This is a genomic window from uncultured Winogradskyella sp. (genome assembly GCF_947501905.1).
Taxonomy (GTDB): Bacteria; Bacteroidota; Bacteroidia; order Flavobacteriales; family Flavobacteriaceae; genus Winogradskyella.
Genome location: NZ_CANMXL010000004.1, coordinates 286,855 through 402,197, shown reverse-complemented (window position 1 = coordinate 402,197; position 115,343 = coordinate 286,855). Strand labels below are relative to the sequence as shown.

At 33.6% G+C, this 115,343-nt stretch carries 108 protein-coding genes (1 of these 108 running past the window's edge); 41 read left to right on the top strand and 67 right to left on the bottom strand.

The genetic code is table 11. The features are described 5' to 3' along the window. The 8 genes from Q0770_RS11730 to Q0770_RS11695 all read right to left on the bottom strand — a co-directional run. Positions 1-770, bottom strand: partial view of an acyl-CoA carboxylase subunit beta gene (locus tag Q0770_RS11730; protein WP_299117174.1) — the 5' portion only. Its footprint begins 772 nt before the window's first position; the window shows 770 of its 1,542 coding nt (coding positions 1-770); its start codon is at positions 768-770; its stop codon lies off the left edge, out of view. Positions 771-776: 6 nt separating this feature from the next. Continuing rightward, positions 777-2,216 (bottom strand): acetyl-CoA carboxylase biotin carboxylase subunit, encoded by a 1,440-nt coding sequence (gene accC / locus Q0770_RS11725; protein WP_299117173.1) that lies wholly within the window; start codon positions 2,214-2,216, stop codon positions 777-779. Between the two features lies 1 nt (position 2,217). Further along, on the bottom strand, positions 2,218-2,694 hold the full coding sequence (locus Q0770_RS11720; protein ID WP_299117171.1) for an acetyl-CoA carboxylase biotin carboxyl carrier protein subunit: 477 nt from the start codon (positions 2,692-2,694) through the stop codon (positions 2,218-2,220). 10 nt (positions 2,695-2,704) lie between these two features. Then, the gene (locus Q0770_RS11715) at positions 2,705-3,385 is read right to left on the bottom strand and encodes a PrsW family intramembrane metalloprotease (protein WP_299117169.1); all 681 of its coding nucleotides are present in this window, start codon (positions 3,383-3,385) and stop codon (positions 2,705-2,707) included. Beyond that, a complete protein-coding gene (locus Q0770_RS11710) occupies positions 3,385-3,939 on the bottom strand; it encodes an NUDIX domain-containing protein (RefSeq protein WP_299117167.1) in 555 nt (184 codons plus the stop codon). The genes Q0770_RS11715 and Q0770_RS11710 overlap by 1 nt, the downstream gene beginning before the upstream one ends. Then, positions 3,932-5,107, bottom strand: a complete 1,176-nt coding sequence (locus tag Q0770_RS11705) for an aminotransferase class V-fold PLP-dependent enzyme (RefSeq protein ID WP_299117165.1) — start codon at positions 5,105-5,107, stop codon at positions 3,932-3,934. The genes Q0770_RS11710 and Q0770_RS11705 overlap by 8 nt, the downstream gene beginning before the upstream one ends. A 10-nt stretch (positions 5,108-5,117) precedes the next feature. After that, positions 5,118-5,624 (bottom strand): hypothetical protein, encoded by a 507-nt coding sequence (locus Q0770_RS11700; protein ID WP_299117163.1) that lies wholly within the window; start codon positions 5,622-5,624, stop codon positions 5,118-5,120. Positions 5,625-5,736: 112 nt separating this feature from the next. Continuing rightward, entirely contained in the window at positions 5,737-6,825 is a 1,089-nt protein-coding gene (locus Q0770_RS11695) for a M42 family metallopeptidase (protein WP_299117161.1), read from the bottom strand. 161 nt (positions 6,826-6,986) lie between these two features. Between Q0770_RS11695 and Q0770_RS11690 the strand changes: the two genes are divergently transcribed. After that, the gene (locus Q0770_RS11690; RefSeq protein ID WP_299117159.1) at positions 6,987-7,637 is read left to right on the top strand and encodes a DUF4294 domain-containing protein; all 651 of its coding nucleotides are present in this window, start codon (positions 6,987-6,989) and stop codon (positions 7,635-7,637) included. Further along, entirely contained in the window at positions 7,634-8,260 is a 627-nt protein-coding gene (locus Q0770_RS11685) for a hemolysin III family protein (protein ID WP_299117157.1), read from the top strand. Before Q0770_RS11690 ends, Q0770_RS11685 begins: the two co-directional genes overlap by 4 nt. On the opposite strand, the gene Q0770_RS11680 is transcribed toward Q0770_RS11685, so the two are convergent. The 8 genes from Q0770_RS11680 to Q0770_RS11645 form a co-directional block, all read right to left on the bottom strand. After that, on the bottom strand, positions 8,257-8,766 hold the full coding sequence (locus Q0770_RS11680) for a flavodoxin family protein (protein WP_299117155.1): 510 nt from the start codon (positions 8,764-8,766) through the stop codon (positions 8,257-8,259). The genes Q0770_RS11685 and Q0770_RS11680 overlap by 4 nt on opposite strands. Positions 8,767-8,772: 6 nt before the next feature. Further along, the gene (locus tag Q0770_RS11675) at positions 8,773-9,144 is read right to left on the bottom strand and encodes a VOC family protein (RefSeq protein ID WP_299117153.1); all 372 of its coding nucleotides are present in this window, start codon (positions 9,142-9,144) and stop codon (positions 8,773-8,775) included. A gap of 71 nt (positions 9,145-9,215) precedes the next feature. Continuing rightward, positions 9,216-9,614, bottom strand: a complete 399-nt coding sequence (locus tag Q0770_RS11670) for a DoxX family protein (RefSeq protein WP_299117151.1) — start codon at positions 9,612-9,614, stop codon at positions 9,216-9,218. A gap of 102 nt (positions 9,615-9,716) precedes the next feature. After that, positions 9,717-10,250 (bottom strand): GNAT family N-acetyltransferase, encoded by a 534-nt coding sequence (locus tag Q0770_RS11665; RefSeq protein WP_299117149.1) that lies wholly within the window; start codon positions 10,248-10,250, stop codon positions 9,717-9,719. Beyond that, entirely contained in the window at positions 10,251-11,543 is a 1,293-nt protein-coding gene (locus Q0770_RS11660) for an SRPBCC family protein (RefSeq protein WP_299117147.1), read from the bottom strand. Positions 11,544-11,634: 91 nt separating this feature from the next. After that, positions 11,635-12,063, bottom strand: a complete 429-nt coding sequence (locus Q0770_RS11655; protein ID WP_299117145.1) for a DUF4268 domain-containing protein — start codon at positions 12,061-12,063, stop codon at positions 11,635-11,637. Position 12,064: 1 nt separating this feature from the next. Further along, complete coding sequence (locus Q0770_RS11650) at positions 12,065-12,739, bottom strand: ZIP family metal transporter (protein WP_299117143.1); 675 nt, start codon at positions 12,737-12,739, stop codon at positions 12,065-12,067. A 9-nt stretch (positions 12,740-12,748) separates the two neighbouring features. Further along, positions 12,749-13,480, bottom strand: a complete 732-nt coding sequence (locus Q0770_RS11645) for a cyclopropane-fatty-acyl-phospholipid synthase family protein (protein ID WP_299117141.1) — start codon at positions 13,478-13,480, stop codon at positions 12,749-12,751. 63 nt (positions 13,481-13,543) lie between these two features. Between Q0770_RS11645 and Q0770_RS11640 the strand changes: the two genes are divergently transcribed. Then, positions 13,544-14,704, top strand: a complete 1,161-nt coding sequence (locus Q0770_RS11640) for a class I SAM-dependent RNA methyltransferase (RefSeq protein ID WP_299117139.1) — start codon at positions 13,544-13,546, stop codon at positions 14,702-14,704. 18 nt (positions 14,705-14,722) lie between these two features. Here Q0770_RS11640 and Q0770_RS11635 read toward each other — a convergent pair whose 3' ends face one another. The 4 genes from Q0770_RS11635 to thrA all read right to left on the bottom strand — a co-directional run bounded on the left by Q0770_RS11635 (position 14,723) and on the right by thrA (position 20,007). Continuing rightward, positions 14,723-15,274, bottom strand: coding sequence for a DUF4136 domain-containing protein (locus tag Q0770_RS11635; protein ID WP_299117137.1), 552 nt, complete (start codon positions 15,272-15,274; stop codon positions 14,723-14,725). 67 nt (positions 15,275-15,341) lie between these two features. Next, positions 15,342-16,637, bottom strand: a complete 1,296-nt coding sequence (thrC, locus tag Q0770_RS11630; protein ID WP_299117136.1) for a threonine synthase — start codon at positions 16,635-16,637, stop codon at positions 15,342-15,344. Beyond that, the gene (locus tag Q0770_RS11625; RefSeq protein ID WP_299117134.1) at positions 16,638-17,558 is read right to left on the bottom strand and encodes a homoserine kinase; all 921 of its coding nucleotides are present in this window, start codon (positions 17,556-17,558) and stop codon (positions 16,638-16,640) included. A gap of 1 nt (position 17,559) precedes the next feature. After that, positions 17,560-20,007, bottom strand: a complete 2,448-nt coding sequence (gene thrA, locus Q0770_RS11620; protein WP_299117132.1) for a bifunctional aspartate kinase/homoserine dehydrogenase I — start codon at positions 20,005-20,007, stop codon at positions 17,560-17,562. A gap of 209 nt (positions 20,008-20,216) precedes the next feature. Here thrA and Q0770_RS11615 point away from each other — a divergent pair, with 209 nt between their 5' ends. Next, a complete protein-coding gene (locus Q0770_RS11615; protein WP_299117130.1) occupies positions 20,217-21,770 on the top strand; it encodes an NAD(P)H-hydrate dehydratase in 1,554 nt (517 codons plus the stop codon). Positions 21,771-21,810: 40 nt separating this feature from the next. Here Q0770_RS11615 and Q0770_RS11610 read toward each other — a convergent pair whose 3' ends face one another. Continuing rightward, positions 21,811-23,190 carry a thioredoxin family protein gene (locus tag Q0770_RS11610; protein WP_299117128.1) on the bottom strand — a complete coding sequence of 460 codons (1,380 nt, stop codon included), beginning with the start codon at positions 23,188-23,190 and terminating at the stop codon, positions 21,811-21,813. Positions 23,191-23,315: 125 nt separating this feature from the next. Between Q0770_RS11610 and hutH the strand changes: the two genes are divergently transcribed. Next, the gene (gene hutH, locus Q0770_RS11605; RefSeq protein WP_299117126.1) at positions 23,316-24,866 is read left to right on the top strand and encodes a histidine ammonia-lyase; all 1,551 of its coding nucleotides are present in this window, start codon (positions 23,316-23,318) and stop codon (positions 24,864-24,866) included. Between the two features lie 51 nt (positions 24,867-24,917). Here hutH and Q0770_RS11600 read toward each other — a convergent pair whose 3' ends face one another. Continuing rightward, positions 24,918-27,473, bottom strand: a complete 2,556-nt coding sequence (locus tag Q0770_RS11600) for an ATP-dependent Clp protease ATP-binding subunit (RefSeq protein WP_299117125.1) — start codon at positions 27,471-27,473, stop codon at positions 24,918-24,920. Between the two features lie 259 nt (positions 27,474-27,732). On the opposite strand from Q0770_RS11600, the gene gyrA reads away from it, so the two are divergent. Next, entirely contained in the window at positions 27,733-30,261 is a 2,529-nt protein-coding gene (gene gyrA / locus Q0770_RS11595) for a DNA gyrase subunit A (protein ID WP_299117124.1), read from the top strand. Positions 30,262-30,287: 26 nt separating this feature from the next. After that, positions 30,288-31,562, top strand: coding sequence for a lipopolysaccharide assembly protein LapB (locus tag Q0770_RS11590; protein ID WP_299117122.1), 1,275 nt, complete (start codon positions 30,288-30,290; stop codon positions 31,560-31,562). 44 nt (positions 31,563-31,606) lie between these two features. Here Q0770_RS11590 and Q0770_RS11585 read toward each other — a convergent pair whose 3' ends face one another. Continuing rightward, positions 31,607-32,356: a C40 family peptidase gene (locus Q0770_RS11585; protein WP_299117119.1), complete on the bottom strand. Its 750-nt coding sequence runs from the start codon at positions 32,354-32,356 to the stop codon at positions 31,607-31,609. A 9-nt stretch (positions 32,357-32,365) separates the two neighbouring features. Further along, positions 32,366-33,544, bottom strand: a complete 1,179-nt coding sequence (locus Q0770_RS11580; protein WP_299117117.1) for an acetyl-CoA C-acyltransferase — start codon at positions 33,542-33,544, stop codon at positions 32,366-32,368. A gap of 113 nt (positions 33,545-33,657) precedes the next feature. On the opposite strand from Q0770_RS11580, the gene Q0770_RS11575 reads away from it, so the two are divergent. Continuing rightward, positions 33,658-35,709: an HD family phosphohydrolase gene (locus tag Q0770_RS11575; RefSeq protein WP_299117115.1), complete on the top strand. Its 2,052-nt coding sequence runs from the start codon at positions 33,658-33,660 to the stop codon at positions 35,707-35,709. Positions 35,710-35,754: 45 nt separating this feature from the next. On the opposite strand, the gene Q0770_RS11570 is transcribed toward Q0770_RS11575, so the two are convergent. Continuing rightward, positions 35,755-36,906, bottom strand: a complete 1,152-nt coding sequence (locus Q0770_RS11570) for a TlpA disulfide reductase family protein (protein WP_299117113.1) — start codon at positions 36,904-36,906, stop codon at positions 35,755-35,757. A 117-nt stretch (positions 36,907-37,023) separates the two neighbouring features. Between Q0770_RS11570 and mnmE the strand changes: the two genes are divergently transcribed. Both mnmE and Q0770_RS11560 read left to right on the top strand, forming a co-directional pair. After that, positions 37,024-38,415, top strand: coding sequence for a tRNA uridine-5-carboxymethylaminomethyl(34) synthesis GTPase MnmE (gene mnmE / locus Q0770_RS11565; RefSeq protein WP_299117111.1), 1,392 nt, complete (start codon positions 37,024-37,026; stop codon positions 38,413-38,415). 144 nt (positions 38,416-38,559) lie between these two features. Then, on the top strand, positions 38,560-38,898 hold the full coding sequence (locus Q0770_RS11560) for a DUF4870 domain-containing protein (RefSeq protein WP_370454718.1): 339 nt from the start codon (positions 38,560-38,562) through the stop codon (positions 38,896-38,898). A gap of 69 nt (positions 38,899-38,967) precedes the next feature. Here Q0770_RS11560 and dnaN read toward each other — a convergent pair whose 3' ends face one another. From dnaN to Q0770_RS11530, 6 genes are all read right to left on the bottom strand, one after another. Then, positions 38,968-40,086, bottom strand: a complete 1,119-nt coding sequence (gene dnaN / locus Q0770_RS11555; protein WP_299117107.1) for a DNA polymerase III subunit beta — start codon at positions 40,084-40,086, stop codon at positions 38,968-38,970. Between the two features lie 130 nt (positions 40,087-40,216). Beyond that, positions 40,217-41,893 carry a gliding motility-associated ABC transporter substrate-binding protein GldG gene (gene gldG, locus Q0770_RS11550; RefSeq protein ID WP_299117105.1) on the bottom strand — a complete coding sequence of 559 codons (1,677 nt, stop codon included), beginning with the start codon at positions 41,891-41,893 and terminating at the stop codon, positions 40,217-40,219. Next, entirely contained in the window at positions 41,880-42,374 is a 495-nt protein-coding gene (locus Q0770_RS11545) for a hypothetical protein (RefSeq protein WP_299117103.1), read from the bottom strand. Before Q0770_RS11545 ends, gldG begins: the two co-directional genes overlap by 14 nt. A gap of 3 nt (positions 42,375-42,377) precedes the next feature. Next, on the bottom strand, positions 42,378-43,100 hold the full coding sequence (gene gldF / locus Q0770_RS11540; RefSeq protein ID WP_299117101.1) for a gliding motility-associated ABC transporter permease subunit GldF: 723 nt from the start codon (positions 43,098-43,100) through the stop codon (positions 42,378-42,380). A 37-nt stretch (positions 43,101-43,137) separates the two neighbouring features. Further along, a complete protein-coding gene (locus Q0770_RS11535; protein WP_299117099.1) occupies positions 43,138-43,434 on the bottom strand; it encodes a putative quinol monooxygenase in 297 nt (98 codons plus the stop codon). Between the two features lie 2 nt (positions 43,435-43,436). Beyond that, positions 43,437-44,273 carry an S-adenosyl-l-methionine hydroxide adenosyltransferase family protein gene (locus Q0770_RS11530; RefSeq protein WP_188374483.1) on the bottom strand — a complete coding sequence of 279 codons (837 nt, stop codon included), beginning with the start codon at positions 44,271-44,273 and terminating at the stop codon, positions 43,437-43,439. A gap of 110 nt (positions 44,274-44,383) precedes the next feature. On the opposite strand from Q0770_RS11530, the gene Q0770_RS11525 reads away from it, so the two are divergent. Next, positions 44,384-45,337, top strand: coding sequence for a PhoH family protein (locus Q0770_RS11525; RefSeq protein WP_188374482.1), 954 nt, complete (start codon positions 44,384-44,386; stop codon positions 45,335-45,337). After that, complete coding sequence (locus Q0770_RS11520; protein ID WP_299117092.1) at positions 45,337-46,287, top strand: phosphoribosylaminoimidazolesuccinocarboxamide synthase; 951 nt, start codon at positions 45,337-45,339, stop codon at positions 46,285-46,287. Before Q0770_RS11525 ends, Q0770_RS11520 begins: the two co-directional genes overlap by 1 nt. On the opposite strand, the gene Q0770_RS11515 is transcribed toward Q0770_RS11520, so the two are convergent. Then, on the bottom strand, positions 46,284-47,180 hold the full coding sequence (locus Q0770_RS11515) for an alpha/beta hydrolase (RefSeq protein WP_299117090.1): 897 nt from the start codon (positions 47,178-47,180) through the stop codon (positions 46,284-46,286). The genes Q0770_RS11520 and Q0770_RS11515 overlap by 4 nt on opposite strands. 14 nt (positions 47,181-47,194) lie before the next feature. Next, the gene (locus Q0770_RS11510) at positions 47,195-48,301 is read right to left on the bottom strand and encodes a heparan-alpha-glucosaminide N-acetyltransferase domain-containing protein (RefSeq protein WP_299117088.1); all 1,107 of its coding nucleotides are present in this window, start codon (positions 48,299-48,301) and stop codon (positions 47,195-47,197) included. Between the two features lie 1,057 nt (positions 48,302-49,358). Between Q0770_RS11510 and Q0770_RS11505 the strand changes: the two genes are divergently transcribed. Beyond that, positions 49,359-49,838, top strand: coding sequence for a hypothetical protein (locus Q0770_RS11505; protein WP_299117086.1), 480 nt, complete (start codon positions 49,359-49,361; stop codon positions 49,836-49,838). A gap of 421 nt (positions 49,839-50,259) precedes the next feature. On the opposite strand, the gene Q0770_RS11500 is transcribed toward Q0770_RS11505, so the two are convergent. From Q0770_RS11500 to Q0770_RS11415, 18 genes are all read right to left on the bottom strand, one after another. Continuing rightward, a complete protein-coding gene (locus tag Q0770_RS11500; RefSeq protein ID WP_299117084.1) occupies positions 50,260-51,345 on the bottom strand; it encodes a DUF3137 domain-containing protein in 1,086 nt (361 codons plus the stop codon). 91 nt (positions 51,346-51,436) lie between these two features. Further along, positions 51,437-52,039 (bottom strand): LemA family protein, encoded by a 603-nt coding sequence (locus Q0770_RS11495; RefSeq protein ID WP_299117082.1) that lies wholly within the window; start codon positions 52,037-52,039, stop codon positions 51,437-51,439. Between the two features lie 25 nt (positions 52,040-52,064). After that, positions 52,065-53,138: a trypsin-like peptidase domain-containing protein gene (locus tag Q0770_RS11490; RefSeq protein WP_299117080.1), complete on the bottom strand. Its 1,074-nt coding sequence runs from the start codon at positions 53,136-53,138 to the stop codon at positions 52,065-52,067. Positions 53,139-53,140: 2 nt separating this feature from the next. Then, positions 53,141-54,346, bottom strand: a complete 1,206-nt coding sequence (locus Q0770_RS11485; RefSeq protein WP_299117078.1) for a hypothetical protein — start codon at positions 54,344-54,346, stop codon at positions 53,141-53,143. A gap of 32 nt (positions 54,347-54,378) precedes the next feature. After that, positions 54,379-57,075 (bottom strand): PQQ-binding-like beta-propeller repeat protein, encoded by a 2,697-nt coding sequence (locus Q0770_RS11480; protein WP_299117076.1) that lies wholly within the window; start codon positions 57,073-57,075, stop codon positions 54,379-54,381. A gap of 18 nt (positions 57,076-57,093) precedes the next feature. Next, positions 57,094-57,567, bottom strand: coding sequence for a PARP-type zinc finger-containing protein (locus Q0770_RS11475; protein WP_299117074.1), 474 nt, complete (start codon positions 57,565-57,567; stop codon positions 57,094-57,096). A 90-nt stretch (positions 57,568-57,657) separates the two neighbouring features. Next, entirely contained in the window at positions 57,658-59,283 is a 1,626-nt protein-coding gene (locus Q0770_RS11470) for a hypothetical protein (RefSeq protein WP_299117072.1), read from the bottom strand. Between the two features lie 478 nt (positions 59,284-59,761). Next, positions 59,762-60,838: a PQQ-binding-like beta-propeller repeat protein gene (locus tag Q0770_RS11465; RefSeq protein ID WP_299117070.1), complete on the bottom strand. Its 1,077-nt coding sequence runs from the start codon at positions 60,836-60,838 to the stop codon at positions 59,762-59,764. 222 nt (positions 60,839-61,060) lie between these two features. Next, entirely contained in the window at positions 61,061-61,669 is a 609-nt protein-coding gene (locus tag Q0770_RS11460) for an imm11 family protein (RefSeq protein WP_299117069.1), read from the bottom strand. A gap of 87 nt (positions 61,670-61,756) precedes the next feature. Further along, positions 61,757-62,320 carry a hypothetical protein gene (locus Q0770_RS11455; protein ID WP_299117067.1) on the bottom strand — a complete coding sequence of 188 codons (564 nt, stop codon included), beginning with the start codon at positions 62,318-62,320 and terminating at the stop codon, positions 61,757-61,759. A gap of 55 nt (positions 62,321-62,375) precedes the next feature. Next, the gene (locus Q0770_RS11450; protein WP_299117065.1) at positions 62,376-62,960 is read right to left on the bottom strand and encodes a hypothetical protein; all 585 of its coding nucleotides are present in this window, start codon (positions 62,958-62,960) and stop codon (positions 62,376-62,378) included. A gap of 15 nt (positions 62,961-62,975) precedes the next feature. Beyond that, entirely contained in the window at positions 62,976-63,452 is a 477-nt protein-coding gene (locus Q0770_RS11445) for a hypothetical protein (RefSeq protein WP_299117063.1), read from the bottom strand. Positions 63,453-63,493: 41 nt separating this feature from the next. After that, complete coding sequence (locus Q0770_RS11440; protein WP_299117061.1) at positions 63,494-63,955, bottom strand: hypothetical protein; 462 nt, start codon at positions 63,953-63,955, stop codon at positions 63,494-63,496. A gap of 9 nt (positions 63,956-63,964) precedes the next feature. Further along, positions 63,965-64,603: a DUF1266 domain-containing protein gene (locus tag Q0770_RS11435; protein WP_299117059.1), complete on the bottom strand. Its 639-nt coding sequence runs from the start codon at positions 64,601-64,603 to the stop codon at positions 63,965-63,967. A gap of 703 nt (positions 64,604-65,306) precedes the next feature. Further along, entirely contained in the window at positions 65,307-66,167 is an 861-nt protein-coding gene (locus Q0770_RS11430; RefSeq protein WP_299117057.1) for a DUF6438 domain-containing protein, read from the bottom strand. 103 nt (positions 66,168-66,270) lie between these two features. After that, complete coding sequence (locus tag Q0770_RS11425) at positions 66,271-66,813, bottom strand: hypothetical protein (protein WP_299117055.1); 543 nt, start codon at positions 66,811-66,813, stop codon at positions 66,271-66,273. A gap of 172 nt (positions 66,814-66,985) precedes the next feature. Further along, positions 66,986-67,723, bottom strand: a complete 738-nt coding sequence (locus Q0770_RS11420; protein ID WP_299117053.1) for a LytTR family DNA-binding domain-containing protein — start codon at positions 67,721-67,723, stop codon at positions 66,986-66,988. Continuing rightward, a complete protein-coding gene (locus tag Q0770_RS11415) occupies positions 67,720-69,372 on the bottom strand; it encodes a histidine kinase (protein WP_299117051.1) in 1,653 nt (550 codons plus the stop codon). The genes Q0770_RS11420 and Q0770_RS11415 overlap by 4 nt, the downstream gene beginning before the upstream one ends. Positions 69,373-69,745: 373 nt before the next feature. Between Q0770_RS11415 and Q0770_RS11410 the strand changes: the two genes are divergently transcribed. The 3 genes from Q0770_RS11410 to Q0770_RS11400 are packed head-to-tail and all read left to right on the top strand — an operon-like array spanning position 69,746 to position 73,518. Then, positions 69,746-71,122, top strand: a complete 1,377-nt coding sequence (locus Q0770_RS11410; RefSeq protein WP_299117049.1) for a sodium:alanine symporter family protein — start codon at positions 69,746-69,748, stop codon at positions 71,120-71,122. 46 nt (positions 71,123-71,168) lie between these two features. After that, a complete protein-coding gene (gene acs / locus Q0770_RS11405) occupies positions 71,169-73,076 on the top strand; it encodes an acetate--CoA ligase (RefSeq protein WP_299117047.1) in 1,908 nt (635 codons plus the stop codon). Positions 73,077-73,086: 10 nt separating this feature from the next. Next, positions 73,087-73,518, top strand: coding sequence for a toxin-antitoxin system YwqK family antitoxin (locus Q0770_RS11400; RefSeq protein ID WP_299117046.1), 432 nt, complete (start codon positions 73,087-73,089; stop codon positions 73,516-73,518). On the opposite strand, the gene Q0770_RS11395 is transcribed toward Q0770_RS11400, so the two are convergent. Beyond that, positions 73,505-73,666 carry a hypothetical protein gene (locus Q0770_RS11395; RefSeq protein ID WP_299117044.1) on the bottom strand — a complete coding sequence of 54 codons (162 nt, stop codon included), beginning with the start codon at positions 73,664-73,666 and terminating at the stop codon, positions 73,505-73,507. The two genes, Q0770_RS11400 and Q0770_RS11395, sit on opposite strands and share 14 nt — an antisense overlap. A 64-nt stretch (positions 73,667-73,730) precedes the next feature. Here Q0770_RS11395 and Q0770_RS11390 point away from each other — a divergent pair, with 64 nt between their 5' ends. Both Q0770_RS11390 and Q0770_RS11385 read left to right on the top strand, forming a co-directional pair. After that, positions 73,731-74,390 carry an HAD family phosphatase gene (locus Q0770_RS11390; RefSeq protein WP_299117041.1) on the top strand — a complete coding sequence of 220 codons (660 nt, stop codon included), beginning with the start codon at positions 73,731-73,733 and terminating at the stop codon, positions 74,388-74,390. A gap of 89 nt (positions 74,391-74,479) precedes the next feature. Continuing rightward, a complete protein-coding gene (locus Q0770_RS11385; protein ID WP_299117039.1) occupies positions 74,480-75,847 on the top strand; it encodes a serine hydrolase in 1,368 nt (455 codons plus the stop codon). A gap of 9 nt (positions 75,848-75,856) precedes the next feature. Here the strand turns inward: Q0770_RS11385 and Q0770_RS11380 are convergent, their stop codons facing one another. From Q0770_RS11380 to prfB, 3 genes are all read right to left on the bottom strand, one after another. Then, positions 75,857-76,324, bottom strand: coding sequence for a hypothetical protein (locus Q0770_RS11380; RefSeq protein WP_299117037.1), 468 nt, complete (start codon positions 76,322-76,324; stop codon positions 75,857-75,859). Next, entirely contained in the window at positions 76,321-76,662 is a 342-nt protein-coding gene (gene arsC / locus Q0770_RS11375) for an arsenate reductase (glutaredoxin) (protein ID WP_299117035.1), read from the bottom strand. The genes Q0770_RS11380 and arsC overlap by 4 nt, the downstream gene beginning before the upstream one ends. A 17-nt stretch (positions 76,663-76,679) precedes the next feature. Next, positions 76,680-77,781, bottom strand: a protein-coding gene (gene prfB, locus Q0770_RS11370; protein ID WP_299117033.1) for a peptide chain release factor 2 whose coding sequence is annotated in 2 segments (ribosomal slippage) — positions 76,680-77,717 and positions 77,719-77,781 — 1,101 coding nt in all. Because the reading frame shifts where the segments join, the coding sequence is not laid out codon by codon here. Positions 77,782-77,887: 106 nt separating this feature from the next. On the opposite strand from prfB, the gene Q0770_RS11365 reads away from it, so the two are divergent. The 4 genes from Q0770_RS11365 to Q0770_RS11350 all read left to right on the top strand — a co-directional run bounded on the left by Q0770_RS11365 (position 77,888) and on the right by Q0770_RS11350 (position 83,253). Beyond that, entirely contained in the window at positions 77,888-80,302 is a 2,415-nt protein-coding gene (locus Q0770_RS11365; RefSeq protein WP_299117031.1) for a zinc-dependent metalloprotease, read from the top strand. Continuing rightward, complete coding sequence (locus Q0770_RS11360) at positions 80,302-81,321, top strand: low specificity L-threonine aldolase (RefSeq protein WP_299117028.1); 1,020 nt, start codon at positions 80,302-80,304, stop codon at positions 81,319-81,321. Before Q0770_RS11365 ends, Q0770_RS11360 begins: the two co-directional genes overlap by 1 nt. A gap of 151 nt (positions 81,322-81,472) precedes the next feature. Continuing rightward, on the top strand, positions 81,473-82,549 hold the full coding sequence (locus tag Q0770_RS11355) for an AraC family transcriptional regulator (protein WP_299117026.1): 1,077 nt from the start codon (positions 81,473-81,475) through the stop codon (positions 82,547-82,549). A 113-nt stretch (positions 82,550-82,662) separates the two neighbouring features. Further along, entirely contained in the window at positions 82,663-83,253 is a 591-nt protein-coding gene (locus Q0770_RS11350) for a porin family protein (RefSeq protein ID WP_299117024.1), read from the top strand. 69 nt (positions 83,254-83,322) lie between these two features. Here the strand turns inward: Q0770_RS11350 and Q0770_RS11345 are convergent, their stop codons facing one another. After that, positions 83,323-83,634, bottom strand: coding sequence for a YbaB/EbfC family nucleoid-associated protein (locus Q0770_RS11345; protein ID WP_299117022.1), 312 nt, complete (start codon positions 83,632-83,634; stop codon positions 83,323-83,325). Between the two features lie 80 nt (positions 83,635-83,714). Here Q0770_RS11345 and Q0770_RS11340 point away from each other — a divergent pair, with 80 nt between their 5' ends. The 3 genes from Q0770_RS11340 (at position 83,715) to Q0770_RS11330 (ending at position 88,344) form a co-directional block, all read left to right on the top strand. Then, on the top strand, positions 83,715-85,775 hold the full coding sequence (locus tag Q0770_RS11340) for a S9 family peptidase (protein WP_299117020.1): 2,061 nt from the start codon (positions 83,715-83,717) through the stop codon (positions 85,773-85,775). Positions 85,776-85,846: 71 nt separating this feature from the next. Then, a complete protein-coding gene (locus tag Q0770_RS11335; protein WP_299117018.1) occupies positions 85,847-86,884 on the top strand; it encodes a PLP-dependent cysteine synthase family protein in 1,038 nt (345 codons plus the stop codon). 200 nt (positions 86,885-87,084) lie between these two features. Further along, positions 87,085-88,344: an aminotransferase class I/II-fold pyridoxal phosphate-dependent enzyme gene (locus Q0770_RS11330; RefSeq protein WP_188374456.1), complete on the top strand. Its 1,260-nt coding sequence runs from the start codon at positions 87,085-87,087 to the stop codon at positions 88,342-88,344. A 49-nt stretch (positions 88,345-88,393) separates the two neighbouring features. Here Q0770_RS11330 and Q0770_RS11325 read toward each other — a convergent pair whose 3' ends face one another. Both Q0770_RS11325 and Q0770_RS11320 read right to left on the bottom strand, forming a co-directional pair. After that, positions 88,394-89,512, bottom strand: a complete 1,119-nt coding sequence (locus Q0770_RS11325; protein WP_299117014.1) for a GNAT family N-acetyltransferase — start codon at positions 89,510-89,512, stop codon at positions 88,394-88,396. A gap of 8 nt (positions 89,513-89,520) precedes the next feature. After that, complete coding sequence (locus Q0770_RS11320) at positions 89,521-90,519, bottom strand: transporter (protein ID WP_306420471.1); 999 nt, start codon at positions 90,517-90,519, stop codon at positions 89,521-89,523. An 82-nt stretch (positions 90,520-90,601) separates the two neighbouring features. Here Q0770_RS11320 and Q0770_RS11315 point away from each other — a divergent pair, with 82 nt between their 5' ends. From Q0770_RS11315 to Q0770_RS11300, 4 genes are read left to right on the top strand one after another with little or no spacing between them, the layout of a single operon-like run. Next, positions 90,602-90,883 (top strand): DUF4834 family protein, encoded by a 282-nt coding sequence (locus tag Q0770_RS11315; RefSeq protein WP_299117011.1) that lies wholly within the window; start codon positions 90,602-90,604, stop codon positions 90,881-90,883. A gap of 31 nt (positions 90,884-90,914) precedes the next feature. Next, on the top strand, positions 90,915-93,338 hold the full coding sequence (locus Q0770_RS11310) for a YfhO family protein (RefSeq protein WP_299117009.1): 2,424 nt from the start codon (positions 90,915-90,917) through the stop codon (positions 93,336-93,338). Between the two features lie 9 nt (positions 93,339-93,347). Continuing rightward, on the top strand, positions 93,348-94,637 hold the full coding sequence (locus tag Q0770_RS11305; protein WP_299117007.1) for a glycosyltransferase: 1,290 nt from the start codon (positions 93,348-93,350) through the stop codon (positions 94,635-94,637). Between the two features lie 30 nt (positions 94,638-94,667). After that, the gene (locus Q0770_RS11300; protein WP_299117005.1) at positions 94,668-96,125 is read left to right on the top strand and encodes a polysaccharide biosynthesis C-terminal domain-containing protein; all 1,458 of its coding nucleotides are present in this window, start codon (positions 94,668-94,670) and stop codon (positions 96,123-96,125) included. A gap of 73 nt (positions 96,126-96,198) precedes the next feature. Here Q0770_RS11300 and Q0770_RS11295 read toward each other — a convergent pair whose 3' ends face one another. After that, positions 96,199-97,449, bottom strand: coding sequence for a hypothetical protein (locus Q0770_RS11295; RefSeq protein WP_299117003.1), 1,251 nt, complete (start codon positions 97,447-97,449; stop codon positions 96,199-96,201). Positions 97,450-97,589: 140 nt separating this feature from the next. Further along, positions 97,590-98,258 (bottom strand): hypothetical protein, encoded by a 669-nt coding sequence (locus Q0770_RS11290; protein ID WP_299117001.1) that lies wholly within the window; start codon positions 98,256-98,258, stop codon positions 97,590-97,592. Positions 98,259-98,513: 255 nt separating this feature from the next. Between Q0770_RS11290 and Q0770_RS11285 the strand changes: the two genes are divergently transcribed. Continuing rightward, complete coding sequence (locus Q0770_RS11285) at positions 98,514-99,584, top strand: DUF3667 domain-containing protein (RefSeq protein ID WP_299116999.1); 1,071 nt, start codon at positions 98,514-98,516, stop codon at positions 99,582-99,584. On the opposite strand, the gene aroB is transcribed toward Q0770_RS11285, so the two are convergent. Continuing rightward, positions 99,585-100,658: a 3-dehydroquinate synthase gene (gene aroB, locus Q0770_RS11280; RefSeq protein WP_299116997.1), complete on the bottom strand. Its 1,074-nt coding sequence runs from the start codon at positions 100,656-100,658 to the stop codon at positions 99,585-99,587. A 94-nt stretch (positions 100,659-100,752) separates the two neighbouring features. On the opposite strand from aroB, the gene Q0770_RS11275 reads away from it, so the two are divergent. Next, the gene (locus Q0770_RS11275; protein WP_299116995.1) at positions 100,753-101,925 is read left to right on the top strand and encodes a proline dehydrogenase family protein; all 1,173 of its coding nucleotides are present in this window, start codon (positions 100,753-100,755) and stop codon (positions 101,923-101,925) included. On the opposite strand, the gene Q0770_RS11270 is transcribed toward Q0770_RS11275, so the two are convergent. The 6 genes from Q0770_RS11270 to Q0770_RS11245 all read right to left on the bottom strand — a co-directional run bounded on the left by Q0770_RS11270 (position 101,922) and on the right by Q0770_RS11245 (position 106,476). After that, entirely contained in the window at positions 101,922-102,296 is a 375-nt protein-coding gene (locus Q0770_RS11270; RefSeq protein ID WP_299116993.1) for a hypothetical protein, read from the bottom strand. The genes Q0770_RS11275 and Q0770_RS11270 overlap by 4 nt on opposite strands. 17 nt (positions 102,297-102,313) lie before the next feature. Beyond that, a complete protein-coding gene (locus Q0770_RS11265) occupies positions 102,314-103,507 on the bottom strand; it encodes an alanine dehydrogenase (RefSeq protein WP_299116991.1) in 1,194 nt (397 codons plus the stop codon). A gap of 64 nt (positions 103,508-103,571) precedes the next feature. After that, positions 103,572-104,108 (bottom strand): hypothetical protein, encoded by a 537-nt coding sequence (locus tag Q0770_RS11260; protein WP_299116989.1) that lies wholly within the window; start codon positions 104,106-104,108, stop codon positions 103,572-103,574. Then, on the bottom strand, positions 104,071-104,214 hold the full coding sequence (locus tag Q0770_RS11255; RefSeq protein WP_299116988.1) for a hypothetical protein: 144 nt from the start codon (positions 104,212-104,214) through the stop codon (positions 104,071-104,073). Before Q0770_RS11255 ends, Q0770_RS11260 begins: the two co-directional genes overlap by 38 nt. Before the next feature lie 157 nt (positions 104,215-104,371). Further along, positions 104,372-104,827 carry a tRNA (adenosine(37)-N6)-threonylcarbamoyltransferase complex ATPase subunit type 1 TsaE gene (gene tsaE, locus Q0770_RS11250; protein ID WP_299116987.1) on the bottom strand — a complete coding sequence of 152 codons (456 nt, stop codon included), beginning with the start codon at positions 104,825-104,827 and terminating at the stop codon, positions 104,372-104,374. A 95-nt stretch (positions 104,828-104,922) separates the two neighbouring features. Continuing rightward, on the bottom strand, positions 104,923-106,476 hold the full coding sequence (locus Q0770_RS11245; protein ID WP_299116985.1) for a bifunctional response regulator/alkaline phosphatase family protein: 1,554 nt from the start codon (positions 106,474-106,476) through the stop codon (positions 104,923-104,925). A 35-nt stretch (positions 106,477-106,511) separates the two neighbouring features. Here Q0770_RS11245 and Q0770_RS11240 point away from each other — a divergent pair, with 35 nt between their 5' ends. The 10 genes from Q0770_RS11240 (at position 106,512) to fabG (ending at position 115,342) form a co-directional block, all read left to right on the top strand. Next, positions 106,512-107,738, top strand: coding sequence for an HD domain-containing protein (locus Q0770_RS11240; RefSeq protein WP_299116983.1), 1,227 nt, complete (start codon positions 106,512-106,514; stop codon positions 107,736-107,738). A 49-nt stretch (positions 107,739-107,787) separates the two neighbouring features. Next, complete coding sequence (lpxD, locus tag Q0770_RS11235) at positions 107,788-108,816, top strand: UDP-3-O-(3-hydroxymyristoyl)glucosamine N-acyltransferase (RefSeq protein ID WP_299116980.1); 1,029 nt, start codon at positions 107,788-107,790, stop codon at positions 108,814-108,816. Continuing rightward, a complete protein-coding gene (locus Q0770_RS11230; RefSeq protein ID WP_299116978.1) occupies positions 108,803-110,209 on the top strand; it encodes a bifunctional UDP-3-O-[3-hydroxymyristoyl] N-acetylglucosamine deacetylase/3-hydroxyacyl-ACP dehydratase in 1,407 nt (468 codons plus the stop codon). Before lpxD ends, Q0770_RS11230 begins: the two co-directional genes overlap by 14 nt. Before the next feature lies 1 nt (position 110,210). Continuing rightward, the gene (gene lpxA / locus Q0770_RS11225; RefSeq protein ID WP_299116976.1) at positions 110,211-110,996 is read left to right on the top strand and encodes an acyl-ACP--UDP-N-acetylglucosamine O-acyltransferase; all 786 of its coding nucleotides are present in this window, start codon (positions 110,211-110,213) and stop codon (positions 110,994-110,996) included. 19 nt (positions 110,997-111,015) lie between these two features. After that, positions 111,016-111,582: an elongation factor P gene (gene efp / locus Q0770_RS11220; RefSeq protein ID WP_299116975.1), complete on the top strand. Its 567-nt coding sequence runs from the start codon at positions 111,016-111,018 to the stop codon at positions 111,580-111,582. Positions 111,583-111,586: 4 nt separating this feature from the next. After that, positions 111,587-112,192 (top strand): hypothetical protein, encoded by a 606-nt coding sequence (locus Q0770_RS11215; protein WP_299116973.1) that lies wholly within the window; start codon positions 111,587-111,589, stop codon positions 112,190-112,192. A gap of 2 nt (positions 112,193-112,194) precedes the next feature. Next, positions 112,195-113,136, top strand: a complete 942-nt coding sequence (locus tag Q0770_RS11210; protein WP_299116971.1) for a UDP-3-O-(3-hydroxymyristoyl)glucosamine N-acyltransferase — start codon at positions 112,195-112,197, stop codon at positions 113,134-113,136. 2 nt (positions 113,137-113,138) lie between these two features. Beyond that, on the top strand, positions 113,139-113,522 hold the full coding sequence (locus tag Q0770_RS11205) for a nuclear transport factor 2 family protein (RefSeq protein WP_299116969.1): 384 nt from the start codon (positions 113,139-113,141) through the stop codon (positions 113,520-113,522). An 85-nt stretch (positions 113,523-113,607) separates the two neighbouring features. Beyond that, positions 113,608-114,480: a succinate--CoA ligase subunit alpha gene (gene sucD, locus Q0770_RS11200; protein WP_188374430.1), complete on the top strand. Its 873-nt coding sequence runs from the start codon at positions 113,608-113,610 to the stop codon at positions 114,478-114,480. A 115-nt stretch (positions 114,481-114,595) separates the two neighbouring features. Next, positions 114,596-115,342 carry a 3-oxoacyl-[acyl-carrier-protein] reductase gene (gene fabG, locus Q0770_RS11195; RefSeq protein ID WP_299116965.1) on the top strand — a complete coding sequence of 249 codons (747 nt, stop codon included), beginning with the start codon at positions 114,596-114,598 and terminating at the stop codon, positions 115,340-115,342. Position 115,343: the final 1 nt, after the last annotated feature.

Genomic DNA, 115,343 nt, shown 5'->3' with positions numbered 1-115,343 from the left:
GGAATATCAATTGCTTTTTCTCTATTATTTTGTGGGAGATAGCTTAACAAACGCTTGATATCTTCCAGCGCTTCAACATCGTTTGCAGATGTTAAATGTGCCACACCAGATTTTGTAGAATGTACACTTGCGCCACCGAGTTCTTCACTTGTAACTTCTTCATTAGTTACTGTTTTAACCACATTAGGTCCAGTTACAAACATATAACTTGTGTCTTGTACCATCAGCGTAAAATCTGTCATTGCAGGCGAGTATACTGCGCCACCTGCGCAAGGTCCCATAATTGCAGATATTTGTGGAATAACACCAGATGCTTGTACATTACGGTAAAAAATATCAGCATAGCCACCTAAGGAGCGCACACCTTCTTGAATACGTGCACCACCAGAATCATTAAGTCCTATAATTGGAGCGCCTACATTTACGGCCATATCCATAATTTTACAAATCTTCTCGGCATGAGTTTCGGAAAGTGAACCTCCAAAAACGGTGAAGTCTTGTGCGAAAACATAAATCAATCGTCCGTTAACCGTTCCATAACCAGTAACCACACCATCACCATAGAACTTTTGATTTTCCATACCAAAATCTTTGGTTCTGTGTGTGACTAATGCTCCGATTTCTTCAAAAGACCCTTCATCTAATAAATAGAGCACACGTTCTCTTGCTGTTAGTTTTTTCTTTTGGTGTTGTTTGTCTATCCTCGCTTGACCACCACCCAATCTCGATTGCTTTAGCTTCTCATTTAATGTTTTTGTTTTCGAATCCATAATATCTTAGTTAGGTAGCTTTAATAATTTTTGTTCTTCTAAGTAAGTTTTTAGAGCAATTTGTGCTGCTATCTCAGCTTCAGCCTTATGTTGTGCTTCTAAAAGGCTAGGAGAGTAGTACTTTTTTACGAAATGCGTATCAAAATTTCCACTTCTAAAAGCTTCATGCTCGCATACAAAGCGCCCAAATGGTAGTGTTGTTTCTACGCCTTTAACCTTATAATCATCAATGGCTTTTATCATAAGCTCTATAGCTTCAGCTCTTGTTTCGCCATAAGTGATTAATTTTGAAAGCATTGGGTCATAATAAATAGGAATATCCATACCTTCTTCAAAGCCGTTATCCACTCGAATATTTTTGCCAACAGGAAGTTGATATATTTCCAAATTACCCACACTTGGCAAGAAATCGTTCATCGGGTCTTCGGCGTAAACTCGAAGCTCTAAAGCATGACCATTGATTTTCAAGTCATCTTGAGTGATATCTAAAGCTTCACCTCGAGCAACTTTAATCTGAAGTTCCACTAAATCGACTCCGGAAATCAATTCAGAAACAGGATGCTCTACCTGAAGACGTGTATTCATTTCTAAGAAATAGAAATTATGGTCAGCGTCTAAAAGAAATTCTACAGTACCAGCACCTAAATAATCACAAGCACGCGCTACATCGATAGCAGCTTTTCCCATACGTTCACGCAATTCTGGAGTTAATACAGCCGAAGGAGCTTCTTCAACTACTTTTTGATGACGGCGTTGTACGGAACATTCGCGTTCAAAAAGATGAACAATATTACCATGACTATCTGCCATGACTTGTATTTCGATATGTCGTGGGGATTTTACATATTTTTCGATAAAAACCGAACCATCTCCAAAGGCTGAAGTGGCCTCACTTATAGCACGCTTCATCTGCTCTTCTAAATCCTCTTCCTTTTCTACAACACGCATACCTTTTCCGCCACCCCCAGCAGCAGCTTTTATAAGTATTGGGAAACCAATGGACTTTGCGATTTCAATAGCTTCTTTTGGGTCAGTAACTGCATGGTCAACACCTGGAACCATTGGTATATCATAATCTTTTACGGCATCTTTTGCAGCGAGTTTATCGCCCATCATTTCTATAGCTTTAGATTTTGGACCAATAAATACGACATTATTTGCTTCGCAAAGTTTAGCAAAATCAGAGTTTTCACTTAAAAATCCATATCCAGGATGAATGCCATCGGCATTTAGAGACTTTGCAACTTCAATAATTTTATCACCTAATAAATAAGATTGGTTTGATGGCGCAGGACCAATACAAACGGCTTCATCAGCAAATTTCACATGAGGCGCATTTCTATCAACTTCAGAAAAAACGGCAACAGTCTTAATGCCCATTTTCTTGGCTGTTTGCATCACACGAATCGCAATTTCGCCACGATTGGCAACTAATATTTTTTTCATATTATTCGAACGAAATTAAAAGGTTGTTTTTATCTACAGTTTCTCCTTGTTTTACTTCAATTGATTTGATAATACCATCTCTTGGAGCGTTAATAACATTTTCCATTTTCATAGCTTCAAGAATAAGAAGTGCATCATTTTCTTTAACCTCTTGACCTTGAGCAACGCTTATTTCTAAGATAAGTCCAGGCATTGGTGCTTTAATATCATTTACTTTTTTTGAAGCACCAATTTCAAAACCTAATTCACTTATGAGCTGGTCTAATTCATCATGAATAACAACAGAATACGTATTACTATTAACTTTTACTTGGTATGTTTTTTTATTGAAGTCCGATTCTAGTACTGAAGCCTCTAGTGAATTGTCATTGTAAAGAATATGAAATTGATTTTTAGAGGTTTCAACTGCATCTAGATTGTTAATATCTTCTTTTGTGATATTAAAACTATGTGCATTGTTGACTTTTATCTTATACATATCATATGTTTTATTTAGTATTATTAAAATTTGAATCTCTTTGGTGACGCTTTATGGCTTTTCTTGAAAGAATAAGCCCTATAATTAAAGATATAAATGCGCCAATGTATATTCCGGGTATAAAATTTATAAATAAAAAGAAATCGTAGGCACCATGAAATAAGGTAGCCAAACCTAAGCCAGCAAAGTTTAACTTAATTCTGTTGTTAGAGAATTTGGCTTTCCCCATAAAATAGCCCATGAGTATGCCAAAAGTGGCATGTGCAGGCACAGCTGTAAAAGCTCTCAATATGGCAACTTCAGTCCCGCCATCTAAAACATACATTATGTTTTCTGTACAAGCAAAACCCATAGATACCATTACGGCATACATAATACCATCATAAGGCTCGTTAAAATCTTTTTTTGGTTGTGCATAATATTTTACGATAACATATTTACTAAACTCTTCCGAAAGTGCCACAACAATAAATGCTTGTATAAACTGCTGCCAGATACTAAACTCATCAGTGATTGGAATAAACCGTCCTGTAATAAGATATAATACAAGTACTATAAGAACACTAACAAAAGCACCTAGTAAAAAGCTCTTTATTAACAGCCCTAAAGGTTCTTTTTCATGTTTGTCTTGAAAATAGACATATGTGCTTATGGCTAATATCGGCGCTATTGCAAGTAAGAGTAAATGCATTAATGCTTAAGATTTTTAATAGATTCTAGTACAAATTTGTAATATTCGGTGTTTGAAGCTATAAAATGAGAATTGGTAATACTATTTACCAATAGGTTTTCAAACTCATTAAAGGTAACTAATTTTAGAGCTTCGACTTCATCTTTTTGCGGGATTAAGGTATTTAAATCAACTGATAATTCTGCGATATAAACTTGATGAAATTCAAAATCTTTTATAGCACCATTATTATAGATAGATTTATGTAAATGCGCACCTATTTTGGTTAACTCAGTTTCTTTGAGTTGAAGTCCTATTTCTTCTTTTGTTTCACGTATAGCAGCTTCCTCGAAAGTTTCACCAGCGTCTATATGCCCAGCAACAGAAACATCCCATAATAATGGATATATCACTTTTTTATGAGACCGTTGCTGCAATAATATTTCGTCATTTTTTGTGTATAACCAAAGGTGAATGGTGTTGTGATACCAGCCATTTTTATGCACTTCGGATTTTAAGGCAGTTTTACCAGTAGATTTTCCGTTTTTATCAACAATGTCTAGAAGCTCATCCATTGACGACAGCATTTATAACACTAAATAACTTTTTGAAATGTGCCTCGGTATTAAAGACATGGCAAGATACACGCATGTATTCGCCTCGGAAAGACAAATGAATATTATGGCTTTTTAGTGTTTCTTTTAATAGGTCAACATCTACAGAACTAGGGATTTTTATACCAAACAAATGCTTAGCTCTCACTTGAGGATTATCAGATGTAAATCCAATTTTTGATAATGATTTTAATATATCTATTGAAATAGAATGACAGTACTCTTGAAATTCAACTTTATCAATTCTTAATATTTCTTCTAAAGCTGCTGTTTGCATTTTCACATAAATGAAACTACCACTTTCTCCAACAGCGTATCGGTTAGCTTTAGGTTTATATTCCGATTGATATGCCGTTAAACCAGATAAATTTTCGCTACCTAAACGATTTGCCCAATTTTGCTCAATGGGTTTGCCATTATCAAAATATGGTCCATAATAGGCATAAGAACTTCCATAAGGTCCAAATAACCACTTATAACCAGCACAAATTAAGGCATCTGGTTGGATGTCTTTTATAGAAAAGGGTAGTGCACCAATAGATTGACTGCCATCAATAACTAAAAGCGAATTATGTTCATTAGTTTCCTTTCTTATGGCTTTTAAATCAAATATAATTCCGTTCGCCCAATGCAAATGACCGATGGCAACTAGTGCCGTATTTTCGTTTATAGTCTCAAGTATTAAACGATTCCAATCTTCAGAATTGTTAGGTTGATTTACTGTTACAATTTTTGCATTGTATTGTTTGGCTAAATTCTCCCAGATATAATAATTACTAGGAAACTGTTCTTCTACAATTACAATTTCATCACCTTCTTTTAAAGTAATATTATTGGCAACATTTGCCATGCCATAAGATACAGAAGGAATAGTGACGACACGATTATAGTCATCTTCATCGATGAGCTGTGCAAATAACTTTCGAAGCTCGATTACAGGCTCAAACAAATCTGATGCTTGTCGTAACTCTGGATTACTTTTTCTTTTTATAGCAGCGATACCAGCAGCTTCAACCGATTTAAAAGCAGGAGAGAAGCTTGCGGTGTTAAGATAGGTGACATCTTCAGAAATGTTGAAGAGGTGTTGTTGAGAGTTTAGAGGCATAATAACTTTATAACTGATTTTCAAAAAACATTATTTAATCTTCATTATATTCAGAATAGTCATTTTTCCAAATGGGTTTTATTATAATTCCATCCAATTTATTTTTAGAATTTGTATAAACTCTAATCTCCGCTATTTTTTGATTTTTTGAAAAAGTAGCTTTAAATCGATAGTACTTATATCCTGTTTTGTCATACAATATTTCCGACAGATTCAGTTTTACAAGAGTTCCATGTGTAGAATTATATTTGTCGCAAGTTTCGATAACTTTAGATTTTTCTTCTTTCCAAAATTTTATTAGCCACTCAGTAGCGATTTTAGTGGTTAAAATAGGAAAATCATAAGTTTCACAATTTGTAAATGTTTGGTAAGCTAAATCGTATGCTGATTTTTTCTCAGTCTCAGAAACTGTATCTATAGCTAATTTAAATTTCCTTGGTGCTTTTCTTTTTAATTTAGAATTACTTGTTTCTTCTTGAGCCTCACAGTAGAACGTAAATACTAAGAATAAACTCAATAAAACCCATGAAGTTTTTTTCATAGAAAGATAATTTTTAATAAAATGAAAAATTAAAGTAGTATCTAAAATAAAGACTAGTTTCAAACATTAAGCTCTAATAACTCTAAATTTGATGTGTTTAAAATATTATACTTTACTTAAAATAACTAAACGTTTCGCCATCTTCAATTTTTAGTAATGATTCATAAATTAAACGAATCACATTTTCAACATCGTCTTTATGAACCATCTCTACAGTTGTATGCATGTAACGTAATGGTAAAGAGATTAGGGCAGAGGCTACACCACCATTACTATAAGCAAAAGCATCAGTATCTGTACCAGTAGCTCTAGACAACGCAGCACGTTGAAAAGGTATTTTCTTTTCTTCAGCAGTATCCGTAATTAAATCTCTTAGCTTTTGTTGTACTGCTGGCGCATAAGCAATAACTGGACCTTTACCAATTTCTGCAAGACCTTGTTTTTTAGGGTCTATCATTGGCGTAGTCGTATCGTGTGTAACGTCGGTTACGATAGCTACATCTGGTTTTATAGTTTCAGTAATCATTTCGGCACCACGTAAACCTATTTCTTCCTGTACAGAATTGGTGATGTAAAGCCCAAAAGGTAATTTCTTTTTATTCTCTTTTAGTAAGCGTGCTACTTCTGCAATCATAAAACCACCCATACGGTTATCTAATGCACGACAAACAAATTTATCGCCATTAAGAATATGAAACTCATCCGGATACGTAATAACACAACCAACATGTACACCCATTTTCTCAACTTCGACTTTATCTTTTGCACCTATATCAATACAGATATTATCTGGCTTTGGGGGTTCTTCCTTTGCACGATTTCTTGTGTGTATTGCAGGCCATCCAAAAACACCTTTTACAATACCTTTTTTGGTATGGATATTCACCACTTTACTAGGCGCAATTTGGTGATCACTTCCGCCATTTCTAACCACATAGAGTAGACCTTTATCAGATATATAATTGACGTACCAAGAAATCTCATCGGCGTGTCCTTCTATGACAACCTTGTATTTTGCTTTAGGATTGATAACAGCAACAGCACTACCATAAGTGTCGGTTATAAACTCGTCTACATAAGGTTTTAGATAGTTCATCCATATTTTTTGACCTTCCCATTCGTATCCAGTAGGTGATGCGTTATTTAAGTATTTTTCTAAAAAGTCCATCGACTTTTTGTTGAGTAATTTCTTTTTTGCCATGCGTTTAAAATTTTCCTAAAAATAACAATATTAATAGTAAAATTAAGGTTATAGGATATATTAATTCGTAATTTTGAATAGCTTTAATTTCATTTTTGGAATGGTTTTAGAGAGATATAATAGTTATGCGATACATTATCTTTTTTTTCTTCTGTTTTCCTATGCTTTTATTAGCGCAGATAGAACCTGTAGAACAAGATTCTTTGCAAGAAAAGTACTTGCTTATTGAAGGCGATTCTATTCCAAGAAAGTATATCGATTTAGATGAAGTTCTAGTGTTGCCAGATTTAAAATTTCGTGATAAAGATGAGCGTTATCGTTATTTGATTTTAAGGCGTAAGACTCGCAAAGTATACCCATATGCAAAGATGGCAGCGGAACGTTTAATAGAGTTAAATGAAGAGTTGAAACAGTTTGAAAAACGCCGAAAAAAGAAAAAGCATGCAAAGAAAGTTCAGAAATTTATTGAAAAAGAATTTTCTGCAGAACTAAAGAAACTCACCAAGACTGAAGGTCAGATTTTAGTAAAATTAATTCACCGTCAAACAGGGAAAACTGCCTTTCAGTTAGTCAAAGAGCTGCGTAATGGATGGCGTGCTTTCTGGTATAATAATACAGCGAGTTTGTTTGATATTAAACTTAAGCGTGAGTTTGCACCATTAGATGTCGAAGAAGATTACCTAATCGAAGACATTTTACGGCGCGATTTCCAGAATGGCCGATTAGAGCGTCAAGAACCTGCTTTTGAAATTGATTATTACGATTTATTAAATAAATGGAAAACCTCTAAAGCCATTACAAAAAAGCAATGAGTGAACAATCTAAACGCGAAGAATTACTAAATGCTTGGTCTCATGGATTGGGCTCTGTTTTAGGAGTTATTGGTTTAGTATTACTGATTACTAATGTAGACAACTCCAAACCATGGTCATTGTTTAGTGTTGTTGTTTACGGGCTATCAATTATTATTTTATTTACGGCATCTACCGCTTACCATGCTATTTCTAATTACGATTTAAAACAAAAATTTAGAATTGTAGACCATATTAGTATTTATTTACTTATTGCTGGAACTTACACTCCAGTTTTACTAATTATGTTACCAGACAGTTTGGGCTGGCCTTTATTTTATACGGTTTGGGGTATTGCCATTTTTGGTGTGATTTTAAAACTCTTCTTTACAGGTAAATTTGAGATATTTTCAACACTATTGTATCTAGTTATGGGTTGGTTGATTGTGTTTGACTTTTCTACACTATCAGAACTAATGCATCCAAATGGCATATTATGGCTATTTGCTGGTGGTTTGTTTTATACTGTTGGTATTGTCTTTTATGCCATACATAAAATACCTTATAATCATGTGATTTGGCACTTCTTTGTATTAGGTGGTGCTATTTGTCACTTTTTAATGATGTATTGGCATGTGACTTAGTTAGTCAAATGTAGTTTTACAAAATGATTAATTCTGTTTTTTACGATATCAGGTATCTTTTCATTTTCGAGCCAAGTATGTATATTACCTATATAATCCATTCCAAGATATTCTGCAGATAAAATAAATGGTAAAAAGAATTCTTCAGTTTGACTATCATCATTGCTGGTACTTAATACAGACATTTGTTTATCTCTTAATTTTCTTCCTAGCTCTTTTTCAATCGTAAGACAATCTGTAAGTCTATCGAAAAATACTTTAAGAATACCACTCATTGTATACCAATATACTGGGGTTGCAAAAATAATTTGTTGATAGTCAATTATCTTTTTCATTAGTGGTATAAAATCATCATCTCTGTTTTTATGACTATAATCGAAGTGAGAAATATTTAAATCATTTAAGTTAATCAAGTCGAAATCTAATGATTGCTTTAGGTAATCAACAATTTTTGAAGTGTTTCCATCATTTCTTGAGCTCCCAAAAATTAATATTCGTTTTGTCATAATGATTTAAACATGCTGATCAATGAGAATTGTATTACCATCAGGATCAAACATAGTTATACTTTCTGGCCCTTTGGTCGTTTCATCAGCTTCTTTTACTAACTTAATGCCTGAAGATTTTAGATGTTTTTGGATAGCTCTTACATCATCAAAATTATCTTGATTTTCAGCATCTTGATTCCATCCTGGGTTAAATGTTATGATGTTTTGCTCAAACATCCCTTGAAATAGACCTACTATAGCATCACCGTTTTTCATGATGAGATAATTACGTTCTATGTCTCCAGCGAATACCGAGAATCCTAGGGTTTCATAAAACTCTTTAGAAACTTTAATATCCTTAACACTTAAGCTTATTGAAAACGCACCTACTTTCATGATTAATTTAGTTTAGAAGTTTTGTAATTCTAAAGTTAATAAAAAGGCACTTATAAATTAAAGTCTTAGCCTTAATTGTTCTCAGCAGCAAAAAATTTCTTACCAATAAAAGGAATGTCTTTTCTCGAAAACCATAATGTCACTAAACTTAAAAGAAATGTTACTATTGCCGTGTAAAATAATAATCCGCCATCTCCATTGATGTCTATGCCTAACTGTGTAAGATGCATCATAATAGCGCCACCAATAACACCAAGTACAAGAGTTGCGCCTAGCCAAGTCGTTTTTGGAACTAGAATTAAAATACTAGCAATAAGTTCTAATACGCCAATGCCAATTCTTCCATACGGTTCTAGGCCTACTTTTGTAAAAATATAGACGCTGTCTGGATGAGCTGTAAACTTAAATCTGAGAGTTTGTATTAGAATGACAGCTACTGCGATGCGAATGATTAGTTTTAAGTATTTCATGTTTAATTATGTTTCTTTTTGGTTGTGTTTTATAGAACACTAAGTCTACTATTGGAAAGTATACTTACATAATGACTAAATTTTTAAATGAAAACAATTAGATTAGTCATCATTTAATTTGCCATAGTATATCAAATCCACCAATTTGCCAGAGGTTGTTTTATAATCGCATCGAATAGTACCTTCAATTCTAAAACCTGCCTTTTCGGCTATTTTACGAGCAGAATAATTTTCGGGATGTGTTCTTAGAAATAGTTTTCTAAAACCTTGTGTTTTAAAGCAATGTTTACAAAATAGAATAAATGCCTTAGTAGAAATTCCTTTACCAGCATAATCCTCATCGATATAAAGTCCCATTTCGGTTTTTGGAATCTTCCAGTCTACATTTTTTAAGTCTAGAAATCCAGCAATAGTATTGGTTTTGGTATCTTCAATAATGTATGGGAAGTATTCACGTTTATTAACTCTTTCCAACATTTCAGCTAAAAAAACTTTAGTGTCTTCAAATGTTTTTGTTCTAGATGTTGTTCCTGTGAAGAAATCTTCTAAACGTTTTCTGTTTTTAGATACCATTTTGTAATAGGCATCTATATCGGAGTTTTGCAACAGACGAATGTTGTAATTATCGAACTGCATTTACTTTAATTTATAAAACAATAATCTACTTTGTTTGTTCATAGGTAATAGTAAAAGTTCTTTTTCTTTAACATAGGCAATGTCACCAACGCTTTGTCCTACAGTAAGAACCTTTTTGGTATTACCATTATAATCAATAAGATGGATATTGCCACTCTTCCAGTCAGATATTATCATATGCTTATCATCATAAGGTCTAATTCCGTCTAAATTTCCGATAATTGAAGAGATTGCATCTACACTTTTTGTAGCCATATCTATTTTAGATAGACGTCCACCTTCCGGAGCAGAACCCCATGATACCACATACATTGTATTGTCTTGGACTAATAAACCATTTGGTTTGTCTAGAGCGTCATCTGCTAACCACAATGTAAAGCTACCTTCGGTATCTAATTTATAAATTTCTGAAGTTCTAGTATCAGAAACATAGACGTTACCAGAATTATCTATAGCTACATCGTTTAAAAAAGCGATGCTTGGCAAAGTATATTTTTTTAAGATTTCACCCGTTTCTATATCAGCTTCAACCAGTTCTGTATTATCAGAAACATATAGTTTGTCTTTAGTTATAGCAATGCCTTTTGGGTCATTAAGTCCAGCAATAAAGGTTTTATTTAAAATTTTACCATCTACATTTATCGTAGCAATAGAACCATCACCATCTTGACTATTACCAATAAGTGAAGCATAAACCCTATTGTTTTTTGAATCATACACTGCAGATTCACAATGTGTTAGTTCTAAAGTTTCAGAAATAAATGTTGGAATTGAGCTTTTAGTCTCTTCAATAACCTTTTTAAGATTTGCCAAGTTTGTTTCTTCTTGTGCTTTAACAGTACCGCCTGCTAAAGCCATCAGAGATTTAGAGACCATGCCATTACCTTTGGCATTAGTACTAGAGCTTATTTTTGTTTTTCCATCTACATCACTCATACTAAGTTTATAATCCATGTTCATAAAATCTGATGTAAACGTCATTGATACAGACTCGTTAGGCACAATCTCAGTAATAGTCTCGCGTATGACCATTTCTTCTCCTTCAGTTATAAAATAGATATCAGATACTGCACCAACACTATCAGGTGTACCGCTTACATGTTCAATTTTCTGGAAGCCCATCAACCAATCTGCCATTTTACTTGGGTCTTGACTAACAGCCCAAGATTCTGCTAATGGTTTATCTACCATGACTTCACAGTCATAAGTAACTTCAGATTTAATAATCCCCAAAAGAAAAAAACCGATAACTAGAACAGCAATAATTCCTAATATGTACTTTAAATATTTCATGATATTGATTTTAGCTAATTATTAGTTGTATTATTGACTAAAGTTAATAAAAAGAAAAGTATGGTGTTTTTGCTTTTTTGTAATAGATAGACTATGACTTAATAATGTCTTTATATTCTTCAAAAAAAGCTTCAAAAAGAGGCATAGTTTGACTAAAGAATACCATGACCGTTTGCCAAGAATTTTTGTTGTGTATGGATACCTTTTCTTCTAGCGGTAGATAAATTCTGGATATTTCCTTTCCATTATCTAAGTAATATTCTTCTTCATAAATAGCATTTGGTAAATACTCTGAATGTAAAATGCTTTTTAGAGCTTCAAGTTTTTCCCAACAATTAATTCGGTTTTCTAAATCATCTTCTAAATCTAGAGATACAAAGGCTTTTTCGGTATCAAAATAAAACTTAAAAGATAAGCCCTTGATTTTAGTATTGTAAAGCAACCACTTTCTCGGAAATGACTTTCCGAAGCTAATCCAGAAATCTTCTCGTAGTTTTCGACTTTCTTCTTTACTAAACATTTTAGATAATATATGCTATAATGACACCTAAGCAAATTGCCACAAGCTTTGATAAGTTGAATTTATGACCTTCGCTACTTTCAAACAAAATGGTTGTAGAAATATGTAAAAAGATACCTATAACTATGGCGTTAATACTTGTGAGATATATTGGAGCAATAGACGTAGTATTAGAAACTAATGTCCCTAAAGGTGTCATAGCAGCAAAGACTAACATAAAACTAATAGCTTGTTCTTTTACATACATTGATTGTAATAGAAAAGAAGTCAATAAAGCAGCAATAGGAATTTTATGGATAAATACACCATAAACCATATCATTATGCTGATGGATGGGGAAGCCTTCTAGAAAACTATGTATGCAAAGGCTTATAAATAACAACCATGGGAAATGCTTGTTTTCTTTGTGAATATGTACATGGCCATGCTCTGCACCTTTAGAGAAAAATTCTAAAATAATTTGCAATAAAATACCACACATAATATATAAACCTGTACGTTTTGTATCTAGGTGTTCATATACTTCTGGTAATAAATCAAAAAGTGTTAAGGCTAATAAAAAAGCACCGCTAAATGATAACAATAATTTAGTGTAGGTCGTTTTTTGCTTTCTCGTTACAAAGGCAATAATAACACCGATTGCAATAGCATATATGGGAAACAAGTACTTATTCATGCGTGCAATTTACTTAAAAATCATAATCAAACGTTCAGATGTTTTAGGATAATATTTTCGGAGTTTATAATCTCCAAATACATCTAAGAGGTGCACACCAGAATTTTCAAAAAGTGTTTCGAAATCTTTTAAACTAAAAGCCTTTACGCGTTCTTGAAATTTATAATCGTTACCTTCAGCAGTAAAAGATATGTCTTTAATGATGTAGCCGTTTTCAAGACGACGTTGTTGTAAAAATTCAATCCCATCAACGGTTTTGACATCGTGAGCTACTAAGTTATCAATCACGTATTCGGAATTCATAAAGTCAATAACCCCGAAACCAAAGTCATTTAATTCTTCTCTAATTGCCTTAATTGTTCGGAGATTACATTCGTCATCTTCAAAATAACCAAAACTTGTAAAGAGATTAAAAACAGCATCAAATGTTTCAGGATATGGTTTTGTCATATCATGAACATCAAATTTTAAAGTATCGTTTTCAAACTGTTTGGCATAATCAATGCTTTGTTCGGATAAATCTACACCGGTAACGTTATAACCAAGTTTATTTAAATAAATGGAGTGTCTGCCTTTTCCGCAAGCTAAATCTAAAATTTTTCCATTCTCAGGAAGGTTAAGATAGTTGGCAAGATTATCCATAAATGCTTGCGCTTCAGTATAATCTCTGTCTTTATATAAGATATGGTAGTAAGGTGTATCAAACCAAGAGGCATACCATTTTTCTGTTGTTTTTGTCATAGTTAGTGTGGTCTTTCGACTTTACAAAAATACTGTATTTTTGCAACCTATTTGACGTATAGTATGGACGGAAATTTCAAGATGGTAGCCAAAACATTATTTGGCTTTGAAGATATATTAGCCAATGAGCTTAGAAACATGGGCGCTATGGATGTTGAGAAAGGTGTTCGTGTGGTCACTTTTGTTGGTGATAAAGGTTTTATGTACAAGGCAAATTTAGGACTTAGAACAGCAATTAAAATCCTAAAACCTATAAAGTCTTTCCGTATTTCTAGAGAAGAAGATTTATACAAAAATGTTAAAAATATTAAGTGGGAGAACTATTTGAAACCTGAAGGCTCTTTAGCAGTTGATGCAACTGTACATCATAGTATTTTTACGCATTCTCAATACACTGCTCTTAAAACTAAAGACGCCATAGTAGACCGTTTTAGAGAGAATAATGGCACAAGACCTAATGTAGATTTGCGTTTTCCTGATATAAAGATTAATGTACATATCGACCGTCAACGTTGCACAATTTCTTTGGACACATCAGGTGAATCCCTACATAGAAGAGGTTATAAAACTGCTACTAATATTGCACCAATAAATGAAGTTTTAGCGGCAGGACTTATTATGATGAGTGGTTGGGACGGACAATCAGATTTTATGGACCCAATGTGCGGTAGTGGTACTATTTTGGCTGAAGCAGCGATGATAGCTTGTAATATTCCGCCTAATTTAATGCGAAAAGAATTTGCTTTTGAACGTTGGGAAGACTGGGATGTGGATTTGTTTGAAAAAATAGAAGAATCACTTTTGAAGAAAACACGGGATTTTCATCATAAGATTTTTGGTTATGATAAGTCGCCATCGGCTATAAATAAAGCGAAAGAGAATATTAAAAATGCGCATTTAGAGGAGTTTATTCATATCCAGCATGAAGATTTTTTTAAGACTCAAAAAGCCGGTAGTGATAAATTGCATATGGTTTTTAATCCGCCTTATGGTGAGCGTTTAGAGAATTTAAATGTTGAAGAATTTTACGGAAATATTGGTACTACCTTAAAGCATGGCTATTCTAATACCAATGCTTGGTTGGTGACTTCTAATCTTGAAGCATTAAAATTTGTTGGTTTAAGACCATCGCGGAAGATTAAAGTATTCAATGCAAAACTTGAAGCACGATTAGTTAAATACGAAATGTATGAAGGTAGTCGTAAGGCCAAAAAAAAGCTCTAATTTTTTGTTGCAAAATTTTTACAATTGAATTTCTTTAGTTCTTTTTGGATATGTACTATATAGTTTAGTAACTAATTCTTGAATATGTTTTTCTAAATTTTTCTTTGATTTATTTAAATTGCATTTTGTTGAAGCCTGCCAAATAATAGTATTGGTTTTGTAATCAGCAACGTATAAGATGAGACTTTCTTGATTATACGTTTCCTCAGTTATTTTGCATTCTTCCCAATATTGAAATTCTTCTGAATAAGAACAATCTACAAAACTTAAGGTTTCTCTATTGACAACAATCTTAAAACCAGCCTGTAATTCAGGGTTTAAAGCATTTGTTTTGTGATTTCTTATCTGCATTTGTTTTGTGACCTCATTGGCTATATATTGTCTACTCTTTTCATTATCGATTTTTGGATGTGTTACTTTTTCAGGAAATAAATCATCATTACAAATGGTAAATGTTGTGTAACTATCAAAATCTGCATTCATATTATAGTCATAGATAATATCATAAGCTGTAGCACAGCTAAACAACATTAGTAAAATAATGCACAAAAAAGTCTTTGAAAGTTTCATGATAAAGGGATTAATAATTTGACCAAATATCATTATTTAGATGCCAACAAACTATGATATATGTCAGCTATCTATTAATTAAAAACTGTTTTAAATCTTTATAATTAGAAATATTTATAGATTCTTTCTTTTTATCAATTACATCTTTGATTTGTTCAGGTAATTCTACCTTAGTTTTTATAACATCCTCAACAACATCTAAAAATTTTGTAGGATGTGCTGTTTCTAAAAAAACAACGTGGTCATTAGGTGTTTTTTCTAGATGTTTTAAAGCGCCTAAATAACCAACTGCACCATGTGGGTCAGCGATGTAGCTATAGGTTGAATAAATTTCTGACAATGCTTCTCGTGTTTCACTATCTGTAAAACTATAAGATGATAGATTTTTCTTTAATGCATCAAAATTTTGATGGTATAATTCTTCAATCCTGATAAAGTTACTCGGATTGCCCACATCCATAGCATTACTTATGGTTTGCACAGATGCTTTTGGATTGTAATCTTTAGTTTTAAGATAATTAGTAACTACATTATTTGCGTTGTTTGAAGCTATAAAATGTTGGATTGGTAAGCCTAATTTCTGAGCAACAATACCAGCGCAAATATTCCCAAAATTGCCGCTAGGTACTGAGAATACAATACTTTTGTGTTTGTTTTTTAGTTGCTTGTAGGCAAACATAAAGTAGAGTAGTTGTGGTAACCACCGCGCTATATTTATTGAGTTTGCAGATGTCAATTGCATATTACTAGTCAGTTCATCATCAACAAAAGCTAGTTTAACCATGTCTTGGCAATCGTCAAAAACACCATCTACTTCCAAAGCAGTAATGTTCTGTCCAAGTGTAGTGAGTTGTTTTTCTTGAATGTCACTCACTTTTCCACTAGGATACAAAATCACAACATCTACACCTTTAACACCTAAAAAACCACTGGCCACAGCGCCTCCTGTATCTCCAGATGTAGCGACCAGCACAGTTACATTTCTAGAACTATTTTTATTAAAATAGCCTAAGCATCTTGCCATAAAACGCGCACCAACATCCTTAAATGCCATAGTTGGACCATGAAAGAGCTCTAAAGTTGATATGCTATTATTAAATGCTATAATGGGAAAGTCAAAAGACAAGGTTTCCTTAATAATTTGTTTTAATTCTTTTTCAGGAATTTCGTTACCAACAAATTGTTTAATGGCTTCAAAGGCTATTTCGGTATTGGACTTCTGTTCAATAGTTTCAAAGAAAGAATCGGGTAGAGGTGTTATACTTTCAGGGAAATATAAGCCTTTATCTGGAGCTAGGCCTCTAACTACGGCATCTTCAAAAGTAGTTGACGGTGCTTTTCTATTTAATGAATAGTACTTCATCTATAAAATTTTAATGCCTTCAGTATTAATTTTTGAAACAAAAGTATTATACTCAATATCTGTTTTCGAATAGATATTTCTGAACGCTTTTTCAACGCTTTCAGCATTTTCTTTCCCTTTACTCAATGCAAATATTGAAGGTCCAGAGCCAGATATACCACAGCCTAATGCTCCAGATTCTAATGCGGCTTTTTTTATAGCATCGAAATGTGGAATCATTTGTTTTCGGTGAGGTTCTACTATGACATCTTTGAGTGATTTACTTAATATTTCATAATCATTTGTATGAAGGGCATGTACTAAGCTGCCGACGTTAGACCATTGCGTTATGGCACTTTTTAAATCTACAGTTTTGGGTAAAATAGCTCGTGAGATAGAGGTTTTTATTTCTATTTGAGGATGAATTAGTGTAGCAAATAAATCATTAGGCGTAGGTAGTTGTAGCACATCAACAGGATTAACGCTTCTTACTAATGTAAAACCTCCAAATATTGTAGGTGCTAGATTATCGGCATGCTCTGATTGGCTAGCTAAAGCTTCGCCTTTTAGTGCATATTTGGTAAGTTCAGTTTTGTCTAACGGTCTTCCAAGCAATTCATTCATACCAAAAACACTTCCCGCTGCACTAGCAGAGCTACTTCCAATCCCACTACCAGGCTTTATTTTTTTATAGATTTCAATTTCAAAACCACAATCTGGTTGTAAAGCTTCATACATAGTTAAAGCCGACACTCCAGCTACATTTTTTCTAGCTTCATATGGCAAGTCATAGCCTTCAATTTTAGTAATCTTAATACCTTTTTCGGATGTCTTATGAATAACCATTTCATCACCAATACTATCAAGGCAAAATCCTAAAACGTCAAAGCCACAAGATACATTTGCTACAGTCGCAGGTGAGAATATTTTTATGCTACTCATATTATTTATTTCCGATTTTTATAATATCTGCAAAAAGGCCAGAAGCGGTAACATCTGCACCAGCACCAGCACCTTTAACAATTAGTGGTTGCTCTGGGTAACGTTCTGTATAGAACATAACAATATTATCTTTCCCTTCGAGATTATAAAATGGGTGACCTTCTGGAATTTCTCGTAAGCCAACTTTGGCTTTTCCATCTTTAAACTCAGCAACATACTTTAATTGACAATTATTTGTTTTTGCAGAAGCATAAATATGTTGAAAGTGAGACTCATCTTCTTTTAACGTATCATAGAAATCATCTACAGAACTGCTTTCTAAATTTGCGGTAGTTAAGAAAGACTCATTTTCAATATCTTCTATTTCCATTTTGCCGCCATTTTCTCTTGCTAATATTAGAATTTTGCGAGCAACGTCAATACCACTTAAATCAATACGTGGGTCGGGTTCTGTATAGCCTTCAAATTGTGCACGTTTTACCGTGTCATGAAAATTGGTATGGTCGCCAAAATGGTTAAAAACAAAATTTAGGCTGCCAGATAAAACAGCTTGTATACTCGTAACTTTATCTCCAGAAGCTACTAGATTATTTAATGTATTAATAATTGGTAATCCAGCACCAACATTAGTTTCGTATAAAAATGCAGTATTGAAGCTCAATGCTAAATTGTGCAAGTTTTCGTATATATCATACGCGCCAGAACATGCAATTTTATTACAAGCCACAACTGCGATACTATTTCTTAAATATTGTGCATACCAGTCCGAAACTTTCTCATCTGCTGTGATATCTACAAAAATGCTATTGCGCAAATTAAGTTCAATTACCTTGTTAAAAAAACGTTCTAGGTTTGATTGTTCAGCAAAGTCAAAAGCTGAAGGCCAGTTTTCTAAATCAATGCCTTCATCATTAAAAACCATTTTGCGAGAATTTGCCATCCCCACTATACGGACATCAATCTTTAGTTTCTCTTTGAGAAAGCTATGTTGCTGTTCTATTTGATCTATTAAACGTTCTCCTACATTTCCCACACCAACTATAAAAACGTTGAGTTGTTTGGTTTGGACTTCAAAAAAGCGTTCATGTAATGAGTTTAAAGTTTTTTTCACATCACTTTTATCAATAACAGCTGATATATTTCGCTCTGAAGCACCTTGTGCAATGGCTCTAACGTTAATATTATTTTTACCAAGTGTACTAAACATCCTGCCACTAATACCTTGATAATTTTTCATATTATCACCGATTAATGCAATAATAGATAATCCTGTTTCAACAAGAATAGGTTCTATTTTTTTTAGAGTAATTTCATATTCAAAAGTCTTATCTATAATTTTTTGTGCTGTTTGAGAATCTTTAATGTCTATTCCAAAACAAATAGCATGCTCGGATGAGGCTTGTGTTATAAAAATGACATTGATTTTTTCATTTGCCAAGGTTTCGAACAAACGCTTAGAAAAACCAGGAATACCTACCATACCAGGACCTTGCAGAGTAAGAAGCGCAATATCATTGATATGTGTTATACCTTTTACTGGATTTTTTATTGATGCTTTAGTCTCGTCAGAAATCTTTGTTCCAGCATCATTAGGTTGCATGGTGTTTTTGATTAGAATAGGTATATTAGCATCCAATACAGGTTGTACCGTTGGTGGATATAAAACTTTAGCACCAAAATGCGATAATTCCATTGCCTCTTGAAATGATAACTGTTCAATTGGGACAGCTTGCTTTACCAATTTTGGATTAGCAGTATACATGCCACTAACATCAGTCCATATTTCTAGGATTTCTACATTTAAAGCAGCCGCAATTATTGATGCAGTAAAGTCAGAACCACCACGACCTAGAGTTGTTTCTTCACCGTCTTGGTTTTTTGCAACAAAACCAGGAAGAATAGTAATCAAAGATTTCGATTCCTTAAAATATGTTTGAATATTTTTCTCTGTTATAGTTAGTTCTACTTCTGCATTGCCATGGTCAGAATTAGTGATAATCAATTCTTGCGAATTTTTACGAATAACATCTAAACCTCTTGTAGCCATACATTTTACAATAATGTATGAAGACATAAGCTCTCCAAAACTTACCAGTTTATCTGATATTTTTGGCGTTAATTCATTCAAAAGATATAAACCTTCTAAAAGACTTTCTAAGTCTTTGAATTTGGTTTCTACGGCAGATATTATAGTTTCATTATCTGATGGAATCAGTTCCTTTACAAGTGAAATATGAATATTCTGAACTTCAATAAAAATATCCTTATAAGTCTCGTCTTTTCTTATAGCAAGATTGCCTGCGGCCAAGAGTTTGTCTGTTATTCCTCCGACTGCAGAAACTACAGTAATTACTTTACTATCTTTTGACTTATTGTCAAGAATAGAAATAACATTGTTTATATTAGAGGCAGAACCGACCGATGTCCCACCAAATTTCAATACTTTCATGTGATTGATGTTTGAAAATTATTGATTTTATAAAAAATTGAGAGCTAGAATATTACACCTAAAAAGCTTAATAATAAGCACTTTACAATTTTAATAGCTTTTACATTTATGCATGTTAATGTTTTAACAGCATTACTAATCAAATGTATTATTTTTACCAGAATAAAAAAATATAATCACTGGATGATTATATATTTAAAATACATAGAATGAAAGTCTTTTCGAAGGAACAAATATATGAGGGTGATAAAGTAACTGAAGAACGACAAAAATTGCCGCCTTCTGAACTTATGGAGCGCGCTGGTCTTCAAATTTTTAATTGGATGCATATGCGTATGCAAGGTGCACAAGTGCCTATTCATATTTTTTGTGGTATAGGTAATAATGGAGGCGATGGATTAGTGTTAGCTAGACATCTGATTACCCATGGATACAATGTTGAAACTTATGTTGTAAACTGTGGTAATAGTCGCTCAAAAGACTTTTTAATAAGTTATGATAAGGTTAAAGAAGTTACCAAAAAGTGGCCACAATTGTTAAAGTGCGAATCTGACTTTCCAGAAATACATAAAGATGATATTATTGTTGATGCTATTTTTGGAATTGGTCTCAATCGTACTATTGAGGATTGGATTAAAGCATTGTTTCATCATTTTAAGGATTCTGAAGCATTTACACTTTCAGTAGACATACCGTCTGGTTTATATACAGATAAACCTGTAGAAGATGTTAATGGTGTTGTAAAAGCTAATTATACATTAAGTTTCCAATCTCCAAAATTAGTGTTCTTTTTGCCAGAAACAGCAGACTATACTGTACAGTGGGAGGTTATTGATATTGGTATAGATAGAGAATATCTCATAACTACTGATACAGAGGTTGAACTTATTTCAAAAAATGAAATTCTACCAATGTATACGCCAAGAACAAAATTTTCTCACAAAGGTGATTTTGGACATGGTCTTATCATAGGTGGTAGTTATGGAAAAATAGGCGCAGTACAATTGGCAACACGTTCTGTTTTAGCTTCTGGTGCTGGTATGGCAACAGCTTATGTACCAGAATGTGGTTATTTACCACTACAAACTTCTTTACCTGAAGCGATGGTATTGACTGATGTAAATGACAAAAAAATAACAGATATAAATTTTGATATCGTACCATCTGCAATTGGTATTGGTGTTGGTACAGGAACTGATACTGTTACAGTCCAAGCCTATGAGGCTTTTTTGAAAAATAACAAAGCACCACTTGTGATTGATGCAGATGCAATTAACATGCTTTCTGAAAACAAGAAATTACTAAAGTTAGTTCCTGAAAATTCAATTTTAACACCGCATCTCAGAGAGCTAGAACGTTTATTAGGGAAGTGGTCTAGTGATTTTGAAAAGTTAGAAAAGGCTTCAGCATTCTCTAGCAAGCATAAGGTAATATTAGTCATAAAGGGTGCGCACACAATTACTGTATATGGACAGAAAAAATTTATAAATGTTACAGGCAATCCCGGTATGTCAACAGCAGGTTCGGGAGATGTATTAACAGGAATAATCACTGGACTTTTATGCCAAAATCATTTACCAATTGAGGCCACACTTTTTGGTGTCTATTTGCATGGAAGAGCAGGAGATTTATCAGTTGAAGAATTTGGATATCAGAGTTTGCTAGCTGGCAATATTATTGATTATTTAGGTGAAGCTTATATAGATTTATTTAAGCAACCAGAACAGCCTCAAGAAGAAGTTGAATCAGAAGACGAGGCATAAAAAAAGCCCATGTTATGGGCTTTTTAGTAATTATAATATGTTATTTGGTTTTATTAAGTTCAGAGTCCAGTATAGTTACTAACTCTGGATTAGAAGGTCTTGGTGCATCAGCACTAACAATATTGCCTTCTGGATCAATTAAAATAAATCTTGGTATACCATCAATGGCATAATCTTGTACAAATTTAGATTGCCAAGCATTATCTGCTAATAATTGTGTACCGCCTAATTCTTTTTCTTTAATCATAGACTTCCATTTGTCATATGCGTTTGGCGTATCAATAGATGCACTGACAAATTCTATATTTTTTCCGTGGTATTGTTTTTCAACTTTTTTAAGAGAAGGGATTTCTCCAATACAAGGTCCGCACCAAGTTGCCCAAACATCTACATAGACATATTTACCTCTTAAATCTTTTAGAGATGTTTCACCTCCAGCATTATTTTCATAATTAACAAATTCTGGTGAAGGCATGCCTTTTAATAGGTTTTTATTTTTGTCATAGGTAGATGTCAAAGTTTTTTTAATTTCTATATCTGTTACATGGTCTAATAAAAACCGATAGACGCCTTCCATATTATTGTTAGCAGGAGACATAAGCATAGTCCCTGCATAACCTATAACATCATCTTTAAGAGCAGGAATCTTTATTTCTGCTATAGAACTCAAATCAGTAGGCTTCACATCTGATGGACTTTCAATGTTATTAAAAACTGCATCTAATGAAGAGTTTAAAGCTAGCTTTTTATAAGCTCCAGAGTTTTCATAATCAATAACTTTGTCAAAAACAATCGTTTTTAAATTTTCTGGAAGAAACTCATCAGAAATTTCAAAATCCCTTTTTTTAGTAAAGTATGAGTGACCGTTTTCATAGTCATTATAAAGTGAAAGCGTTTCGTATGTAAGATTATTTTTTTCTTGCTCTATAAACTTAGTGTCAACATTCTTTAAACCTTCAAGAACTTTTTGATTCTCGCTTTTATAACTCTCTATTTTATTTTTAAAAGCAACTTCATCCAAAGAGAATAGTGTCTCTGCACCTTTATCTGCAAAGCCCTTAACACCAACTTTAGACATTAAATAATTGTTCTCTTCAGCACCTATACCTTCAAAATTCATTTCTAATTTAGGAGATTTAGCATCTGCTGAAATTTTTAAATCGTCACCAAAAGCCACGTATATTGGAATTGGCTGTCTCCCTATTGATAAATTGTAAAAACCAGATTCTTTTAATTTTAGAGTATCGCTAAATGTTCCGTCATCATTAATTGCTAATTTGAATTCGGTTTTACCCTTAGAAATTATAATTTCTTTCGCTTTTGTATTTTTAAAAGTACCTGATATTATGGCATAATCATTTTGGTCTTCTTTACAGGATACAATCAACATTATGCAAAGAATTAATACTATTTTTTTCATTGGTTTAATTTTTTTGGTATTACGAATTTAACGCTTTAATAGTCACAATCTTATTCGTTGATTAATTATTAACATTTTTTGCATAGTATAAAAGATATAATCACTTTTGACTAAAATATGATTTGATGGCTAAATACTATTCAATTTCCAGTTCTAAACTAACGCTAAAAGATATTAATGATATCATTTTTAATCATAAAAAGATTAAACTCTCAGATGATGTTATTAGTAATATAAAAAAATCTAAAGCATATCTAGATTCTAAGCTTTCTGAAAATGACAAACCTTTTTATGGCATAAATACTGGTTTTGGTTCATTGTATAATGTGAAAATCTCAAAGCGAGATTTAACAAAGCTACAGGAGAATTTAGTAATGTCTCATGCTTGTGGTACAGGTGACAAAGTCCCTGAAGTTATTGTCAAGATTATGTTATTACTCAAAATTAAATCTTTGAGTTTTGGTCATAGTGGTGTGCAGTTATCTACAGTTAAACGCTTAATCGATTTTTTCAATAATGATATTTTTCCGTTTGTATACACACAAGGCTCTTTAGGTGCTTCAGGAGATTTAGCACCTTTAGCCCACTTGTCTTTGCCTTTAATTGGTAAAGGAAAGGTGACTTACCAAAACCGTTTGGTAAATACAACTACAGTTCTAAAGAAATTTAATTGGAAGCCAATAAAATTAGAAGCTAAAGAAGGTTTGGCTTTATTAAATGGTACACAGTTTATGACGTCTTACGGTGTGTATTGTTTGTTGTTGTCACATAAAACTTCATATTTGGCAGATATTGTTGCGAGTATTTCTTTAGATGCATTTGACGGAAGAATTGACCCGTTTAATGATTTGGTTCATCTGATTAGACCACATGCTGGACAGTTAAAAGTAGCGCGTCGTTTCACAGAATTTTTAAAAGATAGTGAGTTGATTAATCGTGAAAAAGAGCATGTTCAAGACCCATATTCTTTTAGATGTATTCCTCAAGTTCATGGCGCTACAAAAGACACCATTGATTTTGTTGAAAAAACCATGATTACTGAAATAAACTCGGTAACAGACAACCCAAATATTTTTCCAGATGAAGATGAAATAATTTCAGCTGGAAACTTTCATGGTCAGCCTTTGGCTTTAGCCTTTGATTATCTAAAGATTGCCATGGCAGAAATTGGTAATATTTCTGAACGGCGTATTTTTCAGTTAGTATCTGGATTACGTGGTTTGCCAGCATTCCTTGTAGATAATCCAGGTTTAAACTCTGGTTTTATGATTCCGCAATATACAGCAGCAAGCATTGTAAGTGCTAATAAACAATTAGCAACACCTGCTAGTATCGATAGTATTGTCTCTAGTAATGGTCAAGAAGATCATGTAAGCATGGGCGCAAATGCAGCAACACAAGCGTATAGTTTGATTAGGAATGTTGAGCGTATTATTGCTATAGAATTGTTTAATGCCTCACAAGCTATGGAATTTAGAAAGCCATTTAAGTCCTCTAATTTTATAGAATTATTTTTGAAAGCCTATAGGAAAGAAGTGCCATTTATCAAGAAAGATGAAATTTTACATGATGATATTGAAAAAACCATTCAGTTTTTGAAGAAATATGATATCAATGACTTTGAATTGTTTTTGAATGATTATGGTATAAAAGCAAGTCTTTTAGAAAATGAATAAAAAAAAGCCATTTCATCTGAAATGGCTTTTTAAAATTATAAATCCTAGAAATTATGACTCTTTAGTCTCACTCGAAGATTTCACTTTAATTTTTAAGATATCATTTTTCTCATCTAAATCCATAGAAATTGTATCACCTTCTTGGATTTTTGAGTTAATAATTTCTTCAGCTAAAGCATCTTCAATATATTTTTGAATAGCTCTTTTCAAAGGTCTAGCTCCATATTGCGAATCGAAACCTTTATCGGCTATATAGTCCTTAGCTTTTTTAGACAGCTTTAACTCGTAGCCTAAATCTTTAATACGCTTAATTAATTTCACCAATTCGATATCAATAATCTTATTGATGTCTTCTTTTTCTAGTGTATTGAAAACAACCACATCATCAATTCTATTTAAGAATTCTGGTGCAAATGCTTTTTTCAATGCATTTTCAATAATGCCTTTTGCATGGTCAGCAGCTTGAGATTCTTTTGCGGAGGTTCCAAATCCTACACCGGTTCCAAAATCTTTTAGTTTACGTGCACCAATATTAGAAGTCATAATTATTATGGTATTTCTAAAATCGATTTTGCGGCCAAGACTGTCTGTTAAATAGCCATCATCAAGTACTTGTAACAGCATATTAAATACATCTGGATGCGCTTTTTCAATTTCATCTAAAAGAATAACGGCATAAGGTTTACGTCTTACTTTTTCGGTTAATTGTCCACCTTCTTCGTAACCAACGTACCCTGGAGGCGCACCTATTAATCTAGAAATAGCAAATTTTTCCATGTATTCACTCATATCAATTCTTATGAGTGCGTCATCATTATCAAATAATTCGTTGGCTAATACTTTTGCCAGTTGTGTTTTACCGACACCTGTTTGGCCTAAAAATATAAAAGAACCAATAGGTTTGTTTGGATCCTTAAGACCTGCGCGATTACGTTGTATAGCTTTTACAACTTTCTTAACAGCTTCATCTTGACCGATAACTCGACCTTTGATTAAGTTAGGTAATTCGGCCAACTTATTAATTTCTGTCTGAGCAATTTTATTTACAGGAATACCTGTCATCATTGAGACAACATCAGCGACATTTTCCTCGGAAACAACTTCGCGATGAAGCTTTGTTTCATCTTCCCATTTTTCTTGAGCTAGTGCTAAATCTTTTTCAATCCGTTTTTCGTCATCTCTAAGTTTAGCAGCTTCTTCGTATTTCTGTTTTTTTACAACACTATTTTTTGTTTCCCTTACTTCTTCAAGCTTTTTCTCAAGCTCAATGATTTGTTTTGGCACATCAATATTTGTGATATGTACTCGAGAACCAGCTTCATCTAAAGCGTCAATAGCTTTGTCTGGTAAAAAACGTTCCGTCATATAACGGTTAGTTAATTTCACACAAGCCTCGATAGCTTCATCCGTATAATTTACATTGTGGTGCTCTTCGTATTTACCTTTAATGTTGTTAAGTATTTCGATAGTTTGCTCAACACTTGTCGGCTCAACCAGTACTTTTTGAAAACGACGTTCTAAAGCGCCATCTTTTTCGATATATTGTCGATACTCATCTAGAGTAGTAGCACCAATACATTGTATTTCGCCTCTTGCTAAAGCAGGTTTAAACATGTTAGAAGCATCTAAACTTCCTGTTGCACCACCAGCACCAACTATGGTATGAATTTCATCAATAAAAAGGATAATATCATCATTCTTTTCAAGCTCGTTCATAACAGCTTTCATTCGTTCTTCAAACTGACCTCGATATTTAGTGCCAGCAACTAAACTTGCCAAATCAAGAGTTACTACACGTTTGTTGAATAGAGTTCTAGATACTTTTCGTTTTACAATACGTAAAGCCAAACCTTCAGCAATAGCAGATTTACCAACACCAGGCTCTCCAATTAATAGCGGATTATTCTTTTTACGTCTGCTTAGTATCTGAGAAACACGCTGTATTTCTTCTTCTCGACCAACTACAGGGTCTAATTTTCCTTCTTCGGCAAGTATAGTCAAATCCCTGCCAAAGTTGTCTAAAACAGGCGTTTTAGACTTTTTATTGCCTTTTTGAGAGGTGCCACCAAAAGGGTTTTGCTTTGCATTATCATCAGATTCATTCATGTCATCATCAGAAAATGACTCCGCTTTTGGAGTTTCTAAGAAATCGTCCTCGTCGTTTGTTATCATAGATTTAAATTCTTCTTTTACATTATCATAATCTACTTTCAACTTATTTAAAAGTTTAGTAGTAGGGTCGTTTTCATTTCTTAATATGCACAATAATAAATGTGCGGTATTTATGGATGTACTTTGAAATAGTTTTGCTTCTAAAAAAGTGGTTTTTAGTGCACGTTCTGCTTGTCTTGTCAAATGCAAGTTTTTCTTTTCGTTAGAAGTCACCGTTACGTTTGGATTTGCAGGGCTTAAAATCTCAACTTTTCTACGAAGATGATTTAAGTCTACTTCTAAAGAGTTTAGTATATCTATAGCTTTCCCATTGCCGTCTCTGAGTAGACCGAGCATTAAATGCTCAGTACCAATAAAGTCGTGGCCTAACCGTAAAGCTTCTTCTTTACTGTAGGCAATTACATCTTTTACTCTTGGTGAAAAATTATCATCCATATTAAAAATCGTTCTGCATTAAAAATAATAAATTCAATGTGAATAAGGCAAAAACCATACCTTATTAATATGAAATTAACGAATAGACTAAAAAAGGTTTATAAATCAAAATATTGTGCTATATAGTTATCAACTAAAATACCGTTAAAAATTGTTAATAAAAACCCCTAAATGTAAGTCGTAAAAACAGCCCTAAACCTAACAAAATACTTATATTAGCACGTTACGAAAATTAAGTAAATAAATTAACATTTATAATATGGCAGAAGGCGAAAAATTAATCCCTATTAACATTGAAGATGAAATGAAATCGGCTTACATTGATTATTCGATGTCAGTCATTGTGTCACGTGCTTTACCAGACGTGAGGGATGGATTAAAACCTGTGCATAGACGTGTACTTTACGGCATGCACGAACTCGGTGTTAGAGCTAATACCGCACACAAAAAGTCAGCAAGAATTGTTGGTGAAGTTTTAGGTAAATATCACCCACACGGAGATACGTCTGTTTACGATACTATGGTACGTATGGCGCAAGAGTGGAGTTTACGATATATGTTAGTCGATGGACAGGGAAACTTTGGTTCTATTGATGGCGATAGTCCTGCAGCAATGCGTTATACAGAAGCGCGTATGCGCAAGATTTCTGAAGACATGCTGGCAGATATTGATAAAGATACTGTTGATCACAAACTAAACTTTGATGATACGTTAAAAGAACCAACAGTATTACCAACACGTATTCCTGGACTTTTAGTAAATGGAGCATCTGGTATTGCAGTAGGTATGGCAACTAATATGCCACCACATAACCTTACAGAAGTTGTCAATGGTACTGTGGCTTATATCGAAAATAATGATATAGAGATTGATGAGTTAATGCAGCACATTAAAGCACCAGATTTTCCTACGGGAGGAACAATTTATGGTTATGATGGTGTTAAGGAAGCTTTTCATACTGGTCGTGGTCGTGTAGTTTTAAGAGGTAAAGCTAATATTGAAGAAGTTAACGGTAGAGAATGCATTATTGTTAATGAGATCCCATATCAGGTAAATAAAGCTGATATGATTAAGAAAACGGCTGATTTAGTTAACGATAAGAAGATTGATGGTATTTCTACTATTCGTGATGAATCTGATAGAAATGGAATGCGAATTGTTTATGTATTAAAGCGTGATGCAATTCCTAACATTGTCTTAAACAAACTCTATAAGTATACAGCACTACAATCTTCTTTTAGCGTAAATAATATTGCATTGGTTAATGGTCGACCGGAAATGTTGAATCTTAAAGATTTAATTCATCATTTTGTTGAGCACAGACATGAAGTTGTCGTTCGTCGCACTAAGTATGAATTAAGAAAAGCAGAAGAACGTGCACATATACTCGAAGGCTTAATAATAGCTTCAGATAATATTGATGAAGTAATTGCACTAATTCGTGCTAGTGCTAATGCAGATGAAGCTCGTAACAAGTTAATTGAACGTTTCGAACTTTCTGAAGTACAAGCGAAAGCTATCGTAGAGATGCGTTTACGTCAGTTAACTGGTCTTGAACAAGATAAGTTAAGAGCAGAGTATGATGCTTTAATGAAAACAATAGAAGACCTTAAAGATATCTTAGACAAGAAAGATCGTCGTATGGATATAATTAAGGAAGAATTATTAGAAGTACAATCTAAATATGGTGATGAGCGCCGTTCTTTAATTGAGTATGCTGGTGGAGATTTAAGTATCGAAGATATGATACCGGATGAAAAAGTAGTAATTACTATATCTCATGCGGGCTATATTAAGCGTACTTCACTAACCGAGTATAAAACACAAAATAGAGGAGGAGTTGGACAGAAAGCATCTACGACTCGTAATGAAGATTTCTTAGAACATTTATTTGTTGGTACAAATCATCAATATATGTTATTCTTTACACAGAAAGGAAAATGTTTCTGGATGCGTGTTTATGAAATCCCTGAAGGAAGTAAAACATCTAAAGGTAGAGCCATCCAAAACCTTATAAATATTGAACAAGATGATAAGGTAATGGCATTCATTTGTACACAAGACCTTAAAGACGAAGATTATATTAATAGTCATTATGTCATTATGGCTACGAAGAATGGTCAAGTAAAGAAAACATCTCTTGAACAATACTCTCGTCCTAGAACTAATGGTATTAACGCCATTACAATTAAAGAGAATGATGAGTTGCTTGAAGCTAAGTTAACTACCGGCGAAAGTCAAGTAATGTTAGCTTTACGTTCAGGCAAGGCCATCCGTTTTGAAGAAGCAAAAACTCGACCTATGGGACGTAATGCTTCAGGAGTAAGAGGTATAAGGCTTCAAAATGATAAGGATCAAGTTGTAGGTATGATTGCTGTTAATGATATGGATAGTAATATTCTTGTGGTTTCTGAGAATGGCTACGGTAAACGTTCAAGTTTAGAAGACTACAGAATTACAAATAGAGGCGGAAAAGGAGTAAAAACTATTTCTATTACTGAAAAAACTGGTAACTTAGTAGCTATCAAGAATGTTACAGATGAAGATGATTTAATGATTATCAATAAATCAGGTATAGCAATTAGAATGGCGGTATCTGATTTAAGAGTTATGGGAAGAGCAACACAAGGTGTTAAATTAATTAACCTAAAAGGAAGCGATTCTATTGCTGCTGTAGCTAAGGTTATGAAAGATGAAGATGAGGAAGAATTAGAAGGTCAAAATCCTGAAAATGAGTCTACTGATGAAGGTGGCACGGCTATTGATAATAATGAAACTGAAAACTAAGAATAACTAAAATTAATAGATTAAAAATGAAAAAACTAATAACTTTAATTTGCGCACTTGTAATTGGCTCAATGTCGTTTGCTCAAAAGAACGAGATTAAGGCTATCGAGAAAGCGTTAAAGAGTAATAATTTTGCAACAGCTAAAGCTAGTGTTAAAGCTGCAGAATCTTTACTTGGAAATATGGATGATAAGACTAAGGATAAATTTTATTTCCTTAAGGCTAAAACTCTTTACTCTAATGGAGGAATATTAAATACTGATATTGATTCAGCAATAGAGTCAGTTGAAAATTTAATAGCATTAAAGGAAAAAACTGGAAAATCAAAGTATTTTGAAGATGCTTTGACTATAAAAAGTGATATTTTTAGATCTATAGCTTTAAATGCAGAATCTGCTTTTAAATCTAGAAACTTTGAAGTAGCTGGGGATGGTTACTATAGAGCGTATAAATTATCTCCTAGTGATACTTTGTTTTTATATGCATCAGCAACTTCATATCTTAATGCTGAAAAATATGACAAATCATTGCCATTGTACGAAAAATTACTTGATTTAAAATACCAAGGTGGTGGTACTGATTATACTGCAATAAAGAAGGAAACCGGTGAGGTTGAAACTTTTGGAAGTAAAGATTTTAGAGATGCTGCCGTAAAATCAAAACAATATATTTCCCCTAAAGATGTAAAGTTGCCTTCACGTCAAGGCGATATCTTACGTTATATGTCTTTAATTTATTCTTTTCAAGGAAACTCCGAAAAAGCATTGGACTTAATTGCTAAGGCAAAAGTTTACAACCCTAAAGACATGCAGCTTATTATTGCTGAGGCTAAAGCATATCTAGCTTCTGATGATAAAGAAAAAATGAAAAAATTATTGGATGAAGCTCAAGATTTAGTCGGTGATGATCCCGTAAATCTTTATAATTTTGGATTCTTTGCTATGGAAATTGGCGAAAACAAAACTGCTATTAAATATTTTGAAGAAGCTATTAGTAAAAATCCAAAATTTGCTGACGCTTACTTAAACATTGCAAATGTTATTACAATTGAGGAAGAAGCAATTGTTAAAGAAATGAATAGTTTAGGTACTTCAGATGCAGATAACAGACGTTATGATGAGTTAAGAGCTAAGAAGACAGAAGTATTTAATAGGGCTATTCCTTATCTGGAAAAGGCGTTTGAATTAAAACCTAATCTTGATAATGCTAACTTTTTATTAAGTTTATATAAGGCTTCTTTTCAAACTCAGAAGGCAAAAGATTTGCAAGTAAAGATTGATGAAATGGCAACAGGTAATTAAAAAAATCACTTTATAAAAAAAGCGACCAATTTTGGTCGCTTTTTTTATATCACTTTTTTAATGACTCTAAGCTTATGAGTATGTGTGTTGGTTTCAACATTGTATATGCCACTATGATCGAGTCTATCTATTCTTACTTTTCCATGTGCATGAATAATATAATTATCTTCCATAATAATACCAACATGAATAATGCTACCTTCGGCATTATCGAAAAATGCTAAATCACCAGGCTCACTTTCTTCAATGAAACTTAAAGCTTCACCTTGTGCTGCTTGTTCTGAAGCATCACGTTTTAGCTTAACCCCATTTATTTTATAAACCATTTGCGTAAAACCTGAACAGTCTATACCAAAAGGTGTTTTTCCGCCCCATAGATATGGAGCGTTGAGGTATAGAAATGCAGTTTTAATTAGGTCTGATTTATCCTGTATTTCGAATAGTGTATTGCCATCAAATTTATGATTTAACAATTCTAGACCATTAAGAGATGAGCCAAGTGGAATTGTATATATATTACCGTTTTTGTCCGAGATATATTCTAGTAAATCTGAAGATAATACGGGCTGAGCTTTAGCTATTGATTTGTAATTTTCTTCATTAATCTCTAGATATTGTTTATTATCTATCCAGCCTTCATATTTATCAAAAGCAATACGAATTCTGCTCCATTTTTTACGTTTTTCTAAAACCTTAAAAACTTCACCATATAAAACCTGTGATACAAGTTCTGATTTATCGCTAGATTCAAAACGCATTGGAACAATTCCAAGATTACAAATTCCGTATTGCATAAATAGATTTTAAGAACGCTCTAAAACTAATGCTGAAGCTCCGCCACCACCATTACAAATAGCAGCTGCTCCATATTTTGCATTATTTTGTTCTAATACATTTACTAGAGTTACAAGAATTCTGGCTCCAGAGCACCCAAGCGGATGACCTAATGATACTGCACCTCCATTAACGTTTACTTTACTGTCGTCTAAATCTAATATTTTCATATTTGCTAGCCCAACAACAGAAAAGGCTTCATTAAACTCAAAGAAATCTATATCATCTATACTTAGATTGGCTTTAGATAATGCTTTTGGTAATGCTTTCGCAGGTGCTGTTGTAAACCATTTTGGCTCTTGTGCGGCGTCAGCGTAACTTTTTATGATTGCTATTGGTTTTAAACCTAATTCTTCAGCTTTTTCTTTACTCATTAATACCATTGCTGCTGCACCGTCATTTATTGTAGAGGCATTTGCAGCAGTTACCGTACCCTCTTTTGTAAAGGCTGGTCTTAATGCTGGAATTTTTTCCATTTTCACATTAGTATATTCTTGATCATGGTCAACGATAATTGGTTCACCTCGTCTTTGTGGGACTTCAACGGGTACAACTTCATTATTAAATTTTCCTGATTCCCATGCGTTTTTTGAACGTTCGTAAGATTGAATAGCGAATGCATCTTGGTCTTCCCTTGAGAAATCATATTCTGTTGCGCATGCATCGGCACATACACCCATAGCATTTTTATCATAAGCATCAACGAGACCATCTTTTTGCATACCATCTTCGAAAGTAGTAGGTCCAAATTTTGTTGCTGTTCTAGCATGATAATAATGAGGTATTAAACTCATGTTTTCCATTCCGCCAGCAACTACGATATCTGCATCCCCAAGCTGAATAGCTTGAGCAGCTTGCATAATAGCCTTCATGCCAGATGCGCAAACTTTATTTATAGTTGTACAAGGGACAGAATCAGGTATACCAGCATATATAGCTGCTTGTCTAGCAGGAGCTTGTCCAGTACCAGCTTGGACAACATTACCCATTAATACTTCTTCAACCAGTTCGGGGTTTAAATTTATTTTATCTAACGCACCTTTTATTGCTGTTGCACCTAATTTTGGCGCAGCAACAGTAGATAAAGCACCCATAAAACTACCTATTGGAGTTCTTGCGGCTGATACTATTACAACTTGTTTGTCCATTTTACTATAAATTGATTTTGCTGATGCGAATTTAATGATTTTTGAGAGATTTGATAATGAAATCTTCCTTAAACAAACCTCAAAATACATATATTTATTACATTTGATTGCCTATGAATGAACTTGTAAATAAATGGTACCGTAACCATGCGCTAATATATAAGCTGCTTCTTTTACTAGGGACAACTTTTTTTATTGTTTATCTATTCCCAAAAACTGGAAAATTTAGATATTCTTTTGAAAAAGGAAAGCCTTGGCAATCTGAAAATTTATATGCTCCTTTTGATTTTGCTATAAAAAAATCTAAAGTTCAAAGTGATGAAGAAATAAAACGAATCACTGATAATAATGAACTGTACTTTGAAGTTGATTTAAAAATAAAGACATCAGCTACCAATAGATATCTTGAAGAGTTTAATACCATTTTTGAAGATTCTATTACTGGTTTTGATAACAGGTTAGTTTTATATAATCAAGGAAAACAAGCTTTAGATGACCTTTATAAATATGGAGTTTTAAATTCTGTTTATAATTATGATGAAAATCGTCAAATTATACTCATTGAAAATAATCAGCAGAAAAGTAAAATTCAATTTAAAGATTTATTTACTCAAACAGATATTCGGCCATATCTCCAAGGATTATTAAGACAAAATAACCTTCAAGAGTATGAGAGTGATTTTGTTTCCTTGTTTTTTAATATCATAGAACCAAATGTAAGCTTCAATAAATCTCTTACAGACAAAGCTTTAGAGGAGAGACTTTCTACTATATCATCAACAAGAGGTTTGGTTTCTGAAGGCACCTTAATAATTTCTAAAGGGCAAGTTGTAGAGGATAATCAGTTTAATATTCTTGATTCTTTAAAGTCAGAATATGAGTCTCAAGTTTGGAGTTCTAGTAATTATAATTGGGTAATTATGGCGTATACATTATTAGTTGCCTTAGCACTTTTAATGTTATTACTCTTTCTTAGGAAATATCGCTCGGATGTATTTCTTAATAATACTAAGGTCACATTTATCTTCTTTAATATTGTTGTAATGGTAATACTTACAACTATTGTTATCAATTATAATTCGCAATATCTGTATGTTGTACCATTATGTATTTTGCCATTAGTTCTTAAGGCATTTTTCGATGCTAGATTGGGTCTTTTTGCGCATGTTCTTACGGTATTGCTGTTAGGCTTTATTGTGCCAAATAGTTACGAGTATATGTTTTTACAAATAATTGCAGGTATCGTTACTATTCTAACAGTTTCAGAATTATATAAGAGAGCCAATCTTTTTATTTCTGTTGGACAAATCACCTTAATATATATTATAGCTTATTTTGCATTTTTTGTAATTCATGAAGGGCAAATTTCTAATATAAAATGGGAAACTTTTGGTCTATTTGTCCTTGGAGGTTTGGCGACACTTTTTGTACAACCATTAATATATATCTATGAAAAATTATTTGGTTTGGTGTCAGACGTATCATTATTGGAGCTATCAGATACTAATACTAAACTGCTAAAAGAATTGTCAAATAAAGCACCAGGTACATTTCATCATTCATTGAATGTTGCTAATTTAGCAGAGGCTTCAGCAAATGAGATTGGTGCAAATGCTATGCTGGCTAGAGTAGGAGCGTTATATCATGACATTGGTAAAATGAAAAACCCTACATTTTTCACAGAGAATCAATCTACAGGTATAAACCCACATGACGAACTGTCTTCTAATGAAAGTGCTTCGGTAATAATCGACCATGTAATAAATGGTATTGAGATAGCTAAGAAAAATAACTTGCCAGACCGTGTTATAGATTTTATAAGGACACATCATGGAACAAGTATGGTATACTATTTTTATAAAAAGGAATTGGCGGTTAATGAGTTTGCTAAAGAAGAAGATTTCTGTTATCCAGGTCCAAAACCTTTTAGTAGAGAGACAGCAATATTAATGATGTGCGATAGTGTAGAAGCAGCTTCTAAGAGCCTTAAGTCTCCTACTAGTACAAAAATCAATGAGTTTGTTGAGAATATTATAAATAAGCAAGTAGAAATGGGACAATTTTTAAATGCCGATATCACCTTTAAAGACATAGAAGCCATCAAACGTGTGCTTAAATTAAAACTGGCTAATATTTATCATTTAAGGATTGAATATCCTGAATAAAAAAGTCAGCTTAATAGCTGACTTTTATTTATAATTTATAATTGGCTAGTTCAATAATTCGGCAATTTTGTTTTCTAAAGCCAATCCTCTTAAATTCTTAGCAACAATTTTACCTTCACTATCTAAAACAAACATTGACGGGATAGAGCCCACGTTATAACGTTTTGCAATTTCGTCAAAGTATCTTAGGTTAGATACTTGATGCCAAGTTAGATTATCATCCTTTATGGCTTTTATCCATGCTTCTTTTGGATTTTGTTGCCCACGCCTACCATCTAATCCAACACCAATAATCTCTAAACCTTTGTCATGATATTTATTATATACGTTAACAACATTTGGATTTTCTCGCCTACATGGTCCACACCAAGCAGCCCAAAAATCTATAATTGTAATTTTTCCTTTTGAAACAACATCACTTAAGGCCACAATTTTTCCTTCAGGATTTGGCGCAGAAAATTCAGGAGCAACTACTCCGATTGCTGTTGCTTTTTCGGCTTCTAATTTTGCTTTTATAAGATTTATTCTTTCTTCTAAAGCTTTCCCTTCTTTAGAATTTTTTATGCTCCCATCAATTTTGTCATATATTGCTAAAAACTTATTAGGGTCTAGGCTTCTAGAATTTAATTGGGTTTTTAAAATTGGAAGAATACCATAGCTGTTTTTGTTGCTTTCAATATATTCATAAGGGAAATCATTAAACTTTGCTCTTAATTCTTCAACTATTTTTTTATCATTATCAATATTTGCAGAATCTCTTAAAAATTTTGACTGTTCATAGTTTTGTGTAGCATTAACTAAGTTGTTTTTGAGCTCAGTTAATTTTATTTCATAATTGGCATATACATCATTTCCTTCTGATCCTTTAAGAGTTGAGTTTGTGAGTATTTTATTATCAATAACAAGCTCCAGTTCTGCATTTTCAATAATGAGGGGTAAACGACCATTAACACCATTTACAGTGAGATAGTGAAGTGAAGGATTTTCTACCACACCATCTAGAGTAAAAGACTCATTCATGACAATAGCAGTATCTACTGCGGTCATTCTTCCACGTTCATCCATTGTATTCAAATAAACTCTAATACCATTATAGAGTCCTTTTGCTGTTCCATTAATAACATAGTCAGTTCGCTGTTCTTTTTTACAAGCTAAAACGCATAAACTTAAAAAAGCGATGCAAATCAATTTTTTCATAATTCATTTTTTAATTCTTCCACAAATATAAAAAGTTAGCCTTAAGAGATTATATATACTAGTGTAAATTATATCTTAAAAAAGTAAAAGCGTTATTTTTGTCTTAAAGAAAACTACATGATTAATAATGATACAATTGTAGCTTTAGCCACAGCTTCTGGAAGTGGTGCTATTGCTGTAATAAGACTTTCGGGTAAAGATGCTATAAGGTATGTTGACAAGCATTTTAGGTCTGTAAAGGATAATAAATCTTTAATTAATCAAAAATCTCATACAATACATCTTGGTCATATTATTGATGGAACTCGAGAGATTGACGAAGTTTTGGTTTCAATATTTAAGAATCCAAATTCTTATACAGGAGAAAATGTTGTTGAAATTTCATGCCATGGTTCCCAATATATACAACAAGAAATTATTCAGTTATTTCTTAGAACTGGCTGTCGTATGGCTGATGCTGGTGAGTTTACTCTAAGGGCTTTTTTAAATGGCAAGTTAGATTTAAGTCAGGCCGAAGCGGTAGCTGATTTAATAGCTAGTGATAATGCTGCATCACATCAAATAGCAATGCAGCAAATGCGAGGTGGTTTTTCATCAGAAATTGCTAAACTTCGAGAAGAGCTAATGAATTTTGCATCTTTGATTGAATTAGAATTAGATTTTGCTGAAGAAGATGTAGAGTTTGCTGATAGAACTCAATTTAAAGAACTCATTGATAGAATATCATTTGTATTAAAACGACTCATAGATAGTTTTGCAGTTGGTAACGTCATTAAAAATGGAATACCTGTTGCAATCGTTGGTGAGCCAAATGTTGGTAAATCCACCTTACTTAATGCACTTTTAAACGAAGAGCGAGCTATAGTTAGTGATATAGCAGGAACAACACGTGATACAATTGAAGATGAAATCTCAATTGGTGGTATTGGCTTTAGATTCATTGATACTGCTGGTATCCGAGAAACCGAAGATGTCGTTGAAAGTATAGGCATCAAAAAAACTTTTGAAAAAATGGAGCAAGCTCAGGTGGTTGTTCTGTTATTTTCTGCTGAAGAGTTTAAAACTGAAAGCCAACGTTTGAAGATTGAAATCGAAAAAATTAAAAATCGTTTCCCTCAAAAACCTTTGATAATTATTGCAAATAAAATTGATAAACTAACCAATAATGAACTAGAGAAGTTACAATCTCAATTTGAAAATCTTCACTTGCTTTCAGCTAAAACTGGAATTGGTGTAGAAGCATTAAAAGAGAAATTGACTGGATTTGTAAATACTGGTGCACTTCGAAATAATGAAACAATAGTTACCAACACACGTCACTACGACTCACTTTTAAAGGCTTTTGAAGAAATCAACAAAGTGAAATCTGATCTTGAAATGGGACTTTCAGGTGATTTGTTGGCCATAGATATTCGTCAAGCCTTATATCATTTTGGCGAGATTACGGGCGAAATTACTACAGATGACTTGTTGGGGAATATCTTTGCTAATTTCTGTATCGGAAAGTAATACTGATAGGTTTTCTAATTTAATATTCAGTAATATGCAGTCTATATATCGTTACTTTTTTATTCTTTTTTGTAACATTTTTAAAGTGCTGGCGTCCTATATTTAAAATTGCAAATCATGGAATCTAATTATTACGAAGTATCAATGCGAAGAGACAACCAATTATTAGTTGTTACGCACTTATGCCAACTACTAACTTGTTTTACAGGTTTTGGCGGCTTAATTGTGCCTTTAATATTGTGGGCGACTCAAAAGGATAGAGTACAAGGTATGGATACTCATGGTAAGGCAATTATTAATTTTCAGTTGAGCATTATTGTCTACTGTATTATTAGTGTACCGCTCATATTATTGTTTGGTATCGGAATTTTAGTATTAATATTTGTTGGCTTATTCTCATTAATATTTCCAATAATAAACGCTATAAAAGCTAGTAATGGAGAACCACCTAGCTACCCATTATCTCTTAATTTTGTTAGTTAGTTATTTTATTACAGAGATACCAAAAAGGCTCACCAAGAGGTGAGCCTTTTTCATTTATTTAATAGCTTTTTAATTATTAAGCATCACTGGCATAACAAGCATTGTCACATGTTCGCCTTCGTCTAAACCATCTGTTGGAGTTAAAATACCAGCACGATTTGGTAAGCTCATTTCTAATTGTACATTATCTGCATTAAGGTTGTTAATCATCTCAGTTAAGAAACGAGAGTTAAAACCTATTTGCATATCATCGCCTTGGTAATCACAGCTTAAACGCTCTTCTGCTTTATTACTGTAATCAATATCTTCAGCAGAAATATTTAATTCTGCACCAGCAATTTTTAATCTTATCTGATGTGTTGTTTTATTTGAGAATATACTCACACGGCGTACGGAGTTTAAAAATTGTGTACGGTCGATAACTAATTTATTAGGATTCTCCTTTGGGATAACCGCTTCATAATTAGGATATTTACCATCAATTAAACGACATACTAATTCAGAATTGTTAAACGTGAATTTTGCATTAGAGTCATTATACTCAATAGTTACAGATTCTTCACTTCCTGCTAATATACCTTTTAGAAGATTTAAAGGCTTTTTTGGCATAATAAATTCTGCTACAGCATCTGCAGTAACATCTTCGCGTGTATATTTTACTAGTTTGTGAGCGTCTGTAGCCACAAAGGTTAAGTTATCCTGTGAAAACTGAAAGAACACACCACTCATAACGGGTCTTAAATCATCATTACCAGCCGCAAAAATTGTTTTACTAATGGCAGTCGCTAAGATATCACCTTCCAAATTTGTTGTACTTGGGTTATCTAACGCCACAGCTTTTGGGAATTCAGCACCATCAGCATATGCCAGCGCATATTTACCATGATTAGAGCTAATTTCAACAGTATTATTATCTTCAACAACAAACGTTAAGGGTTGCTCAGGAAATGTCTTTAATGTGTCTAATAATAAACGTGCTGGTAAAGCAATACTACCTTCAGAGTCACTTTCTACGTCTACTTTAGATGACATGGTTGTTTCTAAATCACTGGCAGAAACCGTAAGGCTTGATTGCTTTAATTCAAATAGAAAATTATCTAAAATGGGTAAGGTGTTACTACTATTAATTACACCGCCTAAAACTTGAAGTTGTTTTAGTAAATATGTACTTGATACTATAAATTTCATCTGTATGCTTTCGATTTTTTAGCGAATCATTAATCCTTACAAATATATCTTAATCACTTGTTTTTATGAAACAAACTTATTAACAAAACATTGCTTCAAAAATCGTAAAATTATTCTTATAACAAGACGTTTATTTGGCGTATTTACGTTTTCTGAAATAATTAAAAATTAATCCAAAAATGCCTAATAGTAATAATGGTAAAGCAATATTGATAAACTGCCATGTACTTTTTTGCTTCTCGACTTTATCAGAATCTAAAAATGCAATTTCTACTGATTTTGTTCTAATGTTTATAAGTCCAGTATCGTCTAAAAGGTAATTAACAGCATTGAGCAAAAATTCTTTATTGCCAAACGTTCGACCAGTAATACGTTCAAAACCTAATTCAAGTGGTCTTCCTTTTGAAGCTTCATTCTTTATAACATCACCATCAGAGATAATAATCATTTTTGCTGGTTGTCCATTTTCTTGGAAGTTTTCTACATCAAATGGTAAAACTCTATTCTTGTATACAGAATTAAATTCACCTTCGAGTAAAACAGCTAATGTCTGTTTACCTTGATTATAATTTTCCTCATCTGGTTGTTGCGTTACAGATGCTAAAGAGATGGTTTTTAATGGTCCTTCTAACTTTGTGCGCTCAGAGCTTTGTAGTAGAATGGTTTTTTTTATGTCATTTTTTAAAGTGTCTATCTGACTTGCAAAATCAAACTTTACCAAATCTACATTATCACTTATTGGATGATTTGTATTAGAAGATGCTAAAGGTGAATATTGCCATTGTACGGGTTGAAATTGAGTATCGCTACCTTCGCCAATAGCTAATGGAATAGGCGCAGAGTACAAGTCTTTGACTAAGTTCTGATTAATTCTGGCGCCATATTGAAAGAAAAAATCATTTAAGTTTAAATCTTTTGCAATACTTACCGATGAACCAGATTCATTATACAAACTATCACGATCCATAAAAACACCTTCTGTTAACCACAAACTTTTGCCACCAGACATGGTATATTGGTCTAAAACAAGCTTTTCGTTTTCTGTGAATGCTTCAGATGGCTTTGCAGAAATCAATAAATCGTATTGTTTTATTTGGTTTAGAGTTACCTGTGGATTACTAGCCACAGAATCTAATGTAAAAGGGGCTAAATTGTAATAAGGTTGAATTGTTCTTAAAAAATCTGTAACATATAAATCACCTAATTGTCCATTGCCAATTAATACGGCAATTGTTTTTGATTTTTTTGTTGTTAATTGGTCAAAGGCATCTGCAAAATTATATTCTAATTGCTGAATAGAATTTGCCATTTGTGTTTGTAAATCTTCAGCAACACTTTTCTTAAACAATGGTATCTTAATAGTACGTCCTTTATGGCTTGCAAATCCCCATGGGAAAAGGAGTTCTTGAGTAATTTTACCACTTACTTTTTTACTATTTACGTAAGGTTCTAATCCGGTTTTAGTCAATTCTCGAATAATATTATCACGATTGGCTTCGTCTTCTAACGGATCTATATAATTAACTTTTATTAGAGGATTAAGTGTCTGAAACTCTTCAATAAGTTGTTTGGTTTCAGTTTGTAATAATTTAAATTCTGATGGCAAATTTCCTTCTAGAAAAATATCTATAATTAGTGGCGTGTCAGCCAAATCAATAATAGACTTGGCGGTTTCAGAAAGTGTATAACGCTTGTCTTTTGTTAAGTCAAAACGCTTATAGATGATGCTATTACCAATTACATTTAAAGCAATAACAGCTACAAGAACTGAAACTATATATATGATTTTTGATTTACTCTTTTTCATCAAAAGTTATAGGTTCTGTATAGGTTTTTAAACCTGCTACTTTATTATTACTGAATGTAATTTCTACATTACTTTTTTCTTCTGTAAATGCTCCAGGTTCTATGCCTAAACCATAATTCCATTTGTTATTATCATGCGCCTTTTTGGCATCGTCCCATGATAGCCATTCAGCTTTTCCTAAAAGCGTTTCAATTTCGGTTTTTGATTTTCCTTTAAGAGTGTCAGATTCAATAGTGAAATCTATCATCTCATAGCGCAGTGCTGGTTTTTCAGCCCAAGCTTTAGCATCAAAATACTTTTGGTGGTGGTAATTACTAATAATATTTATAAACGGATATAACAGATAGAAATAGGCTAAAGGTGTTAATATTAAACTAATTAGACCTGTTAACCATTTGCGTTTGTCTACAGTATTCAAAAACAGAAAAAGTAGTACAAAAACGACTAGCATAAGTATGACTAAAAGTGGTGTTATAATCATAGCCTAGTTCTTTTTAATATTTAGTTTGGTTAATGCTATAAAAAATGCTGCAACACTCATAAAATAGATTAAATCTCTGGTGTCTATAACACCTCGACTCATGCTTTTATAATGCGAAGACATGCCCAGACTTTCTATATTAAACCCAGAACCAAAAAGATTATAACTAGCAATACCATCAAAGCCAAAGTAGAATACAAAACATATAAAAATGGCAATGATAAAAGCCACAATTTGATTGTCCGTTATGCTAGATGCAAATATGCCTATGGCTGTGTAAGACGCAATTAAGAATAACAGACCAAAATAGGAGCCAATGGTACTACCAATATCCAAGTTACCTTCAGGATTTCCTAATTGACTTATCGTATACACATAAAGTAGCGTTGGTACTAAAGCAATAACAATCAGTAAAAACGAACCAAAGTATTTACCCAATACAATTTGAAGGTGCGATATAGGCTTTGTCAACAAAAGTTCTAATGTACCTTGTTTTTTCTCATCACTAAAACTGCGCATTGTTACTGCTGGAACTAAAAAAATAAGTATCCAAGGCGCTAATAAAAAGAACGATGACAAATCTGCATAACCATTATCCAAAATATTAAACTCTCCAGTAAACACCCATAAAAACAAACCGTTAAGCACCAAAAAAACAGCAATCACCAAATAACCGATGGGTGAGGCGAAGAATGTATTTATTTCTTTTTTTAGTATGGCTAGCATTTTAATTCTGAAGTTTTCATTTATACTTTATCACTTATCATTCGAGCGAAGCGAGCTTATCAACGCTCCAAGCTTCAGGTTTTGCATTAAATAAGGGTTTTGTCTTTGCCCAAACACCTTTGAATAAGTCTGAATGTCTATAATTATTTAGATTATCTTCAGAGTCCCAATAGCTATACGTAAAAAAGATATTACTATTGTTCTGATCTCTATATAATTCTAAAAAATTACAACCTTCAAAGGTTCTAATTTTTGTTTTATTCGCTTCAAAATTAGATAAAAATTCATCTACTTTTTCAGGTTGAAAGCTCATTTTTACAATCCTTACTAACATCTTTACACTTTATCAAAACTAACAGTTACGGTATCCATTGCTTTTAAACCCATCAGTGTAGATGCACTTCCAACAGTACTGCAGTTACTTTTATAAACGGCGATTTCTAAATAATCTGAAGCATTAAAAACAACAAGTGCTTTTCCTTCATCATTACGCTTGTCTTCTGGGATATCAAAATTTATAATATCGCCATAACGGTCATGTACTTTTTTAAATTTGTAGTTTCTAGCTGCTATTTCATAATTGCGTGTTTTTTGCACGCCTTCAAAAAATTTGCGCTTAATATTAGTAATCACATTTCCATAATTATCAATGTGTATGACAGTACCAATAATTTGTGTTTTTTCGTCATTAACAAACGGCACTAAATACTTGATTGGTTTTATATTGTTAATAACTTTTCCAATCACTTCAAGTGTTCCACCTCTTGCAATATGGCAAGCCACTTTTACAAAAACGTCCAAAACTGGGAAGCTTGTCTGTATCTTATCGTGTATATTAATCTCAACAATTTTTTCTGGAGCAATGTCTTGGCAAATCATACTCATGATGCCATTGTTGGCACAGATAAAATAATGCCCGTCTAATTTTACTGCAATATGCTTGTTTTCTGGGCTAAGCTCAGAGTCAATACCAATAATATGTATGGTGCCTTCAGGAAAACTGCTGTACGCATTTTGTATGGTATACGCCGCTTCTATAATATTGAATGGCGAAATGGAATGCGAAACATCAACAATTCTAACATCAGAAAGCTCACTGTAAATAGAACCTTTAACAGTGCCTGCAAAGTGGTCTTTTTCTCCAAAATCAGTAGTTAAAGTTATTATTGGCATTTACAGATTGTTAATATTTTTTTAACCAATCGAGAGATTAAATTATTAGATTTGTTGATGCACAAAGCTAATAAAATTGAACTGATATATTTACTAAAAACAACTTGCTTTTGAACGAACTTATCCTCGAACTCGAAGAAATTTCACCTAAAGAATTTTTTGGCGCTCAAAATGCCAATATTGCACTTTTAAAAACCTATTTCCCAAAACTCAAAATAGTTGCTCGTGGCAACAAGATTAAAGCCTATGGCGATGAAGAGCTCCTAGAGGAGTTTGACCGTCGTATGACCATGCTTATGAAGCACTTTGCCAAGTATAATAAACTTGACGAAAATGTTATTGAGCGAGTGTTAACGAGTCAAACCAGTGATGATTATAACACCTCAAAACAAAGTGGTGAAGTTATTGTGCATGGCGTAGGCGGAAAACTAATAAAAGCGCAAACAGCTAATCAACGTAAATTGGTAGAGAGCATGCGTAAAAACGATATGGTTTTTGCTATTGGTCCTGCCGGAACGGGTAAGACATATACTGGCGTCGCTCTAGCAGTACAAGCTTTAAAGAACAAGCAAGTCAAACGAATTATACTCACAAGGCCAGCTGTAGAAGCTGGAGAGAACCTAGGTTTTTTACCTGGAGATTTAAAGGAAAAATTAGATCCTTATATGCAACCTTTATATGATGCATTGCGTGATATGATTCCTGCGGAGAAATTAGCAAGTTATATCGAGAAAGGTACCATACAAATTGCACCTTTGGCCTTTATGCGTGGACGTACGCTAGATAATGCCTTTGTAATTTTAGATGAAGGTCAGAATACAACCCATAACCAAATGAAAATGTTTTTGACGCGTATGGGTAAAAACGCTAAGTTTTTATTAACCGGTGATCCTGGTCAGGTAGATTTACCAAGACGTACCATTTCTGGATTAAAAGAAGCCCTTTTAGTTCTTAAAAATGTAGATGGTATCGGTATGATTTACTTGGATGACAAAGATGTGATTCGTCATAAACTAGTGAAGAAAGTGATTTCTGCTTATAAAGAAATTGAAAATAGAGATTAATGAGCAACACAATTATAGATACCAATTTTAATTTTCCAAATCAGAAAAGTGTTTACAAAGGAAAAGTAAGAGAAGTTTATAATATCAATGACAATCAATTGGTAATGGTCGCTACCGACCGTTTATCTGCTTTTGATGTGGTGATGCCAAAAGGCATTCCGTACAAAGGGCAAATCTTAAATCAGATTGCCACTCAAATGATGAAAGACACCGAAGATTTGGTACCAAATTGGTTAGTGGCAACACCAGACCCAAATGTTGCTGTGGGTCATTTGTGTGAGCCCTTTAAAGTAGAGATGGTCATTCGTGGTTATATGTCTGGTCATGCGGCTCGTGAGTACAAACTAGGAAAACGAATGCTTTGCGGCGTTGCGATGCCAGATGGGATGCAAGAGAATGATAAATTTCCAGAACCTATCATAACACCTGCTACCAAAGCCGAAATGGGTGACCATGACGAAGATATTTCACGAGAAGATATCTTGAAACGTGGTATTGTTTCTGAAGCGGATTATGAGATTCTTGAAGATTACACCAAAAAACTGTTTCAGCGCGGAACAGAAATCGCAGCAAAGCGCGGTTTGATTTTAGTCGATACCAAATACGAATTTGGTAAAACTAAAGATGGTCAAATTGTACTCATTGACGAAATTCATACACCAGATTCTTCACGTTATTTTTATGCGGATGGTTATGAAGCGCGTCAAAGTAGAGGAGAAGCCCAAAAGCAACTCTCTAAAGAGTTTGTACGTCAATGGCTGATTTCTAACGGATTTCAAGGCTTAGAAGGGCAGACCGTTCCATTTATGTCAGATGACTATATCGAGACGGTTAGTGAACGTTATATTGAACTTTACGAGAATATTACAGGACAAACTTTTGTAAAGGCAGATGTGTCGGATATTCAAAAGCGTATCGAAGCTAATGTTTTAGAATACCTCAAAAGTTAAAATCCGATTGTTCGTTCTGTTTGGCGCTTTGCATTATTCAACACATCATTATAAAGGAAATCGGTCACTTCCATAATGCATCTACTCATTGGTATGCCAGACCAACTGTGCGTACCACCATTTACGGAAAATAAGAAATAGGGTTTCCCTAAACCTTTTAATCGGTCTGCAATAGCTCTAGAACCATGTAAAATCATATAGCCTTTTGCATCTGGACTGCAATAATGATGCGCTGCGATATGATAAGGCACCAAATTGTCATTTGTACCATGGAACAATTGTGTTGGTATGGCTTTATCCGCATCTATTTGGTCCAAGGTTGTAATGGCTCCAGCCATGCCAATAACACCGGCTAATTTAAATTTCTTTGGTAATATTTTGCTCTCGTAAACATAGGCCAAATGCAACACCGCTTCAGCACCAGCACTTGTACCAGAGATCACTACGTTATCTTCATCAACATGAAACGTCGATTTGTTTTTTATAATGTGTTTTATGGCATAACTAATATCGTCAGCTGCAGTGTCAAAAGCCTCAATCTTATCCTTAGTCTTGGTATCGCAACCAAAGCCTTTTTTCTTCATAATCAAACGATAAGAAATAGACGCTACGGCATACCCTTTGGCTGCCATGGCATTTGCAAATTGCTGTGTATTGGCATCATTGCGTTCACCACCAGAAAAGCCTCCACCATGGATATAGAGTAGCAGTGGCAAGTCTTTGTCTACGCCTTGAGGTTTGTAGAAGTCGAGTTGTAAACTATCTTTTCTATTAAATTTATGATAGGTATGTGTGGTTTTTTCAACCGTGTATAGCGAATCTAAATATTCGGTTTGTGCAAAAGCAGACTGTAAACCAAAAACAATAAGGAAAGCAATAATTCTGTACTTCATAAATCTATCTGTCGTTATGCTTTTGGTGTTCCTTTCAGTTTGTAAAACAATTGTCTCAATTTTCCATAAATATAGGCGTTAGTCCGCACATAATAGAACGAAATAAAGCAAACCACGATCAAAAACAACACGGCTCCAAAAACAGCTTGCCATGGCGATAAGGTTTTACCAATCAATTGACTTAAGCCAACACCCGTAAAACTACCATAAATGATAATAAAATGGATGACATATATCGATAGAGTTTTCTGGCCAATCTTTAGTAATAATGGCGGCTTTAGGAAACGCTCTAAGCCATAGAAAAAAGCAAAATATAGCAACACATCTCCTAAACGCGAAAACAAATAGTTATAGTTAGACGCGTCTAAAAACAATTCAATACCTGTCCATTTGGTAAGATAGAAAAGCGCATGAGATGACCACTCAATTAAGAGGTAACCTACAAGAATAAACAGAGCAACCATCACAGCTTTAAAGTGGCGTTTCTCTAAATGTCTATAAAACGCTGTAGCAATACAGGCGCCAAACGCCATATAACCAAACCAAGGAATAATGGTAAATACAGAGCCGTTGGCTTTGGACACATAGTTTGCAAAAATAAGCGGCACGTTTTCTAAAGTGAGTGCTCTGTACAATGGCTCACAAACAAAAATCGTAAAACCTATGGCAAAGCTCATCATAGCGAATAGTCTTGCATTTTTAAAGCAGATATAATACAAGCCCACAATACACATTAAAGACAAACCGATAATTTGTAGCACGTCGATAACTAAAAAGTAGGTGTTGCCAAAATGTCCAGATAACCAACTTAAAAAGGGCATACGTAGCAAATACCCAATGCCAATAAGCATGAGTCCACGGTTAAGGCCTTTGCGCATACGCTGTTTTTCTGTGCCTTTTTCTTTGGCTTTAAGTAAAAGATAGGTAAATATTAAACCCGAAATGGTAAAAAATGTAGGTGCTGTAATCCCTCTAAAATAAGACCAGATTCTGTAGGCCACATGAGACATGTCACGATGCTCAGGAGCAAGCAAGCTGTCTATAAAATGCCCTTGTAGCATCATTAAAATGGCAAATGCACGGACGGCATCTATAAAATAAAGACGTTGATTGGTACTCAAAGTAATGATGTTGGTAACGTAAATATAGGATTTTGGGAATTAATAGGGTTTAGAGTTACGCTTATCGGTCTAGTATAAGAAAAGTAACAGAGCAAACGCTGCCATTTTCAAGCTAAAACAAAGATAGCAGAAAAGAACTAAACCTTTCGTTCAGCTTTTAACTGCTATTTTTTATATACCTAGTTGTAGGCAGTATTTATTTTTTTAAAAGTTTATAAAAGAATCTTAACACAAAAAATATGAATGCAAAAACTAGAATTGTCCAAACTATTAATAAAGGTTCAAAACTGTACATTTCTTTAAAATTATCATTCATAGTTAATCATTTATTTCATTTCGTTTGCGTTTTGTTTTGATATTGTAGCCAAGAGTCTCGACTATGCTTTGTGCGTATGAATTAAATAAAATCTATCGGAAATATCATGCCTAATGTAATAAATGATAAAATAGTGTTATAAGTGTAGACTAGTTGTAAATTATAGCAAAGGCACGGACGGCATCAATAAAATAAAGACATTAATTGGTACTCAAAGTAATAACGTTGGTTACGTAAATATAGGATTTAAGTAATAAATAAGAATCTTTTGGAGTGACACTTATCAGCTCGTTATGTGCAGTTTCGTTTTGGATTTTAAATATAGCGAATTTATTTGCTTGTATTCAAAATATAGGTTAAGCGTAACCGAATTGCGTATAGGATAAGTTGGTGGAAGTTTTCCTACGATGGGCAACAGTAGATGTTTTTAGACTTTCTATGCATAAAATTATTCTTTTCTAATTTTTATCAGTATTAATAAATTATTCTTTATTATTTAAATGAGTTTTTATAAAGCGTAAGAAGCTAATTTATATTGAATAAAGTAGACAAAAATACACATCTACTTTACGTTTATGTAGCCGAACCTAGCGTTTGTTCCTTTGTTATTTGAATTTGCTTGTAAGGTTAATAACTTTATAAAATTATAACGGTTTGGTCTATTGCTATTAAATAATGAAAAGTCTCTTTCTAATATCGGTTTTAATTTTCCTTGCAACTTGTTGTACAAACAACCATAGGATGGTTCAAGATATAGGAACTCCCAATTTGACCCATTTTGTTCAATCACAAATTGACTATCTAGACAAAGAACATAAGATACTTTTTCTTAGAGAAAGAGTGTTGGTGGAACAGCTAGATAGTTTGAAATCGGCCCTTGAAAGAATATCTCAATATGATATTGACTCTTCTGAAATTGCAAACTTTAAAAAGTCATTTTATCAATGCAAGGAACTCACAAGAAAAACATGGAGTAACCAAAGCTATACTTTAACGATATCATCCTTTAATACTAATGAAAAAAATAACGACATTGAACTTGTAAAGATTACGATTTGTTCAAAAAGCAAAACAATAGAACTCTTCACAAAGTCAAACGACCCTCTGGAATATTTAAAAATCAATGAAAAACAATACCACCCCATTTACGAAAGTAGGGCTATTGGCGTAGAAAAGGCCATTAAAACCTTTAAACTATTAGAAAAAAATGGTTGTAGATGAAGAAATAATAAAACAAAAATGAAAAGTATTTTGAATGGTATTGCGCTGCAACCTAATGCTCCAATATTTTTAATACTTGGTTTTTGGTATAGAGCATACCTGCATCTTGGATATTGCCTAGAATAGCAACCCTGACCCAAAATCTCTTGCCGTGAACATCCATTATTTTCATTTCATGTAGCTGTATTTCTCACACCAATAACCTTACTCATAGTCATCACTAAATTCAAGGCGCTTAGCAAAGCAAGTCAATTCACCTATTTTATTTCCTTGGTAGTACTTTTACTGCTATGCTTCACCAATGGGTTTGATATTTATAATTTGATTTTAGATTAAAAATGCGGCTAACGTAAGCTTCCTTCTAGATTAATATAAAAAGCTTTTTTTGACTTATAGGACAGATGGGTAAAGAAAACTGCTGCTAATCAACTCTATAATTAAAATGTAAGTTTTCAGCAACATTTAGGGCCGTTTCAATATCATTTGCCAGTTCTTCAACTACGTTCACACTATTTAATTTACCAGAAGAAAAGGCAAACAATCCATAGGGGTTTTCAACTGCAAAGTACATTTGTTGGTTATGGAACGATAGTGCAATATCACGATTAAATTTTTCCTTTAGCGCCACAATATGTTCCATAAGCGCTGTAGATAATACATATCTTGCTTCTACTTGGTCTGTACTATATACCATAAACTCTTTGATGAATCTAGGGTCTTCCAACACAACTTTTTGCTCCTCGTTAAATTTAAAACTTGCCAACCGATTTAATTTAGTGCTATAGCTCTTGGTAAGAACTACCGTATGTCCATTTAATCTTTTAGGATAATGTAACCAACTAAACATACCTCTAAAAGTAAAATGGACATTGTCTGCAGTTTTGTTCGACACTATATTTTTCAACACATATTGATAGAGTATAGCTAATATGTTCAAATAGGGAATGCCCATAAAAAAGCGGATGATCTTATTACCCGCATGCTGTTCTATAATACCTACATCGTAAATGTTTAGCTTAGTATTACTGGTACTACTTTTTATTTGTCCATAACTGTACATTCTGGTTTCTGTATTAACCCAAGCAAAAAGCTTACTATTCTCGATCTCTTTTTTTGGAACAGCTGTGCTTTGTGTGAATTCTACTTTTGGAAATAGAAGCTTGACCATCTTTGCTATGGTTTCTGTTTCTTTTATTTTAAACTTTCTGAAAGAATTTGTAAAAAAATAAATTGCAGGGTACAATAGAACTACTAAGCCTACAAAAGGATATATATTGGCATACCGATGTTGTGCAAGGGAATTAAATTGTCTGAAGAATGAAAATAAAGTAAACTCGGTATCTGAAAAATATCCTGCTAGCATATTTAGAAACATTGCTACAAAAAACAACCCTGTAAGAAACCATATTATCTTTTGAAACAATTGGGCGTGTCTCCTTTTTTTGTATATGCTATCTAGCTCATCGCTTATGCTTTCAAATGTCTGCTGTACTAAGATGTTCTTCATTACTTCTAGTGGCAATCAATAATATGTTATGGACTTATTGCGCTTTCAATGACTTGTTTCATACCAAGGGATTTTATTTTACCAGCATTCTCTATATGCCTAATATTTGATTTACATCCACTTCTTTTTGTTCGGCTTTTGGAATTTCTAGGAGGGTGTCTGCTGTATCCCTTCTTATATTGGCCACAATACTTGCAGGAAACATTTGTATTTTGTTATTGTAGCTTGTAACGCTTGCATTGTACGCTCTACGTGCGGCAGAAATTTGGTCCTCAATATCAGAGAGTTCATATTGAAGATTAATAAATTGGGTGTCTGCCTTTAAATCTGGGTAGTTTTCTACATTGATGTTTAGTCCGCTCATCACTTTGGTTAGCTCATTAGAAGCTTCAATTTTTTCTTTGGGTACTATAGCTTTTTCAATTTTACTTCTCAGTTCGGTCACTTTTAACAGCGTCTGCTTTTCATGAGCGATGTACTTATTAAGTGTTGCCACCAAATTTGGAATTAGATCGAAACGCTTTTTTAAATAAATTTCAATACTTCCAAAGGTTTGTGCCACTCTGTTTTTGTGAGCAATAATTTGGTTGTTAATTATAATCCCCACAACAATGAGAAATCCTAAAATTGATATACTTATTATTAATATCATGGTTTCACTTTTTTTTAATGGTATAGCAATTACGCCATACATCTAATAGTTTATGTCATTTATGAGCCTACTTGCTATAATGTGTCATTTGCGCTCCAAAATCAGTAACAAACATATCATCCAAATCGTCTGCCTTTGTTGCCAATTGAGCAATACCATCTAAGATTTCATTTTCATTTTCTGAATATAGATCGCTGATATGTACACGATAAGAAAGGTAGATCTGGTTATCTGAAATAGACAGTCTATGATCCCCTGTATCTGTTGTTAAAATATACTCATACAATTCTGCCAGGTTTTTACGTGGTAATTTGTTTAAAGGCGATGTGGCAAACACATAATTGTTGTCATAAATGAACATTCTAATTTCTGCACTGCCTTGATGGAAAAACCAACGTTCTCGCCCTGAGCGTGCCAACACAGGGTTTAAATCTAACTTGGTGATGGCCTGTTCTACTTTTAAGGATAGTTCAGATAATGGACTTTCATCAAATAGCCTTTCATCAATATTATTACCACAGTTTGGGCAATATGAGGTTTTTTCTTCTATCAAACCAGAGCAACTACCACAGCCCAATGTGAACCCGTTGCTTAGCTCCTCCACAATCTCTAATTCTTCGGCTAAAGTAGCTTTAGGTATGGCAAATCCCATGTTATCGGCATCAGAGAATTTTGAGGTTACTATACCAATTAATTCCCCTTTTTCATTAATTATTGGTCCGCCACTATTACCTGGATTGATGGCGGCATCAGTTTGAATAAAGTTGTTGCCATCTATAATTTGTTTGGGGTTTGATACAATACCTTCAGTTATGGTAAACGGCATGCCAAAGGGATAACCTAAAACCATCACTTTATCTCGAGAGGATGTTTCATTCTCATGGTTTGTTACGACAGACTCAGTAGGTTTTGGTAGATTTTTGGCTTTTAAAAATGCAATATCTTTTCCAGGATTGATATAAATAACAGTAGCATGGTACCTGTTTTTGTTTTGGTCTTCTACGCTAACTTCCAAACAACCTGAAATTACATGAAAATTTGTAACAATAACATCATCTTGTAGGCTGTAAAACCCTGTCCCAGAGCCATAAGCGGTATTGATTCTATATACTGAACTTTCTATATTTTTGAACGTACTCATTGTTAATTCGTTTTAAAGTTTGCCATCATTTTCTGCATCATGGCCATGGATTGTTGCATTTGCTCTCCCATAATTTTTGATAAATCCATACCAAAATCATTATTCATGAAATCATCTTCCATAATGGCTTGCATGCCGCCTAATAGGATAGGAGCAGACTGGTTCCAGTCTAAGCCATTGGCTTGCGCCAAAGCATCTGTAATGGGTTTGCTGATGCTTTCGTCTACCAGATTGTAGTAAAAGAGGCCATAAAAACAGGATTGTATCAGGTTGGCGGCATCTTCAAAATTTGAGTTTGCAATCATGTCTTGCGCATCTGCATAGCTGTCTTCCCAGTTTTCTCGAATATTTTCTTTTTTACCACTGTATTTATGAGGTATAAAGGTTTCTACTAAATATAAATCTTCAGCAAACTTGTCTTCGGTATAGTTCTTCAGCTTTTCTAAATTGGCTTTTCCTTGAAGCAGTTTATCATGAAACGCCATGTCTCTATCAAAAATGCCATCAACAGCTTCTTCAATTATAGTGCGTAGGTACCCTTGCGGTTCTGCATAAAATTCCAATCGTTTTAAGGTAATGTTTAAGGTATACCATGCGTTGTTGCCATGGCGTATGGACATGTAATGGTCAAAACGCTGTAGGCCTTCATCCAATATTTTTTGAAAATTGGCATAGGCTTCTGCTTTTAAGCCGTCAGAAAAGGGTGTTATTTTTGGTTCTTGCAGATGGGAGGCATCAAACTTTTCTATAAATTCATCATCATAACTATCTGCGTAATAACAAATTTCACGAAGTACGCTATATATTTTATAAGGTTCGCATAAATTTAATGCACAGGAAAATGAGAAGTATACCAAATCGTTTTCTAAAGATACATTAGTTAAATTAAGAGGATGCATCCGCAGTTCTGCCAAACGGCGCATTAACGGTACTTTTTTGGCATTGGCAATGTTTAAAAATGGGCATTTTACATGCAATGCCTCACCAGTTTGCGTGATGGTTACCACTACAGAACCATGTGCGATTTCATAAGTGTTGCCAGCCTTTTTGTTTTGTAAATGACTGCTAACATAATCTAATATGGTAGGTAATACGTTATCGTACTGCTTGCTATTAAATAGATTTACGGCTTCATCCCATTTTTCATCTTGACGGGTAGATGCTTTTTTAGGATGTATTGGTGGTAAATAGGTGTTGTTCTTATTCATTATTTATTTATTTTTGGTATTAAACCCTAATTCTATTTATACTCCGTTAACTTTGATGTAATGGTTGATAAAAACTCTTTTTGCGCTTTGGTTATTGGAGCAGATTGATACCAACTCATAATATCTTGAAAATCCCAAGTTTCAACCTGGCCATTAAGCTTGTTCTTTAGTTTTTGTTCTACGACTTTGTATTCTTGGTCTAGCATATACAAAGCCATACATTCTAAGTAAAGCGATAAAACTTCTGTTTCTTTTTCAATTTCTATTTTCTCATACTTACTTCTTGGTGTTAAAATCACTTTTAATTTTTTTATGATTTCCAGTACTTTTTCATAGTTGCAATCTAAAAGCATATACTCCGCATATTGCAAATAGACATCCTGCTCACTTGTTTTTAGCTCTATAGCTTTTTCAAAATATGTATAGGTTTCTTCTCTAGGTCTATCCAGATCTATATTAACATAAGCTCTACACGCGTAGGCATAACTTCTATCTGGATAAAGGCTTATTTGTTTATCAAAATCTGCAATAGCCAGATCGTATTTTTTTAGACCACGATAATAAAAGCCTCTATCGTTATGAGCATGTTTATTATTGGGATCTAACGCTATGACCCTATTTAACAGTTCTAATTTTTGGTCAATATCACGTAAGCTAAGCGCTTCCTGTCTTAATTGTTCAGCTTTAAATACATTCAAATTCACCTTTTCAAAAGCATCCAATTGTGGAGTTTTGCTTTTTCCTATCGAAATTACTTCATTACAATAACCAGCAGTTCCACTATTGTAAGTTGCATTTATATAGATAGTACCATTATCCAGTATAGTGTCATCGTCCAATGAACTATGTATTAAATTTTCGTCTATTGTGATACATTCCTGTACTTCGCTGGTATTGAAACGCACAATATGCCTTCCGCCAATGGCATACATATGGTTTTTTCCAACCAAAATGTTTGTATCGCCCCCGCCCCAAAAACCCAGACCATTTAGATCTATAAATGATGTTATTTTTTGAGTATCTAGATCTATGCAATAGATACCCTCTTTCTCATTTAAGCATTCTGAGAAAATGACCAGTAGATTTCCTTTAAGGGATGGGTACGAGTATCGTATGGTCTGCTCCTGTATGTCTTCTATCTCATCATATAGATTGATGTCTAACATCACCTTGCCCGTTTGGGTGTGTATGCCCAAAACATGCCCAGATGCAGTATGGAAATATATGGTATCATTATAGCAGATGCTGTAATATTCGGCTTCTTCATCCATTTCTATGAATGTTGGCAATTCAAAATGCACAGAGTTTCCATCGATACCAATCCCCTCCAAATATTCCTTTTTTCTTTTTTTGGTGAATACCCAAAACTTGTTGTCATGAAAAATAGGTTCTTGCTCGGTTCTACCTTCTTGTGTTTTTCCAAAGTACATCAGCTTATGAACCAGCTTTTGTTGGGACAGATCAAAAACATTAATATGTGCCCTGTTGAAGAGATACAAGAAATCGCCTACCAGAACGGGTGAGGTTAGGTTGGAATTAGAACCACCAGGAAATGCAATGCGTTTTATTAGTTTTCCTGTTTTTATTTCTAGTAAGTAAACCGCTAAACTGTCAAAACCTTCAGTGGGTACACAAATAAGGTCTTTATAAACTATGGGTGGTCTGTTATGCCAATATTCTCCTTCATAACGCCATACCACTTCTTTTGTGTGCGTGTCAAATAGTGCCACGCCTCCATAATCTCCGCTTAAGACTATGGTATCTTTGGCCACTGGTGTCATATATTTAAACTTGAAGGGTAGCTTTTCTAACCACATTACCTCTAATACCTCGGCATCTGAGTTATAGGCAGATGTTCTGTGGTAGTCGCTTCTATGATGCTGACTAATGGGTAAACTTGCGTCTATGGTAGGAACAGCTACCTTAGATTCTGGTAATGTATTATGCTGTACTTTAACTTCTTTTTTGGTTTTCGTCCTTGGACCATCTGTTGCCTTGGATTTGACTTCTTTTTGATAGTCCCTTATTCTTTTTGGGGTAAAGCTCACTATCCAATTAAAAAGAGCCTTATCGCTGTTTAAATGTCTGTTCTTTTTAAGTTGTCCCAGAGCATGGGTATGGTTATGGTTATACATGTGCTTAGCAACTAACTTTGCCTTGTTTAGCATTAGAAGTTTAATCACTTCCGGATTTGTGTTGTAGCCAGCTGCTAATGTAAGTGCAGAGAAAATTTCACCATCTGACATAGACCAGCCAGTTTTGTTGACCTTATAGAGTTTTGATGTAATAAGATAGTCATGGATTTCGATATTTGGATTGTACTTAGATGCCAGCATGAGCCCGTTGTATTCAAAAAAGCCATTGTGCTTTAGTTGTTCATTGTTATCCCTCTTTTGGTTGTCTTTTAAAACGTTTGGGTTATCTCCATGCGCAATAAGTCTTTGAAGTACTTTTGGGTTACTATTATACATGCATGCATGTATAAAAGTGCTAGGCGCATGTTCTTTTTCATGGTCTGCTTCTGTCCATTCAATGCCATTAAGATCATAGTAAAAAATACCTTTATATTTAATACAAACATCTATGGCATCTGGATTAGGGTTGTACCCCGAAACCATTAGGAAAGGGGTTGTAAGTCCCCAAAATTGGTTTGGGTCTAATCCGTCTTTGAAGAGTTTTTCAATCTCTGATGGGCTCCCATTCTTTAAAATCTCTATTTGTGTTTTCATTTCACTCTAATTACTTTTTTAATATTTGTGATAACTCATAGATGAATACTTGTTGCGTTTATGTTGTACACGAGAATTACCACATGGTATGTTTACGTTGATAACACCTTCTTTTGGGTCTCTGTAACTACCTACTCGAAATGTGCTCTTTTCAATAATTTGATTGCATTGAATACATGAAGCTCGTCCTATGGGTGCTTTGTCGATGTGTGGAAACTTGGTAGGTTTTACTTTTCCACTTTTCAATGCAGCATCCATCGTTTCGTTCAGTTCGGTAAGGTTATCAATTTTACCTTTGTATCTATTTAAAACTTCTTTGAGTTCAATAGGAAGCTTGGCTGCCGCACAATGGATATGATACCAATGTGTGGCTGGTTCGTCACTAAATTCATTTTCTACCTCGAGACCAAAACGTAGCTCGTCTTTGCTAATGGTCTTTTTACAAGTACGGCATTTGGCTCGTCCTGATTTTGCTTCTTCTATTGTATTCATAATGGCATTATTTTTATTTTGAATTTAGATTCTTCATTGTTTTAAATAATGGAATGTAACTTATAATACTTAGTTGTTATGGTGAAACTTTCAATCCATCTCAACAAGCATTTTTTTATAGAGTTCGATATCATCGTTATCGGTTAAACAGTCTAAATTGTTCCTAACGTATTCCAAGTATCGGTTTTTCTTAGTACTATTTTTTAACTTACTGTATCCATAGGCTAGAAAAAATGCATCTACTACGATTTCATTGTCTACATTGTTGTTAATGTCGGTATGCTTTTCTATATAGTCTATACCTGCTTTATAGTTGCCACATTTTATATCAAATAATGCTTTTATTGGTTTTAAATATCTAAGACCTTTTCCTAATTCGATACCTTGATTTAGTAATTTTAATCCCTCTTCATTTTTGTCTAAATAGTTACAAACCACTCCCATATTGGCAAAATATGCAAAGTGATGATTGGTATTATCTTTTGTCAAACTGTTTGCGATTTGATACATTTTGTAAGCCATTCTTTGATCTTCAACACTATACTTAACATTGCTACTCCTAGTTTTGTAGGCAACACCTAAATCAATGTAGACGGCGTAATGATAGTAATCCCGACTGGAAAATGTCAATGCTCTTTGTAAATAGGTTATGGCTTTGTTTGGGTCGGTCTCCTGAACGTTCACACCCATGTTGTGTAGGTTTGGAAATGAAGGGAGCGTAAATCTGGAGGATGCTTTATCTTGGCTTTTTAGTACGGTAAATTGCAGGTCTTTTGAAAAAGGACGGTATCCGTATTGGTTTTTGGTACATCTTGCAATGACTACCAGGGCTTTTTCGGATAGAATGTCTTCATGGGTTTTGTATTGGTCATTGTTATCGTCATATACTGCCAATACTTGATAATTAACGGCAATGGGGAGTCCTTCTTCATCTAATACATGGTGGATTTGGTTTTTTTCATCGGTATATACGGTGTATTGCGCATTTTGATTGTGTATGGTGTATATTCTGGATATTTCTTTGAGACGCATTACCCCGGAAAAATCGATGTTTCTCAATATTTCCTTATGAGGAGAATTCATGCGCAGCGAAGACATAAAATAGCGGTCAAATTCGTAGTCGTTTTGCTTTAATACATGCAATATGTAGTTGTAGGCTTGCTCGTTACTGTAATTTCCTATGGATAGGACTGAATATTCGGGGTATTTTTTGGTGTGGTTTTTTGCTTTTTTCCTGTCTGTAGAGGCAATGGTGACTTTCCTGATATTATTGAAATCCGTTTTATACTTTATGGTACCGTTATCCATTAATTCAACCACTCTTAAGCCATTAACTTCTCGCTTTTCTTTGTTTTCTATGATAGTATGGATGTTGTATTTTCTATCTGTTAGTGCTATAATCCCTTTGCCTTCCCCATCTTTCAACAGGCATAGTCCTTGCGTAACTTTTTTATGGATAAATGAAAAATGTGGATTTGATGGGTAAGTAGTTGGTTTTTTCTCGTCAGGGATAAACTCAAAATCTTCTTCAACTGGATTTAGGATATACTCCCAGCCTTCATCCCATTCAAAGGGGCCCACGAGATAGGTAAAGGTATTGGCTTTTAGTGTTTCCCAGGAGATATTTTTTAGGGCAAAATAATATCCATCTTCTTCATCGAAACACCCAAAGCATTCTAGTTTTGGATACCATACCAACAGGCCGTTCTTAGTCATAAGGTTGACATATTCTATTTCGTAACAGCCGGTTATTTCGGGGGATTCCAAGCCGATTATATCCTCTAGGTGGGAGGTGTGTATTAACGTGCTTTCAACTTTATGTTGCTCAATGGGAAGCAGCGTTTTTTTGGTCAACTCTGAATAATAGGTGTTGGCCAATTGATGGATGTCCAAGATAAACGCTTGAGATACGTCTGTTAAAAAATTCTGAGGTAGTTTTATCATTTTTTTACTTTATAGGTATTAAAGTACTTATGGAGAATACATCAAGAAATAGATAATTCATTTTCTACCTCGAGACCAAAACGTAGCACGTCTTTGCTAATGTCCTTTTTACAAGTGCGGCATTTGGCTCGTCCTGATTTTGCTTCTTCTATTGTATTCATAATGGCATTATTTTTATTTTATATTCTTTTAGGTTTAAAATCTCTAATTGTGCTCCCATTTTACTCTAATTATTTTTATATTGTGTGTGTTAGATTTTACAAGTGACTAGCTCGTATTCTTTCTTTTCGTTTTTGCCAAAAATATATAGGGTGTCGTCATTTAATTTTACGTCTGTTATTTCATAGAATCTCACTTTGTACAGGTCTTCGCTCTGAATATTTCCATTGGCATCAATTACTGAAATTTTTAGCCCATCTTTTCTTCTTTGTACGCCTACTATGTTTTCTTTTATGGGAAGTAGTTTGTCATAGAATTCGTCTTTGATGACTGAAATGTTTTGGGTTTTTAAATGGTAGGTGAAAAGTTTTGAATTGTTTTCTTTTCCTGCGGATTGAACTATAAGGCTGAAATAGATGATTCCATTCAATTCAATCATACCAGAGCTATGCGCGCTCGAAACTACATAGTTGCCAAAGCTGTTTTTTATTACTCCGTTAACAATGTCAATTTCCTGATAGGATAGCTTTTTTGCTTTTAGGTCTAAATCGCAAAAAATGGTTTTGCCTGTGTATTGGTTTTTATCGTTTTTATCCGGGCCATAATTGAGTCTCGGGCCAATGGCATGCGATTCGCAGGTTGAAATTGAATAATAATGACTGTCTTTAAATATACCGCCTTTAACGTAACTGTTGTCTGAGGCAAAGGCTATTTCTATAGGGGCTTCTATTGAATTTCCAGTAGAAACGTCATATTGTTCTAGAAAGAACTTTTTGGATTTGCTTTGTAGCTGAGTGTATATTACATCGTCTTGAATCAATAGGTCACAATACGTTCCTGTAATGTAATTACTGACTTTTTCATACTTGGTTTTTATTATCATTTCCTTCTTTCCAGAATCCATATTGACTGCCCAAACTTGATTTTTGTGACTCGCGTAGATTCGATTTTTATATACCACAGGCTTTGTTCTGTAGTTATACATTTGGGTGCCATATAGTTTCCAGATGAGTTTGCCTGTGTTTATATCCAGGAGATAGAGGTATCCTTTGTATGTTCCTGTAGTTTGTATTAATACGGTTGCCTTATCCAGTATGGTGATACAATCGCCTCCTTTAAAGTTTTCGAATTTCCAGAGTAGGTTGCCTGTCTTTCCATCAATGGACAAACAAGTCTTATTGGACAGGAGCACTATTTTTTCGTTACAAAAAGCCAGATCTCTGGGCTCTTTGTGTTTGTCATCAAAGTATTGATTAACGGTTATTGTATTGTCGATTGTTATTTTCATCTACGCTAGAGTTTATATATGAGTTCTCAGTTTTTGATGGGCTACCTATCTTTAAACTCTCTAATCGTGCTCCCATTTTACTCTAATTGTTCTAATACTTACTTAAGAAATTACTTGATACGCTTCATCTAAACCCCAGAATTGAAAACCTGTAAGGTCTGCTTCTTCTATGGCACGTTTTAAATTTTCATGAACTACAATTATTCCGGTCGATCGCTTACCTAAAAGGAAAAGTTGTTTTCCTATGGGTATCTTGCTTTCGTCTAGTACGATTTCTTCGGCACTATCAATCGAATCAAAATCTTCATCGTAATCAACATCAGATTTTTCCAAATCAACACAATCAACTTTATCTAAGATTTTTACAATCTTGTAATCGTTCAATTCAAAATCATTCCCTTGTATTTCCACTTCATACATTTCTATGTCATTAGAAGCTAGTTCTAATAGCAAATCTTGAGCTTTTGGAGATATTAAAAACAAGAGTCCTGCACTTATTACAGACGTAGCAATCATATCTGTAGATGTCCTATTTTTAATCAGTGAGTCTGATTCATCTAATATTAATTTATATGGACTATTCATGTCTGCATGAATGGTTCCATCATCAAATATTTTACCTACTTCCTTTTGTGCATTATCATAAAGACTACCTTTTAGCAAGTAGTGTTTTTTTTCGTCTATTATATTGATTTCTAATAAATTATACATTTTTTTGTTATATTGATTTTGAGTTCAGTACTTTGTGTCTCTCTTTAATTTTTCGAATACATAGAGTTACCTCTCGCCATTTTCTCTTTAGAATGCGTCTAATCCTTTTGAACATTTAAGAGTTCCATTTTCATCTGTTGCGAATTTGAAACTAAAAACATTACCCTCTAATCTAGTACCGTAGTAACTGGTCTTGTTGTCTGTTTTGTCTGCCAATAAGGTAAAACGGTGTGTGATTGTATTGGGGTTTTTTTCAATGTTCAAGTCATAACTGTTTATTCTGAAATTTGTAAACTCGTTGGTCTCTTTTTCGATCATTGCAATTGCCTGATCATAATATGAGGGAATTGCTTCTATGGTAAACTCGCTTAGTGCCTTCATTTTTACTTCTGGCTCTGTACTATCGGTAGGCTCGGGCTTTAAAAGCTGTGCTGTAGACATCGAATAAAACCACATACCATCTTTATTATTTTCTGTAAAGAATATCGTAATCTGGTCTATGTCACTTGAAGTCCTACCCTTCATTGAAATACTTAGTGTGTGTGCCTTTTTGTCAAGTCCAAATTCTTTTTCTATTAAAGATTTAAGTCCTACAATACCCTCATTAGTCTCTAAAGCAATTTTAGAAGCGGTGTTTTCGCCACAACTCATCAGTAAAGTGAATATGAAAAGATGGATGATCTTGATGGTTATTTTTTTCATCGCTCTAGTTTATTTGTTTAAGTTCGTTGCTGGAATTAACACTAAAAGAGAAATCGTCGTAAGTGATCTCAGTTTGTCTTCCCGTGCTTACCGAACCTACTCTGTATTGGATGGTAAAAGTGGATATTATAGCCCCATCTCTGTCTGAAGTAAATACCCAGTTGTTCAGATAATATGTTTTATTTTCGTCAAACAATTCTTTTTCCTTTAAGAGCGCTAGGGCTTCTTGGTATTTAACTGGAATAATAGATACATCTATATCACTAATTTTAAAAGGTGTTTTCTTCAGATAAGGTGCATCCACTTTCTTAATTGGGTCGTCAAATCCACCACTGGAAACATAGTATTCTTGCCAGAAAAAAGTATTTTTATGCTTGTAAATTCTGTTGATGTTTTTTAGCTCATCTTCCAATATACCCGCATAGAGTGTAAAGTCATAGACTTCAGCATCGCCATCGAAACTTTCGGATAGTATTTTTTCAATATTAGCCGTACTCGATGCATCTGATAGTTTGATTGAAGATCCGATGCCGGAGCATGAGACTAGTGCAACTGTAAGTATCATTAGGGTTAATCGTACTGTTTTCATATATTAATTTTAAAATTATTCATCAAATACATCTGTAACTTCTATTCCTGATTGGAGTTCCACGAGTTTTATAAATTCATTAAATCGATGCTTTGATTGAAATTTATCTGAATCCAATTGCCCTGTTTTTCTTGAGCCATTAACTTGATAATCATAGGCAAATAATTCGCTGCTGCGGTTTTCAGAATTAGGAATGGTTTTAAAGTGGGTAAAATCTTTCCACGGAATAGCTTTACCGGTAACAATTAAAGATTGATCGTTTACTTCTATAAACGCCTTATCGCTAGTAAGCTCTTTGTAATTTTTAAAGAGGGCATAAATGAAGTAAATGGTCCAAAGTGCGCAAATTATCATGATGATATTTGCAGTTTTTCCCGTACCCCATGTGGCCCTGATACCTCCATAATAGAAAATATAGGTGCCACCTATTACACATAAAAGGTTTAAAAATATGGACTTGATTCCTGGTTTGTATTTGAATTGTTCTTTCATTTGGTTTTGATTTATTATACTGGGTGTAAGTCACCTATCGGTTATTGTTGATTCTTCTTCTTCTTAAATAAGGTACTCAAGCCTACTTCTACAGTTTCGTCTTTACCGTTTATATTGGTTTTTACTACTTGTTCTACCTCTTGGTAAAAACCACCTCCATTGCCGTAAATGAGTCTAATGATAATTCTTCCTAAAAAACCAGCTTCTTTATTTAAAAAGGCTAGCCAGCCTGCCAATGTATCTTCAGAAAAATAGATATTGGTACGCTTTCCAGACTCTGATGTGTGGTCGTTAAAGGTTTCTACACTCACAACCGTTCTGTGGTAGGCGTTTTTAATGACCGTAACACTATCTCGCTTTGAGCCTCCCGCCATTTTACCCACCAAACTTGTGGCCTTTTTATTGGTCTTATACTTGTATGTATCACCCAGTTTATCTGTAAGAACCTTTTCTATATCTTCAATCTTTGGGTGGTCTGTAGCATTAAATGTTGTTACTTTCATGGTTTCTAATTATTTATTTAAGGGTAGTATTTTGTAAATAGAGTTATTATAAGTAGTAATGGTGCTGGCAATTTTTTCGAAGGATTCTCCCTGTTCATCATCTGGATTCCAGTCTATTCTCCCTTTGTTATAATTGGTATAGAATTCTTCCCAGGTTTTAAATTTTTCTTGAGCTAAGGGTAGCACTTCTTTGTTGATATTTATTACTTCGTCTTTAGTAAGCCAACCTGTAGCATATCCCATACAAGCATTATTTACAATTCTGGCATAATCCCAAGCCTTATAGGGGTGCTCTCTTGTTTTTAAATCTTCAATAGTCTCTAACAAATCATTTTTGTTAGAAATATCCCACATAGAGCTAAACATGCTTTTTATACCAGAAGCTTGAGATGATTCAAATGGGAATTCGAATATTTCTTTATAACCGTTTACTAGTTGTTTGTTTGTGGTATATCCAGCACTTTGCATCATAGTGCTCACGGCATTGGTTCCGCCATAGCCATTTATAAAATAGATGCCACCAACCATAAAACTACTTAACTGCTGGTCTTCTATAGTTTCAGGTTCTGAACCACAGGATTGAAGTAAGGGTAATGTTAAACATAATAATACAAAGGTTGCTTTTGTAAGATGTTGTAAAGTTTTCATGTATGTTAATTAAATATGTGTTTAAGAATATCTTTTAATTCATTATCAAGCTTAAAAGTATATATGAACAATAGACCGGGAAATAGGCAATCTATTTTCGCATAATATCAATGCATAAATGCAGAACTTGAAGAAATTTGTGTTTATCAACTATTTGTGCTTTCATTTTATTCTAGTTGTTTTTAATGTGTGATAACTCATATACAAACACCTGTTGCGTTCATATTGCTTGTTTGCCGCTGTCCTTTTTCAGTTTTATGACTTTTCATTAATCCAGATACCAATGATTGATTCGAAACGGGTCTGCAAGTATCTGAAAGGCCAATGCCATCATTTCCAACAGGAATAGCACTAGATATCCTTTTGGCATTGCCATGTTATGTTATCTGAAAATAAAAACGCTAACTATCCATAGGATGATCCCAAAGACTATTACGAAAAAACTAAAGAACACAATATAGTAGAGCACATACAACCCTAGCCGTTTAGGGTCATCGACAGATGGCACTGGGAAGTGCCCCAATTGAATGGTGCTGAGAAGGGTGAACAGATAGAGCACGATCATCCAAGCCATAGGTAGCGCAGATGTTATGCTCAGAACAAATATGATCTTTCGATGATCGTTCATTTAGTTTTTTTGTTCCAGGCAGCGTTTATGGATGTGTCTTCAAACGACTTTATATATCTCCTTGCTGTGACCATTTTATTCTTTCTTGTTCCAACTTTGACTGAAACGCAGATCTAATAACGTTTGATATAACTTCTCCAGGCCTTCACTCCCGGAAGAATGGCCATAATCGCTAACGAGAATACGCCTGCTATCGGTGAATGTAATTTCAAGCAGATACCTTTCTTGGCAAGAAACCTCAGTAGTATAAAAGTTGTACATATCCAGGTTAAGCCCGTTGATCAAGTTTGTGATCTTGTCAAACTCACTAGATGTTATAATTCCAGAGTAATGGCCTTTTAACTTCAAATTGAATGCAAACGCATGTAGTGTTGATCTTGCATTGGGTGGTTCTAGAACTTTTAATTCCATCATGGGGCAAGTTCCTTCGCAACCACTTGTTCTAAAATGGATTTCCTTTATTTTTGGAGCTTTCGCATGTTCGTATCTATTGGCAATGATCAGCGTGTCGTTTATTTTTTGAGTCTGATAGTGTATCGTTTCTCCTCTTTTGAATTCAGAATTACTGCCCACCGTCTTGATTTGAACCTCAAGACTTCCATGATCGTCAACTTTCCATTTTCCCGAAGTCGGTATTGTCTTTAACCTGTCGCAGAATAACACATTCCAATCATCAAAGGTTCCGTTACGGTATAGTATTTTGGGTTTGGATCGTGATAGCTCAAGTTCTGGTCTTGGTACAATTCTTTCGTGAGGAATCAACACCATGTCAAAACTCTCAAACTTGTTTAATTCGGGATAGGCCCTCGGATCATACGTTGCCCAAGATGTGTCTCCGAAGGTTGTGAAACCTTGAGTGTGCATCTTATGCCCAATCGATATAACTAGGATAGATAGTATGGCTTTTGGCAAGGTCATTTTAATTTTTTGTTTCATGCGATGTTTATAGTATCATTGTATTGCGGTTTTAATATCACCTAACCTTGATCTATAGTTTAAAATAGCGTAGTAGCTGTTACATTAATCATGAAATTAAAGACTAGTCATAAATAAACGTACCATGAATCGTCAATTCGTAATTACCTTCAGAATTATCTAGTATTGTATTTGATGAAGTTATTTCAATAGTATAAGACTTTTCAAAAGTTTCAGCACTATCAAATTCATAGATGTCTGCGAGATTTATATTCACTAAGTTGTCTAGGTCATTAACATAGTCTGTAGAAGACGCACCAAATAAAATATTTGTCTGTAGTAAACGGCTACTATTTGAGGGAATTATGTAATCATCATATGTGAAAATTAAATTGTTGACTAGCCCTATTGTTTCGTCATATATTAATTCATCTTTTAAACTAATAACTTCATTCGAATAATTTCTAGATGAATTAAAATCAGTAACTATACTAAAATAGTTATATTCTGATGGTTTCGTGTTCGTAAAAACTGGAATATTCGTAAAAATAATTTTATCAATGCGCGCATTTGGTGTACTACTAAATGAGGAATCATCATCATTGTCACATGACGTCAAAAAAAACAAGGACAAGAAGCATAATAAAATGATTATTTTGTTCATCATTTTTCTATAGTGTTTTGTTAATTAATTATTAGGTTTAAAAGTATGTACGAGGGGTCGATTAGGAAATAGACAATTTATTTTCGTCCAATATCAATGCATAAATGCATAACTTGAAGAAATTAGTGCTTACCTACACTAGGTATATAAATCATTGTTAATGGGAAGGAAATATCTAACTTTTATCCCAATTTAAAAACTGATTCAGGAAGTGATCCTTCTTACGGGATGAGACTGGTATCTTTTTTCCATTCTTTAAATGAATAACCCCGGACTTATCATATTTGTCAATAAACTTTAGGTTTACCATAAATGAGCGATGCGGTCTGGTAAACGAAGCGTTATTCAGTTGGGCTTCAAACTCTTTTAAAGATTTAGAGGCCAGATGTTTTTTACCATTGTTTAAATGAAAAGTGGTATATCCTTTGTCCGACTCACAAAATACTAGTTCATTAAGATCTATGACCTGAAAACTCTCTTGTAACGATAAGATTAGTTTGCTGCCAGGGTCATTCCACAAATTTTTTGCGGATTGAATTTGCTCTTTTTGTAATATAATGGGTAAGTTATTGAGTTTTTTGAGTGCATTTTGAAGCTCATCAATATCCACAGGTTTTAACAGGTAATCTACAGCTCCAATTTTTAACGCTTTCAAAGCATACTCTTCGTGGGCTGTGATAAAAATAATTTTAAACGTTATGTTTTTGACTTGTTCTAAAAAATCGAATGCCGTACCGTCTGTAAGATTGATATCTAAAAAAACTAGCTCTGGCTTACAAGTGTTACTCACTATAAGTGCCTCTTTTACAGATTCGCATTCACCTATAACCTGAACTTCAGTGTCTACCAGGTCTAAGAGATTAAGGAGGCCTTTTCTAATGTATGCTTTGTCTTCTACTATTAATGCTTTCATGATATACTATCAATTCTATGGGGGATTATTAGAGTAACTACAGTGCCTTGCTCATTAAATTTTTTTCTGTCTTCCACTGTAATACCACCTTTTGTATTAAAATTTTTTGCAAGCAGTTTTAAGCGTTCTGAAGTTATAGTAGTTGCTAACGATTTTTTGTTCTGACTTTTGTTTTGCTGGTGTGAGTCGATACCAATACCATTATCGATGATGGTACAGACCAACGATTTGTCATGGTGTTTTATGTGAATGTGAATTGTCTTATTGTCTAATTTATTTACGAAGGCATGTTCAACTGCATTTTCTACAAAGGGTTGTATGAGCATTGGCGGAATGTAAAAACGCACGGGGTCTATATTTTTTTCAATAGTGATGGTATAGTTGACAGGTTCAGAGATTCCCAAATTTTGCAGTGCCAGATAGTGTTCAATTGTTTTTATTTCTTGGTGCAGGGTTACGTTTTGGCCACGGGAGTTTTCTAAGGTTTGCCGTAACAATTTTGAAAATTTTGATAAGTATGATGTTGCCTTCTTTTCTTCCTTATTTAATATGATTCCTTGTAAAACAGAAAGCGAATTAAAGATAAAGTGGGGCGTCATTTGCGAGCGCAATAGTTTCTGCTCGGTGATAATGTTTTGACTCTTTGATTTTATGTGCCGTATTCTTAATAAAAAAATAAAAGACCCCAAGATTAGTGTTAGTAATAAAACACCGATAATAATATATAATTTTTGTTTCTGTAAAACACTAAGTTCATTGTCAATTATTTTAACTTTCTGTTTTAATGAATTTTCCCTAATGTTTAATGCTTCTAGTTCATTTAGCTTTTCATTTAGTTTTTTATCAAATATTTGATTGTTAATTAATGAGATAGAATCTAAATATTCTGCTGCAGTTCCTATATCTCCTTTTAGGTTGTAAAAGCTACTGTATGCTCCGTACAGTGCTTTTTTACTATGTAGGGTTTTATATCTTTCTTTTACATTAGTTGCAGAATCCAAATATACTTTGGCTTTGCCCAACATGTTTTTTTTCAAGTATACAAGCGCTATATTGGAAAAATAGATGTCATGTGAATACAAATCTCCAATTTTCCTTTTTTGAGCTAATGCTTTTTTATAAAAGGGTAACGCCTCATCCCATTTTTTTAATTCAAATAAAATAGTGCCATAATTATTTAAATAAACCCCCAGTTCTTTATATTTCTTTATGGTTATTCTATTATATGTCTCATATGCCTTTTGGTAGTCTTTTTTTAATAAGTACAATGCGCCTATTTTAAAACATAATAGCTGAAATTGTACTGAGTCTTGCTTCCTAAAAACGGGTAGTATTTCGTTATAAAATGCTAAGCCTTCTTCTGTTTGTCTTAAATCAGTGAGATTTTCAATTTTTAAATTATAGGCTATTACCAAGTTGGAAGTGTCTTTATTTTTGATACATTTTTCTATTATTTTATTAGATAAGATTAACCCATTAGAAAACTGCGCAAGCCTGCCAAGAGAACGGGCATAATAAATTTCCTCCCTAATAGTCAAACTATCTTTTTTATCAAGAATCGTTATTATTTCTTGATACTGATCATCATCATATAATTTTTCAAGTTTTTCTGAAAGCTCATTTTGTGCAACAGAAAAATGTATATTCATAAAATAAATAATGATTAGGAGGTAATAGGGTTTCTTTTTAAAGAAATTAATCGCTATGTGAAAACAGTGTCTCATGAATATTAATCGATTAGTTAAGGAAAACTTTGAGTCCTTAACAAAAATAGTATTGGAATAAGGCTTATGCTATTGCGAAGTAATAAGTGGTCTGAATACTGTAATGAAAGAGATAGTACGTAGCGATTTTGGTCAGCTTTAGCTGAATGTGCTTCAATATTAAGATAAGCTTAGTTTTAATTAAGTTTATAAATTATATAAGTGTAGTTAGACTTTTAATACCATAAAGTCAATGCATAAAACTACGTGTTTTAGCAAAAATTGTTTCCTCTTAGTAGGTTTTGTATTTTTAGCATTCATGGAAAAACTTAACACTGTTTTAAAAGAATTTTCGTCCCTAGCTTGGGGTTTGCCATTGCTTATTATTTTAATTGGTGGCGGTTTGTACTTAATCATTCGTTCACAATTTCTACCCTTTAGATATCTAGGTCATGCCATACAAGTCTTACGTGGTAAATACGATGGCCCCAACGACCCAGGACAGATTTCGCATTTTCAGGCTTTAACAACAGCATTATCTGCTACCGTTGGTATGGGTAATATCTCTGGTGTTGCAGTAACTATAGCAGTTGGCGGGCCAGGAGCAGTGTTTTGGATGTGGGTCAGTGCAGTGATTGGTATGAGTACCAAATACTTTACGTCTACCTTATCTATTTTATATCGTGGCAAAGATAGTGCTGGCGTAGTTCAAGGCGGCCCTATGTATTTTATAGTAGAAGGTTTAGGTAAACATTGGAAACCATTAGCCGTATTTTTTAGTATATGCGGTATGGTTGGCGCTTTACCTGTATTTAACGTTAACCAATTAACACAAGCTGTAAATGATATTTTGCTAGCCCCTAATGGTGTCACTGTAACGACGACAACAAATATTGTCATAGGCCTTGTACTTATATGCATTACCGGTTTAGTTATTCTTGGTGGGATAAAGCGTATTGGTACTGTAGCTAGTCGTTTAGTACCAAGTATGGTCTTTCTATACTTTATATTGGTAGTGGTTATTTTAGTGAGTCATAGCGAGGTTTTAGGCTATTATTTAAAGTTGATTTTTACGGATGCCTTTCAGGCCAATTATTTTCCAGATGACCAAACATTTATGGGTGGTGTGCTTGGCGCTTTAATTTTACACGGTATTAAACGTGGTGCCTTTTCTAATGAAGCTGGTATCGGAACAGCGCCAATGGCACATGGTGCTGCAAAAACGGATGAACCAGTACGTGAAGGCTTAGTCGCCATGTTAGGGCCTGCAATAGACACCCTAATTGTTTGTACACTTACGGCTTTGGCTATTTTAGTTACAGGGGTTTGGGAAACTACAGATAATAACGGTGTAAGCCTAACAGCATCTGCATTTGCAGACGCAATGCCAGTTTATGGTAAATATGGTTTATTAGTTTGTATTACAGTATTTAGTATGAGTTCTTTATTCTCCTATTCGTATTATGGTACAAAATGTATGTCCTTTTTATTTGGAGCAAATAAGAAGCATTATTACAACTATTTCTATATTATAAGTATTCTCATTGGTGCAACAACAACCTTAGATATGATGATTAATCTTATTGATGGTGTGTTTGCATTGATGGCCATACCTACGATGTTAGCAACTATAATTTTAGCACCTAAAGTCATTACAGCGTCTAAATTGTATTTCAATAAACTGAAAAACGAGTAATTTTTTATAATTTCAAATCCTATTTTAAGCAGAAAGCACTTTAATCATGAGTAATTACCACATTAAAAGTTTTGAAGAATATTTTCAGGTGTATCGAAAATCTATTGAAAACCCTGAAGTGTTCTGGGAAGAAATAGCCGAAGAACATTTTACATGGCGGAAAAAATGGCACAATGTGCTGAGTTGGGATTTTACAAAGCCAGAGGTCAAATGGTTTGAAGGAGCGCAGCTTAATGTTACTGAAAATTGTCTTGACCGTCATTTAAGTACCCGTGGTGATAAGACCGCTATTTTATTTGAACCTAACGACCCAAATGCATCAGCTGAACATATTACCTATAAGCAGTTACACGAGCGTGTGTGCAAGTTTGCTAATGTTTTAAAGAGTAAAGGCATACAAAAAGGCGACCGTGTTTGTATATACCTACCCATGATTCCAGAATTGGCAATATCTGTTTTGGCTTGTGCAAGAATTGGTGCGGTTCACTCAGTAGTGTTTGCCGGCTTTTCTGCCACAGCATTATCGACCAGAGTTAACGATTGTGATGCCAAAATGGTGATTACATCAGACGGCTCTTATCGTGGTGCAAAAACTATAGATTTAAAAGGTATTGTTGATGACGCTTTAGAAGATTGTCCTGGTGTAGATGCTGTATTAGTCGCCAAGCGTATTAATTCTGATATTAATATGAAGACTGGTCGTGATCATTGGTTACAACCACTTTTGGATGATGCTTATGGGGATTGCGTGATAGAAATCATGGATGCAGAAGATCCATTATTTATTTTATACACGTCTGGTTCAACAGGAATGCCAAAAGGTATGTTGCATACTTCAGCGGGTTATATGGTATATTCAGCATATACCTTTAAAAACGTATTTGATTATAGAGAAAATGATGTGTATTGGTGTACCGCAGATATAGGCTGGATTACAGGTCACAGTTATATTGTTTATGGACCATTAGCTAATGGTGCTACAACCGTGATGTTTGAAGGTGTACCAAGTTATCCTGATTTTGGTCGTTTTTGGGACATTGTAGAGAAGCATAAGGTCAACCAATTTTACACCGCACCAACAGCAATAAGAGCTTTAGCTAAACATGGTACTGAGCTTGTTGAGAAACACGATTTATCATCGCTTAAAGTATTAGGTACCGTTGGAGAGCCCATAAATGAAGAAGCTTGGCATTGGTATAACGAAAATATTGGTAAGAAAAAAAGCCCAATTGTAGATACCTGGTGGCAAACTGAAACTGGCGGTATTATGATAACACCTATTCCGTTTTCTACGCCAACAAAACCCACCTATGCGACATTACCATTTATAGGGATTCAACCTGTGTTAATGGACGAAAATGGAAAAGAACTTGGCGATAATCAGGTGGATGGTCGTTTGTGTATAAAATATCCATGGCCATCTATGGCGAGAACCATTTGGGGAAATCACCAACGTTATAAAGACACGTATTTTTCAGCATTTGAGAACATGTATTTCACTGGAGATGGTGCGTTAAGAGATGAAGTTGGGTATTACCGTATTACGGGTCGCGTAGATGATGTGATTATTGTTTCTGGTCATAATTTAGGTACAGCGCCTATTGAAGATGCTATAAATGAGCATCAAGCTGTTGCAGAGTCTGCTATTGTAGGCTTTCCGCATGATGTTAAAGGCAATGCCTTATATGGTTATGTGACATTAAAAGATAGTGGCGAAAATAGAGACCATGATAATCTGCGTAAAGAAATTAATCAGTTAATCACGGATAGAATTGGACCAATTGCGAAGCTGGATAAGATTCAGTTTACAAACGGTTTACCAAAAACGCGTTCGGGTAAAATTATGCGTCGCATTTTAAGGAAGATTGCCTGCAATGAAGCAGATCAGTTAGGAGATATTAGTACCTTACTAAATCCTGAAGTGGTTGATGAGATTATCAATAATGCTATTTAATCTAAAAATCATGAAACATTTATTAGGCTTAATTTTAGTTGTCTTTGTGCTTTTTAAAGCAGAATCTCAAGAATCTTTCACAAATTATTTTAAAGATGGGAGTGTTTCTGAAAAAGGTCAGTTATTAGATGGGAAAAGAATAGGTGAGTATGTGTCTTATCATAAAAACGGTGAAGCAAAAGTTATTGCCAATTACATAGATGGGTTTATTGTACAGAAGAAAGAATATTCAGAAAATGGCAACATCATTGCATCTATTTATATGTTAGATGGTAGTGATAGATTGCAAGTTTACAAGTATGACGAAGAAGGAAATATATCTAAAAAAGGCTTTTTAACATCTAAAGGATTAAAAACAGGTGAGTGGCTTATCTACAATGAAAAGAATGAAATCTATAAAACCTTAATTTATGAGGATGATGAACTAATTAGCTCTCATTAGATGTGTTGTTATTCGCTTTTTTGATAATAGCTTTTAAACGTTCTTTACGTAACTCAGCCTCTTGCTTTTTCTTATTCTTTTTTTGAGCTACAAGACGGCTATGCTTCGCTTTGTTTTTTGTGTTTTTTTCTTGTCCTTTTTTGGCCATTATATATTTAGATACCGTTTAATATTACTAATTTCGGCTTTTTATTTAGCAATATAAATAGATTATGCTTAAAGCAGTATTATTTGATATGGATGGTGTTATTGTAGACACGGAGCCATTGCATAGAAAAGCCTATTTTAAAATGTTTTCTGATGTAGCCATTACTGTAGACGAAGATTTGTATGCATCATTTACTGGGCAATCTACCATAAATATATGCAAGCGTTTAGTTAACCACTTTAGTTTAAGTTTTTCACCTGAATATCTTGTAAAACAAAAGCGTCATCATTTTAAGTATTTATTTGAAAATGATACAGATTTAAGGTTAATTGATGGGGTTTTGGACTTGATTAAAGATTACCATGCAAATAATATTAAACTCGTAGTAGCTTCTTCTGCATCTATGCCTAATATCAATCGCATTTTTGAACGGTTTGACTTAAACCAATATTTCATGGGAAAGTTTAGTGGTGCAGATTTAAAACAATCCAAGCCACATCCAGAGATATTTATAAAAGCGGCAGCACATACAGGGTTTAAAAAAACGGAATGTATGGTCATTGAAGATTCTACAAACGGAATTAAAGCAGCTAATGCTGCTGGTGTTTTTTGTGCAGGTTTTAAAAGTCCACACTCATCACATCAAGACTATAGCTTAGCGGATATCATAGTTACTGATTATAAAGAGATTGCATATACAAAAGCCATAGAGTTTCTGAATTAATTCTAGTTTCATTTTTCTTAAATTAATATAGTTACCTTAGATGTAACCAATTAGTTAATTTTTCGTCATACATATATAACTCGAATATTATGAAAAACCTCTGCTTGATTATTTTTATAATTACGTCTTTTCAAATCTCATCTAGTCAAGAAAAGGAAGTACATGACGACATAAAAGTTTATATAAGGTCTATGGTTGATGAAGGTCATGCTCCATCTATTTCTATGGCATATATGGAAGGCGATGTCGTAACTAATTTTAATTATGGTAAAACGAAACTTGAGAATGGAAGTAATGTAAATGAACATTCCGTTTATGAAATAGGGTCTATATCTAAAGTGTTTACATGTATTATTCTAGCTGATGAAGTTCTAAAAGGAAATATGAGTTTAGATGACCCAATATCTAAATATTTATCTAAAGATTTTAAAGCTGTTAAAGGTAATAATAGAGAAATTACATTAAAAGATTTAGCGACTCATACATCTGGATTACCAAGAATGCCTTCAAATTTTAATCCTAAAGATCTAGAAAATCCTTTTGCAGATTATACTATAAAAGAGTTATATGAATTTTTAAATAGTTATGAGCTTACAAGAGATGTAGGGGCTCAATATGAATATTCAAACTTGGGTATGGGATTACTTGGTCATATATTAGAGTTAAGCACGGGAAAATCTTATGCAGACTTAATCAAAGAGCGTATTACAAACCCTTTAGGTATGAAATCGACAGGCATTGTAATTAATGATGACATGAAAAGCAACCTAGCTTATGGTTACAATGCTGAGCTAAAAATTACAAAAAATTGGGATTTAAATGTTCTTTCAGGTGCTGGAGCTATAAAATCTACCAGCAGTGATATGGTTAAGTTTTTTAATGCAAATGTTACTAAAGATGATTCAGATTTGTATAAAGCTATGGCTTTATCTCATCAAATTGCATATGAAGATTTAACTAATAACCTACGAATTGGTTTAGGTTGGCACTATAATGCTGACGGTACAATTATATGGCATAATGGAGGAACTGGAGGGTATAAATCCTTTGGGGGTTTTGTAAAAGGAACTGATAAGGCCGTTATTGTATTTACAAATTCTGTACATAGTCTTGATTTGGTAGGCGTAAAACAGCTAGGAATGGATGTTGAGTTAAAACTACCTGTAAAACGCATATACCCAGATATTGTTAATGTTTCTGAAGATGTTTTAGAAAGTTACGTCGGAAAATATGAATTAGCGTCTAACTTTTTTATTACCATTAGGCGTAATAGCAAGCAATTATCGGCACAAGCAACAGGGCAACAAGAATTTGAAATATACGCTTCATCTGATAATGAGTTTTTTCTAAAAATTGTTGATGCTAGTGTCACTTTCAATAAAAATGATATAGGAGTTGTTGAAAGTATGACTTTGCATCAAGGCGGTCAGAATATTCCCGGTAAAAAAATAGAGTAAATATGAAGCTTAATCTTTATTCTTCTTTCTCTTACGTTTTTTCTTTTTCTTTTTGACTTCTTTTTCTTGAAATTTACCATCAAGAAAAGCATCAAGCTTCACGATATCATTCTCAGGCAGCATGGTTTTTAATTCTTTAAAATGCTCTTGTTTAAAAAGGTCAAAGGCATCTTTTCTTTTTACAGAACTGTCAAAAGGAATTTTCATGAATTCTTTAGTTTTTTCAAAGTAATCATCCATAGTTTGCTTGGCGATTTCTTTTTGAAACTCATCTGCTTCTAATGTACTAAGGAAATTTTCAATGTATTCTGCTTGTCGCTCAGCATTCTTTTTTTCAATATTAGCTTTTTGGTTTTCATTTGGCGGAGTAACGGGTTGCTGACGTCCTAGTCTGCTGTTACGACCTTGTCGTCCAAATTGGGCTGTTGCTGTTGCTGTTGTTAGCAATATGCAGATTAAAATAAAGGCTCTTTTCATAATATTGTTTTTATAGCTTCTATTGGTCTCCCAATGACAGCTTTATTTTTATTGATTACTATTGGTCTTTCAATTAGTTTTGGATGGTTGACCATGGCTTCAATAATTTCAGAATCACTTAATTCTTTTCCTTTGAAGTCACTTTTCCAGATAGCTTCATTTTTTCTTACAAGTTCCAAAGGTGCAATGTCTAATTTACTAATAATCTCTGTGAGTTGAGCAATTGTAAGATTATTATCTAGATATTTTATGACTTCAAATGTTTGTCCTTCGTCTTCAAGTAAGGCTATGCCTTGTCTAGATTTTGTGCATCTCGGATTGTGTAATATTTGTATCATCGTTTCTTAATTAACAATTATTGTGCCGTATCTTTTTGTCCCATCATCATAAGATATTCCTTTAAAAAAGGTTCGATATCGCCATCCATTACGGCATCTACATTTCCAGTTTCATGACCAGAACGTACGTCTTTTACTAATTTGTATGGATGCATGACGTAGTTTCTGATTTGGCTTCCCCATTCAATCTTCATTTTACTAGCTTCAATATCATCGCGTTGAGACATTTGCTTTTGCAGTTCTATCTCATAAAGCTGAGATTTTAGCATTTGCAATGCACGAGCACGATTATCATGCTGTGATCGTGTTTCGGAACATTGAATCTGAATCCCCGATGGCTTATGTAGTAATTGAACTTTGGTTTCTACCTTATTTACATTTTGTCCTCCAGCACCACTTGAGCGTGCTGTAGTTATTTCTATGTCAGATGGATTGATATCAATTTCTATAGAATCGTCCACCAATGGATAGACATATACCGAAGCAAAACTCGTATGGCGTTTGGCATTACTATCAAAAGGAGAAATACGAACTAAACGATGCACGCCATTTTCACCTTTAAGCCAACCAAAAGCATAATCGCCTTCAATCTCTAATGTCACAGTTTTTATGCCAGCAACATCGCCATCTTGTAAGTTAAGCTCTTTGATTTTAAAACCACTCTTTTCTGCATACATCATATACATACGCATGAGCATACTTGCCCAGTCACAACTTTCAGTTCCTCCAGCACCAGCAGTGATTTGCAATACAGCACTTAAACTATCGCCTTCTTCAGAAAGCATGTTTTTAAACTCAAGTTTTTCAATAGCATTAATGGACTTATCGTAGCGTGCTTCAACATTTTCCATTGGTGCTTCATCTTCCTTGAAAAATTCGTAGATGACTTCTAAATCTTCGTAAAGTGTTGCTGCAGCTTCAAAATCGTTGACCCAGCTTTTCTTTTCACGTAGCGATTTCATTACAGCTTCTGCTTTTTTAGAATCGTTCCAGAAATTTGGGTCAAAGGTCTGCTCCTCTTCGTTAGCTATTTCTATGCGTTTTGCATCTAAGTCAAAGATACTGTCTCAGTGCATCGAGACGGGAATTAAGGTTTTTTATTTGATCAGATGTAATCATTCAAATTTGTATTTATGCAAATATAAGATGATGACTTAAAGTGTTGTTATTTTTAAATAGAATTTTTAGAAATTCCGTAGTTTTATGTCGCTTTAAAAAACTGACTATGAAATCCACACTTCGTATTACACTTCTATTACTATTCTGTTCTAATATTCAAGCTCAAATATTGAATAAAAAGGGACTTAAATCTTACGACGGCTATTTCGATTTTTATTACGAAGAATCTACAGATAAAATCTACTTGAAAGTAGAAAAACTTAATGAAGAGTTTTTGTATGTTAATTCTTTAGCATCGGGTGTTGGTAGTAATGATATTGGTTTGGACCGGGGTCAGTTAGGTAATGAGCGTGTAGTGTATTTTCAAAAAGCGGGCAATAAATTGTTGTTAATTCAGCCTAATTTGAGATATCGGGCTAATACGGATAATGAATTAGAACGCAAAAGTATTGAACAAGCTTTTGCAAAATCCGTGCTTTATGGATTTAAAATAGCAGAACAAAAAGATGGGAATTATATTATAGATTTCACACCATTTTTAATGCAAGATGCGCACAATGTCTCTGGACGATTAAAAGGTCGAGGAGAAGGCAGTTATAAAATAGACGCTTCAAAAAGTGCATTGGCATTAGAACGCACCAAAGCATTTCCTAAAAATGTAGAATTCGAAGCTTTACTAACTTTTAAAGGACAACCTACAGGGCGGAATTTGAGAAGTGTGACGCCCACGTCGTCTTTGGTAACTGTTACGCAACATCATTCTTTTATAGAATTACCCGATAGTAATTATAAGCCAAGGGTTTTTGATACACGTAGTGGTGCAATTTCTATGAGTTATTTAGATTATGCTACGCCAATTCAAGAGGATATAAGAAAACGATTTATAATTCGTCATCGCTTAGAAAAGAAAAATCCTGAAGCTAGTATCAGTGAAGCCAAAGAACCTATTATTTATTATCTCGACCCAGGAACACCAGAACCTGTTCGTTCGGCATTATTAGATGGTGCACGTTGGTGGAATCAAGCTTATGAAGCTATTGGTTTTAAAGATGCTTTTCAGGTTAAGATGCTACCTGAAGATGCGGATCCAATGGATTGCAGATATAACGTTATACAATGGGTGCATCGTAGCACACGAGGTTGGAGCTACGGCGGAAGTGTAGTAGATCCAAGAACTGGTGAAATTATTAAAGGTCACGTGAGCTTAGGAAGTTTGCGTATTCGCCAAGATTTTATGATAGCACAGGCGTTGATGAATAAACCTTTTGCTAATAGCGATGATAATTATCAACCAATGTTAGAGATGGCTTTGGCGAGAATTCGTCAATTGAGTGCTCATGAAGTAGGACATACTATTGGTTTTGCACATAACTTCGCTGCTAGTGCTAATAATCGCGCTTCGGTTATGGATTATCCGCATCCACAAATTGAACTCAAAAACGGAAATATAGACTTTAGTAATGCATATGCTACAGGTATTGGCGATTGGGACAAAGTGACGGTAGCTTATAGTTATTCTGAATTTGATAAAAATACTAGTGAAAAAGACGAATTAAATAAAATACTGAAAGCGGCAACTTTTGCTGGGCATCGTTTTATTACAGATGCTGACGCAAGAGCCTCTGGTGGCGCCCATGCTTCAGCACATTTATGGGATAACGGAAAAACACCAGCTGAAGAGTTAGAAGCTGTTTTAAAGTTGCGAAAGCAAGCCATTGCTAATTTCTCTAAAGATAATATTAAGAGTTACGAACCGTATTCGGTTTTAGAGGATGTTTTTGTACCACTGTATTTTTACCATCGCTATCAAACGGAAGCAGCAACTAAGGTCATTGGCGGATTAGATTATAACTATGCTGTAAAAGATGGTGGTGAGTTTACAACTAAACCGATAGACGCAAAGCAACAAGGTGAAACACTACATGTTTTATTGAGTACACTTGATGCTAAAAACTTAGCTATTCCAAAGGAAAAGCTAGAATTGTTTCCACCCAGAGCCTTTGGTTATGGGCGTTCAAGAGAATCGTTTTCTAGTAAAACAGGTGTTTCTTTTGATCCATTAAGTGCGGTAGATACAGCAAGCGATATGACGTTGAGATTTTTATTGCACCCCCAACGCGCAAATAGATTAGTATTGCAAAAGAGTTTAGATGATGAACAATTATCTTTTGAAGAACTGGCAGAAATTATTATTGATAATACTTTTAAGAAATCTCATAGTGATAATTATTTGAATGAAATACAGCATCAAATTAATTCAAACGTTTTAAAATATTTAATGAATTTGGCTGTTAACAATCAATCATATTTTCAAGTCAAGGCAAAAGCTAATGAAGCCATTGATAATATAACAAGAGTTGCTTTTAATAAGAAAAGTAGCATTGAATATGCAAATCAATATCAAAAAATGATTAATGAATTTAAAGAACACCCTGAAAAATTCAAACTAAAATCATCGCCTAAAATTCCTGATGGTTCACCAATTGGAAGTGATATTTGTAATTATAATCCAACTAACTAATGATAATAGACTTAAGAAGCGACACCGTAACCAAACCAACAAAAGGCATGTTAGATGCTATGCTAACCGCAGAAGTTGGAGATGATGTATATAAAGAAGACCCTAGTATTAATACTCTTGAGCAGCGATTAGCTGAGATGTTTGGTATGGATGAAGCCTTATTTTTTCCATCAGGAAGTATGGCAAATCAAGCAGCACTAAAATTACACACCAATCCAGGAGAACAGATAATTTGCGATAAATATGCACACATCTATAATTATGAAGGTGGTGGTGCTTCTTTTAATAGTGGAATTTCTTGTAAGCTCGTTGATGGGCATCGTGGTATGTTTACAGCAGAACAAGCGGAAGCCTCTATAAATCCGCCAGACTTTTATCACAGCCCATTAACATCCTTAATCGCTGTAGAAAACACAACCAATAAAGGTGGTGGCGCATGTTGGGATTTTGAAGAACTAAAAAAATTGCGACAAGTAGCTTCAAATCATGATTTAGGTTACCATTTAGATGGCGCAAGACTTTGGAATGCACTCATTACTAATGGTCAAACACCAAAGCAGTATGGCGAATTATTTGATACAATTTCAGTATGTTTAAGTAAAGGTTTGGGTTGCCCAATGGGTTCAGTTTTAATTGGTAATAGTGATTTGATGAAAAATGCTATCAGAGTTCGTAAGATTTTGGGTGGAGGCATGCGACAAGTTGGTTTTGCGGCAGCAGCAGGTTTATATGCTTTGGATTATCATTTTGATAGATTGGTTGAGGACCATAAAAAAGCCAAAGAAATAGGAGAGATGTTGTCTAAAAATGAAGCCGTCGAAAAAGTTGAGCCTATTGAAACCAATATTGTCATTTTTGAGTTAAAATCTCACATCGATGACAATCAATTTCAGAATGATTTATCAGAAAAAGGTATAAAAATCATTGGTATGGGTAGTAATAAGTTGCGTATGGTGACGCATCTAGATTATACAGATGAGATGCATGTTAAGGTTTTAGAAATCTTAAACTCTATTTAAACCAAAACAGTTTAAAAATCCCATATCTATAGTTAGGAAGCTTTTTTAAATTAACAATAATTATACTATATGGTGTAGTATATTCGTTTCATGTCCTGACATATATATTTTTATTTAAGATTATTCTTTTGCTCAACGGTTAATATTAATTATGACCTTATTAGATATTATAGTTATTACTAGTACGGTAGTTGGTTATTTTATAAGTATCTCACTATTTATAGCACCTTTTTATAAAAACCGTGCTAATAACTATTTATCATTATCACTCTTCTTGATTGTAAGTTTGATTTTTACAGCTTGGTTTGAAACGGATAGTGTACTGTTAGAAATAATTAACAATATGATGTTAGATTTTCTTGTAGGAGTTACTTTATTCACTTATTTTTTAATTCAAATTAAACATAAATATCTTAAAAGCAATTGGTACAAATGGCTTTATGTTCCATTTATCTTCTCAGTTGGTATTGAAATTTTAATTTCTTTTTCAGATTTAATTTTAGGTTTTTATAACCCTATTTTTGATGATGTCATGTTTTATTTTAAGCATTTCTTTTCAATTGGGTTAAATACATTTTTAATTCTTTTTGCAAGAGTTTTAATAAAAAAATCAGATACTACCTCAAGTTATAAAAAACTTTGGTTACTCAGATTAAACTTTTATATCATAGTTATTATTTTATGTTGGCTTCTATCTAGTTTAGAGTTTCATATTTTGAGTTCTGAATATATTACAAGCTTTCTTTGGGTGATAACTTCTTTTTTAATGTGGTGGGTTCTATACTATGGGGTATTTAAACTTCAAGTTGTTGCACAAAAAGATGAAATACATCAATCTTTAGCTTCAAAAAAAGCCAATTCAAGCCTGAAAAAAGAATTGAATAAAGCGACATCCTCTAAGATTATTATAGCGCTTTACAAGCTAATGGACGAAGAAGAATTGTATAAAAATCCTCTTTTGAGTCGCTTAGATTTAGCAACTAGATTAAATACAAGTGAAGTGTATTTATCACAGATTATAAACCGAAAACTCAATAAAAGCATTATTCAATTTGTAAATGAATATAGAATTAGAGCAGCTAAAGATTTACTTCATAATTCTGAATTCAATAAATATTCTGTTGAAGCTATTGGTATGGAAGCTGGTTTTAAATCAAAAAGTGCTTTTTATAATGCATTTAAAACTCATCTAGATATGTCTCCTGGTGCTTTTAGAAAGCTACAATAACTGTCCTGATTTGTATAATCTTATTTTTTCGATACTTCTTTAACTTACAAATCACATTTTACTCTTTTTAAAGCACATATTTTTGAGGTATGTAAAATTTAAAACTTAAATATATGAGAAGTACTTTTTTATTGGCAATTGTAGTTGTTTTTGGATTAATAAATGTTAATGCACAAAAAAATCTTGAATTTGGTATTAAAGGCGGTTTAAATGTCGCAACTATTACTGGAGCGAGTTCTGAGGATTCAGGCTATATTATAGACTTGCATTTTGGAGTTCTTGCGGAATTATCACTTTCGGATAAGTTTTCTTTTCAATCAGAGCTTATATATTCACTTCAAGGACCTGCGCCAATTCAAAATCAAGATAACCAAGCTGCTGGGTTGGAATATTTAAATTTACCTTTGATGGGCAAATATTATATAGCAAAAGGATTTAGTTTAGAAATAGGACCACAAATTGGTTTTCTGCTTTCTGCAAAAAATGATGATACAGATGCAAGTATAAATGTAAAAGACCTTTATAAAACTTTAGATTTTGGCGTTAATTTTGGATTGGGTTATAAACTAGATAATGGGCTTCATTTTGGAGTTAGATATAACTTGGGCTTATCTAATATTAATGATGATAACGGATTTTCAGATAAATACAGAAATAGTGTTTTTCAATTATCCATAGGTTATTTTTTTACTAAGAAAAAATAGTGTTTAAGAAGAGGCTGTCTCTGAAAAGTCAAGACAGCTCTTCTTATTTAAAAACGTAGGATTCCTGTTTTATAACCCAGGAATATTCGGCATACCTTCTTTTGCAACAGCAGCTAATTCAGCTTCATTTACAGTAGTTGCACGCTCAATAGCTTTGTTAAGTGTAAGAATGAGATAATCTTCGAGCATCTCTTTATCAGCTAACAGTTCCTCATCAATAGAAATAGATTTTATAGTTCTATTTGTCGTAATAGTCACCTTTAATTTCTCATCGTTGCTGGCTTCGTCTAACAAAACGCTATGCAAACGTTCTTTAGTTTCTTCTACTTTTTTCTGGGCTTCTTTTAATTTATTCATCATACCCATCATATCTCCAAACATAATCTTTTCGATTTAAAAATTTATACGATACAAAATTAGTAAATTGCGCCACTTTTTTGATTTTAAAAGACTAATAAAATATGGCTGACATTTCCCTCAAAAATCCTCCAATAGCAAAGAAAGTTCCTCAAAGACTTGAAATGCATGGTGATGTAAGGATTGATAATTATTTCTGGATGAATAATCGTGAAGACGAAGAGGTTATTAATCATCTTAAAGCTGAAAATGCATATTGTGATGAGATGATGGCACATACCAAAGGTTTTCAGAATGATTTATTTGAAGAAATGAAGGGGAGAATTAAAGAGGATGATTCTTCAGTGCCATACAAATACAACGGCTATTGGTACATTACAAAATTCGAAAAAGGAAAAGATTATCCAATTTACACACGTAAAAAAGAAACTCTTGAGGCTGATGAAGAATTGCTTTTTGATTGTAACGTCATGGCTAAAGGTGAAGCTTATTTTAAGCTTGTAGGTATTTCTATCAGCCCAGATAATAAGAAAGTGTCTTTTGGTTTAGACTTGACAGGAAGGCGTAATTACACCATTTATGTTAAGGATTTAACTACTGATAAATTAGAAAGTGATAAGATAGAACATACAACAGGCTCTTCAAGTTGGGCAAATGATAATCACACGTTGTTTTACACCAAAAAAGATGAACAAACATTACGGTCTTATCAAATTTATCGACACAAACTAGGTCAAAACAAGGATGAGCTAGTATTTGAAGAGGCTGATGATACTTTTGGCGTTGCTGTGTATAAATCAAAGTCTAGAAAATACATCATCATTGCATGTTATAGTACGCTTACTAATGAATATCATATTTTAAATGCTGAAACTCCAGATGAAAATTTCAAAAACTTTAGCCCACGAGTTAGAGGTTTAGAGTATAGTATTGCACATTATAATGGCGACTTCTATGTAATGACCAATAAAGATAAGGCTGTCAATTTTAAATTGATGAAGACTTCTGAGACTAATACTAATATTGATAATTGGGTAGATGTCATCGTGCATAGAGAAGACACTCTCATTGAAAATATTGATATTTTTAAAGATTACTTGGTGGTTAGCGAGCGCACTAATGGCCTTAATCTTATCCGTATTATGCGTTGGGATGGAAGTGAAGACTTTTATTTGCCATTTGATTCAGAAACATATACATGTTACACGAGTACAAACGTAGATTTTAATACAGAAGTACTGCGTTATGGCTACAATTCCATGACGACTCCTGCCTCAGTTATGGAGTTTAATATGCGTACAAAAGCTCAAAAAGTATTAAAAGAGCAAGAGGTTTTAGGTGGAAAATTCGATAAAGAGAATTATACTGAAGAACGTCTTTGGGCAACTGCAGATGATGGTACAAAGATTCCGATGTCAGTTGTTTATAGAAAAGGGTTAAAAAAAGACGGTAAGAATCCATTACTGCAATATTCTTATGGTTCTTATGGCTCCACAGTAGATCCTTACTTTTCGACCATTCGGTTAACACTACTTGATAGAGGTTTTATTTATGTTATTGCACATATTCGAGGAGGCGAGTATTTAGGTCGTAATTGGTACGAACATGGGAAACTCCTAAAAAAGAAGAATACATTTACTGATTTTATTGCGTGCTCTAAACATTTGATTCATCTTGGTTATACTTCAGCAGAACATTTATATGCAATGGGCGGAAGTGCAGGCGGCTTGTTAATGGGTGCAATAATTAATAAAGCACCAGGATTGTACAATGGTATTATTGCGGCTGTACCTTTTGTAGATGTTGTAACTACAATGTTAGATGATTCAATTCCTTTAACCACTGGCGAGTATGATGAATGGGGAAATCCAAATGAGAAGCATTATTATGAATACATAAAATCCTATTCGCCTTACGATAACATAGAAGCTAAAAATTACCCAAATATGTTGGTAAGTGCTGGTTTAAATGACTCTCAAGTACAGTATTGGGAGCCAGCCAAATGGGTGGCTAAACTCAGAGAATTAAAGACCGATGCTAACAAATTGTATTTAAAAACAAATATGGATGCTGGTCATGGTGGTGCGTCTGGTAGATTTGAATCCTTAAGAGAAGACGCTGAGGAGTTTGCCTTTCTATTAGACCTTGAGGGAATTTGCTCTTAATTGAAAAAAAAATTGTAGTTTTGCGCGGTTTTAGGTGACATTTTTTATATTGTTACTTGTAAATATCAAATATGACGAAAAGTAAACACGTTTATGACAACGTACTTCAACTTATTGGAAGTACGCCCCTAATTAAATTAAACAAGGTTACAGAAGATTTCGATGGTAATTTCTTTGCCAAAGTAGAAGCGTTCAACCCAGGTCATTCTTCAAAAGACAGAATAGCACTTCACATTATTGAAGAAGCTGAACGTCAAGGCATTCTTAAGCCAGGAGATACAATTATAGAAACTACATCTGGTAATACAGGTTTTAGTATAGCTATGGTTAGCATTATTAAAGGTTATGAGTGTATTTTGGCAGTTAGCTCAAAATCTTCACCTGATAAGATAGATATGCTGAAATCCATGGGAGCAAAGGTTTATGTTTGCCCTGCACATGTAAAAGCTGATGACCCACGATCTTATTATGAAGTAGCTAAGCGTCTTCATAACGAAATCAAAGGCTCAGTATATATCAATCAGTATTTTAATATTTTAAATACTGAAGCGCATTACAAAACAACAGGCCCTGAAATTTGGGAACAAACTGAAGGCAAAATCACACATTTAGTGGCTTGTAGTGGAACAGGAGGTACTATTTCTGGTATTGCTAGATTCTTAAAAGAACAAAACGCAGATGTAAATATTATTGGAGTAGATGCTTATGGTTCTGTACTAAAAAAGTATCATGAAACTCGTGAGTTTGATGATAAAGAAATTTATCCATATAGAATTGAAGGGCTAGGAAAAAACCTAATACCAACTGCCACTGATTTTGATGCTATAGATAAGTTTGTTAAAGTAACTGATGAGGAAAGTGCACATTCAGCTCGTGAAATATCTGCAAAAGAAGGTCTTTTTGTAGGTTATACTAGTGGTGCGGCTCTGCAAGCGATAAAAACACTGAATGCATCTGGAGAATTTAAGCCATCAGATAATGTAGTTGTTGTTTTTCCTGATCATGGATCACGTTACATGAGTAAGGTATATAACGATAAGTGGATGGAAGATCAAGGCTTTTTTGATAGCCAAACAGAAATGCAAGCAACAATAGAATACTTAAAGTAAACTAACAAATATTAATTACGCCCATTGATGTATTCAATGGGTTTTTTTGTTTAAAACTTGGTGAATATAAAGGGAAAATAAATTATGCATTCATAATATTATTACCTAATTTTGCCCGGTTACGCTAAACTAATTTAACATAAAATTATAAATTGAATTTCCTCTAAAAGTTCAATTTAAAATGAGTTCGAAAAGATAGTATGAAGGATTTATTTGAAAAGATTTACAAAGACAAAGGGCCATTAGGGAAGTGGGCAGCGCAAGCAGAAGGTTATTTTGTATTCCCTAAGTTAGAAGGAGAAATATCTAACCGAATGAAATTTCAAGGAAAGGATGTTATAACTTGGAGTATTAATGATTACTTAGGATTAGCAAATCATCCTGAAGTTCGTAAAGTTGATGCAGAAGCAGCTGCACAATACGGTTCTGCATACCCAATGGGAGCTCGTATGATGTCTGGTCATACTGAATTACACGAGCAATTACAAAATGAATTAGCCGAGTTTGTAAACAAAGAAGCGGCATACTTATTAAATTTTGGTTATCAAGGTATGGTGTCTACTGTAGATGCTTTGGTAAGCAAAGATGATATTATCGTTTATGATGTTGATGCTCACGCTTGTATTATTGATGGTGTAAGATTACACCACGGTAAGCGTTTTACATACAAACATAATGATATAGAAAGTTTAGAAAAAAACTTAGAACGTGCTACTAAAATGGCTGAAACAACAGGTGGAGGTATCTTAGTGATTTCTGAAGGTGTTTTTGGAATGCGAGGAGAACAAGGTCGTTTAAAAGAAATTGTAGCGCTTAAAAAGAAATTCAATTTCAGACTCTTTGTTGACGATGCTCATGGTTTTGGTACTTTAGGAGAGACTGGAGCAGGAGCAGGTCAAGAACAAGGTGTGCAAGATGATATTGATGTGTATTTTGCAACTTTTGCCAAGTCTTTAGCGAGTACAGGTGCTTTTATTGCTGCAGATCAAGAAATTATAGATTATTTAAAATACAATCTGCGTTCTCAGATGTTTGCAAAATCACTTCAAATGCAATTAGTCGTTGGGGCTTTGAAGCGTTTAGACATGCTTAGAACAATGCCAGAATTAAAGCAAAACCTTTGGAAGATTGTTGATGCATTACAGTCTGGTTTAAAGAATCGTGGATTTGATATCGGAACAACACAAAGTTGTGTAACACCGGTATATCTAAAAGGTAGTATCCCAGAAGCTATGGCATTAGTTAGAGACCTAAGAGAAAATCACGGAATCTTCTGTTCTATAGTAGTTTACCCTGTGATACCTCGAGGATTAATTCTACTTAGAATGATACCTACAGCAACACATACTTTACAAGATGTTGAAGAAACTTTAGATGCCTTTGACGCTATTAGAGAACGTTTAGATAACGGTACTTATAAGCGTATGTCTGCGGCTCTTATTGCGGCTATGGGTGAATAAGAACTCTAAAAATATATAAACAAAAAAGCTACCAATTTGGTAGCTTTTTTTATAATGCTTTTTTAAACGTTTTACGACGTTTATATACTTCAGGTTTAAAGTGTTTCCAGATTTTATGTATAGCTTCGTTATCTTCAAGTTCAGGAGTTCTGTAACAGTATTGAATGCCTTTCGCAGTAAAGGTTTCATACATTTCATTAAATAACACCGCATGAACACCTTTATTTTGATATTCTGGGTGTATACCTATGAGGTAGAAAATAACATCTTTACTATTCTTTTTTGCTTTTAAGATATGTCTAAATCCAAACGGAAAGAGTTTGCCTTTTGCTTTCTGTAAAGCATCAGCAAAACGTGGCATTACTATAGCAAAGCCAACTAATTTCCCTTCAGAGTCTACTACAAACTTGATATACTCCGGATTAACAAAGCTTATAAATTTCTTTTTAAAGTATTCTTTTTGAATATCAGTAATTTCTACAAACGAAGACAAAGACGCGTAACTTTCATTAAATAAATCAAACATACGGTCCGCATAAGGCATAACCTCACTAGTTTTAGTGAAATTCAACTCCTTTAGTTTATAACGTCTTTTTATTAACTCTTGTGCCTTTTTAAAGAATTCAGGTTTTACATTCTCAAAAGGAAACTTACTTTCAGAATATTGTTTTTCTACAGTAAACCCATGAGCTTTATAATGCTCTACATAATAGGGATGATTATACCAAGTAATCATTGGTGCAATTGTATCAAAACCATCAGTCATTACGCCAACCTTATCAAGATTAGAGAAGCCTACAGGTCCTTCCACATACTCGAGATTGTATTCTTTACCAATTTCAGAAACTCTATCTAAAAGTGCTTTACTAACGTCTAAATCATCAATAAAATCAAACCAACCAAAACGCATTTTATTAATGTTCTGCTTTTTGATTTCTAGCCAATTCACTATTGCAGCTACACGCCCAACAACCTCACCGTTCATATATGCAAGAAAGAAACGCGCATCAGCATCATTAAAAACAGGGTTTTCAGACTTATCAAAAGTCTTTAACTCTTCACTAATTATTGGAGGTACCCAATTTTTGGAATCTTTGTAGAGTTTAAAAGGAAATTTGACAAATTGTTTTAATTCCTTTTTAGAAATCGCTTCTTTAATTTCAATCATGTAGTCAACTATAAATTATCAGAATCGAAATCTGTTTTCTTTTTACGCTTCTTCTTTTTCTTATTTTTAGAAGTATCCACCTTATCTTTTACAGCTCCGCCATTATCTATCTTTTTGTCTTTATGCCAATCTAGACGATACGAAGCCCCAAAAGCAATATTAAAAACTGAAGGTGTGTCTTTTGTATTAAAAGCAATGTTTGCATCTAACTGAAAGTCTTTGGTCCATAAATAAGCACCACCGACTCTAAAAATATTATCAGCATAAAAGTCACTTTGTATACCTTGAGCTTCACCAAATAGCACCCATTGGTCTGAGAAAGAATGTGTTAGCGTAAGTATATATTGAAAATCTGAAAAATCAGAACCAATACGGTCTTTTAAGAAATTCATGACAAATACCCAACCACCAGCAAAATTGTTTTGAGTGGCCACCATTATTTTTGGGCTAAAACCTTCAACATCTGGTGCTGTAAAAGGATTATCTTTTGTGTCAAAATTTGCACCAACATATACTGCCACAGCTGGGATTAAAGATTTCCATTTAAATCGTCTGTTTGCATGATAACTATATAGATTTGGCTTATCCTCTTCAGCATTTTTATAAGGATCGTATACTAAATACTTGGCGCCAATTGTAAAATTTCTGAAGTTTGAACGTTTATCTTCGAAAGGTATAGCCGATGTATTACTAGTAAACGTATCGTTTTGATAAACACCTTCAATATTTATTTCTAATTGTTCCCATAAAAGACCAAAACGTGCAGCAAAATCGACACCAAAACCAGAGACTTCATAGTTTAAAGGATTGTGTTCTTCCTTAATGGTAAAACCTCCTAATTCAAACTGTAAAACATTGGTTCCGACAGAAAAAGCGGCTTTAGAAACGCCTGGTCTATTTGAGTTTATAACTTCTGTGTATTGCGCTAGTGCAGGTAATGAGGCAACGAGCATAAGCGAAACAAAAAAAGATTTTAATTGCTGCATGTTGTATAGGTTAGATTTCAAATATAGTATTTTATACTTTTTTTAAGGAATAATAACGGATTATAAATGATGTTAATTGTATTTTTGAATATAATTTATATTTATGATTTACACCTTATCTGTTGTGGGATTAGCAAGAACACTTCTTTGGATTATTGGTATTTACTTTGTTGTAAAGATATTATCGCGTCTTTTTGCACCTTTTTTGGTAAAATATGCTGCTAAAAAAATGGAACAAAAATTTGGTCAGCAGTTTGGTGCTAACCAGCATCCGCAACAACCTAAGCAAAAAGAAGGCGAGACAGTTATAGACAAAATGCCTTCTAATAATACTTCTTCGAACAAAAAGGTTGGCGAATACATCGATTACGAAGAAATTGATTAATTTTCGGTTTTATTGATTTAACCTTTTTTTCATGTCATTTTCATTTAAGCGCCTGCTACCTCACGTATTAGTTTTAATCGGATTTGTAGTATTGTCTCTGGCTTATTTTAGCCCTGTTTTACAAGGCAAAAAAATCTTTCAGAGCGATATCATGCACTACAAGGGTATGGCCCAACAGCATATAGATTATGCAGAAAAAGAAGATGAACATACGTATTGGACTAATAGTGCTTTTGGCGGAATGCCAACCTACCAATTAGGTGCAAAGTATCCACATAATTACATTAAAAAATTAGATTTAACGATTCGGTTCTTACCAAGACCTGCGGATTATCTATTTCTATATTTTATTGGATTTTATATTCTATTATTAAGTCTAAAAATTGATTTTAAGCTTGCTGTTCTCGGCGCTTTAGCATTTGGGTTCTCTACTTATATGATTATTATTCTTGGCGTTGGTCATAATTCCAAAGCACATGCGATAGCCTACATGCCTTTAGTTTTATCAGGTATTATTCTCACTTTTCGAAAGAAATATATTTGGGGATTTTTGCTAACAATAGTGGCTCTTGGACTAGAGATTGTAGCTAACCATTACCAAATGACATATTATTTATTACTACTCGTTTTAGTATTAGGCTTTGCTTATTTGGTAGATGCATACCAAAAGAAGCAATTAGCTCACTTTTTTAAATCTGTTGGTTTACTATCAGTTGCTGCTATCATAGCAGTAGGTTTAAATGCCACAAATATAATGGCAACTCAAGAGTATGTAAAAGAGAGTACACGTGGCAAGAGCGATTTGACTATTAAAGCTAACGGACAACCAAAAGAGGTAAAAGAAGGTTTAGACCCAGGTTACATTACAGAATATAGTTATGGTTTAGCAGAATCTTTTAACTTATTTATCCCAAAATTTATGGGTGGTGGTAGTAGTGAAAATATCGGCAAAAATTCAGAAACCTATGACGCATATCTTAAGCTTGGTGCCTCACCAATTGAGGCCATAGAAGCATCTAGAAATGCACCAATGTATTGGGGAGACCAAACTATAGTAGAAGCCCCAGCTTATGTAGGCGCTGTTATCATATTCTTGTTTGTTCTAGGTTTGTTTTTAGTGAAAGGACGATTAAAATGGTGGCTCGTTGGAGGGACACTATTGTCCTTGTTTTTATCTTATGGAAAAAACTTCGGTTTACTTACGGACTTTTTTATTGAATATGTACCGTTATATAATAAGTTCCGTGCTGTGAGTTCAATACAGGTTATTCTAGAACTCTGCATACCAGTTTTAGGGATTTTTGCTTTATCTCGGCTATTCAATGATTTTCAAAAGAAAGAAGAGAAACTTAAAGCTTTAAAATACGCAGTGGCTATAACTGGAGGATTGGCATTATTTTTTCTTTTAGCGCATCCTTTTTTATTCGATTTCATAAAACCTGGAGAAGAACAATATCCTGAGCTTTTGGTTAATGCTTTTGCTGAGGACAGAAAGTCATTATTCGTTTCAGACGCGATAAGAACTCTTGTTTTTGTGCTGCTTTCGGCAGGAGTTATATTTTATTTTCTGAAAGAAAAAGTTTCTGAAAAATTATTAATAGTAGTTTTCGCAGTATTGATTTTATTTGATTTGGTAACGGTTGATAGAGCATATGTAAACACAGATAATTTTGTTTCTGCACGCCAGGTAGATAAGCCATATCAGGCTTCAGCTGCAGATAAGCAAATACTTAATGATAAAGAGCACTTTAGGGTGTTAGATGTATCTCGTGAAGGGCAGCAAAGACCAGCAAGAGCCGCATATTTTCATAACTCTTTAAATGGTTATCATGCAGCAAAACTAAATAGGTTTGAGGCGCTTTTAGATTTTCATATATATCAGAATAATACAGAGGTATTAAACATGCTAAACACGAAGTATGTTATTGCTGAAGACCAAGCAGGTAGAGTAGAAGCTTCAACACGTTATACGCAGCCAAATGGAAATGCTTGGTTTGTTTCTGAATTAAAGACTGCTGAAACTGGAAATGAAGAAATATTGGCATTAGATAGCTTAAACACTAAGGTTGAAGCTATTGTAAATAAGACAACTTTTGATGAATTAAAACTTAAAACTGGTTATGAGACAGATAGTACTGCATCTATACGTTTAACAGAGTATAAACCAAACTATCTTAAATACGAATCCAAAAATTCTAATGGCGGATTAGCGGTATTTTCTGAACTCTATTATTATAAAGGTTGGAATGCCTATATTGATGGGAAGCTTACGCCTCATTTACGTGTTAATTATACCTTAAGGGCGTTAGAAATCCCCGCTGGAAATCATACCGTAGAATTTAAGTTTGAGCCAAAAGTTGTTGAGACTGGTAGTAAAATTGCTCTAGCTAGTTCAGTCTTGTTTGGTATATTATTACTGTTAGGAGGATTTTTCCAGTTTAAGAAGAAGGAATAACGATTCTTTATGGTAAGTAAAAAAGCCCTTATAATTGCGTATTATTGGCCGCCAGCTGGAGGGCCAGGTGTACAACGATGGCTTAAGTTTGTAAAATACCTTCCAGAATTTGGCATAGAACCTATTGTTTATTGTCCGTCTAATCCAAATTACCCAATAGTAGATGAAAGCCTTGTCAATGAGCTTCCAAAAGATATCACTACGATTAAACAGCCTATTAATGAGCCGTATCGTTTTGCAAAACTCTTATCTAAAAATAGCTCTAAAACTATAAGTTCAGGTGTTATACCAGAAAAAAACAATCAATCTATACTAGAAAAGTTGATGCTATTTATAAGAGGAAATTTTTTTATTCCTGATGCTAGAAAAAATTGGATTAAGCCTTCAGTACGTTTTCTTTCAAATTATATAGAAAAAAACAATATAGACACTATTATAACAACTGGACCACCACATAGTTTGCACTTAATTGGTTTAAAGCTAAAACAAACTCTCAACATTAAATGGGTAGCGGACTTTAGAGATCCGTGGACTACAATTGGCTATCATAAGTCTTTAAAATTATTAAACTTTGCTAAGAAGAAACACATTAAACTAGAACAAGAAGTTCTTAATTCTGCTGACCAAATCGTAGTTACTAGTAACCACACAATGAATGAGTTTTCATCTAAAACTAACCAGCCAATAGAAGTGATTACAAATGGTTATGATTCTCACTCAGTTGTTGTCAACGAAAAAGATTCTAAATTCACATTATCTCATATAGGCTCTTTACTTTCAGATAGGAACCCAAGAATTCTTTGGGAAGTACTTTCAGAATTAATAGAAGAAAATAGAGAGTTTGCAGTTCAGTTTCAGTTAAACTTAGTTGGTGTTGTAAGCCAAACAATTACTAATTCAATTAAAACTAATGGACTAGAAAAATATCTGAATTTAGTAGGATATGTGGATCATGATGAAGCCATAGCATATCAGAAAAAGTCTCAATTATTGCTTCTTATAGAAATAGATTCAGAAAACACAAAAGCGATTATACCAGGTAAATTGTTTGAGTATATGGTTTCTGAAACACCAATTTTGGCAATTGGACCAAGAGATTCTGATATAGAGCAGATTATAAAGTCTACAAATACTGGAAGTTATTTTAGTTACAGTGATAAAGAATTGCTTAAAGCCCAGATTTTAAATCATTTTGATGTATACAAAAAGGGTTCTCTTAAGACTAATGGGATTGGACTTGAGAAATATAGCAGGCGTTCTTTAAGTCAATCACTTTCTAAACTTTTATTAGATCTTTAGATGCTCTAAAAAAATTGTACTTTTAAGTCTGTGGGAATAGTTATAAAACAGTCATTTAAAAATACCTTAAGTACCTATATAGGTTTTGGTATTGGTGCTATAAATGCACTTTTTCTTTACACTAATTTCTTGACGGATGATTATTACGGTCTTGTAGCCTTTGTGCTTTCGGCAGCCAATATTATGCTACCATTTATGGCTTTTGGAGTGCAGAATGCATTGATTAAATTTTATTCGACATTTAAAACTAAAAATAGCCTTAATAGTTTTTTAACTCTAATGCTTTTTCTGCCTTTAGTGTTTATAATTCCAACTGGGCTTATTGGTATTTTGGGTTATGATTTTATAGCGAGTCTTTTGTCTGACAAAAATCCATTGGTATATGATTATCTCTGGCATATTTATATCACAGCAATAGCAATGGCATATTTCGAAATATTTTTTGCCTGGTCAAAAGTACAGATGAAAACTGTTTTTGGAAATATTATGCGAGAGATATTTCATCGTTTTTGCATCATGGTTTTATTATGTTGTGTATACATGAATTGGATTACTGTAGAAATATTTATTGCTGGAGTTGTAGCGGTGTATGTCGTTAGGATGTTAATAATGAAAATATATGCCTATGTTTTAAGATTTCCTGTTATTAAATTTAATAAGATTGAAAATACATCTTCTGTTCTTAAGTATAGTTTCTTAATTATTATAGCAGGTTCAATAGCTATGGTCATTTTAGACGTAGACAAATTTATGATTGGGCAGTATTTGGAAATTGAAAACGTAGCCTATTATAGTGTCGCCATTTTTATTGCGACTGTTATATCTGTTCCTCAACGCTCTATGCACCAAATAATGATGCCAATAACTGCCAAATTTTTAAATGATGATAACAAAGAGGAACTTTTAAGTTTATATCAGAAAAGCTCATTAAGCCTTTTAATTATAAGTGGACTCATATTCTTGTTGATAGTTTTAAATATTAATATGCTTTATCAATTGCTTCCTGAGAAGTTTACTGGCGGATTTTTTGTTGTGTTTATTGTTGGTTTGGCCAAGCTATATGATAATATGATGGGTAATAATAATGCAATATTGTTTAACAGCGATTATTACAGAGTTGTATTATTTTTTGGAGTGTTATTAGCCATTCTTGCAGTGATTTTGAATATGATTTTCATTCCACTTTATGGAATTAATGGTTCAGCCTTGGCAACGTTCATGGCAATTGTAATCTATAATACCTTAAAACTAGTTTTTGTAAAGTTGAAGCTAAATATGCAGCCTTTTAGTTTAGCTACCTTTAAGGTTTTGTTGCTTCTTGTGATTCTAGGTTTTGGATTCTATTATATTGAATTCCCTTTTCATCCTATTATAAATATCACGGTAAAGTCAATTCTAATATCATTGATATATTTAGTTTTGGTATATAAATTCAATCTTTCAGAAGATATCAATGAGCAATTAAAAAAGTATTTACATTTTTTATAAATAGAGAAATCCCGCAATGAGCTTTGAGGCATACACTTGCGGGATGTTCAATCTAACCAACCAAAAAAATTGTTTATCCTCTTCTTCGAGATGTAGTTCTAGACGACTTGCTTTTAGAGCCTCTAGTAGAACTTGGCCTCTTACTCACAGAAGATGTTTTTCTTTTACTTTGCGTAACAGTTCTCTGAGTTCTTTTCGGAGTAGTTCTTACAGTTTTGCGAGATGTTGTACTCGATTTTCTGACCGAACTATTATTCTGTCTTTGTCCTCTATTTGAAGTTACTGTTCTTTTTTGAGAACTACTTCTTCTAGTTGATGTATTACTATTTCTGTCAGACCTAGTACTTACTGAAGGTCTAGAGTTTCTGCTAGACGAACGCTTGACATTCTCATTTCGTGTAGAACGATTTTGAGATACACCTCGACTGTTTCGAGTAGATCTACCTGTTGTTCTAGCTTCAGATTTTCTAGTGCTTCTAGAGTTAATGTCTCTTGAAGTACTATTGCCTCTTCGATTAACATCATTAGATGCTAAACGTCTTCCTCTATCACGAGTAATAGATTCGTTTCTTTGTTGCACACGTCTTCCGATAGTTCTTTCACGTTCGTTACGAGGTGTTTGAGCATACCTTCTTGAATAGTCTCTAGTACTGCCACGTCTTCCAAAGTTATTGTTTCCACGTCTTCCGTTAACATTTACAAAACGTGTATTATTTCTGTATGGTCTGTAATATACATGACGATAAGGTGTATAGAACTGTCTGTATGGTCTTGTATTTATAATGCATAAGTTAACTGCAGGTACAGCATAAAATCTGTGCCATGGTCTGTAGATATAGCTTCTGTTATATACGTTTATAAATCCTGTATAATGTGAAAATACATTTCCTCTATAAAAGACATTTAGTCCGCCTATTCTATTAACTCTTCCAAACCCATTGTAGTTAATAAAGATATTTCCTATTTGAGACACACGCCCATAATAATCATAAAAGATTGGTGTGTTTTCTATTTGGATAACAGCTCCATAACTATCATACTGAACGTATGGGTTATAATCATAACCAGTATTAAAACTGAAGCTTACATTTCTATTGCTAAATCCTACATTAAGATTTGGACCAAAGTTACCTGCATAAAAATCGAATTGTCCATCACGGAAAACCGAAAATTCAATGCCGTCTTCGACAAATATGAAAGAATTGCCATAACCTCTCACATAATTATATAACGTAGCATCTGCTTCAGAATTTGTGTTGGTTGATGCAAATGAAGTACCTCCGATGAGGAATAAACTTGCTGCTAAAAATAGAATCCTTTTCATAATATTTGGGTTTTAAAATTAAATTCATTTAACTAATACCAAACAGCGTGCCAAAAATGTATAATACCCATAACGCAAGGCTTTCCATAAAAAAAAACCTGAAGACATATATCTTCAGGTTTATAAATTATAGCTTTGTTTTAGTCGTCACGAGAACGTCTTTTCAACTTTCGATGCTTTTTTACTTCTCCGTTTTGACGGTAGTAGTAAAAATCGTCGTCGTCATCCCAATCATAATCATTATCACTCCAATCATTATCCCATTGGTTAAAAGTATTGCAATCTCTATTACTATGGTTTACAAAACCACTATAGCCAATTAAGAGACCTCGACGATTGTATTGTAATCTTAGGTTGCCAACTTGTTGTAACCTATTGTAACGGTATCTCATATAAACGGTTCCAGCACGCTTAATTCGTCCTTGCCTATCGTAATTAATAAATACGTTTCCAATACGCCTTACACGTCCTAAATAATCATGAGTTATACGTACACCTCTGTTTCTTGAACCATAATGATTATATCTCGTTCCCGGTGTGCCAAATGACCTATTAACATAACCTCTACGGTTTCTGTAATAATTGCCTGTTCTAGGTGTATTACCGAAATAATCGGTATTAAAATCAAAGCTACCATCAGCAAAGATTAAAAATTCTACACCTCGCTCTACAAACACAATTGGTTGTGCATAACGATAGCGTGATGTAAAATCTAAACCTTTCTCTAGTGTTGCAGAAGTTTTTTCTGCGGCTGTTGCAGTTGTTAATCCTGTTAACATTACTGCCAAAAGTAAAATTACCTTTTTCATAATTATAGAATTTAGATTGTGCCTACTCATATATAGCTTTTCGGCTTACGCTATTTGCTATGAATAAAACCAATTAACGTGCCAAAAGAATAAATGCTTGATGTAGAGGTGTTTAAAGGTGTATTTTTTGTTGTACATCTACAGTATCCATAAATATTCAGTAACATTTAGCTATTTGCATCTTCGTATTTGTATAGAATAATATGATACTAAGTATTAGAATTTTGTAATTTTAACCTAATTAACCAACCTATAATGGAAACTAAACAAATCAATTGTCAAAACTGTGAAAGCCCTATTGATGACGGCTATAAGTTTTGCCCAAATTGTGGGCAAAAAACTAATGAAGAGCTTACGATAGGTGTGTTGTTTTACAATACAATTAGTAACTATTTTTCTTTTGATGCGCGTTTTCTGAAGAGTTTTATTCCATTAATGTTTAGACCTGGTTATTTAGCTAAGCGGTTTTTAGCAGGTAAGCGATTGTTATATCTTCATCCAGCTCAGATGTATTTGTTTGTATCTGTGATATTTTTCTTTTTGTTTTCGTTTGTAGTAGCAGAATGGAAAAAAGATGCTGATGCTATTAACAAAAAAATTATAGAGTCCGAAGTCGTTGAGCAGCTGCCAGAAGAAGCCCAAAAACAGTTTGATTCTATACAAAAAGCGAAAGTTTTAGAATCTTTAGAGAAAAATAAAGCGCTATTAGGCATGACGGATGAAGATTTAAAAAAAACAGATTCTATTATGCAGTTGCAAAATGGTAACAATCTAAAAACGTCTTGGGATTTTAATAAGAAAAAGGTAGATTCTTTGATTGATGCTGGAGCTGAGGACTCAGCCATTTATAAAGAGATGGGTATGTCTGATGATGCAGGTTTTTTTGAAAAACGCATCTTTGCTGGCTTTTTAAACCTTATGAAGGGTAGTGGAGCAGGTTCTGTGATTCAGCGAGCTGTTGATGCAGTGCCTATAGCTATGTTTATTCTTCTGCCTTTATTTGCTTTGCTTTTAAAACTATTTTATTATAAGAGAGGGCGTTATTCTCATCATTTAGTATTTAGTTTTTACTTCTTTTCCTTTTTGTTCACCTTATTCTCTTTGTTGCTATGTATTGATCTTTTTATTATCCCTATTCCTGGATGGATTAGTTGGCTTTTAATTCTATCTACGTTCTTTTATTTTTACGTCGCGTTACTTAATTTTTACCGTCGCAATTGGTTTTTTACATTTGTAAAATGTAGTATTATTACATTTGTATTTATGTTAATGGTAATACCTACTACAGGTGTATTGTTAGCCTTATTTGGTATTATGAATGGATAATTATAATGTATTGTAGTAAGTAAATGCCTCTATAATGATTTCATTTGGTACTTCACAATCTATTTTTGCTTTTCCTATAGATTCTAGCAGTACAAATTTAATGATGCCATGACTGTTCTTTTTATCATACTTCATTAATTCTATTATTGGTTTATAATCAGCTTCCTCAAACTCAACTTTTGTAAAGGTTTTTAATACGCCATCAGAAATTTCATCTAAGGCTTCTGTCGATAAATCACTTACTTTAGTTGATATGTAGGATTCTAAAATCATACCAATAGCAATAGCTTCCCCATGTAGTAAAGTAGTTTTCATATCATTTTCTAGAAAATAACTTTCTATAGCATGGCCCAGTGTGTGTCCAAAATTTAATGTTTTTCGGAGGCCTTGCTCTGTTGGATCTTGAGTAACAACATTATTTTTAATCACCACGGAATCATAAATTAATTGATCTAAATCTGATAAGTCTAACTCTTCTAAATGTGTCAATGTATACCAATAATTTGCATCAGTAATTAAGCCGTGCTTTAGCATTTCGGCAAATCCAGAAACCATTTGATTTTGAGGTAACGTGTTTAGAAAGGATATATCTATAAGCACCATGGCACCTTCGCTAATGATACCAACTTGATTTTTCAAAACTCCTAAGTCTACACCTGTTTTACCACCGACAGAAGCATCTACCATGGCAAGCAATGATGTTGGGACATTTATATAGTCAATACCACGCATATATGTGCTAGCCACAAAACCACCCAAATCTGTGACAACACCACCACCTAAATTAATAAGTATACTTTTACGGTCTGCATTATATTGAGACATCGCTTCCCAAACACCCATGCAAATGTCTATGGTTTTATGGTCTTCACCTTCAGGCATCTCCATAACTTCTGTAGCAATTTCACCAGATTCTAGGTTAGCCATAAACTGCGGTAAACATAAATCATGTGTATTTGTATCTACTAGAATAAATATTTTTGAAGGATTATGTGTTTTTATATAGTTGTTTAATTCAGTGTAAATATCTGAATTAAAATGAATTATTGAGTTTTTTGTAGTTATGGATGTCATGATTCTTGCAAGCTGAATTAGAGATTGTGAAAATAGGTTGTTTTTTCAGAAAATAAGAAATGTTATATTTATTTTTGTTGCAAATAAGTTATAGATGAGCAAAAATACTCTGTTTAATAATACCAAAACAGCTTTTTCATTAAAGTCAGATTCTCAATTAGAACGTGCCCATTTTTTATTTAAAATGATATCCAAAGAACCTTTGGTGCGTATTGGTACTGCGGTTACAAAATTTGCGTTAAATGCGAGCCTCCCAGTTGAAGGTCTTATCCGATCAACAGTTTTTGACCATTTTTGCGGTGGTGTTAATGAAGAAGATTGCTTGCCAGCTATAGAAAATATGTATACAAAAGGTGTTAGCTCAGTTTTGGATTATTCTGTAGAAGGTAAAGAGTCTGAAGAACAATTTGATGATGCACTAAAGAAAATATTAAGGATTGTAGATTTCTGTGATGAGAGAAATTCTATGCCAATAGTCGTCTTTAAGCCCACAGCCTTTGGTCGTTTTTATTTATACGAAAAGAAATCCGAAGGAATTCAACTTTCCCCAGAAGAACAAGATGAATGGAATAGAGTTGTAGAGCGTTTTCATAGTGTTTGTAGAGCATCAAAAGAGAAAGATGTCGAAGTATTGATTGATGGCGAAGAAAGTTGGATGCAAACTGCAGCAGATGATTTGGTTGAAGATATGATGAGAACATACAATACAGAAAAAGCAATTGTATATAACACATTGCAGCTTTATAGATGGGATAGATTAGATTACCTAAAAGGGTTGCATAAACGCGCTAAAGCAAATAACTTTAAAATTGGTATGAAGATAGTCCGTGGTGCATACATGGAGAAGGAGAGAGCAAGAGCTGAGGAAATGAGCTATACATCTCCTATCTGTGAAACAAAAGCCATTACCGATGATAATTTTAATAATGGACTAACTTATATCCTAAAAAACAACCTAGATATATCAATATTTATTGGTACTCACAACGAACATAGCTGCTATTTAGCTATGGCAATTATGAAAGAGTTAAATATTAGCAAATCAGACAATAATGTTTGGTTTGGACAACTTTATGGTATGAGTGACCATATTAGTTTTAACTTAGCTGAGCAAGGTTATAATGTAGCGAAATATTTGCCATTTGGCCCTGTAAAAGATGTGATGCCTTATTTAATAAGACGTGCTGAAGAAAATACATCTGTAGCTGGGCAAACAAATAGAGAATTAGAATTGATTAAGACTGAAAGAAAGCGTAGAAAGCTTTAGTTTTCTATTTTAAAGTCAAGGATTGTAGCAACTAAACTACAATTCTTAACACGTAGAACAACTTCTCGTTCTTTATAAGTGTTTTCTATTTGGTAGACTTTGCATGGTTTAGCTTTTGTATCACTTTCCGAAAAGTTCACATCACCATATTTTATTAATTGTTTAATTACAGTTGAATCTAGAGTTTGTCTATTGATTTCTATCGCAGCATTATCCGAATAAAACAGTTTTTTAGTACTGATATTTTTTACTGTTCGTGCATTTGGACCATAATCGCAAGATGCATCTTTTCCGTTAAGAAAAAACATAAGAATAATTAACCCTATTGCAAAACCTCCAAGGTAGTAACCGAGACGTTGTATAAATTTCATATATGAAACAAATGTGTTTAAAAAATCAACAAGTTAGCATCACTAAAATCTAAGCCGAACCAATCGGCAACAGATTTATTAGTTAAAATGCCGTGGTAAAAATACAAACCATGTCGCAAACCTTTATCAAATCTTAAGGTATTTTCTATGCCACCATTTTCCCCGATTTCTAGTAAATAGGGTGTGAAAATATTACTTATTGATACTGAGGCAGTTCTGGAATATCTTGCAGGAATGTTAGGCACACAATAATGTGTAACCCCATTATATTCAAATGTAGGATGGTCATGTGTAGTCACCTCACTAGTTTCAAAACAACCGCCCATATCTATACTAACATCTATTACTACAGCTCCAGGTTTCATATTATCTACCATAGATTGAGTGACAACTATAGGAGAGCGGTTATTGCCACGTACTGCACCAATAGCAACATCACAACGTTTTAAAGCTTTTAAAACATTTTTTGGCTGCATGGTTGAAGTGTAGATGGTTTGATTGAGATTAGATTGTAAGCATCTCAACTTGGTAATAGAATTGTCAAAAACTTTAATATTTGCACCTAATCCAATGGCTGAACGTGCAGCAAATTCACCAACAGTTCCAGCGCCAAGAATAACAATTTCTGTAGGCGGAACACCATTTATGTTACCCATCATTAAGCCATTACCACCATTAACGTTAGATAATAATTCTGAAGCAATAAGTACAGATGCAGTTCCTGCGATTTCGCTTAAAGAGCGTACAGCGGGGTATGCTCCATCTTCGTCTTTAATAAACTCGAATGCAAAAGCGGTGATACGTTTTTCTGCTAGGGCTTTAAAGTAATCCTTATTCTGGGTTTTTAACTGTAAGGCAGAAATTAATATGGTTTGTGGGTTGATGAGTTTAATCTCATCAATTGATGGTGGTTCTACTTTTAGTAAAATAGGGCAGGAGAAAACCTTTGCAGTATCTTTAGTTACTTCTGCACCGGCATCACTATAATTTTTGTCTTTAAAATTAGCGCCGTTGCCAGCACCAGATTCTACCATAACACGATGTCCATTAGCTGTCAAAGCAGAAACGGCATCTGGTGTTAAGCAAACTCGTTTTTCTTGAAAAGATGTTTCCTTGGGTATACCTATAAAAAGCTCGCCTTTTTGCTTTAAAATTTCTAGAGTTTCTTCTTGTGGTAAGAGTTGTGCTTTGGTAAATGGCGATTTACTCATTGAGTTGACTAATTGGTTTGATAACTCAAATTACAAATAAAAATAAAACTTTGCGAGATTAACGCTAAAAATACTGCTTTATCTTGCCCCAGATTGTAGTAGGCTTAATCATAAATTCTGCCTCTAACTCTTCCATAGTTTTATCAGCATAATTAATTTTGTTAAACATTTGAGCACGTATCAAGTAAATTGATGGAATTATAATTGCCATTATTGGCACTAAATATATTAGTTGAAATTGATCTAAGTATTGTAGTTCTGAATTGAAAAAAGAAAAAATTTGGAATGTATACATTGTTATTGGTACTAATATAGCATGATACCACCAATGACGGCATGTAAAAAACCAAATAATTAAAAATAAAAGTGGTAGAGCTTTTCCTGTTAAAATCCACATAGCAAGGTTGGCATCTCCCCATGACCTACTATTATATGTAAACAAAAAAGTGTCCCAAACTTGCGAAGTAGGAACACTTTCATGTAAGTAGAATAAGTAAGGAGATATAGCTATGATTGTAGCTAGTATACTACCAACTATAAATCCTTTTTTATTAGAAGACTTCTTAACCGTGTTGAGGTTTTTTGAAGTTCTTTCTTTCAATTTCTGTTTTAGTTTGTCCATCTAAATCAATGATATTTGTTGCCTCTGCAGTGAACAACATACCACCAAAAATCGCGATAGCTAAGACTAGTTTTTTACTTTTCATAATTCAAGGGATTTAATTAATTAATTAGTTACAAATTTAAGGTCAGTTGACGCTTTAGATGAAACCACTTTGTGTTAAAATCCGATGAATTTTAGTTTTTTAATTACGGAAAAGCCGTAATAACTATACTCGTTTTAGTAGTAGTTAGTATGTTCTTTTAGCTGCTTTCTTGCATGGTTTCGGTTAATTGATTTGTGTTTATAGTTAATTTGAGGGCTCTTTTTGTAGGACTTTCAATTGAAATATCAATGATGCAAACATCGTCAGGAATTAAAGAAGCAATGCGCTCTGACCATTCAACAAATAACCAATGGTTTGAAGCAAAATAGTCTTCTATTCCAAAATTATAAGCTTCTTCAATATCTTCTATTCTGTAAAAATCAAAATGATAAATTTTATCATTAGGTATTTGATATTCATTGACAATTGAAAACGTTGGACTGGTAGCAATATCTTCACTTTTCATAGCTTTTACTAAAGCTTTTATAAGTGTAGTTTTACCAGCTCCCATGTTTCCATTAAACAATACAACTTTAGAATTTAATTGTTCTAAAACCTTAGATGCAATAACATCTATGTCTTCTAAATTGTATATGTATTGTCTTGTGTCCAAAATTTCATTTTACGAAACATGGCAATATTACATATAAATTATCAAAAAACCTAGAAAAAAGTGTGTTTCATCGGATTTTTTTGCCTTACATAGATTTATTTAGGGTCTAAAACCACAAATGGAATTATCATCTCTTCTAAAGAAACTCCACCATGTTGGTATGTGTTACGATAATAACTTACATAATGATTAAAGTTGTTTGGATAAGCTAGAAATAAATCATTCTTGGCAAAAATAAACGAGCTACTCATCGTAATAGATGGCAAATGAATAGACTTAGGGTCTTTGATGGCTAAAACATCTTTGTCTTGGTAGGTTAAGCTACGACCAGTTTTATAACGTAAGTTAAGACTAGTATCTCTATCTCCAATAACCTTTGTTGGAGCAGATACATTAATGGTACCGTGATCTGTAGTTAGTATTAATTTAAATCCTAATTGTTGTGACAACTGAATCATTTCTAATAATGGCGAGTTTTTAAACCAACTTTGTGTTAATGAACGATACGCTTTATCGTTTGACGCTAATTCTTTAACAACTTCCATTTCTGTTTTAGAATGCGATAGCATATCAACAAAATTATAGACTACAACATTTAGGTCATTGTCTTTTAGGCTTTTAAAATTGTCTACCAATTTTTTTCCACCTCTGAGACTGGTTATCTTATTATAAGAGTAATTAATATGTGATAATCCTAAACGTTTCAATTGTTCACGTAAAAAATCTTCTTCATGCATATTTTTTCCACCTTCGTCCGTATCGTTTTTCCAATATTGTGGAAATAATTTTTCCATATCACTTGGCATTAGACCTGAAAATATAGCGTTACGTGCATATTGAGTAGCCGTTGGTAGAATACTATAAAACGACATTTCTGAGGCTTTTTTGTAATAATTATTTACGATAGGCTCAAAAGCACGCCATTGATCATAACGCAAATTATCTATCACCACTAAAAGTGTAGGTTGCTTATCACTAAGCTCAGGAACGACTTTTTCTTTAAAAAGATTATGCGACATTAATGGGGCATCTGCACCAGGTTGAAACCAATCGGTGTAATTTTTTTCTATAAACTTACCAAACTGTGAGTTGGCTTCATTTTTTTGGGACTCCAAAATTTGAGTCATACCAATATCTTCAATATTTTCAAGCTCTAATTCCCAATAAATCAATTTTTGATAGAGATCAGCCCATTCTTCAAAAGAGTTTACCATTGACAAATCCATAGCAATCTTTCTAAACTCTTGTTGATAATTAGAGGTTGTCTTTTCTGAAATTAAACGTGAGTGGTCTAAATTCTTTTTTAAACTCAATAATATCTGATTAGGATTTACAGGTTTAATCAAGTAATCAGCAATCTTACTGCCAATAGCTTCTTCCATAATATACTCTTCTTCACTTTTGGTAATCATAACCACTGGAAGGTTTGGACGACGTTCTTTTAACTCATTAAGGGTTTCAAGGCCAGTAAGTCCAGGCATATTTTCATCTAAGAACACAATATCAAAGTTGGTGTCACCTATAATTTCTAAGGCTTCAGTACCACTTTGACAGGTAGAGACATTGTATTCCTTCTTCTCCAAAAAGAGAATATGAGGTTTTAAAAGGTCAATTTCATCATCTACCCAAAGAATATTTATAGTGTTCATGTATATTTGCTTTTTGATTAATAAATTTCAGACGTTTGCCAAATAACAAACTTAAAATATTTAACGACCCAATTTACGGTTTTATTACAATCCCTAATACGCTTGTTTTTGATTTAATTGAGCACAAATATTTCCAGCGTTTACGTCGAATTAGTCAAATGGGGATGTCATACCTGGTATATCCTGGTGCACATCATACACGTTTTCATCACGCATTAGGCAGTATGTATCTCATGCAAAAAGCGGTGAATGTACTTCGTTTTAAAGGTGTTACAATTTCTAATGATGAAGAAACTGCACTTTATGTTGCTATTTTATTACATGATATAGGACACGGACCTTTTTCCCACGCTATGGAACATAGTATAGTAAATGAAATTTCTCATGAGGAAATTTCGTTGGCTTTTATGGAGAAATTAAATTCAGAATTTAACGGAAGTTTAACCTTAGCCATAGAAATCTTTAAGGGTAAATATCACAGACGTTTCATGTGTCAGCTCATTTCTAGTCAATTAGATATGGATAGAGCAGATTACTTAAAGCGTGATAGTTTTTATACTGGTGTAGCTGAAGGAAACATTAATAGTGAACGTTTAATAACCATGCTCAATGTCGTTAATGACGAATTGGTTATTGAAGAAAAAGGGATTTATAGTGTCGAAAAATTCTTAATTGCCCGCCGTTTTATGTACTGGCAAGTGTACTTACATAAAACTGGATTAGTAGCTGAACAGATGCTAACTCGAGTGTTACAAAGGGCTAAAGAGTTAGTAAAAACAGACGTAAGTCTTGAAGCTAGTGAACCATTAACCTATTTCCTTAAAAATGATATTAATCTATCTAATTTTAATAATGACAGCTTAGAGATTTTTTCAAGATTAGACGATTATGATATTGTATCTGCAATGAAATCATGGCAATACCATGATGATTTTGTACTAAAAAATTTGTGTGATATTATAATTAATAGAGATTTACTAAAAATAAAAATCAAAAATAAACCTATTAAGACTTCAAGCTTAAAAGAGCACAAGGAGGCTTTAATGAGCGAATATAATATCACTGAAGCCGAGGCTAATTATTTTGTTTTTAATGGAAAAATTACAAATCAAGCCTATAAAAAATCCAAAGAGCAAATAAATATATTGTTCAAAACAGGAAAAGTAAAAGATATTATAAAGGCTTCAGACCAATTAAACCTTAATGCTTTGAGTAAACCTGTAACTAAATATTATATCTGTTATCCTAAAAACAAAATGTAAGACATTTTTTCTATTTTTGCCAGACCAACCATAAGCTTAAACAAGACAGTTGAAATTTACAGCAGAACAGATAGCCGGAATTTTAGAAGGAACAGTAATTGGAGACTCAAATGTTGAAGTTTCTACTTTATCTAAAATAGAAGAAGGTACGGAAGGTTCTTTGACCTTTTTAGCAAATCCAAAATATAAACCTTTTATATATTCTACAAAAGCGTCAATAACTATAGTTAATTCAGATTTTGAACCTGAAGAAGATTTATCAACAACTTTGATAAAAGTTGAGGATGCTTATAAAGCATTTACAAAGTTATTAGAGTATTATAATCAAATTAAACTCAATAAGTCTGGAATAGAAAATCCATCTTATATTTCTGAATCTGCTAAAATTGGTGAAAACATATATGTAGGAGCGTTTTCTTATATCGGTAACAATGTAAAACTAGGGGATAATGTAAAAATATTTCCTAACTCATATATTGGAGATAACGTAACTCTTGGTGACAATACAATTGTTTTTTCTGGCGGCAAAATATATTCAGAATGTGTCATTGGTAATAACTGTGTTATTAACTCTGGGGCAATTATTGGTGCTGATGGCTTTGGTTTTGCACCTGATGAAAATGGAGAATATTCCAAAGTACCACAAATTGGTAATGTCATTTTAGAAGATAATGTAGATATTGGAGCTGGCACTACAATAGATAGAGCTACCTTAGGCTCGACTGTAATAAGAAAAGGGGTTAAGTTAGATAACCAAATACAAATTGCTCATAATGTAGAAATCGGCAAAAACACTGTCATTGCCGCACAAACGGGTATTGCTGGTTCGACCAAAATAGGAGAAAATTGCCAAATTGGGGGACAAGTTGGTATCGTTGGGCATATTACAATAGGTAACAATGTTAGAATACAAGCTCAGTCTGGTATTGGAAGAAGTATTAAAGATGATGAAGTGCTTCAAGGTTCTCCGGCTTTAGCTTATGGCGATTATAATAAATCTTATGTGCATTTTAAGAATTTGCCTAAGATTGTGAAAAATATAAACGATTTAGAAAAGAAATTAAATGGCGATAGTTAAAACTCAAGTCAAACAAAAAACTATTGAAAATGAAGTTAGCCTTAAAGGAGTTGGACTTCATACAGGTGATGATGTCACTTTAGTTTTTAAATCTGGAGCTCCAAACTCTGGATTTGTTTTTGAACGCGTAGATTTAGAAGGTAGCCCGAAAATAGAAGCGGATGCCAACTATGTTACAAATACACAACGCGGTACCTGTTTAGAAAAAAATGGTGTTACTATTCAAACTTGCGAGCATGTTTTAGCTGCTCTAGTAGGTTTAGATATTGACAATGCCGTTATAGAACTTAATGCTTCAGAGCCCCCAATTATGGACGGCTCGTCAAAGTTTTTTATAGAATCCATAGAAAAAGCAGGTATAGTAGAACAAGATGCTCTTAGAGAAGAGTATGTAGTAACTGAAGTTGTTTCATATTCTGATGAAGAAACTGGTAGTGAAATAATACTAATGCCAGCAACAAGTTATCAAGTCACTACTATGGTAGACTTTGGAACTAAAGTTTTAGGCACACAAAATGCGACACTAAATAAGATTTCAGATTTTAAAACTGAAATTGCCGATTCAAGAACGTTTAGTTTTCTTCATGAAATCGAAATGCTTTTAGAGCATGGATTAATCAAAGGAGGAGATTTAAACAATGCTATAGTGTATGTAGATAAAGAATTATCTCCTGAAACTATGGATAGGTTACGAGTAGCATTCAAAAAAGATAAGATTGCAGTAAAACCTAATGGAATATTAGATAATCTAACATTGCATCACCCAAACGAGGCTGCAAGACATAAACTGTTAGATGTTATTGGAGATTTGGCCTTAATAGGTACTCGAATAAGAGGTAAAGTAATTGCTAACAAGCCTGGTCATTTTGTAAACACTCAGTTTGCAAAGAAAATGTCTAAGATTATTAAAAATGAAAGACGTAATAATGTTCCAACTGTAGATTTGAATTCAACGCCTTTAATGGATGTGAATCAAATCATGGATATGTTACCACATAGACAACCATTTTTGCTTCTCGATAAAATATTTGAACTTTCTGAAAGTCATGTAATTGGTATGAAGAATGTGACCATGAATGAAGAGTTCTTTAAAGGTCATTTTCCAGGAGCACCAGTTATGCCTGGAGTTTTAATTGTTGAGGCGATGGCACAAACAGGTGGAATATTGGTTTTAAGCACAGTGCCAGATCCAGAAAATTACTTGACGTTCTTTATGAAAATAGATAAAGTAAAGTTCAAGCAAAAAGTTGTTCCTGGGGACACTTTAATCTTTAAATGCGATTTAATAACGCCTATTCGAAGAGGTATTTGTCATATGCAAGGTTATGCTTATGCAAATGGCAAATTATGTGCAGAAGCCGAATTAATGGCACAAATTTCAAAAGTAAAATAAGATGAACCAACCTTTAGCATATGTACATCCTGGAGCAAAAATTGCAAAGAATGTAGTTATTGAGCCTTTTACAACAATACATAACAATGTTGTTATTGGTGAAGGCACATGGATAGGAAGTAATGTTACGATTATGGAAGGTGCGCGTATAGGTAAAAACTGTAATATTTTCCCTGGAGCAGTAATCTCTGCCGTACCTCAAGATTTAAAATATAATGATGAGGAAACAACTGTAGAAATTGGAGATAATGTAACTATTAGAGAATGTGTTACTATCAATCGTGGTACAGCAGATAGAATGAAAACAGTGATTGGTAATAATTGTCTTATAATGGCGTATTGCCATATTGCACACGATTGTATTGTAGGTGATAATTGCATTTTTTCAAATAATAGTACACTTGCAGGACATATAACTGTGGGTGATTATGTAATTCTTGCAGGTATGACTGCAGTACATCAATTTGTATCTGTTGGTAACCATGCATTTGTTACTGGAGGTTCTTTGGTGAGAAAAGATGTACCGCCTTATGTGAAAGCAGCTCGAGAGCCATTATCCTACGTAGGGATTAACTCAGTTGGTCTAAGACGAAGAGGTTATACAACAGAAAAAATTAGAGAAATTCAGGATATCTATCGCTTACTTTATCAAAAACAGTATAATAATACTCAAGCTTCAGAAATTATTGAAGCAGAAATGGAAGCAACTTCAGAACGAGATGAAATTCTGCAGTTTATAAAGAATTCTCATCGTGGTATCATGAAAGGGTACTTTAAATCAAACTAAAATAATTAATTAACACAATATGGCAAGTACTTCAGATATACGTAATGGATTATGTATTAAATACAATAATGATATTTATAAAATTATAGAATTCCTCCATGTAAAACCTGGTAAAGGTCCAGCATTTGTTAGAACAAAACTAAAAAGTGTAACCTCAGGAAAAGTATTAGATAATACATTTTCTGCTGGTCACAAGATAGATGAGGTACGAGTTGAAACTCATAAGTTTCAGTATTTGTATAATGATGGTGATTTTTATCATTTTATGAATGAAGCTGATTACTCTCAAATCCAGTTAGCTGAAAGTGCTTTGGATAAGCCTGAATTAATGAAAGAAGGTGAGGTTGTGACTATTCAAATCAATACAGAGGATAATATGCCTTTATCTGTAGATTTACCAGCAACAGTTATTTTGGAAATCACAGCAACAGAGCCTGGAGTAAAAGGTAATACTGCTACAAATGCAACAAAACCGGCTACTGTAGAAACCGGCGCAACAGTTAATGTTCCTTTATTTATAAATGAAGGTGATAAGATTAAGGTAGAAACTGAAAAAGGTACTTATAAAGAAAGAATTAAGGAATAAAGAAATGAAAATTTTACGGATAGCTTTTGTTTTGTCATTGTTTATCAATACAAGTTGCATTCAGATGTTGAGTGAAGCTACCAAAGAGATATCTAATTCTTCATATGAAGCTTCTGAAACTACATCAGAAGGTGCGTATAAAACTGTTACTATTGACAGCTTGTATCAATTAGATGTTCCTAAATACATGAAGGATATGCCTAGTCTTCATCCTGAAGCTTCATTAGAATACGCTAATATTTATAAAGAGACTTATTCTGTAGTAATCCATGAGGACAAACAGTATTTCATAGATGTTTTTAAAGAAATTGATGAATATAATGATTCATTGTCAGTATTAGAAAATTATACTATTGTTCAAAAAAAATCTTTAAAAGAGTCACTTATTAAAACAAGGATTCAAGACTATGGTCTTTCTGAAATAAACGGAATACCTGCACGTCAAATAAAAGTTTTTGGAACTGTAGAGGGTATTGATGCGTTTTATATTATTGCCTTTGTTGAAGGTAAAGATAATCTGTATATGATAATGAATTGGACATTAGAGAATAGAAAAGATAAATATGAAAATGCTTTTGAATACATTAATGGGACATTTAAAATAATTTAGATATGAGATTTCCAAAAGCATATAAGTTAAAAGAAATTGCAGAAATCATCGATTCTAAATATGTTGGAGCAGATGATTTTTCTGTTCTTGGCATGAACGAAATTCATGTTGTAGAGGCTGGCGATATTGTTTTTGTTGACCATCCAAAATACTATGACAAAGCTCTAAATTCTGCAGCGACTATTATTCTTATTAACAAAGAAGTAGATTGTCCAGATGGTAAAGCTTTATTAATATCCGACGACCCTTTTAGAGATTTTAATAAACTCACAGATACTTTTAAGCCCTTTGTTAATGCGGTGTCTTCTATTTCAGATTCTGCAACAATTGGTAAAAACTCAGTTATTCAACCAAATGCATTTATTGGGCATAATGTTACTATAGGAGATAACTGTGTGATTCATGCAAACGTTAGTATTTATGATGATACGATTATTGGAGATAATGTAACAATCCATTCGGGTACGGTACTTGGTGCAAATGCGTTCTATTATAAAAAGCGCCCAGAAGGCTATGATCGTTTAAAATCGAGTGGAAGAGTAGTTGTCAAGGATAATGTAGATATTGGAGCTTCTTGTACAATAGACAGAGGTGTTACTGCAGATACAACAATTGGAGAAGGTTCAAAATTAGACAATCAAATACAAGTTGGTCATGACACCGTGATTGGTAAAAATTGTTTGATAGCTTCTCATACAGGAATTGCTGGATGTGTTGTTATTGAAGATGATGTAACAATTTGGGGGCAAGTTGGTATTACAAGTGGTATTACTATAGGCGCAAAAACTGTTATCTCTGCTAAAGCTGGTGTTAGTAAATCTTTAGAAGGTGGAAAGCATTATTTTGGAATACCTGCTGAAGATTTCAGAACAAAATACAAGGAAATAGCCTCTATAAAACAGATTCCAGAAATATTGGAAAAACTTAAAAACCTAAATATTTAATAATGTCAGCAAAAAAACTACTTGAACAATTTTACAGTTCTGATGTTGCAAATAATGAAACTCTTGTTCCTGATTTTTTTCATAAAGACTGTGAATTGCATTGGAATAGTAGTAACGGTTTTGCTTTATTGAAATATGATGATATAGTATCATTTTTTGAGGGTGTAAGAGCATCTTACAATAGCATGAGATTTGTCCATACGCATTTGTTAGAAAATGGAGAAAGTGTTACAAGTCGTCATCATTTGTATGCGCAAACTATCGAACAACCTAATGAAGAAGTGTTATTAGCCCATTTTATTGCTATTTGGGAAATTAAAGATGGTAAACTTTATCGTTGTTATGAGTTAAGCCAATTGGCAGACGAGAAAACTATAAATTCTTAAAAAATAATATTTAAAAACACTTCGTTAATACGTGTCAAAAGACTTATTTTTGCATCGTTTTAAACGAATAAAAATTCAAAATTAAATGAGCGTTTTAGTCAATAAAGATTCAAATATAATTGTACAAGGTTTTACTGGTAGTGAAGGTACGTTTCACGCTGGACAAATGATAGAATATGGAACAAACGTTGTTGGTGGTGTTACTCCAGGTAAAGGCGGACAAACTCACCTTGACAGACCAGTTTTTAACACAGTTTCTGAAGCTGTAGAAAAAGTTGGAGCAGATACAACTATTATTTTTGTGCCACCAGCATTTGCTGCAGATGCAATTATGGAAGCTGCTGACGCAGGTATTAAAGTAATTATTACTATTACTGAAGGTATTCCTGTTGCGGATATGATTAAAGCTGCAGATTATATAAAAGATAGAAATTGTCGATTAGTGGGTCCTAATTGTCCCGGTGTAATTACGCCTGGTGAAGCAAAAGTTGGCATTATGCCAGGATTTGTATTTAAATCTGGTAAAGTAGGTATTGTATCAAAATCTGGAACTTTAACTTACGAAGCTGCTGACCAAGTTGTAAAACAAGGCTTAGGTATTACAACAGCTATTGGTATTGGTGGTGACCCAATTATTGGTACAACAACTAAAGAAGCTGTTGAACTTTTAATTAATGACCCTGAAACTGAAGCCGTTGTAATGATTGGTGAAATTGGCGGTCAGTTAGAAGCTGACGCTGCAGAATGGTATAAGAATAGTGGCAGTAAAAAGCCTGTGGTAGGTTTTATTGCTGGCGAAACTGCACCAGCAGGTCGTACAATGGGTCATGCTGGAGCAATTGTTGGAGGTAGTGACGATACAGCTCAAGCTAAAAAGAAAATCATGAGAGCATGTGGAATACATGTTGTTGATTCACCAGCCGAAATAGGAAAGAAAGTAGCTGAAGTATTAGGCTAATCAAAAAATAACACTGTTAAAAACCTTACAAAATCTTGTAAGGTTTTTTTATTTCATGCAATTTGTAATTTATATATTTGAAATAACATACTATTAAACAAACTAACCAAACAATATGAAATTATTAGAAGGTAAAACAGCAATCATAACAGGAGCATCCCGAGGAATTGGCAAAGGTATTGCTGAAGTTTTTGCAGAACATGGTGCAAATGTTGCATTTACATATAGTTCTTCTGTTGAAGCTGCTAATGCTCTCGAAGCGGATTTGAATTCCAAAGGTGTAAAAGCTAAAGGTTATCAAAGCAATGCTGCAAGTTTTGAACAAGCTCAAAAATTAGCTGAAGACGTTTTAGAAGATTTTGGAGGCATAGACATTTTAATCAATAATGCTGGTATTACTAAGGATAATCTTTTAATGCGTATGGGAGAAGAGGACTTTGATAAAGTAATAGAAGTTAATCTTAAATCGGTGTTCAATATGACTAAAGCTGTACAACGTACAATGCTCAAGCAACGTAAAGGCTCAATTATTAATATGAGTTCTGTTGTTGGTGTTAAAGGTAATGCTGGTCAAACCAATTATGCAGCATCAAAAGCTGGAATTATTGGATTTTCTAAGTCAGTAGCCTTGGAATTAGGTTCAAGAAATATAAGGAGTAATGTTATTGCACCTGGTTTTATTGAAACTGAAATGACAGCAAAACTTGACGAAGAAACTGTAAAAGGTTGGCGAGCAGCTATTCCATTAAAACGAGGCGGAACACCTGAAGATATAGCAAATGCGTGTGTTTATTTAGCTAGTGACTTAAGCGCATATGTTACAGGGCAGACGCTAAATGTTGATGGAGGCATGTTGACATAAA

Coding starts and splice junctions, on each gene's coding strand:
- Q0770_RS11380 (WP_299117037.1), bottom strand. CDS start 76,324: ATGAAAAGAGCCTTTATTTTAATCTGCATATTGCTAACAACAGCAACA.
- Q0770_RS11490 (WP_299117080.1), bottom strand. CDS start 53,138: ATGAGTACGTTCAAAAATATAGAAAGTTCAGTATATAGAATCAATACC.
- Q0770_RS11395 (WP_299117044.1), bottom strand. CDS start 73,666: ATGGCCAAAAAAGGACAAGAAAAAAACACAAAAAACAAAGCGAAGCAT.
- Q0770_RS11340 (WP_299117020.1), top strand. CDS start 83,715: ATGGCTGACATTTCCCTCAAAAATCCTCCAATAGCAAAGAAAGTTCCT.
- Q0770_RS11245 (WP_299116985.1), bottom strand. CDS start 106,476: ATGAACACTATAAATATTCTTTGGGTAGATGATGAAATTGACCTTTTA.
- aroB (WP_299116997.1), bottom strand. CDS start 100,658: ATGACATCCATAACTACAAAAAACTCAATAATTCATTTTAATTCAGAT.
- Q0770_RS11310 (WP_299117009.1), top strand. CDS start 90,915: ATGTCATTTTCATTTAAGCGCCTGCTACCTCACGTATTAGTTTTAATC.
- Q0770_RS11615 (WP_299117130.1), top strand. CDS start 20,217: ATGAAAGTCTTTTCGAAGGAACAAATATATGAGGGTGATAAAGTAACT.
- Q0770_RS11520 (WP_299117092.1), top strand. CDS start 45,337: ATGAGCAACACAATTATAGATACCAATTTTAATTTTCCAAATCAGAAA.
- fabG (WP_299116965.1), top strand. CDS start 114,596: ATGAAATTATTAGAAGGTAAAACAGCAATCATAACAGGAGCATCCCGA.
- Q0770_RS11365 (WP_299117031.1), top strand. CDS start 77,888: ATGAAATCCACACTTCGTATTACACTTCTATTACTATTCTGTTCTAAT.
- Q0770_RS11305 (WP_299117007.1), top strand. CDS start 93,348: ATGGTAAGTAAAAAAGCCCTTATAATTGCGTATTATTGGCCGCCAGCT.
- lpxA (WP_299116976.1), top strand. CDS start 110,211: ATGAACCAACCTTTAGCATATGTACATCCTGGAGCAAAAATTGCAAAG.
- Q0770_RS11495 (WP_299117082.1), bottom strand. CDS start 52,039: ATGTATGGCGTAATTGCTATACCATTAAAAAAAAGTGAAACCATGATA.
- Q0770_RS11410 (WP_299117049.1), top strand. CDS start 69,746: ATGGAAAAACTTAACACTGTTTTAAAAGAATTTTCGTCCCTAGCTTGG.
- Q0770_RS11265 (WP_299116991.1), bottom strand. CDS start 103,507: ATGAGTAAATCGCCATTTACCAAAGCACAACTCTTACCACAAGAAGAA.
- Q0770_RS11645 (WP_299117141.1), bottom strand. CDS start 13,480: ATGACAAAAACAACAGAAAAATGGTATGCCTCTTGGTTTGATACACCT.
- Q0770_RS11415 (WP_299117051.1), bottom strand. CDS start 69,372: ATGAATATACATTTTTCTGTTGCACAAAATGAGCTTTCAGAAAAACTT.
- Q0770_RS11710 (WP_299117167.1), bottom strand. CDS start 3,939: ATGGATGAGCTTCTAGACATTGTTGATAAAAACGGAAAATCTACTGGT.
- Q0770_RS11515 (WP_299117090.1), bottom strand. CDS start 47,180: ATGAAGTACAGAATTATTGCTTTCCTTATTGTTTTTGGTTTACAGTCT.
- Q0770_RS11205 (WP_299116969.1), top strand. CDS start 113,139: ATGTCAGCAAAAAAACTACTTGAACAATTTTACAGTTCTGATGTTGCA.
- efp (WP_299116975.1), top strand. CDS start 111,016: ATGGCAAGTACTTCAGATATACGTAATGGATTATGTATTAAATACAAT.
- Q0770_RS11660 (WP_299117147.1), bottom strand. CDS start 11,543: ATGAAATATTTAAAGTACATATTAGGAATTATTGCTGTTCTAGTTATC.
- Q0770_RS11500 (WP_299117084.1), bottom strand. CDS start 51,345: ATGAAGAACATCTTAGTACAGCAGACATTTGAAAGCATAAGCGATGAG.
- Q0770_RS11690 (WP_299117159.1), top strand. CDS start 6,987: ATGCTTTTATTAGCGCAGATAGAACCTGTAGAACAAGATTCTTTGCAA.
- sucD (WP_188374430.1), top strand. CDS start 113,608: ATGAGCGTTTTAGTCAATAAAGATTCAAATATAATTGTACAAGGTTTT.
- gyrA (WP_299117124.1), top strand. CDS start 27,733: ATGGCAGAAGGCGAAAAATTAATCCCTATTAACATTGAAGATGAAATG.
- thrA (WP_299117132.1), bottom strand. CDS start 20,007: ATGAAAGTATTGAAATTTGGTGGGACATCGGTCGGTTCTGCCTCTAAT.
- acs (WP_299117047.1), top strand. CDS start 71,169: ATGAGTAATTACCACATTAAAAGTTTTGAAGAATATTTTCAGGTGTAT.
- thrC (WP_299117136.1), bottom strand. CDS start 16,637: ATGAAGTACTATTCATTAAATAGAAAAGCACCGTCAACTACTTTTGAA.
- Q0770_RS11695 (WP_299117161.1), bottom strand. CDS start 6,825: ATGGCAAAAAAGAAATTACTCAACAAAAAGTCGATGGACTTTTTAGAA.
- Q0770_RS11470 (WP_299117072.1), bottom strand. CDS start 59,283: ATGACTAAGAACGGCCTGTTGGTATGGTATCCAAAACTAGAATGCTTT.
- Q0770_RS11505 (WP_299117086.1), top strand. CDS start 49,359: ATGGTTCAAGATATAGGAACTCCCAATTTGACCCATTTTGTTCAATCA.
- Q0770_RS11430 (WP_299117057.1), bottom strand. CDS start 66,167: ATGAAACAAAAAATTAAAATGACCTTGCCAAAAGCCATACTATCTATC.
- Q0770_RS11440 (WP_299117061.1), bottom strand. CDS start 63,955: ATGAAAGTAACAACATTTAATGCTACAGACCACCCAAAGATTGAAGAT.
- Q0770_RS11275 (WP_299116995.1), top strand. CDS start 100,753: ATGAGCAAAAATACTCTGTTTAATAATACCAAAACAGCTTTTTCATTA.
- Q0770_RS11315 (WP_299117011.1), top strand. CDS start 90,602: ATGATTTACACCTTATCTGTTGTGGGATTAGCAAGAACACTTCTTTGG.
- Q0770_RS11635 (WP_299117137.1), bottom strand. CDS start 15,274: ATGAAACTTTCAAAGACTTTTTTGTGCATTATTTTACTAATGTTGTTT.
- mnmE (WP_299117111.1), top strand. CDS start 37,024: ATGATTAATAATGATACAATTGTAGCTTTAGCCACAGCTTCTGGAAGT.
- Q0770_RS11385 (WP_299117039.1), top strand. CDS start 74,480: ATGAAAAACCTCTGCTTGATTATTTTTATAATTACGTCTTTTCAAATC.
- Q0770_RS11390 (WP_299117041.1), top strand. CDS start 73,731: ATGCTTAAAGCAGTATTATTTGATATGGATGGTGTTATTGTAGACACG.
- Q0770_RS11450 (WP_299117065.1), bottom strand. CDS start 62,960: ATGAAAACAGTACGATTAACCCTAATGATACTTACAGTTGCACTAGTC.
- Q0770_RS11545 (WP_299117103.1), bottom strand. CDS start 42,374: ATGATTATAACACCACTTTTAGTCATACTTATGCTAGTCGTTTTTGTA.
- Q0770_RS11255 (WP_299116988.1), bottom strand. CDS start 104,214: ATGAAAAGTAAAAAACTAGTCTTAGCTATCGCGATTTTTGGTGGTATG.
- Q0770_RS11560 (WP_370454718.1), top strand. CDS start 38,560: ATGCGAAGAGACAACCAATTATTAGTTGTTACGCACTTATGCCAACTA.
- Q0770_RS11330 (WP_188374456.1), top strand. CDS start 87,085: ATGAAGGATTTATTTGAAAAGATTTACAAAGACAAAGGGCCATTAGGG.
- Q0770_RS11530 (WP_188374483.1), bottom strand. CDS start 44,273: ATGCCAATAATAACTTTAACTACTGATTTTGGAGAAAAAGACCACTTT.
- Q0770_RS11715 (WP_299117169.1), bottom strand. CDS start 3,385: ATGCATTTACTCTTACTTGCAATAGCGCCGATATTAGCCATAAGCACA.
- Q0770_RS11625 (WP_299117134.1), bottom strand. CDS start 17,558: ATGAGTAGCATAAAAATATTCTCACCTGCGACTGTAGCAAATGTATCT.
- Q0770_RS11680 (WP_299117155.1), bottom strand. CDS start 8,766: ATGACAAAACGAATATTAATTTTTGGGAGCTCAAGAAATGATGGAAAC.
- Q0770_RS11325 (WP_299117014.1), bottom strand. CDS start 89,512: ATGATTGAAATTAAAGAAGCGATTTCTAAAAAGGAATTAAAACAATTT.
- Q0770_RS11580 (WP_299117117.1), bottom strand. CDS start 33,544: ATGGACAAACAAGTTGTAATAGTATCAGCCGCAAGAACTCCAATAGGT.
- Q0770_RS11480 (WP_299117076.1), bottom strand. CDS start 57,075: ATGAAAACACAAATAGAGATTTTAAAGAATGGGAGCCCATCAGAGATT.
- Q0770_RS11590 (WP_299117122.1), top strand. CDS start 30,288: ATGAAAAAACTAATAACTTTAATTTGCGCACTTGTAATTGGCTCAATG.
- Q0770_RS11650 (WP_299117143.1), bottom strand. CDS start 12,739: ATGAATAAGTACTTGTTTCCCATATATGCTATTGCAATCGGTGTTATT.
- Q0770_RS11570 (WP_299117113.1), bottom strand. CDS start 36,906: ATGAAAAAATTGATTTGCATCGCTTTTTTAAGTTTATGCGTTTTAGCT.
- Q0770_RS11360 (WP_299117028.1), top strand. CDS start 80,302: ATGATAATAGACTTAAGAAGCGACACCGTAACCAAACCAACAAAAGGC.
- Q0770_RS11485 (WP_299117078.1), bottom strand. CDS start 54,346: ATGAATAAGAACAACACCTATTTACCACCAATACATCCTAAAAAAGCA.
- Q0770_RS11585 (WP_299117119.1), bottom strand. CDS start 32,356: ATGCAATACGGAATTTGTAATCTTGGAATTGTTCCAATGCGTTTTGAA.
- Q0770_RS11435 (WP_299117059.1), bottom strand. CDS start 64,603: ATGAAAACTTTACAACATCTTACAAAAGCAACCTTTGTATTATTATGT.
- Q0770_RS11210 (WP_299116971.1), top strand. CDS start 112,195: ATGAGATTTCCAAAAGCATATAAGTTAAAAGAAATTGCAGAAATCATC.
- Q0770_RS11720 (WP_299117171.1), bottom strand. CDS start 2,694: ATGTATAAGATAAAAGTCAACAATGCACATAGTTTTAATATCACAAAA.
- Q0770_RS11355 (WP_299117026.1), top strand. CDS start 81,473: ATGACCTTATTAGATATTATAGTTATTACTAGTACGGTAGTTGGTTAT.
- hutH (WP_299117126.1), top strand. CDS start 23,316: ATGGCTAAATACTATTCAATTTCCAGTTCTAAACTAACGCTAAAAGAT.
- Q0770_RS11670 (WP_299117151.1), bottom strand. CDS start 9,614: ATGAAATACTTAAAACTAATCATTCGCATCGCAGTAGCTGTCATTCTA.
- Q0770_RS11665 (WP_299117149.1), bottom strand. CDS start 10,250: ATGCAGTTCGATAATTACAACATTCGTCTGTTGCAAAACTCCGATATA.
- Q0770_RS11575 (WP_299117115.1), top strand. CDS start 33,658: ATGAATGAACTTGTAAATAAATGGTACCGTAACCATGCGCTAATATAT.
- Q0770_RS11285 (WP_299116999.1), top strand. CDS start 98,514: ATGGAAACTAAACAAATCAATTGTCAAAACTGTGAAAGCCCTATTGAT.
- Q0770_RS11460 (WP_299117069.1), bottom strand. CDS start 61,669: ATGTATAATTTATTAGAAATCAATATAATAGACGAAAAAAAACACTAC.
- Q0770_RS11445 (WP_299117063.1), bottom strand. CDS start 63,452: ATGAAAGAACAATTCAAATACAAACCAGGAATCAAGTCCATATTTTTA.
- dnaN (WP_299117107.1), bottom strand. CDS start 40,086: ATGAAATTTATAGTATCAAGTACATATTTACTAAAACAACTTCAAGTT.
- Q0770_RS11215 (WP_299116973.1), top strand. CDS start 111,587: ATGAAAATTTTACGGATAGCTTTTGTTTTGTCATTGTTTATCAATACA.
- Q0770_RS11600 (WP_299117125.1), bottom strand. CDS start 27,473: ATGGATGATAATTTTTCACCAAGAGTAAAAGATGTAATTGCCTACAGT.
- Q0770_RS11700 (WP_299117163.1), bottom strand. CDS start 5,624: ATGAAAAAAACTTCATGGGTTTTATTGAGTTTATTCTTAGTATTTACG.
- Q0770_RS11270 (WP_299116993.1), bottom strand. CDS start 102,296: ATGAAATTTATACAACGTCTCGGTTACTACCTTGGAGGTTTTGCAATA.
- arsC (WP_299117035.1), bottom strand. CDS start 76,662: ATGATACAAATATTACACAATCCGAGATGCACAAAATCTAGACAAGGC.
- gldF (WP_299117101.1), bottom strand. CDS start 43,100: ATGCTAGCCATACTAAAAAAAGAAATAAATACATTCTTCGCCTCACCC.
- Q0770_RS11535 (WP_299117099.1), bottom strand. CDS start 43,434: ATGTTAGTAAGGATTGTAAAAATGAGCTTTCAACCTGAAAAAGTAGAT.
- Q0770_RS11455 (WP_299117067.1), bottom strand. CDS start 62,320: ATGAGTTGTGGCGAAAACACCGCTTCTAAAATTGCTTTAGAGACTAAT.
- accC (WP_299117173.1), bottom strand. CDS start 2,216: ATGAAAAAAATATTAGTTGCCAATCGTGGCGAAATTGCGATTCGTGTG.
- gldG (WP_299117105.1), bottom strand. CDS start 41,893: ATGAAAAAGAGTAAATCAAAAATCATATATATAGTTTCAGTTCTTGTA.
- Q0770_RS11290 (WP_299117001.1), bottom strand. CDS start 98,258: ATGAAAAAGGTAATTTTACTTTTGGCAGTAATGTTAACAGGATTAACA.
- Q0770_RS11230 (WP_299116978.1), top strand. CDS start 108,803: ATGGCGATAGTTAAAACTCAAGTCAAACAAAAAACTATTGAAAATGAA.
- Q0770_RS11295 (WP_299117003.1), bottom strand. CDS start 97,449: ATGAAAAGGATTCTATTTTTAGCAGCAAGTTTATTCCTCATCGGAGGT.
- Q0770_RS11475 (WP_299117074.1), bottom strand. CDS start 57,567: ATGAATACAATAGAAGAAGCAAAATCAGGACGAGCCAAATGCCGTACT.
- Q0770_RS11345 (WP_299117022.1), bottom strand. CDS start 83,634: ATGTTTGGAGATATGATGGGTATGATGAATAAATTAAAAGAAGCCCAG.
- Q0770_RS11425 (WP_299117055.1), bottom strand. CDS start 66,813: ATGATGAACAAAATAATCATTTTATTATGCTTCTTGTCCTTGTTTTTT.
- Q0770_RS11640 (WP_299117139.1), top strand. CDS start 13,544: ATGGACGGAAATTTCAAGATGGTAGCCAAAACATTATTTGGCTTTGAA.
- Q0770_RS11610 (WP_299117128.1), bottom strand. CDS start 23,190: ATGAAAAAAATAGTATTAATTCTTTGCATAATGTTGATTGTATCCTGT.
- Q0770_RS11335 (WP_299117018.1), top strand. CDS start 85,847: ATGACGAAAAGTAAACACGTTTATGACAACGTACTTCAACTTATTGGA.
- Q0770_RS11685 (WP_299117157.1), top strand. CDS start 7,634: ATGAGTGAACAATCTAAACGCGAAGAATTACTAAATGCTTGGTCTCAT.
- Q0770_RS11420 (WP_299117053.1), bottom strand. CDS start 67,723: ATGAAAGCATTAATAGTAGAAGACAAAGCATACATTAGAAAAGGCCTC.
- Q0770_RS11675 (WP_299117153.1), bottom strand. CDS start 9,144: ATGAAAGTAGGTGCGTTTTCAATAAGCTTAAGTGTTAAGGATATTAAA.
- Q0770_RS11655 (WP_299117145.1), bottom strand. CDS start 12,063: ATGTTTAGTAAAGAAGAAAGTCGAAAACTACGAGAAGATTTCTGGATT.
- Q0770_RS11350 (WP_299117024.1), top strand. CDS start 82,663: ATGAGAAGTACTTTTTTATTGGCAATTGTAGTTGTTTTTGGATTAATA.
- Q0770_RS11400 (WP_299117046.1), top strand. CDS start 73,087: ATGAAACATTTATTAGGCTTAATTTTAGTTGTCTTTGTGCTTTTTAAA.